The following is a 112,058-nucleotide window of genomic DNA, read 5'->3' as shown; positions in this document are numbered from 1 at the left end:
ACTCCACCTTCCGCTTCGACCGCACCACCGGTCTGCAGCTGCACCGGGCCGACGCGCTCACCAAGATCCCCAGCGAGCGCGGCGTGACGGTCTTCAACGACCGCACCAACAAGTACTGGGACGAGAGCAACAAGTACAGCTCCGTCCAGGTGCCGAACACCGGTACCCAGATCGAGGTGCTGTGGCAGTCGCACAACGAGCTGGAGGCCCTGATCCAGGTCAAGCGCTCCAAGTGACGCTTGCCTGAGGACGGCTGAACAGCAGGACTGAACGAAGAGCCCCGGCGGTTTTCGGACCGCCGGGGCTCTTCGTCGTTGTCGGAGGGCGTTGTCGGAGGGCGTTGTCGGAGGGCGTTATCGGAGCAGGGCGAGGAAATCCGTCATCGCCTCGGTGATTTCCTTGGCGCTCCACTCCAGGGCGGCGGCGGCCACCGTCACCTCGGTCATCGCCGCGCCGGGCTGCGGGCCGGGCTCGAACCAGCCGCCGAACAGCGACACGCCCTGCTCCTCGGCCTGCCGGTGGCCGGCCTCGATCAGCTGTTCGGCCGGGTGCGGCAGCCAGAGCTGGAACTGGTGGGTGTGCGGCGGCTCCGGGTTGATCCGGGCGCCGGGGATCTCGGCAAGCGCGGCGGCGACCACCTTGGCGTGCGCCACGTAGTCGGGCAGTCGGGGCAGCTCGCGGTCCAGGCCGGCCAGGGCGGACAGCACCGCGGGCCACTGCTGCCACAGCTTGCCGCCGTAGCGGTGCCGCCAGACCTTGATCCGGCGGACGAACTCCTCCTCGCCGGCGACCAGGGCGCCGCTGTGTCCGCCCAGCGACTTGTAGCAGGAGACGTACACCGACCCGGCGCGGGCGCAGATCTCCGGCAGGCTCCGGCCCAGGTGTGGGGCGGACTCCCACAGCCGGGCGCCGTCCAGGTGGACGGGCAGGCCGCGGTCGGCGGCGAAGTCGTAGAGCGCGGACAGCTCCTCCCAGCTGGGCAGCAGGAAGCCGGCGTCGCGCAGCGGGAGTTCCAGCATCAGTACGTCGAACGGCTCGTCCAGGGCGGCCAGGCCCGCAGCGGTGGGCTGGCGCGGGCCGGTGGCCTGCGGGACGGAGCGCAGGCCGCTGAGCACCTGGTGGGCCCGGCGTTCGTGCACTTCGGGGTGGGCGAGCGGGTGCATCGCGACCACCGGTCCGTGGGTGTCGGCCCAGGTCTTCAGGGCGGCCTGCTGGGCCATCGTGCCGGTGGGGAAGTAGGCGGCGTCGGGCTTGCCGAGCAGGTCTGCGGTGCGGCGCTCCAGGGTGCGGACGATGCCGTCGCCGTACAGGTCGGTGGGCTCGTCCAGCGGGTAGGGGCCGTCGGCCAGTGCGGCGAGTTCGGCGAGCGATTCGCGGACGGTCTGCGGGCGGCCGCCGGACAGCAGGCGGTGGGCCTGGCGGCGGGCGGCGAAGCGGCGATCCTGCACCGGGGTGTCGTTCATCAGCTGATCATCTCCGACGGCTGGGTGGATCGGATGGTGCAGCTGGTTCGAAAGCCGGTTCTACCCGGGGCGGTTCGGGATCAAACCGGCCGCTTGCCGGTGGCGATGCTCACAGGGCTTCGACGACCTACGACCGACAGTAGGAGGTTTACGGGCGTATCTGCCTGTTTGTCCGACACCCGAGGTCGCTATTTCGTGAGCTTCACCCACTACCCATCGTCGTACGTCACACCTTTGGGCCTGCCCCCGGGGCTCGTTTACACCTGGAGTCGTTCCACCAGTTCGGCGAGCCACACCGGCTCGGCCCCGCTCTGGCCCCGTCCGTGAGGTACCGACTCCCGATGCGTTCTTTCCCCGCCACCGGCCGCCGGATTCTCCAGGCGATCAGCACCCGCCACGTCCACGCCGTCACCGCTTCCGACTCCACCGCCGCTGCGGCCCCGGCCCGCCGGACCCCCGCCAAGGCCGCCGCCGGCATCGCCGTGGTCGCCTTCGGCGCCATGCTGATCCCCGCCGGACACGCCTCCGCGCAGACCGTGCCGGACACCCTCGCCAGCTCTCCGTTCGCGGCGGACACCCACCTGGAGGGCGGCGCCCTCGATCTGTCCGCGCCGGTGGCCCACCAGGACGACGCCAGCCCGCTGGCCGTGGTGGCCAACAACCTGGAACACCTCGCGATCCCGACCGGCGAGCACCCCGCCGACGAGCACGCCGCGAACGAGCACCCCGCCGACGAGCACGCCGCGGACGAGCACCCCGCCGACGGGCACCAGGACCAGGCGCCGCAGGCCGAGCAGCCCGCCGCCCCGGCCGAGCAGCCCGCGCCGGAGCCCGCTCCCGCGCCGGAGCCCGCCCCGGCCCCCGCGCCCGAGCCCGCCCCGGCCCCCGCGCCGGCCAAGGTCGACTGGTCCTCCCCGGCCCCGGGCGCGCCGATCAGCAACCCGTACCACAAGACCAACCCGTCGTACGCGGCCGGCTACCACACCGGCACCGACTTCGCGGTGTCCGTGGGCACCCCGCTGGTGGCGGTCGGCAACTCGACCGTGGTGTCGTCCGGCTGGGCCGGCGCATACGGCAACCAGGTCGTGCTGAAGCTGTCCGACGGCCGCTTCGCCCAGTACGCGCACCTGTCGCAGCTCGAGGTGAAGGCCGGGCAGCACGTGAATGCCGGTGACCAGATCGGCAAGTCCGGCAACACCGGCAACTCGACCGGCCCGCACCTGCACTTCGAGATCCGTACCGTCAACCAGTACGCGAAGGTGACCGACCCGATCGGTTACCTGAAGGGCCACGGCGCGAACAACTTCTGATCCGCCGCACCCCCGCCCCGTCGCCGGGGCCCCTCGAGCCGTCCGCGTCAGTGCGCGGGCGGCTCGATGTGTGCGGCGACCTCCAGGGCGACCTCCAGGGCCGCCTCCGTCGCCTCCTCCAGGCTGGTGGTCGGCTCGGCCGGCTCCTGGCCGCGCTCGCACAGGTCGGTCCTGAGCAGGAACATCGCCGAGTGCATGGCGGTCAGCGCGACGGTGGCGCGCAGCTTGTCGCGGAAGCTCGGCTCCGGCCCGTGCAGCAGGGTGATCATCTTGATCATCCGCTCCTTGAACGCCAGCCCGGCCTCGGACTCCCGCAGCGCGGGCTGGTTCTCGTGGAAGAAGCGCAGCAGCGGCGCCCGCTCGCCCATGCCGGCGGCGAACCGGCGGATCAGTTCGTCGCGCAGCTCGGGCGACCAGTCCTTGTCCTCGCCGAACGCGATGGCGTCGTCCAGCGGGGCGGCCATCTTCTCGACGATGCCGCGGACGATGTCGTCCTTCGTCTTGAAGTGGTAGTACAGGGCGGCCTTGGTGACGCCGAGGCGGTCGGCGATCTCGCGCAGCGAGGTCTTCTCGTAGCCGTGCTCGGCGAACAGCTCCAGCGCCACGTCGATGATCCGCGCTCTGGTGTCGCTGCGGGGGCTCTGGGGTGTGGTCATCGCTGGCGGCCTGCCTCATGAAGCGGTGCGGACGGGTGTCAAAGTCCGTTTCTTGTTCGCATTCTCCCTGCCCAGGGGGGATGCATCGAAACTGGCTTGACGACCGGCTAGGGAACAACTTACCGTGCCGAACGGCAATTAACTAGCCGGTCGTCAAGTAAGTACCGTCGCGGACAGCACCGCGGCACTGCGCCCCGGGAGAGACGCACCATGACAACGCAGCAGTCCGAGGCGGCTCCGGAGGAGCCTGCCGTCGCCCTCGGCAAGGACGACGGATTCGAGCAGCGGCCGCACCGTGAGGTGCGCCTGGTGATGATCGGCCTGGTGATCACCATGCTGCTCGCCATGCTCGACAACCTGATCGTCGGCACCGCGATGCCCACCATCGTCGGTGAGCTGAACGGCGCGGAGCACATGTCCTGGGTGGTCACGGCCTACACCCTGGCGACCGCCGCCTCCACCCCGATCTGGGGCAAGGTCGGCGATCTGTACGGCCGCAAGGGTTCGTTCCTGGTCTCGATCGCGATCTTCCTGCTCGGCTCGGCGCTGTCCGGCATGTCGCAGACCATGACCCAGCTGATCGCCTTCCGCGCCGTCCAGGGCCTGGGCGCCGGCGGTCTGATGGTCGGCGTGATGTCGATCATGGGCGCGCTGGTGCTCCCCCGCGACCGCGGCAAGTACCAGGGCATGTTCGCCGCCGTCATGGCGCTGGCCACCATCGGTGGCCCGCTGATCGGCGGCTTCATCACCGACCACCTGAACTGGCGCTGGACGTTCTACGTCAACCTGCCGCTGGGCGCGATCGCGCTGGTCTTCATCGTCGTGGTGCTGAAGCTGCCCAAGGTCCGCTCCAACGCCAAGATCGACTACCTCGGCGCGGCGCTGCTCACCATCGGCATCGTCTCGATGGTGCTGATCACCACCTGGGGCGGCCACGAGTACGCCTGGAGCTCCAAGCAGATCCTCGGCCTGGGCGCGCTGTCCGTCGCCTCGATCATCGGCTTCTGCTACGTCGAGCAGCGGGTCGCCGAGCCGATCATCCCGCTGGCGCTGTTCCGCAACCGCAACTTCACCATGGTCTCGATCATCGGCTTCATCGTCGGTTTCGCGATGTTCGGCGCGGTCACCTTCCTGCCCACCTACCAGCAGATCGTCCAGGGCGCCTCGGCGACCAACTCCGGCCTGCTGCTGATGCCGATGATGTTCGGCATGCTGGTGATCTCGCTGGTGGTCGGCCAGGCCATCACCAAGACCGGCAAGTACCGGATCTACCCGATCATCGGCACCGTGGTGATGGGTGGCGGCTCGCTGCTGCTGTCCACGCTGTCCGTGGACACCTCCAGCTTCGCCTCGTCCTGCTACATGGTGGTGCTCGGCGCCGGCATGGGCTTCCTGATGCAGGTCACCATGCTGGTCGCGCAGAACAGCGTGGAGATGAAGGACATGGGCGTCGCCTCGTCCTCCGCCACCCTGTTCCGCACCATCGGCGGCTCCTTCGGTGTGGCCCTGTTCGGCACCCTGTACATCAACCAGGTCAACGACGCCATCAAGAAGCTCCCGCCGGAGGTCCTGCAGCACATGCAGCAGGGTGGTGGCGGCGAGGGCATGTCGGCGATGAACCCGGCCACCCTGAGCAAGCTCCCGGCCAACGTGCTGGACGCCTACCAGCACGGCATCTCCAACGGCATGCACACCGTCTTCCTGTGGGGCGCGGTGATCAGCCTGGTCGCCGTCATCGCCTCGCTGTTCCTCCGCGAGGTCAAGCTGCGCGGTGGCGCGGACGCCGCCGAGGCGAAGGCCGACGCCGCGCTGGAAGGCGCGATGTGACGCCCGTCCAGGCATGACGACGGCCCGGGACCGACTGGTCCCGGGCCGTTCTCGTCCGTTACTGCGGCAGTCGGTAGGTGCCGGGCCCGACGGGTTCCACCAGGCCGTCGGCGACCAGGCCGTCCAGGGCCCGGGCGCGCTGGATCGCGTCCGGCCACACCACGTCCAGCTGGCCCTGGGTGACCAGGCCGTGGGCGTCCCGCAGCACCGCCAGCAGCTTGCCGCGCACCTGCCGGTCGGTGCCCTCGTAGGTCTGGCCGCGCCGGACCGGGCCCTGGTACGGCGGGCGGCCGGCCCGCTGCCAGGCGCACTCGGCCAGCAGTGGGCAGGACCCGCACTCGGGGCCGCGCGCGGTGCACACCAGGGCGCCCAGCTCCATCACCGCGACCGCCCAGGTCGCGGCCCTCTCGTCGGTGGCCGGCAGCAGCTCGTGCGCGGTGCGGCGCTCGGCGGCGGTGGTGGCGTTCGCCGGGTACTCGACGCCGGTGACGGCGCGGGCGAACACCCGGCGCACGTTGGTGTCCAGCACCGCGTGGCGCTGCCGGAACGCGAACGAGGCGACCGCGGCCGCCGTGTACTCCCCCACCCCGGGCAGGGCCAGCAGCGCCGCGTGGTCGTCCGGCACCACGCCGCCGTGCTGCTCGGTGATCGCGGTGGCCGCCGCGTGCAGCCGCAGCGCGCGGCGCGGGTAGCCGAGCCGGCCCCACATCCGCACCGCCTCGCCGGGCGCGTCCGCGGCCAGATCGGCGGGGGTGGGCCAGCGCTCCAGCCAGGCCGCGTACGCGGGCAGCACCCGCTTCACGGGCGTCTGCTGGAGCATGAACTCGCTGACCATCACCGCCCAGGGCGAGGCGTCCGGAGTCCGCCAGGGCAGGTCGCGGGCGTGGGCCTCGTACCAGCCGATGACGGTGGAGTGCAGCGCCTGTACGGCGGCGGGGGCGAGAGTCGAAGCAGTGGCAACCATGGCCCCTCGATCCTGCCACGAGGTGCCGCGCGGGCTTAAAGCCCCAGGTCGTCGAGCTCCTTCAGCAGGTCGGCCCGCGAGCTGGCCGGGGCGGCGGCGGGCCCGGCGGCCGGAACGACGTCTGCGGCCGGGGCCGCCGTCGGCTTCGGGTCGCGGGTGCGGAATATCCAGGCGCCGGCCAGGCCGCCGACCAGGCCGCCGAGGTGTCCCAGCCAGGACACCCCGGGGGTGCCCGGGATCGCCGTGGTCAGCAGGTACGCGAAGGACGCCCCCATCACCAGGCCGATCAGCGAGTCGATCAGGTTGCGGTCGAACAGGCCGCGCAGCACCACGTAACCGAAGTACCCGAAGATCACGCCGCTGGCGCCGACCGTCACCACGTCGTTCCGCTCGAACAGCCAGACCGCCATGCCGCTGGTCACCACCAGCAGCGCCGTCAGGGCGAGGAACTTGCGCACGCCGCGGTAGGCGGCGAGGAAGCCGAATACGAACAGCGGGCCCGAATTGCCTTCCAGGTGCTGCCAGTTCAGGTGCAGGAACGGTGCGGTCAGCAGGTTCGGCAGGCTGTCCAGCTGGTGCGAGCGGATGCCGTGCTGGAGAGCGATCTGCTCGTCCATGAGCCAGTTCGCCACCTGCACGACCCAGATCAGGCAGAGGAAGCCGAACATGGTGAAGAACGCCCTGCGCGCCTCGGCGATCAGCTGTGCGGGGTCGAGGGTCGCGGTGCCGGGAGCGGAGTCGTGCAGGGAGGCCATGAGGGCGACTATAGGGCGGCGCACCGTCGTGTCGAGTCCCTCTACCGGAGCAAATGGCGGATCATGTGAAAGAAGTGCCCCCGCTGAGGTGTTGATGCGTCAACAGACGCACAAGGTCTCGTAGAGTTTGCCCGTGCCTTCTCTGCGCCAGCCCGTCGGACCGCTGCCCGCCTCGATCTACTGGCGGCGCCGCGTCGCGGTCCTCGTTGCCCTCGCCGTCGTTCTGCTGCTGGTCGGCTGGCTCGCGTTCGGCACCGGCGGGGACGGCGGAAAGCAGCAGAAGGCCGCCGAGACCACCAATCCGCAGCCCGCGCCCGCGCAGTCCATCACCCCCGGCGCCTCGCCCAGCGGGCCCGCCATCACCACCCGCCCCGGCGGCAACGGCGGCGGTTCGGGCGGCGGCGCGGCCGGCGAGCTGAACGTGACGGGCGGCGGCAGCGGCGGTTCGGGCAACGGCGGCAGTGGCGGTTCGGGCAACGGCAGCGGCGGCGGCAACGGTTCGAACGGCGGCAGCGGCGGGCACGCCGCCTCGCCCGGCCCCTCGCCGGCCGTCAACACGCCCGAGGTGATGGCCCTCCCGGTCTGCGCCACCTCGCAGCTGTCGCTGGAGCTGGCTCCCGCGCAGAACCCGTTCGCCGCCAAGGACAAGCCGCGTCTCGCGCTGACCATCCGCAACTCCTCGGGCTCCGGCTGCCGGGTCAACCTCTCGCACGAGAACTCGGCGCTCACCATCACCTCGAGCACCAACGAGCGGATCTGGTCGTCCGCCGACTGCATCCCGGAGAAGGTCGACGCCTGGGCGCAGATCGCCGGGAACAGCGGCGTCACCGAGACCTTCGGCTGGGACCGCAGCCGCTCCAAGCCGCAGTGCGCCAGCGCCGACCCGACGCCGGCCCAGCCCGGCAACTACCTGGTCCAGGCCGACCTGACCGGCCCGGCCGGCGGCCCGCTGTCGGCCCGCACCTCGGTCCGCCTGGAGGGCTGACCGCTCAGCCGGCCAGGCCCAGCGACCTGACCAGCTGGGCGAGTTCGAGGCGGAACAGCTTCTCGGGCGAGGCGGTCTGCGCGCCCAGGTGGCCGTAGACCTCCAGTGCGACCAGGCCGTGCAGGTGGCCCCAGATCCGCAGCGCCAGGGCGACGCCGGCCGGGGTCAGCGCGGGGAAGGCCGGGCGGACCTTGGCGAGCAGGCCGGGGTCGAAGTCGTCCCAGTCGAAGTCCGCACCCTCCTCGGCCGGTTCGGCGCCCGGACCGGCGGCGTCCGCGAGTGCCGCGATGCCGACGCAGACCCGCCGGGCGGCGTCCGGCGCGGCGCCGCCGTCGGGGGCCCGGTAGCCGGGGACGGGGTCGCCGTAGATCAGCCGGAAGCCTTCGGGGTTGGCGAGCGCCCAGGCCCGGAACGCGCATGCCCAGGCCCGGATCCGGGCCGCCGGGGTGTCCGCCGCGGAGTCGGCCCAGGCAGCGTCCACGGCATCGGCCAGCGCCGTGTAGACGTCGGCGATCAGGGCGGTGACCAGGTCGTCGCGGGTCGCGAAGTAGCCGTAGATGGCGTTGGCGGTCATGCCCATTTCGCGGGCGATCGCCCGCAGGGTGATCGCGTCGGGGCCGCCGGAGCGCATCAGCTCCAGGGCGGTGCGCTTGATCTCGGCGGTGGTCTCGGCGCGCAGTCGTTCGCGTCGTCCGGTGCTGGAGGTGGCTGCCACGGGTCGAATCTACAGCGTCACCGTCCTGATTGCCGTGCGAAAACTTCACGCCGTATAGTCACTGCACGGCGTGCAGCGAACGTGGCTGCCCGCCTCCGACCGCACGCATGACATCAGGGGAGAACCATGCACATCGGCATCATCGGAGCCACCGGCACCATCGGCAGCCGGATCGTCACCGAGGCCCTCGGCCGGGGCCACCGGGTCACGGCGTTCAGCCGGGACGCGTCCGCGATCACCGACCGGCGGGAGAACCTCGACTGGGCGAGCATCGACGTCCTGGACCCGGCGAGCGTCACCGCCGCCCTGCCGCCAGGCCTGGACGTGCTGATCAGCGGCTTCCAGCCCGGTAACGCGGCGCTCGACTTCACCGACACCGTCCGGCGCTCGATCGCCGACCCGGGCGTCTACGCGCAGGCCGCCCGGTCGCTGCTCACCGCCCTGGACGGCCGCCCGCGGATCCGGCTGATCGTGATCGGCGGGGCCGGCAGCCTGGAACTCGCACCGGGCGTGGTGCGCGCCGACCACGACGAGCTCCTGCACGCCGCCCTCGACGAACTCGGCCTGCCGCGCGAGTACGCCGCCGCCGTCCGCGGCCACCGGGACGCGCTCGACGTGCTGCGCACCTCCAACCGGCTGTGGACGTACTTCAGCCCCGCCGAGCAGATCGGCCCCGGCGAGCGCACCGGCCGCTTCCGCCTCGGCGGCGACCAGCCCGTGCTGGACGCGGAGGGCCGCAGCCGGATCTCCGCCGAGGACGCCGCCATCGCCCTGGTCGACGAGGCCGAACTGCCCCGTCACGTGCAGCGCCGCTTCACCGCCGGGTACTGAACGGCCAAGGGCCCCGGGCGTCGTGAACGCCTGGGGCCGGTGCCGGCTAGGCCTTCGGCCAGCTCGTGCCGCGCAGCGAGCGGCCGAGGGCCAGCGGGAGCAGGCCGGCGGCGAGCAGGGCGGCCAGCAGCGGCAGGACGGTGGTGGCGGGGAGGTGGTCGAGCAGCAGGCCCGCGGTCATGGTGCCGACGGGCAGGCCGGCCATCAGCAGGGTCATGGTGGCGGCCACCGCGCGGCCGCGCATCGCCTCGGGGACCTGCTGGAAGACCAGCACGTCGAGCATGACGCGCAGGGCGGGCACGCCCACCGACATCGCGGCGAGCGCGGCGAACACCACCACCGGGCCGGCGGCGAAGGCGGGGACGAGGAACAGCAGCGCGGCGATCCAGGCGACGGCGAGCAGCAGCGTGCCGGGGGCGAGGGTGCGGTGCAGGCGGGTGACCAGCGGGGCGCCGAGCAGGCCGCCGACGGCTTCGCCGGTGAGGGCGAGGCCGGTACCGGCCTCGGAGGTGCCGTGGTCGCGCAGCAGCACCATGACGGCCAGCAGCATCGCGGAGCCGGCCAGGTTGAGTGCGACGGTGACCAGCACGGTGGCGCGCAGCGTCGGGTCGCCGAACAGGTACCGCAGCCCGGCGAAGACCGCGCCCTTCTCCTTCGCCCCGTCCGCCGGGTCCTCGGCGGGTTCGGTGTCGAAACGGACGGCGAGGGAAGCGCCGAGCGCGGCAGCGGAGGCCAGCACGGTGGCGAGGAACGGGACGGCCCGGCCGAGGCCGAGCAGGAAGCCCGCCAGCGGCGGTCCGGCCAGCGCCGCGCCGTTGACCCGCAGTTCGTCCTGGGACAGCGCCTGGCGCAGCTGCTCGGGCGGGACGACGGCGCGCAGCGCGAGCATCCGGGCGGGGCCGCCGTAGGCCATGGTGGCGCCGATGGCGGCGGCGGCCAGCAGGGTGTGCGGGACGGTCAGCCGGTGGGCGAACAGGGCGACGGCGACGCTGAGCGCGGTGAGCAGGCGGACGGTGTCGGCGACGATCAGCACCCGCCGCTTGTCGTGCCGGTCGGCGACCGCGCCGCCGTGCAGGCCGAACACCACCGACGCGCCGAACTGGACGGCGCCGAACGCCCCGGCGAGGGTGGGCGATCCGGTCATGGCGAGCAGCAGCAGCGGGTACGCGGTGTCGGCGACGCAGGTGCCGAGCATCGCGGCCGCGGATCCGGCCCACAGCGTCCGGAACCGCCGGTTGCGGCGCAGCGGCACCGCCTCGGACACGGTCTTCGTCGGGCTCTCGGCCACCGTCATCTCTCCACCCCGTTCACGCATCGTGCAACCATTCACGCTTGCGTGAATGGTTGCACGGGCGCGAATGATTGCACAAGGGATGAACGCTGTGGCTGAATGTGAACGTGGTTGATCAGATGAAGGAACGCGAGGTCACGGACGTCGCGACGCTGAAGGCACTGGCCGATCCGCTCCGGCTGGCGGTGCTCGGCGCGCTGATGAAGCGGGATCCGGAGCCGATGTCGGTGAAGGAGATCGCGGCCGAGCTCGAAGAGGCGCCGACCAAGCTGTACCGGCACGTCAAGCAGCTGGAGCAGACCGGGCTGGTGTTCGTCGCGGAGACCCGGCTGGTGTCCGGGATCGTGGAGAGCCGCTACCGCTCCGCCCAGCAGTCACTGCGGCTGTCGCCGCAGGTCTACGCGGAGGGCGACCAGCCGCCGGCCGCGCTGGACGCGATGCTGGCAGCGATGGACCTGGTGCGGACCGACTTCCGGCGCAACTTCCTGGCCGGCCGGATCGACCTGACCCCGGCGGCGCAGGGCAACCAGCTGCCGAGCAAGTTCGCGCACACCACGACCCGGCTCGCCCCTGAGCGGCTGCGGAAGCTGCGAGGCCGGCTGGACGAGGTGCTGGACGAGCTGTTCTCGGAGCCGGAGTCCACCGGGCCGGACGCCGTCGAGGTGACCCTGTTCGCGCTGATGTACGCGGTGCAGCCGCCCGACGAGGGCTGACGGCCGCTCAGACGTAGCGTTCCAGGATGGAGGACTCGGCGAGCCGGGACAGCCCCTCGCGCACCGAGCGGGCCCGGGTCTCGCCGACGCCCTCCACGGTCTGCAGGTCGTCGATGGACGCGGCCAGCAGCTTCTGCAGGCCGCCGAAGTGGTCGACCAGCCGCTCGATGACGGTGTTCGGCAGCCGCGGCACCTTGGCGAGCAGCCGGTAGCCGCGCGGGGAGACCGCGGAGTCCAGCGACTCGGGGGTGCCGGTGTAGCCGAGCGCCTTGGCGACGGTCTGCAAATCCAGCAGCTCGGCGTGGGTGAGCGCCTCCAGGTCGTCCAGCACCTCGGCGACGGTGCGGCCCTTCTTGGCGGCGCGGTCCGGGAAGTAGTCGCGGACCACGAGTTCGCGCTCCGGCTCGACGCCGGCGATCAGCTCGTCCAGCTGGAGCGACAGCAGGCGGCCGTCGGTGCCGAGCTCCAGCACGTAGCCGGCGATCTCGCCAGCGATCAGCCGGACCATCTCCAGGCGCTGCACCACGGCGGAGACGTCCCGGACGGTGACCAGGTCCTCGATCTCCAGCGCGGACAGCGTGCCGGCCACCTCGTCGAGGCGCAGCTTGTAGCGCTCCAGGGTGGCCAGCGCCTGGTTGGCGCGGGACAGCACGGTGGTGGAGTCCTCCAGCACCCGGCGGGTGCCGTTCACGTACATCGCGATCAGCCGCATCGAGTGCGAGACCGCGACCACCGGGAAGCCGGTCTGCCGGTTGACCCGCTCGGCGGTGCGGTGGCGGGTGCCGGTCTCGTCGGTGGGGATGTTGGCGTCCGGCATCAGGTGCACGCCGGCCCGCAGGATCTTGGTGATGTCCTTGTCGAGGATCACCGCGCCGTCCAGCTTGCACAGTTCGCGCAGCCGGGTGGCGGTGAACTCGACGTCCAGCACGAAACCGCCGGTGCACAGCGCGTCGACGCTCTTGTCGAAGCCGAGGACGATCAGGCCTCCGGTGTTGGCCCGGAGCACCCGCTCCAACCCGTCCCGCAGCGCCGTGCCCGGCGCGACCGCACTCAGGGAAGCCCGCAGCAGGGCCTCCTCGCGGGGGGACTTGTCCGCCCGGTCGATGGCTGCCACGTGACTCCTTGGGCCGACCCGGACCGTGTGGCCACGATGCCCGACGGTCTGTCTGTTATTACTGCACTTGACGGCAATTAGCAGGTGCAGTCTAACTGCGTGCGGCAGCGGCGGGACGAGGGTCAGGCCAGTTCGTCCGAGTCGAGCGGCTCCCAGCCCGCCATCATCTCGTCCGCGTACGCCGGAACCGGTGCGGCGGCGCGCTCCCGGGCGGGGGCCCGGCCGGCCGGAACGCCCTGCGGCGCGGCATCCTGACGGGGCTTCGAACGGGAGCGGCGGCCGGGGATCGCGCGCAGTGCCTCGCCGATGTCGGAGACCTCCACCACCTTCATGCCCGGCGGCACCTTGCCCGGGTCCGGCGGTACCAGGGCGTGCGTGAACCCGAGCCGGTGCGCCTCGGCGAGCCGACGCTGAACGCCCGTCACCCGGCGCACCTCGCCGGCCAGGCCGACCTCGCCGATCGCCACCAGGTTGTTCGGCAGCGGCGCGTCGGTCGAGGAGGACGCCACCGCGAGGGCGATCGCCAGGTCCGCCGACGGCTCGGTGAGCTTCACGCCGCCGACGGTGGCGGTGTAGATGTCCTGCTTGCCGAGCTTCACACCGCCGTGCCGCTCCACCACCGCCAGGATCATCGCGATCCGCGGCGACTCCAGGCCCGAGGTGGTGCGCCGCGGCGACGGGATCTGCGAGTCGACCATCAGCGCCTGCACCTCCGCCACCAGCGGGCGCTTGCCCTCCAGGGTGACGGTCAGGCAAGTGCCGGCCACCGGCTTGTCACGGCGGGTCAGGAACAGGCCGGACGGGTCGGCGAGGCCGACGATGCCCTCGTCGTGCAGCTCGAAGCAGCCGACCTCGTCGGTCGCCCCGTAGCGGTTCTTCACACCGCGAATCAGCCGCAGCCGGGCGTGCCGGTCGCCCTCGAAGGACAGCACCACGTCCACCAGGTGCTCCAGCAGGCGGGGGCCGGCGATCTGGCCGTCCTTGGTGACGTGGCCGACCAGCAGGGTCGCCATGCCGCGCTGCTTGGACTCCCGGATCAGCGCGCCCGCCACCTCGCGGACCTGCGCGGGGCCGCCTGGAGCGCCGTCGAGTTCGGCGGAGGCGATGGTCTGCACCGAGTCCAGGATCAGCAGGCCCGGGTTGACCGCCTCGATGTGGCCCAGCACCGCGCCGAGATCCTGCTCGGCGGCCAGGTACAGGTGCTCGGAGAGCGCGTTGATCCGGTCGGCGCGCAGCCGGACCTGCCCGGCGGACTCCTCGCCGGTGACGTACAGGGTGCGGTGCCGGTCGGTGGCGGCCTTCGCCGCGACGTCCAGCAGCAGGGTGGACTTGCCGACGCCCGGCTCGCCCGCGAGCAGCACCACCGCGCCCGGCACCAGGCCGCCGCCGAGCACCCGGTCCAGCTCCGGGACGCCGGTGGAGCGGGCGGTGGCCACCTGGCCGTCGACCTGCGCGATCGGCTTGGCGGGCGCGGAGACCGGCCCCGCCGCCGTGGTGCGGATCGGCACCGCGCCGTACTCCTCGACCGTCCCCCACGCGTTGCACTCGGGGCAGCGGCCGACCCACTTGGGCAGCTGGTGGCCGCACTCGGTGCAGCGGTACGCCGGGCGCGGCTTGGCGGAGGTCTTGGTACGGGCAGCCATGCGCGCCACGGTAGCGCCTCGCACCGACAGTGCCCGGCGGGCGGCGGAGGACGGCGATCGGACGGCGGGTGGACGGCGGTCGGAAGGCGGGTGGACGGCGGGCCGGGCGTCAACCCGCCGGGGTGTCAACGTGGGGTGTCAACGGCCAGCGTCAACCGGGCGAACACGGGAGCGGTGGTGTTACCCGAAAGAAGGACAAGCGGTCCAAACCCACCGGGCGGAGGGTTTGGCCTGCCTACGGTCGATGACGTGACCACCGGCCAGCTCCACCCCGTCGACCCGTCCCCGGCCCTGCGGGCGTACGGCGCCTGCGTCGACGGGCTGTTCACCTACTGCCTGTCCGTACTCTGCGACCACGACGCCGCCACCGCGGCCGTGCTGGAGGTCCGCGACCTGGCCCGCCGCCACGGCGACCGGCTCACCGAACCGGCGCTGCTGCGCGCCTGGCTGTACGCGCTGGCCCGGAACCGCTGCCTGACCCGGCTGAACGGCACCGGCACCCCCGCCGCGGAGGCGGCGCCCGCACCCGACGTCCTCCGCGAGCGGCGCCGCGAACTCGCCTCGCTGGCCTGGCCGGAGGCGGCCGGCACCGACCCGGAGCAGCGCGAGGCACTGGAACTGGCGGTCCGGCACCGGCTGGACGCCGGGGAGGTCGCGGCGGTGCTCGGCCTCACCCCCGAGGCCGCGGCCGCGCTGCTGGACGCCGCGGGCAACGAGATCGGCAGGACCAGGACGGCACTGCTGGTGCTCGGCGTGGGCTCCTGCCCGCAACTGGCGCAGCTCGGCGGGGTCGGCGGGGTCGGTGCGGAGTCCGGGCCGGGCTGGGTGCTCGGCGCGGCGCTGCGCCGGGAGCTGGTGCTGCACCTGGAGGAGTGCCCGACCTGCCGCGGCACCGCCGAGCGGGTGGCCGGGCAGCTCGGGCAGGGCCTGGCCGGGCTGCCCGGCCTGCCGCTGCTGACGGCGCCGGCCCGGCTGCGCCCCGCTCCGGCGACGGGCGGCACCGCGTTCCTGTCCGGCGCGGCGGCCGGTCGGCGGGCCGTGCGGGGGCTGGCCGGCGGCGAGCCGCAGTTCGACCGGCGCGGCTTCCCCCGCCACCGGGTGGTGGTGCCGTCGCGCGGCTCGGCGGTGCGCCAGCGGGTGGTGACTACGGGCGTGCTGGCGGCGGTGCTGGCCGCGCCGGTGGTGGCGCTGTGGAGCGCGCACCAGGGCGGCGACCGGGAGGGACGGGCGGCGGCGGTGTCCTCGGTGCGGGTGGACGCGCCGGTTCAGGAGGCGCAGCCGGGCGTGGTGCTGCCGCCCGCGATGAGTTCCCTGCAGTTGGCCGGCGCGGTGGCCGCAGAAACGTCCCTGCCTACGGCTCCAAGTCCGGCGGTGACGATGCCCGCGCACGGCGCGTCCCGGCTGTCCGGCCCGACGCCGACACCTGCGCCCACGCCGGACGCCACCCGGGAGCAGCTGACCGTCGAGGCCCGCGCGTACGGCAGCCGCACGGTGCTCACGCTGACCAACTCCGGCGACACCGCGCTGACCTGGCATGCCGTGCTGGACGTCGACTGGCTGCGGCTCAGCCGGGACGACGGCACCCTCGCGCCGGGCCAGCGGATCACCGTCACCGTGACGGTGGACGAGACGCGCGCCCCGCAGACCCGGTGGACGGCGCGACTGGCGTTGCCGCCGTCCACTGCCGTGGTCACCCTGGAAGGCGGCGGCACCGAGCATCGTGGGGTGCCGACGCCGACCCCGACGCCGACGCCGACGCCTTCGCCCGACGCCACGCCGTCTCCCACGGAGAGCCCGAGTCCGTCGGCAACGCCCAGCGCGTCGCCGTCCTGACGTAGCGGGTGGGCGCGGGGGACTGCGCGACAAGCGCAAGCCCTGTCCACCAGGTCGCAATCACGTGCAAGTCACTGTCCTGCGCCGCGATCTTGCCCACGAATGCGTTCCCCTTCGCGCAGTTCCGCCCCCTCGCTTCGCTGGGGGTACCCCCAGCGCCCCTGTTTTCGCACCCGCTCGCGCCCCTGGTTGTCAGCGTGGGTGGATCGGCGGGAGGCGGTAGGTGCCGTCGAGGATGGCGTCCTGTGGCTGGTACATCCGCACCATCGGGCGGAAGCCGGAGGACGGGGTGGGCAGCCAGTTGGCGAACTCGTCGGGGTCGGTGGGCTGGCGGTGCTGGAGGTAGAGGGTGAGTGAGCCGTCGGAGGCGTGGACCAGGCCGGGGGTGCGGTCGCCGATGGAGAAGCGGTCGATGTCGTTGGGGACCAGCAGGTATTCGGGGGTGTCGTACATGGTGACCGACCAGAACGCGCTTACCGGCGGCGGCTGTTCGAAGCGCAGGGTGTAGGAGCGGGCGCCGTCCAGTGGGTGGCCGTCGGAGTCGTGGTAGGTGGTGGCGTAGGCGGCTTCGTAGGCGTGGTTGCCCCACAGGGCGGTGCGGGCGGCGACGGCGCGGGTGAGGTAGGTGGCGCGGCGGTCGGCGACCTTCCACTGTGGTTCGTCGCGGGTGCCGGGGCCGAGGTGGTCGAGGTTGTAGTCGAACAGGTGGAGGTTGACGGTCCATTCGCCGGTGGGTTCGACGGTACCGGTGCTCGCCGCCTCCACTCGTTCGCGGCCTGCGGCCAGGCCCTTGGCGAGCGCGTGCGCCCACTCGGCGGGGCCGTCGAGGTACGGGGAGCGGCCCCGGTCGAGAATTCCGATCGGGGCGAAGCGGTGCTGGAACTCGACGTCGGCGGGGGCGGGCGGGAACGCCGCCGCCCACACCCGCAGCCGTTCCAGGAACCCCAGTTCCTCGGGGATCCCGGCGGTCGGCTCGGGCAGCCCGGCGAGTTCCGCGCCCGTTTCGAGCGGGGTGAGCTTCAACTCCCGTTGCAGCGCCCGCACTCGGGGCAGATCCTCGGGTCCGGCGCAGGCGTGGCGCGCCGCGACGGCCGCGACGGTGGTCGGTGCGGTGATCACCGGTACGCCTTCGGGCGGGGTGCCGCGCCAGTGCGGCGGGGTGATCAGCCAGGTCTGCTCGGCGGTGCCGGACGAACGGCGGCCCAGGTAGGCGAAGTTGTTGGTCCAGGCGTCGATGAACTGGAGCACGTAGTAGGCCCCGGCGGAGTCCGGGACGTGCAGCAGCAGCGGGCCGCCGGACAGGTCGAGCGGGGCCACCGAGTACACCGTGTCGTTGTTGACCGACACGAAGTGCGAGTCGGGGGTGGCCAGTTCGGTGCCGTGCCCGAAGGTGTTCCAGGCGGTCGGGGGGATCGAACCCATGCCCCGCCGGTGGATGGTGTCCACCATGGTCAGGTCGGCGACCAGCGGGTAGCCGTACACGAAGGCCTCGGCGGCCAGCATCTCGGGCGTGGCGTCAACCATGGCGAACGTCCTTTTCTGCTCGGCGGGTTCAGCGGGAGGTGGGCGTCGGCAGCTGCCAACTGCCGTTCAGCAGCGCGGGTTCCGGCCCGTACGCGCGCACCACGACCTGGTACGGGCCGGCCGGGGCGGGCAGCCAGTTCGCCAACTCGGCGGGGTCGGTGGGGCGTTCGTGCTGGAGGTAGAGCGTCAGCGAGCCGTCGGGGCCGTACACCAGGCCGGGGGTGCGGTCGCCGATCGAGTACCGGTCGATCTCGTTGGGCGCCAACTGCCGTTCCGGGAAGCGGTACATGGTCGCCGACCAGAAGTACCGGGCCGGCGGGAGCTGCCCGGGCCCGAAGCGCAGCACGGCCGGCAGCCGGCCGCCCGCCTCGGACTCCCAACCCCCGTACCAGGCCTCCTCGGTGGGCAGCCCGTACAGGCCGGTGAGCGCGCCGCACGCACGGTCCAGGTACCGGGTGCCGAGCTGCTCCCGGGTGCCGAACAGCGCGGTGCCGTCGGCCGCGCCCCGCGCCGCCCCGGCCAGTTGCCCGCGGCCGTCCGCCACTCCCTCCAGCATCGCCGCCCGGGCCTCGGCGGACAGCGCGGCGGGCTCGAAGTCCCCTGATCCCACGCCGAGTTCGGCCAGCTGCTCGCGCAGTTCGGCGTCGGCGGGCAGCACCGGGACGAAGCCCAGCAGGAAGTCCAGGAAGGTGAAGAACTCCAGCGTTCCGAGCACCTCTTCGCCGCGCCACACCGGCCACACCGGCTCGGACGCCACCGGCCGCGGGGTGCCCAGGTGCTCGCTGAGCGGCATCAGCCGGTACCCGGCCTGCACCCGTCGCAGCTCCGGCTCGTCGGCCGGCCCGGCCAGGTACGTCCGGCCGACGATGCCCGCCAGGGTGGTGTCCGTCCGCACCACGCCGTCGAAGCCGGCCGGCGGATCGGCCCGGTGGCCGGGGCCGGCGATCAGGTAGCGGCCGCCGCCGTTGCCGGTGGTCCGGGTGCCGACGAAGCCCGCGTACGCGGTGTCCAGATCGTGCACCGGCAGCACGTGGTACCGGTCGGTGGCGGGCACCTCCAGCACCCAGGGTTCGGCCCGCAGGTCGAGCCATGCCCACGAGTACGGCGTGTCGTTGTTCGGCGTCACCACGTCCGTGTCGGCGGGGGTGAACGGGCGCGAGAAGTGCCGGAACACCCCGAAACCCCCGATGTACCGGGGGTCCGCGTCGTCGATCGCCTGCGGGTGCAGCGTCCCGTAGTTCGCCAGCATCGGGTAGCCCCGGATCCACGCCTGCGCCGCCGTCCGCCGGACCGCCGCCGGATCCACCCTGGCCGGGCCGCCCATGCCGTCCACCCATCTCCCACGAAGGGATCATTCAGACATACCGGTACACCGGGGATGCTATGCCGCCCACGGCCCGTCCGGCGCCCCGACCCTCCGACCGGCCGTCAGGGGACCTCCCCGTCGGCGGACGTTCCGGCTCTGCCCGTAGCTAAGAGTGCGGATGACCGGCCGCCGGAGCGGACACCCTGAGGCCATGGACATCCTTCTGCTCGGCGGCTCCAAGTTCCTCGGGCGCGCCTACGCCGCCGAGGCACTCGCCCGCGGCCACCGCGTCACCACCTTCAACCGCGGTGTCAGCCGCACCGACCTGCCCGGCGTGGAGGCCGTCCACGGCGACCGCACCTCGCTCGATGACCTGCACCGGCTCATCGACGGCCGGCAGTGGGACGCCGTGATCGACACCTCCGGACAGCAGCCGCACGACGTCGCCACCACCGCCCGGCTGCTCCGCGACCGGGCCGGCCACTACGGCTTCGTCTCCTCCGTCCACGCCTTCGCCGACTGGCCCGCCCTCCCGGTCGACGCCGACTCCCCCACCCTCGAATGCGCCGGCGACGTCGGGCCGGACCAGCCGTTCGCCAACGCCCTCAAGGCCGGCTGCGAACGCGCCCTGCTCGACAACTTCGGCCCCGCGACGATCCTCAACTGCGGCCTGCTGATCGGCCCCCACGAACCGATCGGCCGCCTCCCCTGGTGGCTCGACCGGATCGCCCGCGGCGGCCGCGTGCTCGCACCCGGCGCCCCCGAGAACCCGCTCAGTCTGATCGACGCCCGGGACTTCGCCGCGTTCGGCCTCGACCTCGCCGAACAGCGCGCGACCGGGCGGTTCGTCACCACCTCGCCGATCCGGTCGGCGACGATGGGCGAGTTCCTGGAGGCGTGTCGCTCCGCGACCGGGTCCGACGCGGAGTTCGTCTGGACCCCCGACGCGACGCTGCTCGCCGCCGAGGTCGCGCCCTGGGTCGAACTCCCGCTCTGGGCACCGGTCGTGGACGGGTGGCACGGGACCTGGCACGCGGACAGTGCGCCCGCGCTGGCGGCCGGGCTGCGGATCCGGCCGCTCGCGGAGACCGTCCGGGACACCTGGGAGTGGCTGGAGTCGGGTGGGCGTACGGAGGTCGGCTACCGGCAGCTGGACACTCCGTTGGGGATCGAGCCGGAGAAGGAAGAGGCGCTGCTCGGGGGGTGACGGCAGGCGGGGCGAAACCGGGGGCGCGGAGTGCGCGACAAGCGCGTGCCCGTCCGCAAGGTCGCAAGCAGTGTTCAAGTCATTGCCTGCGTCGCGATCTTGCGGACGAGTGCGTTCCCCTTCGCGCAGTTCCCCGCGCCCCTGTTTGTGTTTTCGCCAATCAGTAGCTGCGGCGGGTGACCAGCTCCGCCAGGGCGAGCAGTTCGTCGGTGCGGGTCGGGTCCGGGACTGCCACCGCGAGGTGGCTGATGGCGGTGGCCATGCGTTCGCAGCTCTCGCCCTGGGCCCAGGCGCGGCCGCCGGCGCGGTCGACCGCGGTGGCGGCGGCGGCGAGGTCTGCGGGGCTGAGGGGGCGGCCGGAAGCGTAGAGCGTGGCGAGTTCCGCGCCGGCGGGGGTGGTGGAGGAGAGCGCGTGGACGACCGGGAGGGACTTCTTGCGAGCGGCGAGGTCCGCGCCGACCGGCTTGCCGGTGACCGCGGGGTCGCCCCAGATGCCGATCAGGTCGTCGATCAGCTGGAAGGCGAGGCCGATCTCGCGGCCGAAGGCGTCCATCGCGTCGGCGGTGGCGGCGTCCGCGCCGGCGTACAGCGCGCCGAGGGCGCACGCGCAGCCGAGGAGGGCGCCGGTCTTGCTCTCCGCCATAGCGAGGCACTCGGCGAGGGTGACGTCGGAGCGCTGCTCGAAGGAGCAGTCGGCCTGCTGGCCGGCGCAGAGTTCGACCACGCAGTCGGCGAGGCGGCGGACGGCGGCCGCGGCGGCGGGGTGGGGGTCCTCGGCGAGTACCCGGAGGGCGAGGGAGTGCATGGCGTCGCCGGCCAGGATCGCCCCGGTGGTGCCGAACACCCGCCAGGCGGTGGGGCGGTGGCGGCGGGTGTGGTCGCGGTCGAGGACGTCGTCGTGCAGCAGGGTGAAGTTGTGGACGAGTTCGACGGCGGCGGCGGCCCGGACGGCGTCCTGCGGGCGGCCGCCGACGGCCTGGGTCGCGGCGAGCACCAGGGCGGGGCGGATCGCCTTGCCGGCGCCGGCCGCGCTCGGGGTGCCGTCGGACTCCAGCCAGCCGAAGTGGTAGCCGGCGATCTGCCGCATCGAGTCCGGGAGGGTGTCGACGGCGGCGCGCAGCGCCGGGTCGACCACGGTGCGGGCCCGGCCGAGCAGGGCGAGCGCCTCGGCGGTGTCGCGGGCGCCCTCGACGGGGGTGGTGTTCTCGCTGTGCTGTCCGCGTTCGGACACGGTGATGGCCATGGTGAGTCCTCCCCCTGGGCCCGCCCCGGGTGCGGGGCGCGGCGGATCTCCGCGTCGGCCGAGTGCCGGCGCGGTCGGCGGGCGGGCCCGGGACGGCGGGCCCGCCGCGCGGTCGGTCGTGCCGGTCAGTCGTGCCAGTTCGCGACGTCCACGTTCTCCAGCACGCCGATGGCGTCCGGGACGAGGATCGCGGCGGAGTAGTAGGCGCTGACCAGGTAGGAGATGACCGCCTTCTCGTCGATCCCCATGAAGCGGACGTTCAGCCCGGGCTCGACCTCGTCGGGCAGCTTGCCGGGGTGCAGGCCGACCACGCCCTGGTTGTCGGCGCCGACGCGCATCGCCAGGATCGAGGTGGAGCCGTTCACCACCGGGATCTTGTTGCAGGTGTAGATCGGGACGCCGCGCCAGGTGGGGACCGTCTTGCCGTCCACCTGCACGGTCTCCGGGTACAGGCCGCGGCGGTTGCACTCCCGGCCGAAGGCGGCGATGGCCTTCGGGTGGGCGAGGTAGAACTTGGTGCTGCGGCGGCGGCAGAGCAGTTCGTCCATGTCGTCGGGGGTGGGCGGGCCGGAGTGGGTCTGGATCCGCTGGCTGTACTCGGCGTTGGCCAGCAGGCCGAACTCCGGGTTGTTGACCAGCTCGTGCTCCTGGCGTTCGCGCAGCGCCTCGATGGTCAGCCGCAGCTGGTGCTCGGTCTGGTCCATCGGCTTGTTGTAGAGGTCGGCGACCCGGCTGTGCACCCGCAGGACCGTCTGGGCGACGCTCAACTCGTACTCGCGGGGCGTGAGTTCGTAGTCGACGAAGGCGGTGGGCAGGCCGTACTCGCCCTCGTGGCCGGCCGACATGCCGATCTCCGCCTCGCCCTTGCGGTTCTGCGGCAGCTGGGAGTCCGCGACGAAGGCGAGGATCTGGTCGCGCAGCGCCTCGGAGCGGTCCGCGAGCTCCTGGAAGGCCGGCCAGGACAGCACCATCACCGTTCCGGCGGTGGTCGCCTTGACGCTGTAGGGCCAGCGGCGGTCGGCGACGGTGAGTGCCTCGTCGCCGATGTGGTCGCCGTCGGCGAAGGTGCCGAGCACGGTGGCGTCGCCGTACCGGCCGGTGCCGATCTTGTCGACCTTGCCGTGCGCGACCAGGTAGACCTCGTCGATCTCGCGGCCCTGCTCGATCAGCAACTCCCCTGCCGCGAAGTCCCGTTGGACGAACCGGCCGGCCAGCTCGACGAGCAGCTCGTCGTCCTCGAAGCCGCGCAGCACCGGCACCTCGCGGAGCGTGGGCGGCACGACGGAGACCTGTCGGCCGGTCTGCGCGAAGCCGACCCGGCCCCGGCCCACCGCGTACGACAGCCGCCGGTTCACCCGGTAGGTGCCGCCGGAGACCTCCACCCAGGGCAGCGCGCGCAGCAGCCAGCGGTTGCTGATCTCCTGCATCTGCGGGGCCGACTTGGTGGTCGACGCGAGGTTCTTGGCCGCCGCCACCGAGAGGCTGCTCTGCGGCCTCGGCTGGGCGGTTCCGGCGGTGGTTTCGGTCGTCATGTCCGAGGGCCTCGTGATCGCGTCGACGGCGGTTTTCGGCAACCATGCTGACGCCCGGTCAGGTAGCGCGGCAATCACTCGTGCGAGTGAATCAGGTGTGCGAGGCGAATGGTGCGACCAGCGCACTGGATCGATCATCGTTCGATCCGCGCGAGCCCCCCGACGCCTTCCCGCACGCCCCGAAAGGCCCTGCCGGACAGCGGATTTCGAAGCGTCCGCACAGCTCACCGGCCCGTTGTTCGAATCGCTCCGGAACAGCGCTAAGGTGGCCCCCACACCGCATGGTGACCGCCGCCACAGCGCAGGCGAACCGGTCGGTGATGACCTCCCATTGGCACGCCCTCCTCCGGGGAGACTTCCGTGACCGCGCCCGTCCGCGTCTGGCTGAACCGCACCTACGCCGAGAACGTCTTCTTCATCGAGCTGCTGCGGTCCGCGCCGCGCCCGGTGCACGTCCTGGCCACCCACGTCGACCCGGACTCGCCGGTGCTCGCCGCCGCCGACCTCGGGTTTCTGGAACCGGACCGGCTCTCCGCCGAGAGTTACGTGGAATTCGCGCTGGAATTCTGCGCCCGCCACCGGATCGACGTATTCCTGCCCCGCCTGCACCAGTTGGCGATATCGCTGCGCCGCCGCGAATTCGAGGTACTCGGCACCGCGCTGATCTGCCCGCCCGCGCCCGCGATCGCGCTGTTCACCAGTAAGGCGGAGGGCTACCGCGCCCTCGACGCCGCCGGCCTGCCCACCCCGCTGTGGCTGCACGCCGACACCGCGGCCCAACTGCTGGTCGCCGTCGAGGAGATCGAGGCCACCGGCGCCCCCGCCTGCCTGAAGCCCGCGAGCGGCGCCGGCGGCGAGGGCTTCCGGATCCTCACCCGCGAACCGTTCAGCCTCCGCCGGCTCGCCGGGTACGTCGACGCGCGGGTCCAACTCGACCAGGTAATGGGTGCGTTGAGGTCCTCCACCGCGCCCGCCGACCTGCTGGTGATGCCCTACCTGAACGGCCCCGAGGTGTCGGTGGACTGCCTCGCCGACCAGGACGGGCGACTGCTCGCCGCCGTCGGCCGCACCAAGCAGGGCCGCCGCCGCAGCTTCACCGTCGACCCCCGCTACCTGGAACCGGCCCGCCGGCTGGTCGAGCAGTTCGGCGTCGGGCACCTCTCCAACGTCCAGTTCCGGCACGAGGCGGACGGCCGTCCCGTCGTGCTCGACATCAACACCCGGCCGTCCGGCGGACTGCACCAACTCCGGCTCTGCGGGCTCAACTTGCCTGTCGCTGCTCTTGAACTGGCGCTCGGCGCACGGCCGTTGCTGCCCGAGGTGGACGAACTCGCGCTCGGCGAATACACCTTGGTGTCCGGCGTCCAGGCAGTCCTGCCGCGCCAGGCCGCGGCCCCCGCGCTGGAGCGGCTGGACGGGGCGCTGCTGTAGCTCCCCCCTTGCGGTCAGTCCGTCGGCCCAGACCAGTCCAGGGTCGGCGGCAGTACGCCTTCCAGGGTGAGCAGCCAGCGCTTGACCTCCACCCCGTGCCAGGCGCCACCGAACCCGCCCAGCCCGTCGGCCGCCACCACCCGATGGCACGGCACCAGCAACGGCAGCGGATTGGCCCCCATCATCTGCCCGACCGTCCGGGCCGGCAGCCCCGGCTCGGGCAGGTCGTCGAACACTCCGCTGCGGGTGGCGAGTTCGCCGTAGGTGGTGGTGCGGCCGTACGGCACCTCGGTCAACAGGCAGCGCAGCACCGCCAGTTGGGGTCCGGTCGTGAAGCGCCAGTCGATCGGCAGCTCCAACTCCGTTCGCCGCCCGGCGAAGTACTCGCCGACCCGGGCCTCCACCAGCGACCGCTTGCGCGCGTCCCCGCACTCCGGCACGCCCACCGGCCGTCCCGCGAACGTCTCCCCCGCGTACGTCGCCGCCGCCACCCCGTCCGCCGTCACGCCGAACTTCATCGGGCCACTGGGCAGCGGCGTGGCCACGGTCACCCACGACAGCTCCATGCCTTCAACCTAGCGGCTTCGGGGGAGGGCGGGTGCGGGGAACTGCGCGACAAGCGCACACCGGTCCGTGAGGTCGCGAGCACGTGCAAGTCGTTGTCCTGCGTCGCGATCTTTCCGGCGAGTGCCTTCCGCTTCGCGCAGTTCCGCCCCCTCGCTTCGCTGGGGGTACCCCCAGCGCCCCTGTTTTCGCGCCCGCCTGCTGTCGCTCAGAGGTGGTCGCGGAGGTAGTCCGACAGGTGGTGGCACCAGGTGGCGAGCTCGGCGCGGTCCGGGGGGTCGCCGCCGGAGAGGGCGGCGGTCGCGGCGGCGGGGAGCTGGCCGGTCGCGGCGAGGCGGGAGAGGCCGGAGAGGACGCCGGCGAGCCGTTCGGCGTCGGTGTGGCTGAGCATCACGAGTGCGTCGGTGTGGCCGATGGTCATGGAGCCGGGCATCGGGTTCTCCTCGGGTCGGTCCCCCCGGGTGGCTGGGCCCCCTTTTGTCCACGGTACGACCGGTGCGGTGGGCCCGCGCGAGCGCCGCTCGCCCGTTCGGCGCGCCCGGATGGCCGGGGGTGGCGGGCGGCAGGACGGTCGGAGGAGGTGTGTGCGGGCGAGCGGGTGAGCAGGGGAGCGCAGATGGCAGAGCAGGCGGCGCCCGGGATTCGTGAGCTGCTCCACAGTCCCGGTTACCTGCGGTTGCTGCTGGTGTCCGCGCTGGTGGGTGTGCCGGTCTCGCTGGCGGCCTTCGGGTTCGTGAGCCTGGAGCACGAGTTGCAGCACTGGGTGTGGGAGTCGGCGCCGGAGGCCTTGGGGTACGGGCGGGCGCCGTGGTGGTGGCCGTTGCCGGCGTTGGCGTTGGCGGGTCTGTTGCTGGCACCGATCGTGACCCGGATGCCGGGGCGGGGCGGGCACGTGCCGGTGCACGGGCTGGGCGGGCCGCCGACGCTGCCGGTGGAGGTGCCCTCGGTGGTGCTGGCGGCGCTGGCGGCGCTGCCGCTGGGCGCGGTGCTGGGTCCGGAGGCGCCGTTGATGGCGCTGGGCAGTGGCCTGGCGCTGCTGGCGGTGGGCCGGGCGCGGCCGGAGGCCAGTCCGTTGCTGGTGCCGATGCTGGGTGCGGCCGGATCGACCGCGGCGATCTCGACGATCTTCGGAAGTCCGCTGGTGGCGGCGGTGCTGATGATCGAGGCGGCGGGTCTGGGCGGGCCGCAGCTGACCTTGCTGCTGTTGCCGTGTCTGCTGTCGTCGGGGGTGGGCGCGCTGGTGTTCACCGGATTCGGGCACTGGACGGGGCTGACGATCGGGGCGTTGCGGCTGCCGGAGGTACCGAAGGCGGCGCTGCCGGATGCGGCGGACTTCCTGTGGGGGGTGCCGCTGGCGATGGTGATCGCGGTGCTGATGGTCGCGGGGCAGACGCTGGGCCAGCGGTTCGCGGCGTTCACGGCGCAGCGCACGGCGGTGCGGACGGTGATCTGTGCGGTGCTGGTGGGTCTGTGTGTGACGGGGTACGCGGTGACGACGGGCCGGTCGCCGGAGGAGGCGGCGCTGTCGGGGCAGGCGACGCTGGGGCAGTTGGCGGCGGATCCGCAGGCGTGGTCGGTGGGGGCGTTGCTGGCGCTGGTGGTGTTCAAGGGGTTGGGCTGGGGGGTGGCGCTGGGGTCGCTGCGGGGTGGGCCGATCTTTCCGGCGGTGCTGCTGGGTGCGGCGCTCGGGGTGGCGGTGGGCGGGTTGCCGGGGCTGGGGGTGGCGGCGGGCCTGGCGGCGGGGTTGGCGGCGAGCACTGCGGCGGTGACCCGGTTGCCGGTGACGAGCACGGTGCTGGCGGCGGCGCTGCTGGGTGATCAGGCGGCGGATTCGCTGCCGTTGGTGATCGTCTGCGTGGTGGTGTCGTTCCTCACCGCGACGTTCGTGCACCGGGTGGCGGCGGACGCTTCGCACGGGCGGTCGGACTCGTCATCCACGGCCGGTTGACCGAATACCACCCCGGGGCGGCAAAGTTTGAGTCAAAACGGTGAAGGTTCGTCGAACCGGTCATGGACTCCTGTCGCACCGGCCACACCGCTCCCCCTCCCACCACCTGGGAGCAGGAGTGTTCATCGTTTTCACTACTGAAACCCCTCCACCCGCACACACGTCGGAAATGGACAGCGCGCTTTCCCGCCCGGCCAGGCCCGACCGACCGGCCGGTCAGCGACGAACCGCAGGTGGCGGGGGTCACGGCGGCGTTCGGCGGGCGCCCGGCGGTCGTCTGCCGGCAGGTTGGCCAGTCCGGCACTCACCACATGGTGGGAAGCCGGGAAAAGGTTGACCTCGGCGCCGAAAGCGAACCCCCGTTCGCAGCAGGCACTCCGGCCGGGACACCGTTGCGGCCGAACCGACGAGCCCTCTGGAGGGGAACATGCGTAACGAGATCCTCGTGCAGCAGGACAGCGACCTCGACCTCGACCTTCGCATCGCGGAGGTCTCGGACGAGACCCAGGCGTTCGGCCAGGGCACCTTCACCTCTCCGAGCAGCTACGCCATCGGCACCCGCTGCCCGAAGTGCTGCTGACGTCACGTCGGTAGACCACGTGCGCGGGGCGGGCTGCGGCCCGCCCCGCGTTCTTCGTTCTCCGCAGTCTCCCGCAGCCGCAGTTGCCCGCCGTTTCCGACCGTGAGGGACACCACGAACGTGCGACCTGAGCAGGACCTGTTCGAGATCCGCGAGCCGGTGCTGGTGCGGATGGCCAGCACGCCCCGGACCGGAGCCGAGGCCCGGATCGACCCGGACGACCCTGTCCCGGGGGTGCGCCGGCTGGCCGCGAACCCGCTGCTGCGGCAGGCCGTCGAGGTCGCCAGCGGCAGCCTCGCGCTCAGCCTGCAGCGTCTCGGCGAGCCCGACGGCGCGGCCGCGCTCGGCCGGAAGCGGACCGTCAGCGCCGCCCGCACACTGACCCGCTACGCCCGCCGTTCGGGCGGCCGGCCCACGCCGTTCGGCCTGTTCGCGGGCGTCGGCCGGGCGAGCTTCGGGGCCGCCGCGAAGTCCTCGCCGGCCGGGGCCGGCCAGGTCCGGGTGCGCCTGGACGGCGGCTGGCTGCACCGCCGGGTGCTGGCCTGGCTGGCCGTGCCGGCGGTCCGCCGCCGGGTCGAGGTGGTGCTGGACGACCTGTCCGTGCTGCGCGACGGCCGCCTGCTGCGGCACACCGGCGAGCGCGAGCTCTCGGTGCGCGACAACGCGCTGGTGGCCCGGGTGCGCGAGCTGGCGGCCCGGCCGGTCGGGTACGCGGCGCTGCTGGACGACCTGGCCGGGCGCTTCCCGCAGCTGCCCGCCGAGCGGATCGACGCGCTGCTGGCCGGCCTCGTCCAGCACGGTTTCCTGCTCACCTCGCTGACCCCGCACCGGATCGACGACGCGCTGCTGACCAGGATCGAGTCCGCCGTCGACGGCGTGGTGCCGGGCGCGGCCGAGGGGCTGCGCGCCGTCCGCGCCGCCGCGGCCGCCCACGAACGCGACCGGCCCGGCGAGGGGCTGGAGTCCTGGCGGGCCCTGCTGGACGAGGTCCGGGCGCTCGACCCGGCCGACCGGGCCGGGGAGCGGCCGCCCGTCCAGGTCGACCTGCGGATGCCCGCCGACCTGGTGCTGCCCGAGGCGATCGGCGAGGAGGTGCGCCGGTACGCCGCCGCGATCTGGGCGATCACGCCCGAGTGGACCACGCTGGAGCACCTGCGCGACTACCGGGAGCGGTTCGTCGAGCGCTACGGCACCGCGAGCGCCGTCCCGTTGGGAGACCTCGCCGACCCGCACCGCGGCCTCGGCCTGCCCGCCGAGTACGGCGGCGCACTGCCCACGCACGCGCGCTCCGGGCCCGGCGACGACGCCGACCGCTCCCGTCGCAACGCCGTCGCCGAGCTCGTCCAGCAGGCCGTCATGTCCGGCCGCGACCTGGAACTGGACGACGCCGACATCGCCCGGCTCGCCGACGCCGCCGGCCACACCCCGGGCAGCAGCCGCCCGCCGCGCACCCTGGAACTCTGCTTCCAGCTGCTCGCCGACTCCACCGCCGCCCTCGACCGCGGCGAGTTCCTGCTGCTCGGCAGCCCGCACATCGGCTCCTGGACGGCCGGCGCCACCGCCGGCCGGTTCGCCGACCTGGCCGGCCTGACCGACGGCCTCGCCGCGCTCGCCGCCGGGCCCGACGAGTCCGCCGGGTCCCCCGGGAACGCAGTACTGCCCGTCCAGGTCGAGCTGGCCCCGCGCGACCCGCGCTCGCTGAACATCGTCCAGGTGCCGCAGCTGCTGCCGCACCGCCTGCCGATCGGGGTGCCCGCCGACCGCGGCGACCCGCACTGCCTGGACTGGCGCACCCTGCTGGTCGCCGCCGGCGAGGACGGGCTGCGCCTGCTGCACCCGGAGACCGGCCGCCAGATCGTCCCCGTCTTCCCGCACATGCTCGCCCTGGACGCGCAGGCCCCGCCGGTCGCCCGCTTCCTGTCCGAGCTGGCCGCCGCCCGCCCCCGGGTGTGGTCCGGCTGGGACTGGGCGGGCCTGGACACGCTGCCCTACCTGCCCGCCGTCCGCTACGGCCGGGTCCTCACCACCCCGCGCCGCTGGCTGCCCGGCCGCCGCCTGCGCGACGCCGCCCGCGGCGCCGGGCCGGCCACCTGGGCGGAGGGCCTGCGCGAGTGGCGCGAACGCTTCCGGGTGCCCGACCGGCTGCAGATCGCCAGCAACGACCGGATGTTCCCGATCGACCTGCGCGAAACCTGGGACACCGACCTGCTGCGCGCCGAACTCACCGCCCCCGAACCGCGGTTCCAGCTCTACCAGGACCTCACCGCGGACGGCGCCGGCCTCGGCTGGAACCACGGCCACAGCACCGAGATCGTCGTCCCGCTGTTCCGCGCCCCCACGCCGGAGCCCGCCGACGGCCGCCCACCGCTCGCCAGGTCGGCGCTGCGCATCGCCCCGACCGCCGTCCATCTGCCCGGCGAGAACTGGCTGTTCGTCAAGCTGTACGCCGACCCGTCCGCGCACGAGACGCTGCTCGCCGACCACCTGCCCGCGCTGCTCACCGACCTCGGCGACGACATCGACCGCTGGTTCTTCCTCCGCTACCGCGACCCCGAACCGCACCTGCGGCTGCGTCTGCACGGCGACCCCGCCGTCCTGAACGCCCGGGTGCTGCCCGCGCTCGGCGCGCGCGTCCGGCAGCTGATCGGCACCGGCGCGCTGCGCACCATGGCGCTCGACGTGTACCGGCCGGAGACCGACCGCTACCTCGGTCCGGACGCCCAGCAGGCCGCCGAGGAACTGTTCCTGACGGACAGCCAGTCCGCGGTCCTCCAGTTGCAGGCCCGCCGCGCCGGGGCGGCCGCCGTGCCGGACGAGGTGCTGGCCGCCGTCGGCCACGCCGTGCTGCTGGACTCGCTCGGCGACTGGGACTGGTGCGGCTGGGCCGACCACCTGTTCAGCAAGGGCCCCGACCACCAGGTCTACCAGCGCCACCGCGCCCTCACCGACCGGCTGATCCGCCCCGGCGACGCCGCCCGGCACGCCGCCGAACTTCTCGGCGTCCCCGCCCTGGCCACCCTCTGGACGGACTCCCCCGCGCCGCGCGCCTTCGGCCGGCTGCTGCTGGCCGCGCCCGAGGCCGACCGCGACGAGGCGCTGATGTCGCTGCTGCACATGCGTCACAACCGGCTGTTCGGCAGCGACCCGGCCGCCGAGGCCCGCGGCTACGCCGTCCTGCGCGGCGCGGCGCGCTCCCTGCTCGGCCGCCGGGCCCACGCGGGCGGCGCGCAGTGACATGGCGTCAGCCACCGGGATTCGGCGGCGTTGTACACGGAGCCGGCGGAGTTGCGCGGGGCCAGAAGCGGCGCCGGCCCGTTGCGCCGCCCGGCGACGCGCCTTCGGCCTGCCTCGCCCGGACGCCCCCGGAGCCGCTCATGACGGCACGCCGCCTCTGCTCTGCCACCGTTCTCTTCCCCACCCGGAGCTCCTCATGACCGTCACCGAACCCACCGCCGCGCCCTCACACCGGGCCGAACTGCGCGAAGCGGCCGGGGTGATGTCCGACCGGATCCTCGACAGGCTCGCCGACCCCGCCGCCACCATGGCCGCCACCCGGATCCCCGCCGAGGCCGCCGACGACGGGGTCGCGGAGGGCGTGTGGGCGGAACTGACGCTCGGCAGCGGCAGCCCGGGCCTGTCGCTGGCGTTCAGCGGCGGCGCTCGGCCCGGCACCGACCGGACGGCGCGGGCGCACGGCTGGCTCGCCGTCGCCACCCGGGCCGCCGCCGACGGGAAGACCACCCCCAGCGGGATCTTCAAGGGCCCCGGGGCGCTGGCGTTCGCCGTACTGATCGCCAACCGGGCCACCGGCGGCTACACCACCGCCCTGCACCGACTCGACGCCTACCAGCGGCAGTTGGTGCACACCGCGATGCCCGCCGTACCGGACGGGCCGCTCGCCACCATCGGCCACTACGAGGTGGTGCGCGGCATGACCGGCGTCGGCCGGTACCTGCTGGCCCGCGCCGAGACCTGCGGCAAGGAACTGGAGACCGTCCTCGGCTACCTGATCGAACTGGCCCGCGGCGAGACCGAGCACCGCGGCGTACGCGTCCCGCGCTGGTGGGCACTGGACGCGCCGCGGATCGGCTCCGAACACCTACTGCCCGACGGCCACCTCAACCTCGGCCTGTCGCACGGCGTCCCGGGCCCGCTGATGCTGCTCGCGCTGGCCTGGCGGGACGGCATCCGGCTGCCCGGCCACCAGGAGGCGCTGGAGAGCGCCGCCGAGCTGATGGTCCGCTGGGCGGTGCGCGACGAACACGGCCCGTACTGGCCGGGCTTCCTGGACCTCACCGAGTACCTGGCCGGCCCCGACGCCTACCGGAAGCCCCCCAGCTGGCCGTCCTGGTGCTACGGGGCGCCCGGCGTCTCCCGCGCCCTGCAGGTCGCCGGCGCGGTCCTCGACCGCCCCGACTGGACCGCGACGGCCCGCGACTCGGTCGAGCGGCTGCTCACCCGGCCGCTCGACGACTGGGGCATGACCGACCACGCGCTCTGCCACGGCTGGGCCGGCGCCCTGCACCAACTGGGCCGCCTGAACGAACACTTCGCCGATCCGCGGATCGAGCAGCGGCGCGACCTGATCGCCGCCCGGCTGATCGACTCGTTCGACCCGGACGCCCCGTTCGGCCTGCGCTTCAGCATGACCGCCAAGCCGTTCGCGTCCGACGTCTCCGGCTACCTGGACGGCGCCGCCGGCGTCGCGCTCGCCCTGGACTCCTACGCGTCCGGCGGCACCCCGCACGACTGGGACATGCCGCTGCTGCTCTCCTGAACGCCGACAAGGCTGAGCGCCGGCCAACGCTGAACGCCGGCAAAGCTGAGCGCCGACCAACGCTGAACGCCGGCAAAGCTGAGCACCGGCAACGCGCTTCGGAGTGGTACCCGCCCCCCGCGGGTACCACTCCAGCGCCCCCCAGCACGGCGATCCCCCCGTCGCCGCCGTGCGCTACCCCCCTCCGTCGACCCCCTGCGGTACCGGAGCAGCTCGGTACAGCCGGGGAAACGGCGGGCCCGTGGGCCGGCCGCCGGCGGGTGGACGGTCCACGACTCGGTCGTCGGTCCGAGTACCTCGACCCGGTCGCGTTCCGATGAGCACAGCCTGCGGTGGGCCGATAACCGGCAGCTAACATCTCCCTCACGTGCACCGGTGGGAGCCGGCGGAGACCTGCACGCGGCACGGGGAGCACACGGGTGCGGTTCGGATTGCTCGGCAGTCTGCTGGCGCAGGACGGCGGGCAGGACGGCGGGCAGGACTGCCCGGTCCGCGGTCCGAAGGCCCGCGCCCTGCTCGCCGTCCTGCTGCTGCACGCCAACCGGCCGGTCTCGCTCGACCGCCTGATCGACACCCTGTGGGGCGCCCACGCCCCCGCCACCGCCGAAGCCTCACTGCGCAACCTGGTCGCCCGGCTGCGCCGCGCACTCCGCGACGAACCCGGCCAGCGCCTGCGGGCCGTCCCCGGCGGCTACCGGCTGGACGTCGCCGACGACGAGCTGGACACCCTCCGCTTCGAACAGGCCGTGCACCGGGCCCACGCCGCCCACCAGGCCGGGGACCTCCCGCAGGTGCTGGCCGAAACCGCCGCCGCTCTCGAACTCTGGCGCGGCGAACCGCTCGCCGACGTCCCCGAACCGGCCGCCGACCACGCCGCCCAACTCGAACAGTGGCGCGAGAAGCGGCTGCAGGCCCTGGAATGGCGCTTCGACGCCGAACTGCGCCAGGGCCGCCCGCACGGCCTGATCGCCGAACTCACCGGCCTGGTCGGCGAACTCCCCCTGCGCGAGGCCTTCCACGGCCAGCTCATGCAGGCCCTCGACCTGACCGGGCGCCGCGCCCAGGCCCTCGCCGTGTACCAGCGACTGCGCCGCACCCTGGTCGACGAACTCGGCATCGAACCCGGCCCCGCCGTCCAGGAAGTGCACCGGCGCATCCTCGCCGACCCGCAGACCCCCGCCGCCGAAACCTCCAACACCCGCCCCAGACCGGCCCAACTCCCCTCCCCGCCCGCCCACTTCCTCGGCCGCGAGGACCAGCTCGACACCCTGCGCACCGCCCTGCTGACCCGCACCGACCGGCCCGCCACGGCCGTACTGAGCGGCATGGCCGGCGTAGGCAAATCCGCCCTCGCCCTGACCTGCGCCAACGCGCTGCGCGAAGAATTCCCCGACGGACAACTGTTCCTGAACCTGCGCGGCGCCACCCCCGGCCTCACCCCACTCGGCGCCCTGCCCGCACTCACCGCCCTGCTCCGCGGCCTCGGCATCGAATCGTCCGCACTGCCCGACGACCCCGACACCGCCGCCGCCCTGCTGCGCACCACCCTCTCCGGCACCCGCACCCTGCTGCTCCTCGACGACGCCGCCGACCTCGCCCAGGTCCGCCCCCTGCTGCCCGCCGGACCGGGCTGCGCCGTACTGATCACCGGCCGCACCCCGATGCTCGCCCTCGACGGCGCACTCCACCTGCGCCTCGGCACCCTCTCCGAACGCGAAAGCATCGCCCTGGTCGAACGCACCGCGGGCCGCGCCACCGCCGACCGCACCGTCGTCGCCATCGAACAGGCCGACCTCGCCCGGCTCGTCCACCTCTGCGGCCGACTCCCGCTCGCCCTGCGCATCGTCGGCGCCCGCCTGGCCGCCCGCCACACCCTGCCGGTCCGCGGCCTGGTCGGCCGGCTGGAAGAAGGCACCGACCGCCTCGACGAACTCGAACTCGACGACCTGAGCATCCGCCAGTCGCTCGCCCTCACCTACGACTCACTCCGCGACTCCACCCGCCGCCCCGACCAACGCGCCGCCGACGCCCTCCTCGCCGTCGGCGCCCTCGACCTCCCCGAATACACCGCCCCCCTGCTGGCCGGCGTCCTCGACCTCACCCCCACCCAGGCCGCCGCCGCCCTCGACCGCCTCACCGAGGTCGCCCTCCTCGACGAACCGCGACTCGACCGCTACGTCCCGCACGACCTGGTCCGCGACTACGCCCGCGAACTCACCGCCGACGCGAAGCAGCGCGTCCGGCTCACCCGCGCGGCGCTCGAGTGGTACCTGGGCGCCGCGTCCGCCGTGGCACTGGCCCTGGACGCGGCCAAGCACCCGGACCGGCACTTGCCCGCTGTCGCCCCCGGCCGCGAATTCGACCGGGACGCCGCGCTGGCCTTCGGAGACGCCGAGTACGGCAACCTGCTGGTCCTGGTGGACCGGCTAGCCGCCGAACCGTGGGCTGCCGAGTACCTGCTCCCGGTGGTGCGGGGGCTCTTCCCCTACCTCCGCGCCCGCGGCCGCCACCCCGAACTCACCCAGCTCAACCAGACCGCCCTGCGAGTGGCCCGGCAGGCGGCCGACTCCACCGCCGAGGCGTACGCACTCGGCGACCTGGCCGCCGCGCACTTCGATGTCGGCCGCTACCTTCCCGCGCTCGACCTGATCGAGCAGAGCGAGGCACTGTGGCGACAGCTCGGCGACCAGCAGCGGGAACGCTACGCCGCCGGCAACCGCGGCATGCTGCTGTCCTCCCTGGGCCGCACCGAGGAGGCCCGGGCCGTCCTGGAACGAGCCGCCGAACTCGCCGAGGAGTACGGCGACGCCTTCAGCGCGGCCACCGTCCACTGCAACCTCGGCAACCTGATCGAAGCCACCGACCCGCACCTCGCCATCGCCCACCACCGCCGCAGCATCGAGGCCGGCCGCAGCGCCGGCATGACCGCGGCCGAAGTCTCCGGCCTCTGCAACATCGGCTACGCCTACCTCCGACTCGACGCCCCCGACGACGCCATCCACCACTTCGACGCCGCCCTCGCCTTCCCGCCCGGCACCGCCCCCTGGGACTTCCGACTCGAAGCCCACAAGGGCCGGATCGAAGCCCTCCGCCGACAAGGCCGCCTCGCCGAAGCCCTGACGGCCTGCCACGAACTCCTCGCCTGGACCACCTCCGTCGCCGAGGGCTACGGCACCGGCCTCACCGAGCACATCCACGGCCTCGTCCTGCGCGACCTCGACCGCCCCCGCGAGGCCGTCGCCGCCTGGCACACCGCCCTGGCCAGCCTCGCCAACGCCGACGTCCAACAGATCGCCGAAATCCACGCCCTCATCGCCGCCACCGAAAGCGCCTGACCCCACCAACGCCGAAGGACCGGCCCCGGGATCCCTCCCGGCGACCGGCCCTCCGTCAACCTCTGCATCCGGAGCCCCCTGTCGGGTTCGAACCGACGACCCCCGCTTTACAAGAGCGGTGCTCTGGCCAGCTGAGCTAAGGAGGCGCAGTAGCCGTCCGCGGGATCCGCGTCGGCACCAGTGGGCAGTGTACCGGGCGGGGGCGGGGCGATGCGGGCGGTTGAGGGGACGGGCGGGGGGTGGGCCGTGATCGGATCGATGCGGAAGTCGGGGGCGGGCGAGGGCTGACAAAAGAACGGGTCGGCGGGTACCGTCACGAGGAGCCGCGCCGGGGTCGGTGGTCCAGACCATTCGGGGCGGTGGAGACCACCCAACCTTTACTCGGATCGTCCGGCACGTTCCTGCCGGTGAAGGAGCGAAGCAGCATGGCTTCTGTGACGTACGACAAGGCCACCCGCGTCTACCCGGGTGCCGACAAGCCGTCGGTCGACGCGCTCGACCTGGAGATCGGCGACGGCGAGTTCCTCGTCCTGGTCGGCCCCTCCGGCTGTGGCAAGTCCACCTCCCTGCGCATGCTGGCCGGCCTGGAGGACGTGAACGGCGGCGCCATCCGCATCGGCGACCGCGACGTGACCCACCTGCCGCCGAAGGACCGGGACATCGCGATGGTGTTCCAGAACTACGCGCTGTACCCGCACATGACCGTCGCCGAGAACATGGGCTTCGCCCTGAAGATCGCCGGCGTCAACAAGGCGGACATCCGCACCAAGGTCGAAGAGGCCGCCAAGATCCTCGACCTGACCGAGTACCTGGACCGCAAGCCGAAGGCGCTCTCCGGTGGTCAGCGTCAGCGTGTCGCGATGGGCCGCGCGATCGTCCGCCAGCCGCAGGTCTTCCTGATGGACGAGCCGCTGTCGAACCTGGACGCCAAGCTCCGCGTCTCCACCCGTACCCAGATCGCCGGCCTGCAGCGCCGCCTGGGCATCACCACGGTCTACGTCACCCACGACCAGACCGAGGCCATGACCATGGGTGACCGCGTCGCGGTGCTCGACAAGGGCGTGCTCCAGCAGGTCGACGCCCCGCGCGCCATGTACGACAAGCCCGCCAACCTGTTCGTGGCCGGCTTCATCGGCTCCCCGGCGATGAACCTGGTCGAGGTTCCGCTGGTGGACGGCGGCGTGAAGTTCGGCGGCTCGGTGATCAACATCGACCGTGAGGACCTCTCGAAGGCCGGCTCCGCGAAGAACGTCGTGGTGGGCATCCGCCCCGAGCACTTCCAGATCGTCCCGGCCGGCGGTGTCGAGGGCGTCGCGGTCACCGTCAACGTGGTCGAGGAGCTGGGCGCGGACGGCTTCGTGTACGGCACCACCCAGGTGTCGGGCCAGGACAAGGACATCGTGGTCCGCGTGCACAGCCGGGAGATCCCGCAGCGCGGCGAGACCATCCACGTCGTCCCGGTCGGCAACGAGACCCACGTCTTCGCCACCACCGGCGAGCGCCTCAGCCGCTGACCGCCGGCCGCTGACGCGGCGCGCTGACCAACGCACCGGAACCCCCTGCCGACGGCCGCCGGCAGGGGGTTCCGCCGTTTCAGCCCCTCGCGTCAACCTGATGGCGGAACAAAACAGGACAGCGATCACTCGTTGGGGTAACGCGGCGCGCCCATTCCGCCACGCACCGCTACTCTCCTGTGCGTGAAACAGCTCGTTCGCCGAATCGGCCAGACCGTTGCCCTCACCCTGCCGGTGATCCTGGTGACCACCGGCACCCTCGCCGTCACCCGCGTCCCATGGGCCCCGCCAACGGCCCTGGACCAGCAGGTGGTCGCGGCCTCCAGCGGGGACGGCACCATCGGCCGGACCTCCACCTCTCCCAACACCCAGGGCCTGGCCGCGCAGGACGCGCTCCGGGTCGACCTGATGGAGGAGCTGAAGAACCACAACCCGGGCACCGCGCTCGACCTGCTGGAGCGCACCATGCGCGAGAAGCCCTCCCTCACCCCCTACTGCAGCGCCCTGGCCGGCGACCTCGGCCGCGCCGCGGTGAAGAAGTACCAGGGCGACGTCCAGCGCGCCCGCTCCTTCGCCCGCCCGGTCTGCGACGGCTCCTTCGCCGCCGGAGTGGTCGGCTAGACAGCAGCCGCCACCGGGAACCGCGCGAGAAACCAGGCACCCGTCAGCAAGATCGCGACGCAGGGCAATGACCTGCACGTGCTCGCGATCTTGCTGACGGGTGCCTTCCGTTTCGCGCAGCTCCCCACGCCCCCGGTTTCTCGCCCACCTGCCCGACCGAACCGAAGGGCCCCTTCCAGGAGGAGATCTCCCGGAAGGGGCCCTGCCGTACGTCGACCGGCCGTCAGGCCGTCTCGCTCACGGCCGCCGGCCGCATGCCGAGCTCCAGCAGCGGCGGCCCGCTGCCCAGCAGCCCGCCGATCACCCCGTGCGAAGGCTGGGAGCGCGGGCTGCTGGGTGCGCCGCCCGTCCCGGCACCGCCGGTGCCCGTGCCGCCTGCGGAGCCGCCCGTACCGGCGCTGCTGCCACCCCCGGCGTGCGGCGCGGGGCTGGTGCCGCCGGACGGGCCGGTGCTGGGCTTGGGCTTTCCGCTGCCACTGCGGCTGGGCGAGGGGGAGGGCGCGACCTTGGTGGGTCCCTGGGACGGCGGGGTGGTCGGTGCGGACGGGGAGGGCGACGGGCCGCTGCTCGGCCAGACCGGGGTGCCGTACTCCGTCGGCGGGTGCACCGGTGTCTGCGTGCGGCCGGTGCGGACGGCGGCGCCGAGCAGCGAGCCGGTGAGCAGGGTCAGACCGACGACCACGGCGGTGACGACCGAACGGCGGCGCAGCATCCGTCGCCGGACCGCGCCGGGTTCGGCGGGCCCGTGGCGGCGGAACGCCTCGAGGGCGATCCGGCCGTCCAGCGAGGCGAACGGGGCGCCGGCCATCAGCAGCGGGCTCCAGGCCGCGAGGAAGATCAGGTCGGGGGTGTCGTAGGCCGGCACCGCCTTCCAGCTGACGGTGAACAGCAGCGCGGCGGACAGCGCCATCGCGCCGCCGGCGGCGAGCCGCTGCCACAGGCCCAGGATGGACAGCACGCCGATCACGATCTCCGCGAAGGAGACCGCGAGGCCCGCGCCGACCGGGTGGGCCATCGCGAAGTCCAGCAGCGGCTGGGCGACCTTCCAGGGGTGCAGCGAGGACAGCCAGCGCATCATCGAGCCGCGCTCGCCACCGTCGAAGTACACCGGGTCGCAGAGTTTGCTGAACCCGGCGTAGACGGACAGCGAGCCGAGCAGCACCCGCAGCGGCAGCAGGACCAGGCCGAGGTCGACCCGGCGGCCGGGGTACCAGGCGTGCCTGGAGCCCTCGCCGAGCGACGGCGTCTCGGGCAGCTCGCCCTCGGGGTGCCAGCTGTGCCCGCCGACCCGCATCGACTCGTCCAGCAGTTCGGCGACGCCGACCCGCGACGATTCGTCCGAACCCGAAGCCGAACCCGAAGCCGAACCCGAGCCCGGGCCCGTGCCCGCGCCGGAGCCCGTCCCGTACTGCCGGGGAACGGCCTGCAGTTGCTGGGTGTCCTGCTCGGAGAAGGCCTTCGCCGGGGCGGGCACGGTGTTCAGCCGGACGGCTTCGAGCAGTTGGGTGGCGGCGGTGTCGCCGGGCGCGGCCTGGCCGCTCCAGGTGACCACCCGGGGCTTGCGGCGGGGCGTGGTGCCGGTGACGGAGGCGGCGGTGATCCCGGCGAGCGTGGGCACCGTCGCTGCGGGCACCACGACCTGCGGGGTGACCAGCGGACGGGTGCCGTGCTGCAGGTTGTAGGGGTCGCCGAAGGCGGCACCGGTGGGGCGGTCGATCAATGCGGTCACCGGGCCGGAGAGCCTGACCCGGAAACTGGCCTGGGTGCTGCTGAGCTTCGCCGGGTCGGACGGAACCCGGACCGTGTTGAGGCCCGGGCCGTCGTCTATCCCCGCGGAGCGCTGCCCGAAACGCCGAGGTGTTCTGGTGTCCACACCCCTCTAACCGGGTGACGGGCCCGGAGGACACTCTCCCGGGTGGATTCCGGGCGGGGCTTTGAAGTGATCATGGGAAATCCGATCGGGCCCGACCGGACCCGACCGGTTGACGCACAAAAACGACGCACCGTCACGTGTCGTGACGGTGCGTCAGTGCCGCAGTGGGCGACTTACGCCCAGGCGGTCAGCGCTTGGCGCGCATGCGGGCCGCTTCGTACAGCACGATGCCGGCGGCGACACCGGCGTTCAGCGACTCGGTGTGGCCGGGCATCGGGATCCGCACCCGCAGGTCGCAGGTCTCCGACACCAGGCGGGACAGGCCCTTGCCCTCGGAGCCGGCCACGATCACCACGGGGCCGTTCAGCGCGTCGAGGTCGCCGATCTCGGCCTCGCCGTCGGCGGCCAGGCCGACCACCATCAGGCCGGCCTTCTGGTAGGCCTCCAGCGCGCGGGTCAGGTTGGTGGCGCGGGCCACGGGCAGCCGGGCGGCCGCACCGGAGGAGGTCTTCCAGGCACCGGCGGTCATGCCGGCCGCACGGCGCTCGGGGATCACCACGCCGTGCGCGCCGAACGCGGCGGCGGAACGAACCACGGCACCCAGGTTGCGGGAGTCGGTGACGCCGTCCAGCGCCATGATCAGCGCGTCCTGGCCGGTGTTGGCGGCCTCCTCCAGCAGGTCGTCGGGGTGCGCGTACTCGTACGGCGGGACCTGGAGCACCAGGCCCTGGTGGTTCAGGCCGCCGGTCATCTGGTCCAGCTGGGCGCGCGGGGCCTCCATCAGCGGGACGCCGCGCTCGTTGGCGGCCTGGAAGGCCTCGCGGACGCGGTCGTCGGTGTCGATGAACTGCTGAACGTACAGCGTGTTCGCCGGCACGCCGCCCTGCAGCGCCTCGACCACCGAGTTGCGGCCCACCACCAGCTCGGCCGCGCCCGCGCCACCGCGGCCGCTGCGCGGGCCGCCGGACCGGCGCATGCCGGCCCGGGACTTGGCGTCGCGCTCACGCTTCAGTGCCGCGTTGGCGGCGCGCTGCTTGGGGTGCCCCTTGCGCTCCTCGCCGCGCGGCGTCGGGCCCTTGCCCTGGAGCGCCTTCCGGCTGTGGCCGCCGGTACCGACACTCGCGCCCTTCTTCGACCCGGGGTTGCGGCGGTTCCTGCGCTGGCTGTTGCCGGCCATGGCTGTACTTCCTGTCTCTGCGTCTGCTTCGTGCGTGGGGGCCGCACCCATACAAAGGTACGGCCCCCATGCGCCCCGAAGGGCTACTGGTTGATCGTCCAGCGCGGGCCGGACGGGGTGTCCTCGATCGCCAGCCCGGCCTGGCCGAGCTGGTCGCGGATGGCGTCCGCGGTGGCGAAGTCCTTGCGGGTGCGGGCCGCCTGGCGCTGCTCCAGCACCAGCTTGACCAGCGAGTCGACGACGCCGGTGAGCTCCTCGCCCTGGCTGCGGCCGCCGGCCCAGAAGTCGTCCAGCGGGTCCAGGCCGAGCACGCCGAGCATCGCCCGGACCTCGGCGAGGCGGGCCGCGGTGGACTCCTTGTCGTCCGCGCCGAGCGCGCTGTTGCCCTGCCGGACGGCGGTGTGCACCACGGCCAGCGCCTGCGGCACGCCCAGGTCGTCGTCCATCGCCTCGGCGAACGCCAGCGGCACCTCGGGCGCCGCGTCGACCATGCCGCAGCGCTCGACGGCGCGCTCGATGAAGCCCTCGATCCGGGCGAACGCCGTCTCGGCGTCGCGCAGCGACTCCTCGCTGTACTCGATCATCGAGCGGTAGTGCGGGCCGGCCAGGTAGTAGCGCAGCACGATCGGCCGCCAGCGCTGCACCATCTCGGAGACCAGCACCGAGTTGCCCAGCGACTTGGACATCTTCTCGCCGCTCATGGTGACCCAGGCGTTGTGCACCCAGAAGTTGGCGAAGTCGTCGCCGTACGCCTTGGACTGGGCGATCTCGTTCTCGTGGTGCGGGAAGATCAGGTCCAGCCCGCCGCCGTGGATGTCGAACGAGCTGCCCAGGTACTTGTGCACCATCGCCGAGCACTCCAGGTGCCAGCCCGGGCGGCCGCGGCCCCACGGGGTGTCCCAGCTCGGCTCGCCGGGCTTGGCGGCCTTCCACATCGCGAAGTCGCGCGGGTCGCGCTTGCCGGTCTCGTTGTCGCCGGAGGGCTGCCGCAGGTTCTCCAACTCCTGGTTGGAGAGCGCCAGGTAGTCGGAGTAGGTGGTGACCGCGAAGTAGACGTTGCCGTCGGCCTCGTACGCGTGGCCGCGCTCGATCAGCCCCTGCATCATCTCGATCATCTCCGGCACGTGGCCGGTGGCCCGCGGCTCCGCGCTCGGCGGGAGGCAGCCGAGGGCGTCGTAACCCTCGTTGAACGCACGCTCGTTGGCGTGCGCGATCTTCCACCACTCGATGGACTGCTCGCGCCCCTTGGCGATCACCTTGTCGTCGATGTCGGTGACATTGCGGACGAAGGTGACCTCGTAGCCGCGGTAGCGGAACCACCGCTGCATCACGTCGAAGTTGAGTCCCGACCGGATGTGCCCGATGTGCGGGGGCGCCTGAACGGTGGCACCGCACAGGTAGATCGAGACACAGCCCGGCACCAGCGGGACGAAGTCGCGTACCTGGCGGGTCATGGTGTCGTACAGGCGAAGGCTCACAGCGTCCAGAGTAGTGGGCGGCGGGGGGTGCCCCGCCACCTTCTGGCTACTTGGCGCGCCCCACTCAGAAGTTGGCGACCACCTTGCGCGGGCTGAGCCGCACCACCACCCGCACCGCGTCCGGACCGTCCCACGCGTAGTCCTGGCCGCGGTACTTGCGGGACAGCTCGTCGATCAGCTCCCGGCCGCCCTCGGTGGTCATGGTGACCTCGCCGCGCGCCTCGAAGTACTGGTACGGGCTCTCCGCCGGGTTGATCAGCACGCTGATCCGCGGATCCCGCACCAGGTTCAGGTGCTTGCGCCGCCCCTGCACGGTGGAGAACAGGATGTCGTCGCCGTCCCGCTTGATCCACACCACCGAGGCCTGCGGGCTGCCGTCGGGCTGCACGGTGGACACCACCGCGAAGCTCTTCTCGTCCAGCAGCTTCCGCACGTTGTCGTCGAGTTCGACGCCCATGTTTCCTCCCGCACCAGAGAATTGACTGCCTGTCATGTCAGGCTAGGGGGCGGGCCGTTCCCAGACCAGCGCCGTGGCGATCGCGGCGAGTCCCTCGGCCCGGCCGGTCAGGCCCAGGCCGTCGGTGGTGGTGCCGGAGACCGACACCGGCGCGCCGACCGCCGCGGACAGCGCGGCCTGCGCCTCGGCGCGGCGCTTGCCGATCTTCGGGCGGACGCCGATCACCTGGATCGCCACGTTGCCGATCTCGAACCCGGCCTCCCGTACCAGCCGGGCGGCCTCGCCGAGCAGTGCCACGCCGGCCGCGCCCGCCCACTCGGGGCGGTCGGTGCCGAAGTGCGCGCCCAGGTCGCCGATCCCGGCGGCGGAGAACAGCGCGTCGCAGGCGGCGTGCGCGGCCACGTCGGCGTCCGAGTGCCCGGCCAGGCCGGTCTCGCCAGGCCAGTCCAGCCCGGCCACCCGCAGCGGCCGGCCGTCCTCGAAGGCGTGCACGTCGGTGCCGATGCCGATCCGCGGCAGGACCGGGCTGTTGGTGGTCTCAGTAGGCATCGGTGGCCCTCCGGCGGGCGAGTACGGCCTCGGCGAGTACGAGGTCCAGCGGGCGGGTGACCTTGAACGCCTCCTCGTGGCCGGGCACCACGACGACCCGGCCGCCGAAGCGCTCGATCAGCCCGGCGTCGTCGGTCACCTCGATGCCCTCGGCGACGGCCTTCTCGTGCGCCGCGGCCAGGCCCGCCAGGTCGAAGCCCTGCGGGGTCTGCACGGCGCGCAGCGTGGAGCGGTCGGGGGTGTCCAGCACCGGCTCGGGGCCGGACGGCTGCGGTTCGACCCGCTTGACGGTGTCGGCCAGCGGCACCGCCGGCACCACCGCCTCGGCGCCGGCCCGGACGGCGGCGGCCACCGCGTCCACCACCTCGACGGGCACCAGCGGGCGGGCCGCGTCGTGCACCAGCACCACCGGGGTGCCGGCCGGGATCGCGGCCAGGCCGAGCCGCACCGACTCCTGCCGGCTGGCGCCGCCGGGCACCACCCGGACGTCCTTGCCGTCCAGGCCGTGGCTGTCCAGCAGCGCGACGACCTCCGCCACGCCGTCCGGCGGCGCGCACACCACCACCAGGCCGACCGCCCGGCTGCGGGCCAGCGCCCGGACCGCGTGCACCAGCAGCGGGACGCCGCCGAGTTCGCGCAGCGCCTTGGGGGCGCCGGGGCCGAGTCGCTCGCCGCGGCCGGCAGCCGGGACGACCGCTGCCGCGAGCTGTGCTGAGGCGTTCAGGTTTGGCTCCTTGGTCGCGATGGGTATGGCCGTGCCGAACGCGGATTCGCGAGCGGGCAGGCCCCCTTCCTGACTGCACGTTAGTGGAACCGCGCCGCCCCTTCCGCCATCGTTCCGCCGTGCCTCCCCCTTCCAGGCACGTTCACGGCGCACTGTACCGCCCTGCGTCCGAGCATGGCGAAGCGCCCGAGGCGCCCTTTCGGGCACCATCGGGCGCTACGTCAAGCCAAGCCAGGCGCTGTCCTGCCTCAGGAGGCGAGGACCTCGTCGAGCAGCGTCTCGGCCTTGTCCTCGTTGGTGTTCTCGGCGAGCGCGAGCTCGCTCACCAGGATCTGGCGGGCCTTGGCGAGCATGCGCTTCTCGCCGGCCGACAGGCCGCGCTCACGCTCGCGGCGCCACAGGTCGCGGACCACCTCGGCGACCTTGATCACGTCGCCGGAGGCGAGCTTCTCCAGGTTTGCCTTGTAACGGCGCGACCAGTTGGTGGGTTCTTCGGTGTAGGGCGCGCGAAGCACCTCGAAGACGCGGTCCAGGCCTTCCTGGCCCACCACATCGCGGACACCGACGAACTCGGCGTTCTCCGCCGGAACGCGGAGGGTCAGATCTCCCTGCTGCACCTTCAGCACCAGGTAGGTCTTGTCCACACCCTTGATCTGGCGAGTTTCGATGGCCTCGATCAGCGCAGCCCCGTGATGGGGGTAGACCACCGTGTCGCCAACCTTGAACGTCATGTGACAGGACCCCTTCCGTGGCTTTCCAGAATAACACGCTTTTCGGCTGACCCGAAGGGCGTTTTCGCAGGTCAGGGCGGGTTCCAGGGCTTGACAACCACCCCCGTCGCATGCTGCGACCGGTGTTCGACGGGGGCTTCTCGCAGGTCGGAGGCGGTCTGACCTGGGCGGCGAAACCTCTGGTCACGCTCCCGAAACCATGATTGGATCTTGAGTTTTTGCCTCCGACTCGCCGAGCGGCCGGGATCGTGATCGGACTGCGACACGGGGCCACCCCGTGATTCCCGGATATGTGTGGTCGGTAGTGTGGCCCTCGACCACCGACCGTGATCCCTTTTCCGTGGGATCGTCCCCACCAAGGAGAAGTCGCCGCCGTGAGCCGGAGCCTTCGACGCGGCGCTGCCGCCGCCCTCGTCCTCGCCGCGATCGTCCCGCTGTCCGCCTGCGCGGCGGGCAACGACGCCGACACGCTGCAGATCAAGCCGGACAACGCGGCGACCTCGATCGACAACTCGGTCAAGCTCAACAACATCGTCGTGGTCGCCCCCGCGGGTTCGGCCGGCGAGTACACGGGCCCGGTCGCCGTCACCGCGAACATCGCCAACACCGCGCCGAAGGACGACCTGGTGCTGACCGGGGTCAAGGTCGGTGGCTCCGCCGCGACGCTGACCGACGAGAACGGCGCGCAGGTCTCGCAGATCGTCATCCACGCCGGTGAGTCGGTGCTGATCGGCGGCAAGGGCGGCGCCGCGCTGGCCCAGGTGCCGAACGCCAAGGTCACGGTCGGCGGCTACAACGACACCACCTTCACGTTCAAGAGCGCCGGCGACGTCTCCGCCAACGCCAACGTGCAGCCGGCCGTCGGCTACTACCAGGGCTTCGGCCCGGCGGCCAAGGCCACGCCGTCGGCGGGCGTCACCGCCTCCCCGGGTGCGGCCTCCTCGCCGGCCGCCGGCGCCGGCGCGAGCGGTTCGCCGAGCGCCCCGGCCGGCAGCCCGTCGGCTCCCGCCACGCACTGACACCAGGCACACACGAAGGGGCCCCGCCGCGGCGGGGCCCCTTCGTCGGTCTGTCGTACCTGCGGTTTACGGCTCGAACTTGTAGCCCAGGCCACGCACGGTGACCAGGTAACGCGGCGCGCCCGGGTCGGGCTCGATCTTCGCCCGCAGGCGCTTGACGTGGACGTCCAGGGTCTTGGTGTCGCCGACGTAGTCCGCGCCCCACACCCGGTCGATCAGCTGCATCCGGGTGAGCACCCGGCCGGCGTTGCGCAGCAGCATCTCCAGCAGGTCGAACTCCTTGAGCGGCAGGTCGACCTTGGCGCCGTCCACCGTCACCACGTGCCGGTCGACGTCCATCCGGACCGGGCCGGCCTCCAGCGCGCCGGGGGCGGCGGCGCCGTCGCCGTTCGCGTCCTCGCCGCGGCGGCGGAGCACCGCACGGATCCGGGCGACCAGCTCGCGGGTGGAGTAGGGCTTGGTGACGTAGTCATCGGCTCCTATCTCCAGCCCGACGACCTTGTCGATCTCGCTGTCCTTGGCGGTGACCATGATCACCGGAACGTTGGAGCGGACGCGCAGCTGGCGGCAGACCTCGGTTCCGGGCAGGCCGGGCAGCATCAGGTCGAGCAGGACGAGGTCGGCTCCGTTGCGCTCGAACTGCTCCAGCGCGTCGGGCCCGGTGGCAGCGACCGCCACCTCGAAGCCTTCCTTGCGGAGCATGTACGACAGGGCGTCGCTGAACGACTCCTCGTCCTCGACCACCAGTACACGGGTCACGATCGGGCCTCCGGGGCAGGAAGTGTGGGTGCTGCTGAGGATGCGCGGTCCTCGACCGGGGCCTGCCCGGCGGGGAGTCGCAGTGTGAAGGTGGAACCCTGGCCCTCGACGCTCCACACCGACACGGTTCCGCGGTGCGAGGCGGCGACGTGCTTGACGATGGACAGGCCGAGGCCGGTGCCACCGGTGAGGCGGGAGCGGGCGGGGTCCACCCGGTAGAAGCGTTCGAAGATCCGCTCGCGGTCCTTCTCCGAGATGCCGATGCCCTGGTCGGTCACCGAGATCTCGATCAGTTCGCCGTCCGCCTCGCCCAGCGCCGCGGCGCTGGAGATCCGGCGGGTGGCGATCGCCACCCTGGTGCGCGGCGGGCTGTAGTTCACCGCGTTCTCCACCAGGTTGCCGAGTGCGGCGGCCAGTTGGCCGCGGTTGCCGACCAGGTACAGGCCGGTGGTGCCGCCCGCGGCGATGACGATCTGCTTGGCGGCGGCGGTCTGCCGGCAGCGGTCGATCGCCTCGGCGATCAGTTCGTCCACCGCGACCGGCTCCGGGTCGACCTTCAGCTGGTCGTCCTGGACCCGGGAGAGGTCGATGATCTCCTGGACCAGGCTGGCCAGCCGGGTGGCCTCGACCTGCATCCGGCCGGCGAAGCGCTGCACCGCCTCCGGGTCGTCGGAGGCGTCCGCGACCGCCTCGGAGAGCAGCGAGAGCGCGCCGACCGGGGTCTTCAGCTCGTGCGAGACGTTGGCCACGAAGTCGCGGCGGATCGCCTCGATCCGGCGGCGCTCGGTGCGGTCCTCGACCAGCACCAGCACCAGCCGGGAGCCCAGCGGGGCGACCCGGACCGAGACCGCCAGCGGTTCGGCGGCCCGGGCGACGGCCCCGGGGCGGGTGAGTTCCAGTTCGATCTGCCGGATCTCGCCGTCCCGGCGGGTGGAGCGGGCCAGCGCCAGCATCGGGTCCACCGCCACCCGGCCGCCGCGGACCAGGCCCATCGAGTAGGCGGCGGAGGAGGCCTTGACCACCTCGTCGCCGTCGCCGAGCACGATCGCGCAGGAGCGCAGCACCGAGAGCACGGTGTCCACGCCGGGCGGCAGGGCCGGTTCCTGGAGGGGTTCCGGCCCCGGCTTCTTGCCGCCGCTACTGCTGCTGCCCTTGCTCCGGCCCTGCTCGCGCTCGCTCCAGCGGAAGGCGATGGATGCGGTGAGACCGACGCCGAGCCCGGCTATGGCGCTGGCAGCGGCGGCGGCCACGTTCACGTCCATGCTTGCCAGCGTAAATGGTGGCCGGGCGCGCTCCGTAAGGGTGCGATCAAGGCATCGGCCGGGCGTTGCCGAGAATTCACCTTCACGATGCTGCCGATTCACCGCTGATGCCGCGGGGGGTCGCCCGAACGGATCAGTGTGGGCCGTGCAAGCCCGTGTGGGCGGTGACGCGGCTACCATTCGCGCCACCAGCAGCGGCCGTCCGTTCGGTCGGCCCCGCACCGGGCCGCCCGGTACGGGGCGTCCGGTCGGCACCGCCACCGACACCGGTACTGGAGGAGAACAGCAATGCGCGACGCGTACCACGAGGAACTCGACTCGATCAGCGACGGTCTGGTCGAGATGGCCCGCCTGGTCGGCTCGGCGATGGGACGGGCCACCACCGCACTGCTGGACGCGGATCTGGAGCTGGCGGAGAGCGTGATCGCCGCCGACGAGAAGGTCAACAACCTGCACCACGACCTGGAGAACCGGGCCATCGACCTGCTGGCCCGCCAGCAGCCGGTCGCCACCGACCTGCGGATCGTGGTCACCTCGCTGCGGATGAGCTCCGACCTGGAGCGCTGCGGCGACCTGGCCCGGCACGTCGCCAAGGTGGCCCGGCTGCGCTACCCGGAGACCGCCGTCCCGAACGACCTGCACCCGATCGTGCTGGAGATGGGGCAGCTCGCGCAGCGCCTGGTGGCCAAGGCCGGCCTGGTGATCGCCACCAAGGACGTGGACAAGGCGCTGGAGCTGGAGGCGGACGACGACGCGATCGACGCGCTGCACCGCGAACTGTTCTCGCACCTGCTGGACGACCGCTGGCACCACGGCATCGAGACCGCAGTGGACGTCACCCTGGTCGGCCGCTACTACGAGCGCTTCGCCGACCACGCGGTCTCGGTCGCCAAGCGCGTGGTGTTCCTGGTCACCGGCGAGCACGTGGACGAGTTCATGGCCACCGCGGACTCGGCCGAGTAAACGTTTTCGCGGTGCGCCCCTCCGGGGGCGCACGCCGCGTGAACCTCCCACCTCCGCACGCCCGTTGACGGCGCGTCAGGACGGCGTTTCACTCGAAGGGACGGGCGTCCACCGGGCTGCCCGGCTCCGCCCGGACGAGGAGGCTTCAGCGCGATGAAGACGACCGGCAACCCGACCACTCCCCCGCCGAGCCCACTCGCCCCGGCCGCGGCGAAGCTGCTGCCGGTCCTCGCCGCGGGCTGCGGCTGCGGCCCGGGCTGCGGCTGCGGCTGCCAGTCCGGCGCGCCGTGCCAGTGCGGCGGCGCGACCGGCGGCTGCTGCGGGGGCGGCCACTGACGGCATGAGCGAGGGCCGGGCACCGATGGTGCCCGGCCCTCGTCGTACGGCGCCTCAGATGGTTCAGAAGGTGACGTCCATGCACTGGTAGAACGCGTTGCCGGTGTCCGCGATGTCCCAGACCGCCAGGATCACCTGGTGGCCGGTCAGACCGGAGGGCAGCGTCGCGGTGTGGCTGAGCGTGGCCGGGGGCTGCTTGCCACCCATCGGCACGGTCAGGAACGGGGTCGGGTTGAGGTTCGCCCGGGTGATCTTCGTGGTGGCGTCGTAGCCCGGCTTGGTGATGAAGTACCGGAACGACGTGGTGGCGTGCCGCGCCTCGATGCTCCAGGTCAGCGTCAGCTGCTGGCCGGCCGTGACCTTGGTGGTCGGCCAGGCGCCGGCCCGCGGGTCGTCGAGCGGCGCCCAGCGCGGGTCCGCGCCCGCGCACAGCGTGCCGGCGGCCGGCCCGGCCGCCGGGAAGCCCTTCGGGCCCTCGACGCTCTGCGGCTCCCACTGGATCTGGCCGCACTTCTTCACCACGCCCGCCCCGCACAGGCCGGCCCGGCTCGGCGGGGTGGTGATGTATCCGTGCGAGCTGGCGGGGATCGCCGTCGCCAGGACTGCCGCGGCGGCCGCGAAGCCGACCGCCAGGATGTTGCGCTTGCGCATGGTGCTCCTCCGTGGGGGTGGATGGAGTACATGAACGCGGGCACGCGCGGGGCCGCGTGGGGGTGCGGCCAGCATTGGCATGCCCGCGCCGACATTGGCCCCCACGCTAGAAGCCCGACCGACCGCCGTCAATGGTCTGAACCACCCCGAGTGGTCTGAACCACCCGCCGCCACCCATCGGTTGACGCCCCGGCACCCGGACACGGAACAGCCCCCTGGGCCGGAGCTTCGTCGCACCGGGCAGGGGGCTGAGCGGGAAAGGAGGTCTTACTTCTTGCCCTGGTTCTTGACGGCCTCGATCGCGGCGGCGGCGGCCTCGGGGTCGAGGTAGCGGCCACCGGGGGTGACCGGCTTGAAGTCGGCGTCGAGCTCGTAGACGAGCGGGATGCCGGTGGGGATGTTGAGGCCGGCGATGGCCTCGTCGGAGATGCCGTCGAGGTGCTTGACCAGGGCGCGCAGGCTGTTGCCGTGGGCGGTGACCAGGACGGTGTTGCCGGCGGCGAGGTCCGGCACGATGGCGTCGTACCAGTAGGGGAGCATGCGGCGGACGACGTCCTGCAGGCACTCGGTACGCGGGCGCAGCTCGGACGGGATCTCCGCGTAGCGCGCGTCGCCGGCCTGGGAGTACTCGGAGTCGTCGGGCAGGGCCGGCGGCGGGGTGTCGTAGGAGCGGCGCCAGAGCTGGAACTGCTCCTCGCCGAACTCGGCGAGGGTCTGGGCCTTGTCCTTGCCCTGCAGGGCGCCGTAGTGGCGCTCGTTCAGACGCCAGCTGCGGCGGACCGGGATCCAGTGGCGGTCGGCCTTGTCGAGGGCGATCTGCGAGGTGCGGATGGCGCGGCGCAGCAGCGAGGTGTGCAGCACGTCCGGCAGCAGGTCCTCGGCGAGCATCAGTTCGCCGCCACGGGCGGCTTCCTTCTCGCCCTTCTCGTTGAGGTCGACGTCGACCCATCCCGTGAACAGGTTCTTCTGGTTCCACTGGCTCTCGCCGTGGCGGAGCAGGATCAAGCGGTAGGTCGTGTCAGCCATGGGGCCAGCTTAATAGAGGGGGAAATTCGGTGGCCGGGCTGTCCACGTCGGACGTAATGTGCCATCAGCAGTTTTGCCGCTTACCGTTTTCGCCGCTCCGGGAGCCCCCATGCCCCTCTCAGCCCGTCTGGTCTCCGAAGCGCGCAGGGCGGCGGGCGGGCTGCCGCGGCAGTTCTGGTGGTTGTGGACGTCCACGCTGGTGAACCGGCTCGGCGGCTTCGTCGTCACGTTCCTGGCGCTCTATCTGACGGTCGACCGGGGGTATTCGGAGGCCTACGCGGGCCTGGTGGCGGGCCTGTTCGGGCTGGGTTCGGCGGTCGCGGCGATCGGTGCGGGGGTGCTGACCGACCGGCTCGGGCGGCGGCCCACGCTGCTGGTGGCGCAGGTGTCGACGGCGGTGTTCACGGCGGTGCTGGGCTTCATGGACGGGCCGGTGGCGATCGCCGCGGTGGCGTTCCTGGTGGGTCTGGCGAACAACGCCTCCCGCCCGGCGGTGTCCGCGATGATCGCCGACCTGGTGCCGCCCGCCGACCGGGTGCGGGCGTACGCGCTGAACTACTGGGCGATCAACATCGGTTTCGGCGCCTCCGCCGCGGTGGCCGGTCTGATCGCGGTGTACGGCTATCTGCCGCTGTTCCTGCTGGACGCGCTGACCACCCTGCTGTGCGCGGTGGTGGTGTTCGTGAAGGTCCCCGAGACGCTGTCGCAGGCGATGGCGGAGGCGGCCGACGAGCCGTCGGGCCCGGCGATCGGACTGGGCGCGGTGTTCCGGGACGGGCCGTTCATGGCGGTGGTCGGGGTGAACCTGCTGCTGGCGATGGTCTTCCAGCAGGGCTCCACCACGCTGGCGATGGACATGGGCGAGCACGGCATCACGACCGCCCAGTACGGCCTGGTGGCCAGCCTCAACGGGGTGCTGATCGTGGTGCTCCAACTGCCGCTGACCAGGCTGATGGAGGGCCGCAACCGCACCGCGCTGCTGATGGTGAGCACGCTGCTGATCGGCTGGGGCTTCGGCCTGACGGCGGTGGCCGGCTCGTCCGCCGGGCTGTACGCGCTGACGGTGGCGATCTGGACGATCGGCGAGATCGTGAACGCGCCGACCATGATGGCGCTGGTCGCCGAGCACTCGCCGGCCCGGGCCCGCGGCCGCTACCAGGGCGTGTACTCGCTGTCCTGGTCGCTGGCGTCCTTCGTCGGCCCGATGGCGGGCGGGCTGCTGCTGCAGTACGCGGGCAGCGCGGCGCTGTGGGGCGCGTGTGCGGCGGCGGGGACGCTGGCGGCCGTGGCGTTCGTGCCGATCGGCCGGCAACGGCCGCAGCCCGCCGCCGAACCGGCGGCGGCGCCCGCCGTCGAGCCGGTCGGCGCGGAGGCCTGACCGGCTCGGCGGCCGGTCAGTTCGCCAGGTCGCCGCCGCTGTTCCGCCGCAGCCGCACCCAGGAGTCGTGGTCGTCCTCGAGGATCCGCTGGTACTCGTCCACCAGCAGCGCCACCTGCTCCGGCACGGGGACGGCGTCGCCGTACTCGGCCTTCATCAGGGCGAGGCGGCGGCGCAGCGAGGTCAGCCGGTGGACGGTGTCGGAGCGCTGGATCCACAGCGTCCGGTAGCCGAAGAAGGCCGCCCAGGCGGCCAGCACCGTCACCACTGCGCCGCACGCCAGTGCCACGTCGGCCAGTTCGCTGGCCAGCGGTTCGCCGACCTTGAGGCCGAGCAGCACCGTGACCAGCGTGGACAGGCTGACGGTGGCCAGTTGAAGGGTCAGCGCCCGCCGTCGGTCCCAGTCCCGGCGGCGTCGGCGCTCCACCAGTTCGTTGTCGAGTTCGGCCCCCAGCCACTCCAACTTCCGTTGTGCGGCGGCATGTTCAGCATCCATCGTTTCCTCCCCGGGCGGGAGGATACCGGGCTCAGCTGTCGGCGGGCGGGTTCTCGCTCGCCAGGTGCGCGAAGGCGGTGAGGTTGCGGGTGGACTCGCCGCGCTTGGTGCGCCACTCCCACTCGCGGCGGATCGCGGTGGCGAAGCCGAGCTCCAGCAGGGTGTTGAACGGCTCGTCGGCGTTCTCCAGCACGGTGCCCAGCAGCCGGTCCACGGAATCGGCGGTCAGCGCCTCCAGCGGCAGCCGGCCCACCAGGTAGACGTCGCCGAGCCGGTCGATCGCGTACGCCACCCCGTACAGCCGGGTGTTGCGCTCCAGCAGCCAGCGGTACACGCCCTCGTGGTTCTCGTCCGGGCGGCGGATCACGAAGGCGTTCACCGACAGCGTGTGGTCGCCGATCCGCAGCGCGCAGGCGGTGGACAGCTTGCGGGTGCCGGGCAGCGAGGCGACCAGCGTGTACGGGTCGGTGGCGGCCGGCTCCCAGGCCACACCGGCCTCGTCGAGCGCGGCACGGAGGAGGGGGAGTGCGTCGTCCTTGGCGGCCATGCCCCCACGCTAACCGGCCGTCGGCCGCCGTGGGGTGTCGCGCCGGTCACGGTGCGCTCCGGGGTGAGCTTCCGTCAGGGGCGGTGCACCTGGCGGGCTGCGGCCATCGCGCCCGCGTACACCTCGGCGGTGGAGCCGGCCGCCGTCAGCCAGCCGAACGCCGCCGCGTGCCGGGCGGCCTCCGCGCCGCGGATGCGGGCGAGTACCGGGTCGGTGACGTAGGGCAGCAGGGCCTGCGCCCAGGCGTCCGGGTCGTGGCCGGGCACCAGGGTGCCCGTCAGGCCGTCGCGGACGGCGACCGGCAGGCCGCCGACCGCGGCCGCCACCACGGGGGTGCCGCAGGCCTGCGCCTCCAGCGCGACCAGGCCGAACGACTCGCTGTACGAGGGCATCACCAGGGCGGTCGCCGCGCGGTACCAGTCGGCGAGCTGCCGCTGGCCGACCGGCGGGCAGAACCGCACCACGTCGTTGATGCCGAGCTGGGCGGCCAGCTTGTGCAGGCTCTCGGGGCGGGCCAGGCCGGTGCCGGACGGGCCGCCGACCACCGGCACCACCAGCCGCTCGCGCAGGTCCGGGCGGCGCTCCAGCAGCCGCGCGACCGCCTTGAGCAGCACGTCCGGCGCCTTCAGCGGCTGTATCCGGCCGGCGAACAGCAGTACCGCGGCGTCCTGCGGCAGGCCGAGCCGGTGGCGGGCCGCCTCGCGGTCGCCGGGCCGGAACACCTCCAGGTTCACGCCCGGGTGCACCACCGCCAGCTGCTCGGGGCGCGCCGCGTAGTGATGGGCGAGCTCGGCGGCCTCCTCCGCGGTGTTGGCGATCAGCCGGTCGGCCGCGCCGACCACCTGGGTCTCGCCGATCACCCGCGCGGCCGGCTCCGGGGTGTCGCCCTGGGCGAGCGCCGCGTTCTTCACCTTCGCCATGGTGTGCATGGTGTGCACCAGCGGCACGCCCCAGCGCTCGGCGGCCAGCCAGCCGACCTGGCCGGACAGCCAGTAGTGCGAGTGCACCAGGTCGTAGTAGCCGGGGCGGTGGCCGGCCTCGGTGCGCAGCACGCCGTGGGTGAACGCGCACAGCTGGGCCGGCAGGTCTTCCTTGAGCAGGCCCTCGAACGGGCCGGCCGTGACGTGCCGCACCAGCACGCCGGGGGCGAGCTGCACGGTCGGCGCGTCGTCCGAGCTGATCGCCCGGGTGAACACCTCGACCTCGATGTCGAGGTCGGCGAGGCGCTTGGCCAGCTCGACGATGTACACGTTCATCCCGCCGGCGTCGCCGGTGCCCGGCTGGTGCAGCGGCGAGGTGTGGACGCTCAGCATCGCGATCCGGCGGGGACGGCGCTGGCGCGGAGGGACTGCGGCCGACCGCGACTCCCCGCGGGGCATGCGGACGAGGTGGTGGGTCACCTGCGGAAGCCTCCCTGGGGCACTGCCCGTCGCTGCGTCTGTACCGCTTTTCGGTCTGTTCACGCGCCGCCGCCCGCGGCCGGAAGCTGCGGGCGGTAGGACGTCAAGGGTGCCAACCGCGTCGTCGTGCCCCCGTATTCCCGGTGGCGGACGATCCCTTCGGACGTGCTTTCCCGGCGCGCGCGGGCGCTGCGTACGCTTGGTGACCATGGCCGCAAGCGACATGCCGTTGTCCCGGGGCCGGTCGAGCCGGCCGGTGGGGACGATCACTCGGGGGACGACGAACACCAACCGGCTGCGGCGGATGGACCGCTGGATCGCGTACTCGATGGGCCGGGCGCTGCGCGCGGCCGTGCACCCGCCGGTCGCCGTGGACCTCGGGTACGGGGCGGCGCCGTGGACGGCGGTGGAGCTGGCGGCCCGGCTGCGGGCGGTGCGGGCGGACGTCCGGGTGGTGGGCATCGAGATCGACCCGGCGCGGGTGGCGGCGGCGCTGCCGATGGCCGACCCGCCGCTGCTGGAGTTCCGGCGCGGCGGCTTCGAGGTGCCGCTGCCCGGCGGGGCGCGGGCCCAGCTGATCCGGGCGGCGAACGTGCTGCGGCAGTACGACGAGGACCAGGTCGCCGAGGTGTGGTCGCGGCTGTGCGGGCGGCTGGCGCCGGACGGGCTGCTGGTGGAGGGCACCTGCGACGAGATCGGGCGGCGGCACGTGTGGGTGGCGCTGGGCCCGGAGGGGCCGCGGACGGTGACCTTCGCGGCCCGGCTGGGGAGCCTGGAGCGGCCGTCGGACCTGGCGGAGCGGCTGCCGAAGGCGCTGATCCACCACAACGTGCCGGGGCGGCCGGTGCACGCCTTCCTGCGGGACTTCGACCGGGCGTGGGCGGCGGCCGCGCCGCTGGGGGCGTTCGGGGCGCGGCAGCGCTGGGTGGCGACCTGCGCGGCGCTGGCGGCGGACTGGCCGCTGCGGGACGCGCCGGCCCGACGGCGGCAGGGCGAGCTGACGGTGGACTGGGCGGCGCTGGCGCCGCGCTGAGCCCGGCTCCACCCGCTCTACCGGCCCGGCCCGATCATCAGTTCAGCAGTTCACTCGAACGAGTTATCGATTACCCCTGGCGTGTTGACGGCCGGGCGGGTCACCATGGGAGCGCCCGAATGCGCCGTCGCGCGCCCCCCTGAGCGCCCATCAGCGCCCCTTGCTCTGAACTACCCCACCAGCTCGTCCCGCACTCGCGCGAACACCTCGTACGTCTCGGCCCCGAACAGCACGAAACGCACCTCGTCCAGGTCGGGCTCCTGCTCGGCCACGGTCGTCAGGGCGATCCGAGCGGCATCGTCGAGCGGCCAGCCGAAGATCCCGGCGGAGATCGCCGGGAAGGCCACCGTCCGCGCCCCCAGTTCCGTCGCCACCCGAAGGGATTCCCGATAGCACGAGGCCAGCAGCTCGGTGCGCTGCTCGCGGTCCTCCGCCCGGAACACCGGCCCCACCGTGTGCACCACCCAGCGCGCCGGGAGCCGGCCCGCCGTGGTCGCCACCGCCCGTCCGGTCGCCAGGCCCTTTCCGTAGTGCGAGGCGCGCAGCTTCCGGCACTCGGCGAGGATCTCCGGCCCGCCCCTGCGGTGGATCGCCCCGTCCACCCCGCCGCCGCCCAGCAGTGAACTGTTGGCGGCGTTCACCACCGCGTCCACCCGCTGATCCGTGATGTCACCCTGCACCAGCGTGATCCGCGTCACCGCTGCTCAACTCCCGTCAACTCCGGTTCTGTGGTGGCGGAAACCCTACGGAAACAAGGCCACCGGAAGCGTGGCAATAACCACATCGGCGCCGCTCAGGCGAAGAAATCCTCGGAGATCACGTTATGGTCGCGGGAAGCTCCCCGATGCCCGGTGCCACACGGGCACCGTGGACGGACACCGGCCGTTGGCCTGTCGGGGAAAGGAAGGACCGACCGATGCCCGCTACGGGAGACGGGCGGGCACCCGACGCGACCAACGACGCGGGGGCCGCCGAGCGCAGTCAGAGCCGGCGCGGCACGCAGCAGCGCCGCACCCGGGCCACCGGGTCCGCGCCGATACCGCATCCGCGTGGCACCGTGCAGGGCGGCGGCGAGCCGGCCCGGGCCGCGGCCGCGGACTTCCGGGTGCTGGTGATCGAGGGCGACGGGCCGGAGCACCGGCTGTTCGAGTCGCTGGCCGAGGAGCTCGGCGCGCACGCCGAACTGCACCGGGTGGACGGCATCCACGAGGCACTGGCCCTGCTGCCGCCACTGCCCGGCAACGGCCGGCGCGGCGCCCGGTACCCCGACTTCCAGTGCGTGCTGCTCGACCTCGGCGCGCCCACCGAACGGCCGTCCGACGGCGACGGCCTGGACGCACTGCGCGAACTGCTGCAGCGCGCCCCGCACACCGCCGTGGTGGTGCTCACCGACACCGCCGGCGCCGAACTCGGCGCGGCCGCGGTGGCCGCCGGCGCCCAGGACTTCCTGCTCCGGCAGGACACCGCCGGACCGCTGCTGGCCCGCGCGCTGCGCTACGCGGTGGAACGCAAGCGCGCCGACGAGTCGCAGCGCCGCCTGGTGGAGGCCGAGATCCGCGGCCAGGAGAACGCCCGCCTGCAGCGCCACCTGCTGCCCACCCCGCTGCTCGACGGCGCCGGACTGGCCTTCACCCGCCGCTACCGGCCGGGCCGCCGCCGCGCCCTGCTCGGCGGCGACTTCTACGACGCCGTCCGCACCAAGGACGGCCGGGTGCACGTGGTCATCGGCGACGTCTGCGGCCACGGTCCCGACGAGGCCGCCCTCGGCGTGGCGCTGCGGATAGCGTGGCGGACCCTGGTGTTCGCCGGGCTCAGCGGCCAGCACCTGCTGACCACGCTGCAGCACGTGCTGGAGCACGAGCGGCGCAGCGACGAGATCTTCGCGACGCTCTGCATGGTGGTGCTGGACGCGCCCCGCGCGGACGGCGCGCCGGAGTCCGCCGAGCTGTTCCTGGCCGGGCACCCCGCGCCGCTGCTGCTCGGGCCGGACGCCGTCCCCGTGCTGCTGCCGTCCGAGCAGGCCGGCCCGGCGCTGGGCCTGCTGCCGTGCGACGCCACCCTGTCCAGCTGGCCGGCCCTGCGGCTGGAGCTGGGCCCGGGCTGGCGGCTGCTGCTGTACACCGACGGGCTGGTCGAGGGGAAGGTCGGGGCGGGTTCGCCGCGGCTGGGCCAGGAGGGCCTGATCGAGCTGATCGCCGACCACCAGGCCGCCGGGCTGACCCGGGGCCGGCTGGTGGACTCGGCGATCGCCGAGGTCGAGGAGCTGAACGGCGGGGCGCTGACCGACGATGTCGCGGTGCTGCTGCTGGAGCGCAACCCCGTCCCGGTGATCATGGGCTGACGGCCCGCCGAACACGCAGAAGGGGCGGCCCCGTGCGGGGCCGCCCCTTCCGTTCGTGCGGGTGTCTCACCAGGGGCCGTAGGGCCCGGCGTTGCGGCCCCGGCCGCGGCCGTCGGTGAGCAGCTTGATCGCGGGGCGGACATCCACCACGTAGACGATCGCCGCGACCAGGCCGGCCAGCGTCAGCAGGCCGGACACCGGGTTGGCGCCGAACAGCAGGTCCGCACCCAGGGCCAGGCCGAGCACGACCAGCCAGAACCCCTTGGTCTTCTTGTCGGCGGCGCGGTACGCGTCGTCGCGGCGGATCGCCGCGTCCACGAACGCGAAGATCTTGTAGCCGATGATCGCCGTGGCCAGCCACCAGAACGGGTTCAGGAGGTTGTAATGCAGGATCTGCACCTGGTGCTCCTCACTCTCTCAATTCCATCCTGGCACGGACACTGCCCGGATCAACGGCCCTCGGCGGTGTGCCGTTCCCCGCACCTGTCACGCGGCGCCGGTCACTCGGAGCCGTTGGCGGCGGTGGTCTTCCGGGCGCGGGCGGGCTTCTTCGCCTCGGGCTTCGACTCGACGGCGGGCTCGTCCACCACGACCTCGGCCAGCACGACCTCCTCGACGTCGGCCTCGACGACCGGGGCGTCGTCCTGCCCGCGGGTGTTGGCGGCGTCCACCACGGTGCGGCCGCGGACCGCGAGCTCGTCGTAGACCTCCTTGGCCTTGACCGCGAACTCCAGCGCCCGGCCGACCTGCTGCATCGCGAACTCCTGCGCCTTGGCCTGGAGTTCCTTCACGTCGGTGGGCAGCGCATTGACCGCCTCGGTGACCTTCGCCTGCGCCTCGACCAGCTTGGTGCCGGCGTCCTGCAGGGCGGCGGTGGCCTTGTCCTGGGTGCCCTTGCGGTCGGCGGCGAGCGCCTCCAGCTGGCCGGGGACCTCGCGCAGCTTCTCGTAGGCCAGGTCGCCGGCGCCGGCCAGGGCGTACAGCGGGGTGGGGTCGGTGAGGGTCTTCTTGAGTTCGTCGCTGATCGGCATGTCGAGTCCTTCAGGTCGGGTGCGCCCGTGCGGTCGGGTCACGCGGGGTCGGTCGGGTGGGCGGCGGCCGGGCGGGCGGCCTGGTTCTCCTTGAGGAAGGCCTCGTACACCGCCAGCAGGGCCTGCTTCTGCCGCTCGTTGATCTGCGGGTCGGCGAGGATCGCGGCCCGCAGCCCCGGCCCCTGCTCGTCCCGCTCCTCCAGAATCCCGGCCTGTACGTACAGCGTCTCCGCCGAGATCCGCAATGCCTTGGCGATCTGCTGAAGGATCTCCGCGCTTGGCTTGCGCAGCCCGCGCTCGATCTGGCTCAGGTACGGGTTGGACACCCCGGCGACCTCGGCCAACTGCCGCAGTGAGTACTGCGCGTTCCGCCGCTGCTCCCGGATGTACTCGCCGAGCGAGCCCACGTTCAGTGATGCCATACCGGCAGTCTGCACCCGCCTGCTTGCTATTGCAAGCACATTGCTAGCGGGCGCACGCGCCATGGTGGTCCGGCCGGTCGGGTAACGTCCGTGCGCGGAGCGAGGGTTGAGGGGTGGCGTGATGGCGGAGCGGCAGATCGGCGCCGTGCTGTGCGATCTGGACGGGGTGCTGCGGATCTGGGCCGACCTGGCCGAGGTGGACGCGGCGCACGGCCTGCCGCCGGGCACCGTCGCGGGGGCGGCGTTCCGGGCGGAGCGGCTGGTGCCTGCTGTCACCGGGCTGGTCACCGATGAGCAGTGGCGGGGCGCCGTCGCGGAGGATCTGGGTGTGGTGTGCGGGTCGGCGGCGCGGGCGCGCGAGGTGGTTGCGGGCTGGGGGCGGCAGGCGTCCTGGGTGGATGCGGAGGTGCTGGGGTTGCTCGGCGAGGTGCGCCGGAGCGTGCCGGTGGTGCTGGTCTCCAACGGGACCACCCGGCTGGAAGCCGACCTGGCTGCGCTCGGGTTGGACGCCGTCTTCGACGCGGTGGTCAATACCGCGCGCCTGGGGGTCGCCAAGCCTGACGAGCGGGTCTACCTGGCAGCGGCCGAGTGGGCCCAAATGCCGGTCACAGCCTGCTTGTTCGTGGACGACAGCGCCGGGAATGTGGCCGCCGCCGAGGCGCTCGGGATGCACGGCCACCACTATCTGGGTGCGGCAGGGCTGCGGGCGGCGCTACGCGGTCACGGGCTGATCTGACCGAGGCGCGGAATTCCGGGCGGGCCCGGTCCGACGCGTGGCACGATCCGCCGCATGACGACCTTTCAGGCCCACGACGGAACGGCCCTGCACTACGAGCAACTCGGCGACGGCGCCCCACTGTTGGCGATCCCGGGCGGCCCGGGCGCGGACGCCCGCTACCTGGGCGACCTCGGCGGCCTGGACGCGCACCAGCGGCTGATCCGGCTCGACCCGCGCGGCAGTGGCCGCTCCACCGAGCCCGCCGACCGGGCGAGTTGCTCGTTCACCGAGCAGGTGAAGGACCTGGAGGCGCTGCGCGAGCACCTCGGGCTCGACTCCTTCGACCTGCTCGGCCACTCCGCGGGCGCCCTCACCGCCCAGCGCTACGCCGCCGAATTCCCGCACCGGGTGCGGTCGTTGGTGCTGGTGACGCCGGTCGGGCGGGGCTCGCGCGAGCCGGACGAGGCGGAGCTGGCGGCGCTCCGGGCCACCCGCGCCGACCAGCCCTGGTACCCGGACGCGGCGCGGGCGGCGGCGCTGCTGGCCGCCGGGCAGGGCGATCCGGCGGAGCTGACCGAGCGCATCACCCCGTTCTTCTGGGGCAGTTGGGACGACCGGGCGCGCGCCGCGTCCTTCGATCCGGAGCTGGTGCCGATCGCGCTGTGGATGCGGGCGGCGTTCTACGCGGGCGCGGGCGAGGCCGCACCCGTCGCCGTGCCGGTGCTGGTGGTGGCGGGGCAGTTGGACGGGATGATCGGCACCGCTCCGGCCCGGCTGGCGGCCGCGCTCCATCCGGGGGCCCGGCTGGAGGTGCTGGAGGGCGTGGGGCACCGGCCCTGGGTCGAGAAGCCGGCCGAATTCGCCCGACTGGTGGGCGAGTTCCTCCTGGGATAGCACCTCAACTGCCGTCCACCAGGCGGCGGTAGTCGGGGGCCAGCAGTTCGGCGAGGTCGCGGCCGCGGACGGTCAGGCCGCTCGGGCCGAGGTGGTCGAGGGCCGGGTCGGGGCGTTCGGGCGGCGCGTCGGGCGGGCGGAGGGTGAACTCGCCCTGCCAGAAGGCGTCCAGGCACTGGTCGAGGGGGCGATCGGAATCGGGGCGTTTGGTCATGGCGGTCACTCCCCCACGGCGTCTGCGGACAGGGTGAGCAGTTCGCGCAGCTGCTCGGTGGGCAGTTCGGTCAGCCACTGTTCGCCAGCGCCGACCACGGCGTCCGCCAACTCGCGCTTGGCCTGGAGGAGTTCGGCGATCCGTTCCTCCACGGTGCCGACGCAGACCAGACGGCGGACCTGGACCTCGCGGTGCTGGCCGATCCGGTGGGCGCGGTCGGTGGCCTGGTCCTCGACGGCGGGGTTCCACCAGCGGTCGAGGTGGATCACCTGGTTGGCGGAGGTCAGGTTGAGCCCCGTCCCGCCCGCCTTCAGCGACAGCACGAACACCCCTGGCCCGTCCGGGGATTGAAAACGGTCGACGAGTTCCTGGCGGCGCGGCGCGGACAGCCCGCCGTGCAGATGGAGCACCTGGGTGCCGAGCCGGTGGCGCAGGTGCGGCTGGAGCAGCGCGCCGAACTCGGCGTACTGGGTGAACACCAGCGTCCGGTCGCCCTCCGCCAGGGCCTCCCGGAGCAGCGCGACCAGCCGCTCGACCTTGCCCGAGCGTCCGCCCAACGGCGAGTTGTCGTGCAGGAGTTGGGCCGGATGGTTGCAGACCTGCTTGAGCCGGCCGAGGGCCGCCAGCACCGCGCCCTTGCGCTCCACCCCGCGCACCCCGCTCAGGCGGCGCAGCAGTTCGGCGACCACCGCCTGGTAGAGCCCGGCCTGCTCCGGCGTCAGGTTGCAGCGGACGGTGAACTCCTGCTTGGCGGGCAGCTGTTCGCCGATCTCGGGGTCGCTCTTCAGGCGGCGCAGCAGGAACGGGCCGGTGAGCCGCTGGAGCTGGGCGGCAACCTCCCGGTTGCCGGACTGCTCGACCGGGACGGCGTAGCGCTCCTTGAACGACTCGGCCGTGCCGAACAGGCCGGGGTTGGCGAAGTCCAGGACAGTGTGCAGTTCGGCGAGGCGGTTCTCCACCGGTGTGCCGGTGAGCGCGATCCGCGGGCCGGAGCGCAGCGAGCGGATCGCCCGGGACTGCCGGGCGGAGCGGTTCTTGATGTGCTGGGCCTCGTCCGCGACCACCCGCCGCCAGCGGATCGCGCGCAGTGCCGCGGCGTCGCGCTGGAGCACCCCGTAGGTGGTGATCACCAGGTCGGCGGCCGGATCCGGGGCGGTGCGGTCGGGGCCGTGGTGCAGCTGGACGCGCAGGGCGGGAGCGAACCGGGCCGCCTCGCGCTGCCAGTTGCCGACCAGCGAGGTCGGGCAGACCAGCAGGACGGGGCCGCGGGCGCCGCGGGCGTGCTCCAGGGCCAGCAGGGCGAGCGTCTGGACGGTCTTGCCGAGGCCCATGTCGTCGGCCAGCACCGCGCCCAGCCCGAGCCGGCCGAGGGCGTCCAGCCAGGCCAACCCCCGTTCCTGGTACGGGCGCAGAGCACCGGCGAAGCCGGGCGGGGGCGGGGTGCGGTGAGCGCCGGGGAGCCGGCCGAGGCGGCCCGCGAGCAGGTCGCCGAGCGGGCCGTCGGCGTGCACCACGGTGACCGGCAGGCCGTCGACCACCGCGCCGTCGTCCAGGGCGAGCCGCAGCAGCGTCGCGGCGTCCAGTTGCGGATCGTCCCGGCGGGCGGCCAGGAACCGCAGGGCGGCGGCGAGTTGGGCCGCGTCCACCTCCACCCACTGGCCGCGCAGCCGGACCAGGCCCTGCTGGGCGCCGGCCAGCTCGTCCAACTCCTCCTGGGTGAGCGGCTGTTCGCCCACCGCGAGCTGCCAGCGGAAGTCCACCACGGCGTCCCGGTCGGCCTGCGCCGCACGCTTCACCGCACCGGACGCCGGACCGCTGTGCGCGCTTGCCGCCAGGCCGAGACGCGGCCGCCGGCGCCACCACGCGGGCAGCAGCACGCCGTACCCGGCGGCGGTCAGCAACGGAGCGGTGTCGCGCAGGAACGCGAGCGCGCCGGCCCGGTCCAGATCGACGCCGGTGGGCCGGGTGCGGTGCAGGGCCGCACGCAGGTCCGGGCAGAGTCGGGCGGCGCGGTCCAGTTCGGCGAGGTACGCCTCCACCGGGTCGCCGAGAGTGCGGCCCAACGCCGCCAACCCCGGCCCGTCCGACCAGAGTTCGGCCGCGGGCAGCAGCAGCGAAGGCCGGTCCGCCGGGCCGGCCAGCACGTCCAGCCGCCAGTTCTCGTCCGGGACTTCCGCATCCGGGTTGTCCGGCGCGCTGCCCAGCGGCTCCGCCAGCCGGAACGCGAGCCGGACTTCACCGGCGGGCTCCGTCCCCACGCTCCACGCCGCGAGGCGCTCCGCGATGTCGGAGTCGGGCGCGGCAGGGAGGCGGGGGTCGGCGCTGCGGAGGGCTTCCAGCCAGTCCTGCGGCGCCGCGGCTGCCGGCGGTGCCTCGAGCGCGGTGCGGGTCTCGTGGTCGGTGAGGGCGTCCAGGACGGCGGTGAACAGGGCCGCACCGGTGCGCTCGGCGCCGTCCTCCGCGCGGGCGATCGGCGGGCAACCCGCCGCCAGGCCGCTGCTCTCGCGGCGGGCCGGACCATCGAGCGCGGGACGCCAGCGCGCCGCCCACCCGTCCGCCTCCTCCACCAGCGCGGGCAGCACCCGCCCCCGCCCGACCAGCCGCCACGCCAGGTCGTGCACCGCCGTCAACCACCGCAACGACGCCCCGTACGCAAGCTCCGCCGCCCGCCCACCGGGCAGCTCGACGGTCGTCCCCGGCCAGTACGGATCGAACAGTTCACCCAGCAGCTGCGCCGCCTCGGCCCGTTCGAACACCAACGCCGGCACCCGCCACGCCTGCAGCACCAGCCCCTTCGCGGTCGACCCCACCGGCAGATCCGGCGACGGCGTCGGCCGCGAGCCCGTCGGCAACCGCAGACTCACCCACCGCTCGGCCCCCCGCTCCGCGAGCCACGCGGGCCCCGCGCCAGTAGCCGCGAGCAGCCCCGCGACCTCACCTGCCGAGCACGCGTACGGGTGCCGCGACCCTTGTACGGCCCGCCCCGTGAACGCCGCCGCATCCTCCGCCCACACCGCGAGGCGGCCGTCGGCCCGCCAGAGCGCGTGCAGGACGTACATGGGTCGGGGCCTCCGAGAACGTGAGTGGCTGGGGCTTCCACCATAGAGCTGGTGAGTGACCAACCAGGGGGGGCGCGGGGAACTGCGCGACAAGCGCACGCCCGTCCGCAAGGTCGCGATCAAGTGCAGGTCACTGTCCTGCGTCGCGATCTTGCCGGCGGGTGCGTTCCCCTTCGCGCAGTTCCCCGCGCCCCTGGTTGGTCGCCCACCAGCTCGCGCGAGTCTCCCCGCGCCCCTGACTTCGCGCCCACCAGCTCGCGCAAGTCTCCCCGCGCCCCTGGTTGTGCTCTCCCTGGTTGCTCAGCTCATGTGGAACACCGGCCCCCGTGGCGTGAACGGCAACGTCGCACCGCGCGGGATCAGGTACGCGTGCTCCCGTCGGGGCACGCGTACCACGTCGCACTCCGCGTCCGTGATGATCAGTACCGGCGCCGTCGGCGGGAAGTCCTGGGCTCGGGTGAGCAGGTCGATGCCGGGCTGGAGTACCGTCCCGCCGCGGCCGTGGAGCCGTACGCGTGAGGCGAGTTCGGCGACGGGGAGGTAGCCGGAGTCGTGCGGGGCGGCGTCGCAGCAGATGAGGCGGGCGGCGGGGACGTCGCGGGCGGCGGCGTAGGAGGCGATCGCGCCGAGGGCCTTGCCGAGGAGGGTGCGGCTCATGGAGCCGGAGGTGTCGAGGACGACGCCGAAGGTGCAGCGCGGGGTCTCCTCGGGCGGGTGGTAGCGGCCGGCCCGGGGGATGTCGGGGCTGGCGGACTGCCGTCGGGACGGCCTCGCGCAGGAGCGGAGGGGTTCCGGTCGGGGGACGAACTCGTCGAACCAGCGGGCGAGTTGTGCGTCCCAGGGCAGTGGCGGGTGGGCGAGGGCGCGGATTTCCTCGACCAGTCCGGCGGGGAGCAGGCCGCGTTCGCGGGTGTGCAGGTCGAAGCCCTGGAGCAGGCCGCGCCGGTAGAACTCGTCCAGGTCGACGTAGCCGCCGTGGCCAGGCCGGGGCAGGGGTTCGCCGAGGATGTCGCCGAGGCCCTTGCCGCGCAGGGTGGCGAGGCGGCGCATGCGGCGCTGGTCGCGGACGATCCGGTCGTAGACCTCTTCTGCCGAGAGGCCCTTCAACTCGGGGTCGTGGAGCAGTCCTTCGGGCATGTCGCCGACGCCCATTTCGAGCAGCCAGCCGTTGATGACGTAGTCGGCGGCGACGTTGAAGAGGTAGGGGTCGCGGCCGCCGGCCCGGTCGCCGTGGCGGAGGGCGGCGTGCAGCATTTCGTGGGCGAGGATGAAGCGCCATTCCTCGTCGGTCTGGCGGCGCAGCGGGTTGAGGTAGATCTCGCCGGCGTCGGCGTTGACGGCGGCGATCGAGATGCCGTGCGCGCGGGCGAGTTCGGCGTCGGCGACCAGGGTGAGACCGGCGGCGAGGCCGCCGAGCAGCGGGTAGTTGGCCACGAACCAGCTGAGCGCCCGTTCCCACGGTCCCTGCGGGAGGCGGGGCCCGCCGAGGTGTTCGCGGCGGCCGGCGGCGAGGTCCATCGCGGCGGAGACGGTGCGGGTGAGGGCGTGGGCGAAGGCGAGCGTCCAGTCCTCGGGGTCGTCGGTCGAGTACCAGGCGCGCAGGAGTTGGTCGGGCCGGTCGCCGCCGGTGCCGCAGGCCCGGTATTCGGCGGGGATGCCGTCGCGGCGCCAGCGGGCGGCGAGTGTCTCTTCGTCGCCGCCGGGCCAGGCGGCGGGCAGGTCGTCGGGGGCGCGGCCGATGTGGAAGTTGGCGAGGTAGCGGTTGACGACGGTGCAGCGGGCGGCGAGTTCGGGCGCGTCGGGCTGGGTGCGGGGGCCGCGGGCGGCGGGGAGGTGGCCGAAGCCGAGGTGGAGCAGGGCGTGGGCGAGGGCCCAGGCCCATTCCTCGGGTTCGGCGCGGCGGGTGCGGTGGGCGTGCACGGTGCCGTTGGAAGTGACGACGGCCCAGCCGGTGGTGGGGTGCAGGTCGCAGTGTTCCGGCTCGAGAGTGCAGAGGGTGGCGGGGACAGCGCGGAGTGCCGGGTTGGCCTTGACCGTGGCGAGTCCGGCGGCGAACGCGGCCTTGGCCGGGTCCTGTTCGGGTTTGTCGGCGGGGCGGCGGGTGCTCACCGGCGGGCCTCGACCAGGCGGGGCAGGTCGCGGGCGGCTTCGATGAGGAACCAGGACGGCAGCACGGGGTTGCCGTCGGGGCCGTCGGCGATGACGGTCTGGGCGACTTCGACGGAGATCTCGGCGAGTTGCACCAGCAGTGACTTGGAGCGGTAGGCGTGCTGGCGGACGGTCGGCGAGGCGTGTTCCTTGCGGGCGGGCAGTTCCTTGACCAGTCGGCCACGGAAGCTGTCGGCGAGGTAGTAGAGCAGGTCGCGGTCCTCGACCCGCTTCGGCCAGGAGGCGTCGCCCTTGAGGATGGCCTCCAGCCCGTACGCGTTGCGGACGATCTTCACGTAGCCGCAGAACGCGACGGCGTGCGCGGGGGTGAGCAGTCCGTGTGCGAGGACCTTGAGGGTGCCCTCGTCCAGGCCGGCGCCGAAGGAGTGCAGCGCGTCGGAGAGCATGTGCCAGGCGCGCGGGGTGGAGAACGGTTCCTCGGTCTTGGGCGGGTTGGACCACAGGTGGTCGGGCCGGTCGGTGAGGTGGTCGGTGATCCACGGGTGGATGCCGTGGGCGCCGGCCCAGCCGAGCCAGTCGTCGGAGCTGGCCCGCAGGTGGACGTGGACCAGGCGGTTGAGCAGCGCGGACGGCATCGGGCGGGCGAGGGCGCCGTCGGTGGCGCGGTTGCCGGCGCCGATCACGATGGAGCCGGCCGGGAGCTCGTAGTTCCCGATCCGGCGGTCCAGGATCAGCGAGTAGAAGGCTTTCTGCACGTCCGGTGTGGCGGCGTTGAGCTCGTCCAGGAACAGGCAGTAGGGCTGGTCGCGGGCGATGATCTCGGGCGGGCAGAACCGGGAGCGGCCCTCGGGGGTGATCTGCGGGACGCCGATCAGGTCCTCGGGGGCGAGCTGGGTGCCGAGCAGCGAGACGCACTCCAGGCCGAGCGACTCGGCGAACTGGTTGACCAGCGAGGACTTGCCGATACCGGGTGCTCCCCACAGGAACACCGGCCGCACGGTGGCGAGTCCGAGCAGCAGCTCGGGGACCTGGGACGGCGACACGGTAACGGCTGACTGCACGAGTCTCCTCGGGGAGTAACGGGGGGTCGGCGGCCAGTGTGAACCGCCGGATCCGCCCGGCGCATCCGGTTTTCCACCGCCCTCCACAGGCTGGGGAAAACCAAGGGTTCCCCTCGGATGGTTCAAATTTGGACTTCATGGTTGAACGTTGAACCAGATCGGGCTATGGTGGAGCCATCAACAAGTTGAAGCCTCAACAAACGGCTTCGACCCTCCCGAAGGAGAGAAGCCATGGGCATCTTCAACCGCAGCAAGAACACCGCCACCATCGCCCCGGCCGCCGTCCAGGGCCCGGACCTGGCGCACCTCACCGGCGACTACACGATCGACTCCACCCACTCGAAGATCGGCTTCGCGGTCCGCCACGCGATGGTCACCAACGTCCGCGGCGAGTTCACCGAGTACGAGGGCAAGCTGCACCTGGACGGCGCCCACCCGGCCAACTCCCGCGCCGACCTGGTGATCAAGGTCGCCTCGATCCACACCAACCAGGCCCAGCGCGACGAGCACCTGCGCACCGGCGACTTCTTCGACGCCGCCACCTTCCCGGAGATCACCTTCAAGTCGACCTCCGCCGAGCGCATCCACGGCGACACCTACCGGATGCACGGCAACCTGACCATCAAGGGCACCAGCCGCCCGGTCATCCTCGACCTGGAGTTCACCGGCGCGGCCACCGACATCTACGGCGCCAACCGGGTCGGCTTCGAGGGCGGCACCTCCGTGGACCGCACCGACTGGGGCCTGACCTACAACGCCGCGCTGGAGACCGGCGGCGTGCTGATCGGCGAGAAGGTCAAGCTGACGCTGGACATCTCCGCCGTGCGAGCCTCCTGAGACCGTCTGTCCCGGCCGCCCCGCGGCCCCCGGTACCGCCCCTGCCGTCCCCCACGGCGGGGGCGCCGCCGTTTCTGCGGCGCTTTCCGCAGCCGTTTCCGCGGCCTGCGCTACCGCAGCAGCGCGGCGTCCTCGGCCGGCAGCCAGCTCCCCGGCGGCCTCGCCAACCAGCCTTCCGCGGCGGCGAGTTCGGCCGCCGATTCGCGCAGTGCGGCCAGCCCGGGGTGGCGCGGTTCGGGCCGGTGCACCAGGCCGACCAGGCTGAGCGGCACCGGATCGACCAGCGGCCGCGCCACCCCGCCAGGGATGTCCGGCCCGTCCGTGGTGGTGAGGATCGGGCTGCCGTGCCGGGTCAGGTAGCGGGCGAACTCGGCGGCGCCGACCGGCGGAGTACGGCCGGGTGCGGCGGCCAGGCCGTGCTCGGCGAGCAGCCGCAGGCCCAGGTCGGTCCACTCGGCGGTGTCCGGCTGCCCCGCGAACACGTCCACCGGATGCCCGGCCAGCGCGGCCAGCGGCACGGCGGGCAGCGCGGCCAGCGGATGGCCGAGCGGCAGGAACACCGCCATCGGCTCCAGCCGCACCGGCAGGTGCGCCAGCCGGGACCGCACGGCGGCCGGCAGTCCGGCGTACCGCCCGAACGAGGCGTCCAGCCGGTGCGCCGCCAACTCCCGTGCGGCAGCGGTGAGTCCACCGCAGTAGCGGGCCAGCAGCTCGGCCTCCGGACGGCGCCGGCGGGCGGCGGCGAGAACCCGCTCGGCGGTGAGTTCGCGGTTGCCGCCGGGGCTGTTGACGTCCACCAGCAGCGTCCGGGTGTCGCCGAGCGCGGTGATCTCGCCCTGGAGTTCCAGCAGTTGGCGGGCCTTCGGCAGCAGCGCGGCCCCCGTTTCGGTCAACTCGACGCTGCGGGTTGAGCGTTGGAACAGCGCACAGCCGAGCTCCCGCTCCAGCGCCTGCACGTCCCGGCTGACGGCCTGCTGGGCCAGGTGCAGGCGTTCGGCGGCGCGGCCGAAGTGGAGGGTCTCGGCGACGGCGGCGAAGCTGCGCAGCAGGCGGGGGTGGACGTCACGGGGCACGGCGGGAGATTAACAACAGGATCCGGTGAATTGGGCGAATTAAGTGTTGGACGGCGCTCCGGGCCCGGCCCGAGGGTGGAGCAATCCCCCTCTTCTTCCCCGGAGTTGTGCGTTGTCCCTGCCACTCGCCCGCTACCGCCCGGTGTTCGCCGTGCCGGGCAGTCTCACGTTCACCCTGGCCGGTCTGCTTGGCCGGCTCGCCCTGGCGATGTACGGCGTCTCCGTCGTGGTGCTGATCGCCGACCGTCGCGGCTCGTACGCGCTGGCCGGCGCGGTCTCGGCGGTCGGGGTGCTGGCCGGGGCAGCACTGCTGCCGCCGCTCGGGCGGCTGGTCGACCGGCTCGGACAGGCCCGGGTCGCCGTCCCCGCCGTCCTCGCCACCGCACTGCCGACGGGCGCGCTGCTGCTCTGCGTCCGCTCCGGCGCACCCGACTGGACGCTCTTCCTGTGCTGGGCGCTGTCCGGCACCAGCCCCAACCTGGGCGGCATGGCCCGGGCCCGCTGGGCGCACCTGCACCGCGCCGACGCCGCCGTGCTGCACCGGGCCAACGCGCTCGAACAGTCGCTGGACGAACTGTGCTTCATGGCCGGACCGGTCCTCGGCATGGCCCTGTGCACGACACTCGCCCCCGAAGCCGGACTGCTCGCCGCCTGGGCCCTGGGCACTGTCGGCACCCTGCTGTTCGCCGCCCAGCGCGGCACCGAACCGCCGCTGCCCGAAGTCGCCCAACACGCCACCGCCCCAGGGGGGTTGCTCCGCACCCGGGGCTTCCTCCCGCTACTGGCCGGCTTCCTGGCGGCCGGCGTGCTGTTCGGCTCACTGGAGGTCACCACCCTCGCCTACACCGACGCGCTCGGCCGGCAGTCGGCCGGCGGCGTGCTGCTGGCGCTGGTCGCGGCCGGATCCTGCGCCTCCGGGCTGGCGTTCGGCGCGATCCGCCCGCGACGCCCGGCCGCAGTGCGACTCGCCTTCGGCGCGGGCGCGATGGCCGCCCTGATGCTGCTCCCGCTCACGGCCGGCCGGGCCGGGGCGGGCGTGACACTCCTGGGCGCGGCGCTACTGGCCGCCGGTTCGGGCACCGCACCGACCATGATCACCGGCATGACGATGGTTCAGGAACTTCTCCCCGCACACCGCCTGAACGAGGCCATGGCCCTGGCCGTCTCCGCGATCCTGATCGGCATCTCCACCGGCGCGACACTCGGCGGCGCCGTCGCCCAGCACACCTCCCCCGGCACCGGGTACCTCCTGCCACTCGCCGCGGCGACACTTGCCCTGCTGGCAGCCCTGCCCGCCGCGATCCGAAAGTCCTGACGGGGGCGCGACCGCAGGCCCCGGCTACCGCCAGCCGTATTCGTACTCCGGCAGCACCGTCCCGTCCGGGAAATGCGCGACACCGCGCCCGACGCGGCTCGCGCCGTGGCGCTCGTAGAAGCGGATCGCGCGGCGGTTCGCGGCCAGCACCTCGAGGCGGACGGGCCGGTCCGGGTGGCGGGCGAGTGCCGCGTGCAGCAGGCGGGTGCCGAGGCCGGTGCCGGTGCGGTCGGGGCGGACGTGCAGTTGTTCCAGGCGGACGACGGCGCCGTCGGGCACCAGGTAGGCGAAGCCGGCCAGGGTGCCGTCGGGGTCTTCGGCGAGCAGCAGGGTGGGGGTGTCGGCGGGCGGGCCGTAGTCCGCGCTCAGCCGCAGTTCCCACAGGACTTGCTGCAAGCTGTCGGCGGCGAGCGCCGCGTCCGGGACGAGTCCGGCGTAGGCGCTGCGGCGGCTGGCGGTGAGCAGGGCGGCGACGGCGGCGGCGTCGGGTGCGCCGCCTTCGCGCAGGGTGGCGGGCATGTCACCAGCCTTCCACACGCCGAGGGTTGAACGCGTTCAGCCGGTGCCCTAGAGTCGTCCCGAACAGTTTTGAACGCGTTCGAAACTGCTCGCCCCGGCCGAGGAGGGGATGGCCGGAGCGGCGAGATGACGCGCCCGGTGCCGGGGGGCACCGGGGCTGCCCGCCGGGCGGCGTTTCGCCCTCCCGGTCCGGAGTTGTCCGGGTCCGGGCTAGGCTCGGTTCCACAGGTGACTGGTCCGCAGGCGACTGGGGCGAAGCGAACGGCAGGCGGGGCGAAGGTGCCAGAGAACGACCGGGAACGGCCCCAGCGGGGCCCTGTGGAACCGGGAAACGCGAGCGACCGGAACGAGCCGGGCACCACTGTGTCCGGCGGTGAACTTCCGGGCGGCCGGGCCCAGCCGAAGACGGACAAGAGCGAGGCCACCCGAGCCCTGATCCTGGAGACCGCGATGCGGCTCTTCCAGGAGCGCGGCTACGAGAAGACCACGATGCGGGCGATCGCCGCCGAGGCGGGTGTCTCGGTCGGCAACGCCTACTACTACTTCTCCGCGAAGGAATTCCTGATCCAGGGGTTCTACGACCGGATGACGTACGACCACGCCGCCGATGCCCGTCGGCGGATGGCCGGCACCAAGGACTTCTCCGAGCGCCTGGAGATCGCCTTGAACTCCTGGCTGGACACGGCCGCCCCGTACCACGAGTTCTCCGCGCAGTTCTTCCGCACGGCCGCCGACCCGACCAGCTCGCTCAGCCCGTTCTCGAACGAGTCGCACCCGGCCCGGGCCACCGCGGTGGAGCTGTTCCGCGACGTCCTGCAGGGCTCCGAGCTGGCCCCCAAGCTGGACGCCGAGCTGGTCGAACTCCTGCCCGACGTCCTGTGGTTGCACCTGATGGTCGTCGTCCTCTACTGGGTCTTCGACCGCACCGAGGACACCGAGCGCACCCGCGAGTTCGTCCGGCGGTCCACCCCCATGGCGGCCCGGTTGATCAACCTGTCGCGCTATCGGATATTCCGACCGATTGTCCGGGACGCCAAGGGGCTCATTCAGGACTTCATCCTGCCCACCATAGGAAAGACCGCCGTCAAGCCACCCACCGCCTGAGGCTCCGTCAGAAGCTGTCGGGGTTCCAGGGGGTGCGGGCGGGGCGGAGCAGGGTGTCGGCCAACGTGGCGGCCCCGGGGGTGAGTTCGGAGACCACGGCGGCCGCGGCCAGGCGGGTGGCGGTGTCGGCGCCCAGGTAGAGGGTGCCGAGCGCGCCGACGCCGAGAACGAGGTCCGCCGCGTCCTCGGTGGGGACGATCCGGCCGGTGCCGTCGGCGGCCGTCTCCAGCGCCCAGCGGCCGGCCGTCCAGCCCTCGGGGTCGGTGACGTCCAGCACCAGGCGGCCGGGGGCGGTGTACTGGCGGGCGGCGAACGCGGCGGGCAGGTCGAGCAGGCGCAGCCAGGTGAAGTCGGAGTCCTCCTCGTGCGGGACGGCGGCGCGCGGGTCGTTCAGCAGCAGCGGCAGCGGGTCGTCGGGCCGCAGGCCGTCAACGATCACGTGGCGCACCCAGTCGACCGAGAACGCGAACTCCCAGAGCGCGTTGGCGGTCTGCTGGTCGAGCGCCAGGAAGTCCCGGACGTTCAGCGGGCAGTTGGGGTAGGCGCCGTCGAACTTCTCGTCCACGGTGTAATTGATCAGGCCGGTAACGGTGCCGTCGGCCGTGCGGTGGAGGGCGGTGAAGCCCTCCTTCCAGTCGAAACCGGGCAGCTCGATGTCACCGGTGCGCAGCCGCCACCAGTGCTCCGGGCGGCCGATCGCACCGGGCTGGGTGAGCCGCCAGCGCTCGTAGAACTCGGGGCCGAGCTTGCGGACCTCCTCCAGCGTGACGAAGTCGATCCGGTGCCCCTCATGCACGGGCAGCCCGGCCCGCAGGCCTCCGGCCCGCAGCACGTCCACCCGCCAGCCGGTGGCGTAGGTGGCCGGGCCGAAGCCGAAGCGGCCGTAGATGTTGTACTCGGCGGCGATCAGGATCGCCGCGGACAGGCCGCGCTCGCGGGCGGCGGCCAGGTCGTAGCGCATCATGCCGCTGAGCAGCCCGCGCCGGCGGTGGGTGGAGTTGACGGTGACGGCGGTGATCGCGTCCACCGTCAGCCGGGCCCCGCCGGGGACGGTCAGTTCGGTGTCGAAGCTGCGGAAGGTGGCCACGCAGCGCGGCCCGTCCGGCGTCGGGTCGGTGTGGTCGAACGCGCCCTGCATCCGCCCCGGCTCGAACAGCACCTCCCGCCACTCCTTCGCCGGGGCGACGTGCGGCCGCAGGAAGCCGCGGGCGATCGCCCGGTCCCACACGGCGAGTTCGTCACGGGTGATCGGCCGGATCTCGACGCCCTGGTCGGCGCGGTGCTGCTGCGTGTCGTTGCCCATCCGGCCACGGTATGACGGGCCCCGAACCGCGTCATCCGGTTTTCCGACCGGTCGCCGACGGCGCGTCAGAACCTGTCCGTGACAGCCGGAACTGGGAACTGGAGGCCGGCCTCACCCGCGCCAGCAACGCGCTCAAGAGGCAGTACGCGCCGGTCAATTGGCTCTGGGCGGACGAGGCGGCCCCCGTGCATCACCTCTGAGCGCGGCGGCTTCAGTCGATGGCGGCGAGTCGCTCGGCGAGGTTCGCCGTGGTGGTCTCGACCCAGTTCATCGTCCTGGCGGTGTGGTAGCCGAGTGCGTGATTGATGCCGATCATGTGGGTGTTGGTGGTCGCGGTGGTGGTGCAGACGATGTCCAGGTCCGGTCGCTCGTCGGCGAGTCGACGCGCCATGGCGGCCTTCATCGCCGCGCCGAGCCGGTGGCCGCGGTGCGCGGCCAGCACGGAAGTGTCGTGGATGTAGCCGATCTCGCGGCGGTGCGGGTAGTTGTGGACGACGTGGACTCCGGCGACCTGGTCCGTGGTGTCGTCGATGGCGATGACGACCCGCTGCTCCGCACCGGCGTCCGCCAGTTCGCGGTCGGTCTCGCGGATCCGGGCCGGGGTCCAGCGGGTCGCCCGGTAGCTCGATTCGCCGGTCGGGGCGTCCTCGATGGCCTGCCGCGCCACGGCGTAGGAGTCGATGAGCGGCTCGGGGGTCGTTCCCGTCCATTGGGCCAGGCGGTAGCCGGTCGGGACGGGCACCTCCCACAGCTGCGCGGGGGTCGTGGCGAGGCGCAGGACCTGCATCACCATGCTGTGTGTCACCTCGAACCCGAGGCCGGCCGCCCACGGGGCCCCGGCGGAGTCGGGCTTCATGGGCTGTCCGAGGACGGTGGCCCGCCGGGATTCCAGCACCGCGGGCATCGCGGCCCGGAGCAGTGCGGTGCCGACGCCGCGGCGCCGCAGTGCGGGGTGCACGTGGACCTCGACCTGGGCGATCCCGGTGTTCGAGGACTCGGGCAGCGAGACCCGGACCGAACCGGCCAGGCGCCCGTCCAGGTCGCCGGCCCAGAAGCGGCACGGTCCGTCCTCGACCGGCGGTGTGCGCAGGCGGCCGATCGCGGCCGCGTACGTCAGCGGCGGATCCTCGGGGAAGTCCACTGCCACGGCTGCGGCCCGCATCGCGTGGTAGTCGGCCAGCTGCTGCTCAGTGGCGTGGTTCGGATCGAGCGCCTGTATGTCGAGAGTCACCGGATCTCCGTGTCGGCTGTGGAAGGGCTTCAGTGTGCGCCGTTCCCACCGGGGACGGGGGGTGTTCGGATTCATCCGCCCCGCCCTGCCAGCATGCCGACGGGCCGTCAGGGACGGGCGTAGAAGTCGGGGCGTCCCATGATCCAGAGGCTGGCCTGCTTGATGGCGGTGCCGGGGCGAGGGGCTTCGATCATCTGGTCGTCGCCGAGGTAGATGGCGACGTGGTAGATGTCGGCGGCGCGGCCGGTCTTGGTCCAGAAGATCAGGTCGCCGGGGCGGAGCCGGTCGTAGGTGACGGGGGTGGATTCGGCGTACTGGTCGGCGGCGAAGTGGGTGAGGTTCTTGCCGCCCTGGCGCCAGGCCATCATGGTCAGGCCGGAGCAGTCGTAGCCCTGGGGGCCTTCGCCGCCCCAGATGTAGGGCAGGCCGATGACGGAGCGGGCGAAGGCGAGGGCGGACGCGGCGCCCTCGGCGGACCAGGGCTGTTCGCGTTCGGGGGCGGGGTGGAGCCGGCCGGCGCCGGCGTGGTCGGTCTCGGCCTGGCGGGCGGCCTCCTCGGCCTCGCGCTGGGCGATCTCGTCGAGCGCGTCCTGGCGTTGGCGTTCGAGGTCGACGCTGGTGTCGCGGGCGGCGGCGAGTTCGGCGAGCAGGGTGTTCTGGCGTTGGCCGATCTCGGTGACCTGGCGCTGCTGGTCGGCGAGCCGCTGCTGGGCGGCGTCCTTGGCGGTGCGGACGGTGTCGGCGGCGGTGCGGGCGGCGGTCTCGGCGCGGCGGGTGTCGGCGGCGGCGCGGGCGGCGGCCTTCGCGGTGCTGGTGGCGTCGTCGAGGATCTGCCGGGTCTGGGCGCCGGCGACGCCGACCGCGGCGGCCTGGACGGACAGTTCGCTCGGGCCGCGGGAGCCCAGCAAGGCGTCCAGCGCGGCAAGTTGGGGGGAGGCGCCCTGCCGGTACATCTCGGCGGCGAGCCCGGCGGCCCGGTCGGCGGCCCGGGCCCGGGCGGCCTCCGCGATGGCGGCGCGGGCGGCGGCGGCCGTTGCCGCCTGCTGGGCCTTGGCGAGCCGGACGAGGGCGCCGTTGTACGCCTCGACGGCCTGTTCGGCGGCCTGCCCGATCCGGTCGAGTTCGGTGCGGGCGGCGGCGAGCCGGGCTTCGAGGTCGGTGGCGTCGGCGGCCTTGCCGTCGGCCTCGGCCTTGGCCCGGGCGACGTCCTCGGCGGACGGGTACGCCTCGTCGTCGGGGTCGTCGGCGGGCCGGACGGCGGGGACGGGGGCGGCGGGGGCGCTCGCGGCGGGCAGCAGGGTGAGCAGTGTGGCGGTGGCGAGGAGGAGGGCGGGGAGGAGCCTGCGGGGCATGAGGGTCCTTCCTCGGCGCGTTCTGGTGATCGGCCAAAGGAATCGACCGACTGTCCCATCACGTGACAATTCGGTCACGCACCGCCAGATTCTCAGACCTGACGGAGCGTCGACGCCACCGCAATGCGGCCACCCGGGTGAGATGTCCGATTGTCGGAACCGGCGCCTGCGCGAAGGGGGTGGGTCGCCCACGAACCCTACCGGCCGGCGTCCCCGGGGCCCGGTATCCGGTGGTCCGTCAGCGTGCCCGCTGCGGCGGCTTGCCGGTCGCGGTGGTGCGCGGCCGCCCGGCCCGGACGGTGCGGCGGCGGCGCTGGGCGCGGGCCCGGCGGGCCGGGTCGGTGGCCGCGGCAACGGCCCGCCGCCCGCCCGTCGGCCGCGGCTGGTCGCGGTGGGCCAGCGCCTTGGCGGCCATCCGCTCGGCCACCGCGTGCGCCTTGGGGTGCCCGGCCGGCACCTTGTCGGGCGCCCCGGCGATCAGGTCGAACAGCCAGGTGCGCGCCCGGTCCGTACGGGCGTGCAGCCGCCGCTCGCGCCGGTTCGCCCGGGCCATCCGCCGGGGGCGGCCGACGTACCGCCAGCGCGCCCACGGGCTGGACGGGCGGGCCAGCCGGACCGCGCCGATCCAGGACAGGCCGGGCACCATGATGCCCAGCAGCCCCGTCCACACCTTGCCCTTGAGCAGCGCGACCACGCTCATCAGCGCGTTGCCCGCGATCACCGCGACCACCCCCCACCGGGTGCTCTGCCCGGGCACCAGGCCGAGCGGCACGTACCCGGTGAGCAGCAGCGCGGTGAGCAGGATGCCGAGGATCACCGCGTCCACGGACTTGCGGCCCTGTTCGCTCCAGTACACGTCGTCCAGGTGCAGGATCAGCGCGAACTCGTCCAGCACCAGGCCGCAGCCGATGCCGAAGGACAGGCCGAACCAGTCGATCCACGGGTGGCCGCCGCCGGTGGCGAACACGCCGATGCCGCCGAGCAGCAGGAAGCCCAGGCCGAACACCATGTGGTGGATGTGCAGCCCGCCGGGGGTGATGTTGCCGGGCCACCAGCGGACCTGGGCGCGGATCATCCGGGTGCTGAAGCGGATGCACACGAAAGAGGTGATGAACCCGACCAGCAGCAGGAACAGCGGCTGCTTGTGGGCCTCCACGATGTGCTGGTGGTAGCCGTCGAGCAGTGCACTGAGCATCGGGTGGTGCCTTCGGTTCGGTACGGTCGGCCGGGCCGGGTCAGAAGCCGCGGGTGCGCTTCGCGGCCCGGCGCGGGATCAGCAGGTGCGGGGCTTCGCGGTCGCTGGCGCCCGGGTTCTTCAGGAACAGCCGGGCCACCTCGCCACCGAGGTTGACGCCGATGGCCAGCGCCATCGCGAGCGCCACGGCCCGGCTCGCCGACACCAGCCCGTTCGACGGGTGGCCCTGGGCGAACGCCAGCATGCCCAGGTACAGCGCCGAACCGGGCATCAGCGGGCCCATCGCGGCCGTCACGTACGGCAGCGCGGAGGACGCCTCGAAGCGGGCCAGCAGCTGGCCGAACAGGCCGACCAGGCCGGCGGCCAGGCCGGTCGCGACGATCGCCGAGATCCCGGCGTTGTAGACCAGCACGCCGTACGTGGACCAGCCGATGCCGGCGTTCAGCACCACCATCGGCAGCGAGCGCCGGTCGGTCTGCAGCAGCATCGCGAAGGCCAGCGCCAGCACCATCGCGGCGATCAGCTGGACCGGCGGGGAGGCGCTGGTGCCGCCGATCGACTCGTCGGGCCGCAGTTTGGCGTTGTAGTTGACGCCGACGTACAGCACCAGCATCACGCCGATGACGATGCCCGCGACCAGGTACACGACTTCCAGCAGCCGGGCGGCGGCGGTGATGTAGAAACCGGTCAGGCCGTCCTGCACGGCGGCGACCATGGCCCGTCCGGGCAGCAGCGCGAACAGTCCACCGGTGATCACCACCGAGCCGCGCAGGTGCAGCTCGTTGAAGGACAGCAGGATGCCGCAGAGCGCGGCGGGCATCGCGGCGATCACGAACTGGTAGAACTCCGGCAGCCCGCGGCGGGCGATGAACGAGGCCAGCCGGTCGCCGACCACGGCGGCGACGAAGGCCGCCGCGAACACCAGCCAGGCCTTGCCGTCGAGCTTCCCGCCGACCAGGAAGGACGCCGCGCCGGCCAGCAGCCCGGTGGCCAGCGACAGCAGCCACGCCGGGTACGGGTGCCGGTTGCGGCGGATCCCGGCGAGGCGCCGGTAGGCGTCGTTGACGGTGACCTTCTCCGCCGTGATGTCCGCGACCAGCTCGTACACGGCGGCCAGCCGGGTGTAGTCCGAGGTGCGGCGGCGCACCACCCGGTCCGCGGTGACCGGCGGGTCGATCAGCGAAGGCTGGTGGGAGATCGAGATCAGCGTGAAGGTGACCTGCGGTTCGCAGTGGTCGAGCCGGTAGGCGTGCGCGATGCCGAGCATCGCGGCCTCCACGTCCTCGGCGGCCTCGCCGCTGGCCAGCAGCAGCTCGCCGATCCGCAGCGACAGGTCCAGTACCCGGGGCACGTTGCGCTGGGCCTGCGCCCCGGCGGCCGGGTGCAGCTCGCGCGGGGTCCGCTCGAACGCGGGCCGCTCGGCCATGGGGGTGCGCAGCAGGGTACGCATCCGGTCCGGCCAGGGGGCGTCACCGGGCGCGCCCTTGTGCAGCTCGGTCAGGTCCAGCCCGTACGCCGGGGTGTACCCGGCCGCGTTCCACTCCTCGGGCGTGAGGGTGTCCTGCGCGAGCGGGTTCCGCGCCCGGACGGCGGCCTCCGCCGTCTCGGTGTGCCCGAGCAACCCCTCGGTCTGCGCGGGCTCCGGCGCGTGCGGAACGCTGACGGTCCGTTCGATGGGCGGCACATCCGGCCCGAGCAGCCCTTCGGTGGGCGGCGCCTCCTGCGCCGGTGCGCCCTCCGGCTTGCGTTCGGACACGACACTTCCTCCGCCACCCCGGCAGCCGCCCGGTCGGGCTGCCTACTGGCTCCCACCTTGCCCGATCCCCCTCGCCGGTGCGAACAAGGGGTGGCCACTGCCGTCGGACTCACGACAGCGCACTCAGAAACGCGTGGTGTCCAGGACCAGGTCGAACGGCTTCGGCAGGCGGATCGGCGTGCCGAACGGATGCGGGCCGTCCACCACCGCGTAGCCCAGGTCATGCGGCTCGGAGAACAGGGTGCACTCGCGACTCTGCCGGTCGGCGAGCAGGTAGAGCGGCGCCCCGTACTGGGCGTAGCGCTTGCGCTTGGTGACGCGGTCGGTGTCGCCGTTGGACTCGGAGGTGACCTCGACGACCAGCAGGGTCTGATCGGGAGTGAGCGCGCCGGCCCCGACGGCGAGGTCGTCCGGGACGACGGCGATGTCGGCCAGGTACCAGTTCGGGGAACCGGGCAGGTCGAGGTTGCCGGAGCCGCTGACGCAGCCGAGTTCGTCGATCCGGGCGTCGAGCTGCCGGCGGATCCGGGCGACGAGGCGTTCGTGATCCCACATCGGTGACACCAGAACGATCCGCCCCTCGATGACCTCGGCCCACCGGTGGTCGATGAGCTGCACCGCGTACTTCAGTGCCGCCTCGTGGTCCACGTCGCCGTACGCGATCGGCTGTGCGCTCATGCCCGGCTCCCTCTCGATCCACGCGCGGTGTCCGCCCCGATGCCTGCACGTCTCACGGTACCCGGCTCCGACGGCCCGCGGCCCGGAGATGACCGGACCGCGGGCCGTCGGCGGGAGGGCCTACAGGTCGTAGTCGTCGACGATCGTGCGGTGGCGTTCGAGGTCGGCGCCGGCGGCTTCGGCTAGGGCGGGCCAGGCGAGGGGGTGGGGCCAGGAGGCGGTGAGGTCGGTGAGGAGGATGTCGGCTTCCTTGGCGGAGGCGGTGGGCGGGACGCCGAGGGCGGCGTAGATGCCGGGGAGGGTTTCGCCGTCGTGGTGCGGGTCGGTGATGCGGTACTGGTCGCCGCTGTAGGCCCAGACCGCGTAGCCGGCTTCCTGGAGGGCGCCGCGCAGGGCGTACCAGGTGTCGTCGTCGGGGCGGGCGCCGTCGATCCAGTAGGTGGTGTAGCCGGCCGGGTCGAGCAGGGTGAGGTATTCGAAGACCGGGTGCCAGTCGTCCTCCTCGCCGGGTTCGGGGCGGTCGTTGAGAACGGCGGGGGAGAACACCACGACGTCGCCGTGGTTGAGGTCGTGGTCGTCGCCGAGGACCGGCAGCACCCGGGCGGTGGCGGGGCCGGTGCGCAGGGCGGGCAGGTCGACGGTGGTGCCGCCCAGGCGGGGGGCGCGGAGTTCGATCAGCTGCCACTCCTCGTCGATCGGGCCGCTGTCGGTGTCGAACTCGATGCCGAGGCGGGCGCCGGCGGCGCGGACGGCCGGCCAGTCGCGGTTGGCGGTGGCGGCGGTGGCGAGGTGCCAGAGGTCGGGGGGCTGAACGGTGCGGTGTTCCTCGTCCTCGCCGGCCTCGGCGGGGTCGAGGGCGTGCTCCAGCAGCTCCTCGTAGAGCCGCTGGGCCTCGGCGTGGTCGCCGCGGCGGGTGGCGGCGGAGGCGGCCAGCCGGCGGGTGTTGAGGGCGTCCGGTTCGTGCACGAGGACGGCGGCGCACTGCTCGCCGACCTCCGCCCAGCGGCCCTGGGCGGCGGCCCAGCGGGCGCGCAGCCAGTGCGCGTCGGCGGGGTCGGCGGACAGCCGGTCGGCGAGCCGGTCGATGCCGTCGCCGTCCTCGGCGTCGATCAGCAGCTGGCCGAGCATGCCGGTGAGGTAGTCGCTGTCGGGGTCGAGTTCGAGCTGGGCCCAGAGCAGTTCGGTGACGGCGCGGGCGTGGCCGAGGGCCCCGAGCGCGCCGGCCAGGTTGAGCACCAGGACGGTGTCGGGTGCGTCGTCGCCGGCGAGGGCGGCGGCCAGCAGGTCGGCGCCGGTCTCCGGCTCGGGGCGGTGCTCGGCCAGCCACTGCGGCAACTCGTCGGCAGGAACGGGCAGTTCGGGGTGGGGCAGGGCTTCGGCGGCGGCCCGCAGAGCGGCCACCTGCTCGGCGACGCCGTCGGTGCGGCGCAACCGGCCGAGCTTGCGGGTGCCGGTGCGGGCCAGCGTGAGGGCGACCTCGCGGGCGCCGCGGGCGAGGGCGAGCCGGCCGGCCGTCAGCACCAGGTCGAGGCAGGGGCGGTGGGAGCCGGCGGCGTCGAGTTCGCCGGCCCAGCCGGCCAGCCGGGCGCCGAGGGCGGCGTCGTTGGGGAACTCGCCCGCGGCGGTGAGCAGTTCGACGGCGGCGGTCCAGCGGTGCCGGATGTCGGGGTAGCGGTCGGCCTCTTCGGCGTCGGGCAGCAGTTCGAGGGCGGTCGCGGTGCGGCCGAGGGCGGCGTGCTGGAGGGCGCGGCCGACGGCGAGCTTGCGGCGGTCGTCGTCGTCGAGGCGGTTCCCGGCGGCGACGTAGGCGTGTTCGGCGGTGTCGTAGGCGTCCAGGGCGTCCTGGTGCCGGCCGAGGCGGTGCAGGGCGGATACCCGGCTGTGCGCGAAGGACAGCGAGACGTTCTCGCCGGCGGCCTGGATCCGGGTCTGCGCGCGGTCGAGGTAGCCGAGGGCGTCGGCGGGGCGGCCGTCGTCCTCCAGGGTGTCGGCGTATTCGCGGGAGAGGCAGTCGAAGCAGGCCCGGGCGGGTTCGACCCGTTCCAGGGTCTCCTCGAGCACCGCGAGCCGCTCGGGCACGTAGCCGGGGCCGTCGATGTTGGCGTGGCAGATGGTGAAGTCCTGGACGGCGCACACCGATTGCGGGCAGGAGGCGGTCTCCTCGCGGTGCGCGAACTCCAGCAGCGACACCGCCTCGGACATCGCGGCCTCGCCCTGGTAGCGCTTGTTGAGCAGGTTCTGCAGCCGCCAGTGCCGCAGGAAGACCTCCACCCAGGGCAGGCCGAGGGCCCGGGCCGAGGCGAGCGCCTCGGGGTACATCGCGTCGAGCTGCTCGTTGCGGCCCTCGACGGCGTGGCCGGCGATCTCGGCGAGCGCGTCGGCGAGCCGGTGCTGGCCGGATTCGGCGAGCTGGCGGTGGGTGTCGTGCACCCAGGACCAGATGTCGGTGGTCATCGTTCCTCGTCCCCCTGCGGAGTGTCTGCGGAGATGGTGTCGGGCACCGCCGACAGGCCGTCGGCGGGGACGTCGGCGGTGAGCGCGGCGACCGCCGTGGAGATGCCGCCGAGGGCGGCGGTCAGGTCGCCGCCCGAGCCGCCCGAGCCGCCCGTCGAGCCGGAGGCCGCCGCCATGATCACCTTCAGCGAGCGCAGCAGCGCGGCGGCGGTGGCCGCCCCGGTGTGTCCGGCGCGGTAGGCGGCCAGCAGGTCGTGCACGGCGGGCGAGGCCAGGTTGAGGTAGAGCCGGGCCTTGACGGTGCCGTCGGTGCGCGCGGTGAACGCCCGGGCGAGGCGCAGCGCGGCGGACGGGATGCGGGCGTCCGCCTGGTCGTCCTCGATCCGGGCCTTGAGTTCGGCCTCGCGGTCGGGCACCAGCACCAGTGGCAGCCCGGGCGGGTCGAAGCGGGCCGGGACGAGCTGTTCGCCGTCGTCGGTGAGTGCGGCGCTCAGCCAGGCGTGCTGTTCGGCGGGCAGCGGCAGGTCGGGGGCGCGGAACAGTTCGCGGTTGCCGCTCTCGCTGCCGAGTTCGACGATCCGGCAGTCCCGCAGCTGCGCGTAGCGGCGCAGGAACGGCAGGACGGCGTACCGGTCGCCGCGGGCGATCGGTACCTGCATCGCGCGGTACAGCATCTCCTCGAAGCCGCCGCCGCTGCCGAGGGCTACGTGCACGGCGCCGGAGCCGGCGGCGCGCAGGGCGCCGGCGGTGAGTTCGCCCTGCGAGGTGGGGACGGGGACGTCGTCGGCGAGCAGGGTGAACAGCCGGTCGTCGCAGAGGGCGGCGCCGAGCAGTTCCTGGCCGTGCCGGGCGAGGATCCGCCGCCAGGCGGCGGGGTGCAGCCGGGCGGTCTCGTACAGGCCGTCGACGATGGCGTCGGTGAGGGCCTGCTGGAGGGCCCGGTAGTGCTCGTCGCGCTGGAGGTCCTCGCGGCTGGCGGTGGGGGTGAGCCGGCTGGACTCGACCACGCCGCCGATGAAGCCGGCCCAGCTGGGCAGCAGGTCGCGGGCGTCGTCGGCGAGCAGCATGCCGCGCAGGTAGACCGCGAGGTCGCGGTTGTCGCTGGAGCCGTAGGTGCCGCCGTCCTGGACCCAGAGCAGGCCGACGGCGTCGGTGCGGTCGTCGGCGGGCTGGACGGGGAACGCGGTCAGCGGTTCGAAGCTGCGGGCGAAGGCGGTGGCGAAGCGCATCCGGTGCAGGTAGGGCGAGCCTGGCAGGTCCTGCCGCCACGGCACCGCGACGTTGTTGACGGCCTCGTCGTCGTCGCCGACGAACACGTCGATGGGCAGCAGCACGCAGTACCGGGCGAGGACTTCGCGCAGCGCCTCCTGGTCGGCGAGGTGGGCGTGCTCGGGCTTGAGCCGCAGGGTCACCACGGTGCCGGCCGCGGGGCGGGGTGCGGCGGGCTCGACGCTGTACTGCTCGCCGCCGCGGCTGCGGTAGGTGTGCGCGGCGTGCGGTTCGCGGTGCGAGGCGGTGGTGACGGTCACTTCCTCGGCGACCGAGAACGCCGACAGGAAGCCCAGTCCGAAAGCGCCGATGAGTTCCTGGTTGCCCGTCAGGTCGCGCAGCATCCGGGTGTAGCCGGTGCCGACGGTGGCCAGGTAGGCGTGGATCTCCGGTTCGGTGAGCCCGGCCCCGTTGTCCTCGATCGCCACCGTCCGGGCCGCCGGGTCGCCGGTGACCCGGATCAGTGGCCGGTAGGTGCTCTCCGGGTCCTCCAGCCTGCGCCGGGTGTGCGAGTCGTGGGCGTTCTGCACCAGTTCGCGCAGCGCCACCAGTGGTGTCGAGTAGAGGTGCGTGGCGAGCACGCCGACCAGGCCACCGAGGTCGACCTCCGTGGTGCGGAGATTCTCGGAGTTCTCGGACGCGGGGAATTCGACGCCACTTCCGTCGGCGCCGGAAACGGGGGGAAGGCCATCAGACATGAGGCCCCAGTGTGCCAGTACGACAATCAGGCGACCACTGTTTTCGGATTTCCTCGATTTCTGTCGATACTCGGTCAACTCCCGGCCACCACACGGGTGATCACCCCGGATCCCGCCAACCGGCCGAAATCACAAGCCATTTACGGGCGCCGGGGAAACGTGCGGCCGCCCCCGGTACGACTTTCGCACCAGTTTGCAGAGAGACCACCACGGCCCCGAATTTCAGCTCTGGCGGCGGGTCCGCGCATAGGCCACCGGCGGGTTGCCTTCGCCGTGGTCGCGCTTGACCACCTCGAACTGGCCGTTCGCCTCCAGCAGCGGCATCAGCTTGGGGAACCCGTAGGTGCGCGGGTCGAAGTCCGGCTTGCGCTTGCGGATCTGGTTGCCGACCTCACCGAGGTGCGCCCAGCCGTCGTCCCCGGACGCCGACTCCAGCACGCTGTGCAGCAGGGCGGCCATCGCCCCGTCCAACTGCCCGGGCTCGATCGGCTCGGCCAGCGCGACGGCATGCGCGATCGGGGTCAGGTTCTCGGCGTAGATGAACTTGTCGCAGGCGGCGACGAAGGCCCGGGGCGTCTTGCGCTCCCCGAACCCGTACACCGTCAGCCCGGACTCGCGGATCCGGGAGGCCAGCCTGGTGAAGTCGCTGTCGCTGGAGACCAGGCAGAAGCCGTCGAACCGGCCGGTGTACAGCAGGTCCATCGCGTCGATCACCATCGCGGCGTCGGTCGCGTTCTTGCCGGTGGTGTACGCGAACTGCTGCATCGGCTGGATCGAGTGCTCCAGCAGCTGCGCCTTCCAGCCCTTCAGCGCGGTGCCGGTCCAGTCCCCGTAGGCCCGCTTGACGTGCGCCGTCCCGTACTTGGCGACCTCCGCCAGCAGGTGCTCGACGATCGACGCCTGGGCGTTGTCGGCGTCGATCAGCACCGCCAGCTTCGCGGTGTTCTCGTTGTTCATGCGGCTCCCGTCGCGATCGGCCGAGGCACGCGTGCCCCGGAGCCCATCCCAGCAGACCCTTCCGACGCCTGCGCCCGGAGGTCCGTCGACGGTTCGGCTGACCTCGGCCGATGCGCCGTCCAACGGGCGTCCGCCGACCCTGGACACCGCAAGCTACCGGCGATTAACTTGGCTGCGCCGACCAACCAGCCGGGCACCAGCCGGCCGGCCGCCGAAGGGAGCGCACCGTGCGCCGCACCGTGTACAACGAGGACCACGAGGCGTTCCGGGAGACCATCCGGGACTTCATCGCGAACGAGGTCGTCCCGGTCTACGAGAGCTGGGAGGAGGCCGGCCACCCGCCGCGCGACTTCTACCGCAAGCTGGGCGAGCTCGGCGTCTACGGCATCGAGGTCCCGGAGGAGTACGGCGGCGCCGGCGAGACCGGCTTCAAGTACCAGGCGGTGATCTACGAGGAGACCGCCCGCGCGGGCGTCACCTTCGGCTCCTCCGGCGTGCACACCGGCCTGGTGCTGCCGTACCTGATGGAGTACGCGTCCGAGGAGCAGAAGCAGCGCTGGCTGCCGGGCTTCGTCTCGGGCGACATCATGACCGCGATCGCGATGACCGAGCCGGGCGCGGGCTCCGACCTGGCGGGCATCGCCACCACCGCGAAGCTGTCCGCCGACGGCACCCACTATGTGCTCAACGGCGCCAAGACCTTCATCACCGGCGGCGTGCTGGCCGACCTGGTCCTGGTGGTCTGCCGCACCGCGCCGTACGACCCGGCGGACCGCCGCGCGGGCCTGTCCATCCTGTGCGTGGACACCACCTCCGAGGGTTACTCGGTCGGCCGCAAGCTGCAGAAGATCGGCCTGCGCACCTCGGACACCGCCGAACTGGCCTTCACCGACGTCAAGGTCCCGGTGGAGAACCTGCTCGGCGAGGAGGGCAAGGCGTTCTCCTACCTGACCCACAACCTGGTGCAGGAGCGCCTGGCGATCGCGGTCGGCGCGTACGCCTCGGCCGCCGCCGCGGTGCAGTTCGCGGTGAAGTACGTCAAGGAGCGCAAGGTGTTCGGCAAGGCCGTCGCCGAGTTCCAGAACACCAAGTTCTCGCTGGCCGACTGCCAGGCCCAGGTGCTCGCCCAGCAGGCCATGGTCGACCAGGCGCTGGAGCTGTACCAGAACGGCGAGCTGACGGTCGCGGACGCCGCCGCGGCCAAGCTGTTCTGCACCGAGTCGGCCTCCGAGGTGATCGACAAGTGCCTCCAGCTGCACGGCGGTTACGGCTACATCCTGGAGTACCCGATCGCCCGCCTCTACACCGACAACCGGGTGTTCCGGATCTACGGCGGCACCAGCGAGGTCATGCGCACCATCATCGCGAAGTCGCTCGGCCTGTAGTCAGGACGTGACGGAGGCGGGCACCCGGCCGGGTGCCCGCCTCCGTCACGTCCTCGGTCAGTTCGCACCGGCGCGCCAGGCCTCCAGTCCGGCCGCCGACGCGGCCTTCGCCTGGTGCAGGGTGCGCTGCGCGAGCGCGGCCGGATGGGTCTCCAGCTGCTGGATCCAGCCCCGGCCCGCGTTCGCCAGGGTCACGCAGACCAGGACCGTACCGGTCAGTCCTACGAGGGCGCCGATTCCCGTGAGGGCCACGCCGACAGTGAGCATGCCGCGGTTCACCTGAAAACCGTCGATGAATTTCTGATTGGTCGCCATAGCACCACCATCGGGCCGCCTCCCGGGCCCCGCACGCCGAACGGGCCCCGCGTTGCCCCCTGCGCGTGGCTCAGCGCGCGCCGCCCGCCAACCCTGCCTAGGGTCGGCCCCGGGGGCCGAAGGAGGAGAACGCGATGACCGAGCAGCCGGCCCGGATCGACCTGAACGCGCTGGCCGAGGAGCACGCCGCCAAGGCCGCCACCAGCCCGCACGGCCGCAGCGCCCACCTGCTGCTGCACGACGGCGTCCTGCGGCAGACGGTGATCGCGCTGCGCGCCGGGGCCTCGCTGGACGAGCACAACGCCCCGGTCGCCGCCAGCCTCCAGGTGCTGCGCGGCCGGGTCGCGCTGACCGTGGCCGGCCGGCAGCAGGACGCGTCGGCGGGCGAGCTGCACTCCGTCCCGCAGGAGCGGCACGGCCTGCTCGCCCACACCGACGCGGTGGTGCTGCTCACCGCCGTCACCGCCTGACGCCACCTCAGGACCGGCCGAGCACCTCGCCGGACACCAGCGCCATCGCCCGCAGGTAGTCCTCGCCGCCGGGCACCCCGTCCGGGTCGATCAGCCAGTGCGCGGCCTGGCCGAGCAGCAGCGACTGGTAGAAGACGCCCTTGGCGAGTTCGTCCGGGGTGTCCTCGTGCTCGGCCTTCCCCTGGAACAGCGCGGCCAGGCCGAGCCGGCCCAGCTTCTGCGCCTCGGCCAGCTGCTCGCGCAGCTTCGGCAGGTTCTCCAGCTGTCCGAGGATCTCGAACTGCACCGTCCACAGGCCCCGGTGGGTGGCGAAGCTGTCCCGCATCGCGTCCCAGGAGCGGACGAACCGCTCTTTCGGGTCGGCGATGTCCGCCGAGGAGGCCAGTGCGGAGCCGATGGCGCTGCCCCACTCCCCCATCGCCTCCACCAGCGCCTGGATCAGCAGCGCGTCCTTGGAGCCGTAGTGGTAGCCGATCGCGGCGAGGCTGACGCCCGCCCCGGTGGCGATGTCCCGGGCGGTGGTGCGCCCGTAGCCCTTCTCGTACAGGCAGTACTTGGCGCTGGCCAGCAGGTCCTCGCGATTTCCCATGCGCCGATGCTACGGCAGTCCAAGACGGTTGTCTTGCTCGAACGTCTGGCACATTCGATTTAGACGCTTGTACTAGACAGCCGTGCAAGACGTCCGTACAGTCCTCGGCATGACCTCCGACCACGGCCGCGCCGGCCGACGCGAATGGCTGGGCCTCGCCCTCCTCCTGCTGCCGACCCTCGTCCTCGCCATGGACATGGGCGTGCTGTTCTTCGCCGCCCCGTTCATCGCCACCGACCTGCGGCCCAGCGGCACCCAGCAGCTGTGGATCATGGACATGTACTCGTTCCTGCTGGCCGGGCTGCTGATCCCGATGGGCGCCCTCGGCGACCGGATCGGCCGGCGCAAACTGCTGATCGGCGGCACCGCCGCCTTCGCCGCCGCCTCACTGGTGGCCGCCTGGGCGGACGGGGCGAACCAGCTGATCGCCGCCCGGGCCCTGCTGGGCATCGCCGGAGCGGTCTTCGGGCCCTCCACCCTGGCCCTGGTGCGCAACATGTTCCCGGACGCCAAGCAGCGGCAGGCCGCGATCGGCGCCTGGAGCGGCGTGATGATGGCCGGCGCCACCCTCGGGCCGGTGGTCGGCGGGCTGCTGCTGGAGCACTACTGGTGGGGCTCGGCCTTCCTGATCGCCGTCCCCGTGATGCTGCTGGTGATGGCCGCCGCGCCGTTCCTGCTCCCCGAGTACCGCGCCCCGCAGGAGGGCCGCTTCGACCTGCTCGGCGCCGCCCTGTCCATCGGCACGGTGCTGCCGGTCGTCTACGGCATCAAGACCCTCGCGGTGGACGGCTGGAGCCCGCTCCCGGTGCTCGCCCTCGTCGCCGGCCTGCTGATCGGCGCCGGCCTCGCCGTGCGGCTGCGCACCGCCGCGAACCCGCTGCTCGACGTCTCGCTGTTCCGGATCCGCACCTACAGCGGGGCGATCACCGTCAACACCATCGCGATGTTCGCCATGATGGGCTTCTGCCTCTTCACCTCCCAGTACCTGCAGCTGGTCAAGGGCTACGGCCCGCTCGCCGCCTCGCTGTGGGCGCTGCTGCCCAGCGTCGGGGTCGGCGCGGCGGTCGGCGGCTTCGGCGCCCTGGCCGGCAAGGTGCGGCCCGCGATCCTGCTCACCAGCGGCTTCCTGGCCAGCGCCGCCGGCTTCGCCGCGATGGCCTTCGTCGTCCCCGGCTCCTCGCTGGCCCTGCCGCTGGTCGCCGCCGGGATCATCGCCGCCGGCGCGGTCGGCACCGTCAGCATCACCGGGGAAATGGTGCTCTCCGCCGCCCCCGCCGAACGGGCCGGCGCCGCCGGGGCCACCTCCGAGACCGCCCAGGAACTCGGCAGCTCGCTCGGCATCGCGGTGCTCGGCGCAGCCGGCGCCGCGATCTACCGGGCCCGGATGGACGGCTCCGCCCCCGACGCCGCCCGCGACACCCTCGGCGGGGCCGTCACCACCGCCGCCCGGCTGCCCGCCGACGCCGCCGACCGACTTCTCGCCACCGCCCGCGACGCCTTCACCGCCGGAATGCACGTCGCCGCGGTGGTCGGAGTCCTGGTGATGCTCGGCGCCGCCCTCGCCGCCCACCTGCTGATGCGCCACCTGCGCCCCGTCGGGCAGCCCGCCGCGAAGAACTCCCAGGTGGTACAGACCACATGACCCGTATCACCTGCATTTCGGCCGCTGTTTGCCAGCGGGTGTATACGTTCGCCGATAACGCCAGGCATACTGGCCGAGTCGGGCGTTCCGTCCGGCCCAGACGTCACAGCGAGAACTTCCACGAAAGGACCGGTGGTCAGGGATGTTCCGTAACGGTCTTGAGCCCTGGCACATCGCCATCATGGTGGTGGTGCTGGTCCTGCTGTTCGGCTCGAAGAAGCTGCCCGAGATGGCCCGCGGCCTCGGCAAGTCGATGCGCATCCTGAAGGCCGAGACCAAGGCCCTGCGCGAGGACGACGCCCCCGCCGCCGAGGCGCAGAACGGCACCGCCGCCTCGCAGGCCGAAGCGCCCCGCCAGGCCGTCGAGCCGACCGTCGTCACCAAGGCCACCGAGACGCCCAAGTCGACCACGGCCTGACACCCGCCGGCCCCCCGGGCCGACGTCGCAAGGTCTTCCGGAACCCCCGCACCGCCCCTCGGCGGTCCGGGGGTTCCGGCATGTCGGCGCACTCCGAGTGGCTGGCTGAATTGTTCCGGTATCTCCTGGTATTCACCTGACGGCGGATCACCTGGGAGCACTGATGACGGCCGAGTCCCCGGACGAGAGCGAAGTCGCCGCCCTGCGCGCCAGGGTCGCCTCCCTGGAGTCGCAGGAGAAGCCCCGCCGGCACCGGGTCCGGTCGTTCTTCGCCGTCGTACTGATCGTGCTGGCCGCGCTGCTCACCCCATTGGCGGTGGTCGCCTCCTGGAGCCGGGCGCAGGTCACCGACACCAACCGCTTCGTGTCCACGCTGGCCCCGCTGTCGTCCGACCCGGCCGTACAGGGCGCGGTCGCCAACCGGGCGACGAACGCGATCATGGAGCAGCTGCCGATCTCCGACCTGCTGAACGAGGTGGCGCCCCCCGACCGGCCGGCCCTGAACGCCGCACTCGGCAGGATCGGGCCGGCACTGACCGACGGGCTGACCGGGTTCGTCCACGACCAGGTGCTGAACGTCGTCCAGTCGGACGCGTTCGCCGGCATCTGGGAGAACATCCTGCGCAACGCGCACGCCACGTTCACCAAGGTGCTGACCGGGCAGGGTGGCGGCGCCGTACAGGTCAAGGGCGACACCGTCACCCTCGACCTGGCGCCGGTGATCACCCAGGTCAAGGACCGGCTGGTGGCGAACGGGGTGGGGCTGGCGGCGAAGATCCCCGAGGTGCACACCGACTTCGTCCTGGTGCAGTCGGACGCCGTGAAGAAGGCCCAGACCGGGCTGCGGCTGCTCGACGTGGCCGGGCTCTGGGTGCCGGTGCTGGCGGTGCTGTGCGCCGTCGGCGGCATCCTGCTGGCGGTGCACCACCGCCGGGCCACCGTCGGGGCGGCGCTCGGCATGGCCTTCGCGGCGGTGCTGCTCGGCATCGGACTGACCGTGTTCCGGGCGCTGTACCTCGACAAGCTGCCCGCCGACGTCGACCAGGCCGCCGCGATGGCGGTCTACGACACCATGGTCCGCTACCTGCGGGCCGCCGTCCGGATGCTGCTGGCGCTGGGCATCGTGATCGCGCTCGCGGCCTGGCTGACCGGCTCCGGCCGACGGGCCGGCTGGGTGCGGCAGCTGTGGCAGGCCGGCCTGGGCGCCGTCCGGCGGGCCGCCGAGGGCATCGGGATGCGGCTCGGCCCGGTCGGCCGGTTCGTGCACCGGCGGAAGGCCTGGCTGGGCTGGGGCGCCGTCCTGGTGGCCGCGATCGTGCTGCTCACCTGGGGCTATCCGACGGCGGTGGTGGTGCTCTGGATCGCGGTGGTGCTGCTGGCCGTGCTGGCGGTGCTGGAGTTCCTCGACACGCCCCCCGAAGAGCCTGTGGCGCCGTCGGACGGAACCGGTGGCGGCGACGGGAAGGCCGGGCCGGCATGAAAGAGCTGGCCCGGACGTACCTCGCCCTGCTGGGCGGGCCGGTACTGCTGCTGACGGCCTTCTTCACGATCCCGCTGGACTGGTTCGGGCCGCACCACCCACTGCTCAGCTGGGTGACCTTCATCGTCCTGCTCGCACTGGTCGGGGTGGGCCTGCTGCGCGAGGCCCGGCGGCAGTTCCTGGGCCTGTCGGGGCGGCACGTCCCGGTGATCCTGACGCTGCTGTCCGGGGCGCTGGTGGTGTTCTCCGCGGCGTACCTGGGGATGTCCAAGCAGCCGGGTGAGCTGGTGGGCCTGACCACCAAGGTCGACGCGCTGTACTTCACGGTGATCACCATGGCGACCGTCGGCTACGGCGACATCCACCCGTCCGGACAGGTGGCCCGGGTCGTGGTGATGATCCAAGTGCTGTACACCGTGGTGTTCCTGACGACGGGTGTGGCGGCGCTGTCCCGCCAGGTGCGGACCCGGGCCATCAGCCGGGCCCGCGGCGGCCAGTAGGACTACTGCTCGTCCGCCTTCGCCTGGGTGTGCACGGCGGAGATCAGCGCGTTCAGGCGGTTGTTCCAGCCGTTCAGCGTGGCGTTGTCGACGGCCTTGCGCTTCGCGAGGTCGCGCAGCACCCGCTGGGCGTCCTTGAGGGTGCTCTCGGCGTCGTCGGCGCGGTGGTCGCCCACGGCCTGGGCGGCCTGGTCGAGGAGGTTCGTCAGGGTGTCCTGGCGGTCGCGTTCGTGGGCGAAGGCGGCCTGGGCGATGTCGGCGCGCAGCTGGGCGATCTGGGCGGCCACGGTGGGCTTGGCACTGGTGGACGGCTTGGCGCTCGCGGACGGCTTGGCCGAGGCGCTCGTGGACGGGGAGGCCACGGGGGCGCTGCTGTTCGCGGCGGGCGGCGAAGCGGAAGTGGCGGGCTGGGCCGCCGGGGTGGAGTCGCCGCCGCTGAGCGAGAACGCGGCGATGCCGGCCACGCAGGCGAACACGGCGGCGCCGACGCCCGCGTACACCAGCGGGTTGCGGCCGCGCCGGGGCGGCGGCGGCTCCTCCTCCCGGCGGGCGGATATCGGCATCGGCATCGGCATCGGCGGGAGCACCGAGGTGCGGTGCTGCTCGGTCCACGGCCGGTGCTGCGGGGGCGGCGGCACGGTCGCGGGGACGGGCGGCAGCACCTGGGTGGCGGCGCCGAGCAGTTCGGCGGTGCGGTCGGTGGGGGCGGCCGGGACGGCGGCGAGCAGCTCGGCGGCGGCCGCGTTCGCGTCGGCGGGGCGTTCGGCGGCGTGCTTGGCGAGCAGCCGCAGGATCGCGGCGTCCAGCGCGGGCGACACGTCGGGGCGGACGGCGGTGACCGGCACCGGGTACTCGGTGACGTGCTTGAAGGCGATCGCGACGGGGGTGTCGGCGGTGAACGGCGGTGCGCCGGTGAGCATTTCGAACAGCACGCAGCCGACGGCGTACAGGTCGGCACGGGCGTCGACCTCACCGGCGGTGGCCTGCTCCGGGGAGAGGTAGGCGGCGGTGCCCACCACCGAGGCGGCCTGGGTGAGCTGCTGGCCGGAGGAGGAGCCGGCCCGGGCGATGCCGAAGTCCACCACCTTCACCCCGCCGTCGTGGGTGATCATGATGTTGCCGGGCTTGATGTCGCGGTGCACCAGGCCCTGGGCGTGCGCGGCGGCCAGCCCGTCCAGCACGGCGGCGGCGATGCCGACGGCGCGCTCCACCGGCAGGGTGCCCAGGTCGGCGATCAGCTTGCCCAGGGTGTCGCCGTGCACCAGCTCCATCACCAGGTACGGGGAGCCCTGGTCGAGGCCGGAGTCGAAGACCGTGACGATCCGCGGGTGCGACAGCAGCGCGGCCAGCCGGGCCTCGCGGGCGAACCGCTCGGCGAACCGGGGGTCGTCGGCGAGCCCGCCGTTGAGCACCTTCACCGCGACCGGGCGGCCCAACTGGTGGTCCAGGGCCCGGTAGACGGTGGCCATCCCGCCGACGCCGAGTATCTCGCCGAGCTCGTAGCGCCCGTTCAGCGCGCGTCCGATCATCGGATACTCCCCTCACCTCGGTCGGGCTCCCGTGAACCATAGCGGGCACCCGCCCGCGTCGTGCCGCGGGCGCTGTACCGGTCCGGCTACGGGCGCTGGACCAGCAGGGCGGCGATCAGGGCGGCCAGCGCGGCGGTGAGCAGGGCGCGGGCGGTCCGCGGCGAGCCGTGCACGGCCAGCCGGGCCGCGCGCTCGGCGCGGGGCGAGGTACGCGGGAAGCTCATCGCCAGCTCGCCTGGCGATGCGTCAGGTCGGTCACCGGGGACTCCAGAGGTTTCGGGCGGGACGCCGGGGTGAGCCCCGGACGGACGGTGGACCCGGGGGAGTTCAGCCGTCCGTCCGGAGCGGTTCCGGACGGCCGCGGACCCGGGGGAGTCCATGGGCCGACCGGAGGGGTTTCCGGACGGGCGGGGCCCGGGGGAGCCATCTCGCCCGTCCGGAGTTCGGTCCGGGCGGCCGGCGGACACAGGGGAATCCGCCGGCCGTCCGGAGTCGGTGTCAGTCCTGGTCGTCGCCCCCGCCCCTGGACTGCTGGTTGCCGCCGTGACCGGGCCGCCCCGACACGGCGGCCGACGCGGACGCGGACGGGCCGGCCGACGGACGGCCGCGGCCGTTCTGCCCGTTGCCGTTCTGCCCGTTCTGCCCGTTGCCGGTCTGGCCGGTCTGGTCGCTGTCGTTCCGGTCGCCGCCGTGGGCGGCGAGCTGCGCGCAGTACCCGGTCACCTTCTCCGCGGCGCCGGCCGCGCGCAGCAGCTCGGCCAGCGCCGGGTCGGCGGCGGCCTCCTTCGGCTTGGCGCCGGACGAGACCCGCGTCGTGAAGCCCCGGCACAGGGTGGCCAGGTCGGGCGCCTGCCCGGGGTCGGCGGACGCCGGGCCGGACGGCCGGTCGGACGCGCCGCCCGAGCGGGTGGCGGCGTTGGACGGCTTGGCGGTGCGGCTCGGGGTGCCGGTCGGCGATCCGTCCGGCGCGTTCGGGGACGACGCGGGCGCGGCGGCGGCCGGCGGGGCCGGGGCGGGACCGCCCAGGACCTCGGGCAGCCGGCCCGTCCCGGCGGCGACGGCGACTCCGCCGACGGCGGTCACGCCCAGCGCGACGGCCATGGCCTTCGCGCTGAGGGCCCGCGCGAGCGCGGTGTCCGCCATCTTTCGTCTCCGGTGCTGACTGGGGGCCGGCTGGCGACGAGCCTGCCGGAACGCGGCCATGGCCCCCTCTTCGCCGGGCAGCGGACCGTCGTCCGCCGTCCCGGTCGCCGCGGCGGCGGCGAGCAGTGCGGCGAGCTCGGGCCGTCCTGGCGCGGGCTGCTGCCCGGCGGAGGGGTCCTGACCGGCCTCCGGGTCGACCGTCGCGCCGCGGAGCAGCTGCTCCGCGGCGGCGCGATCGATCCGGCGGGATCGGTTGGTGCTCATCTCATATCCCTCAGCGTCGGCACCTGCGCCGGTGTCACACCCTGCGCGGAGATTTTTTTCCCGGCCCCCCGACGGGGCAGCCCGGCGACCGCTCCCCCGGTCTGGTCAAGCGTCTTGGCGAGCCGCCGCAGCCCCCGGTGCGCGGCCATCCGGACGCTGCCGGCCCGTTTGCCCAGCACCTTCGCGGCGCTCTCCGCGTCCAGCCCGAGCACCACCCGCAGCAGCACCGCCTCGGCCTGGTCGGGCGGCAGCGAGGCGATCAGCGCGAGCGCGTCGGAGGTGGCGACGGTGGTCATCGCCTGGCCCGCGGTGTCCTCGACGGCGGCCAGTTCGGCCAGGTACTCCACCGGCAGGTCGGCGACCGGCCGGCGGCGCACCCGGCGCAGGTGGTCCATGGCGCGGTTGCGGGCGATGGTCGCGGCCCAGCCGCGGAAGCCGTCCGCGTCGCCCCGGAAACCCGGCAGGTCACGGGCGATCTGCAGCCACGCCTCGGAGGCGATGTCCTCGGCGTCCTCGGCCTTGCCGCCGACCAGGACCCGCAGGTAGCGCAGCAGCCCGGGCTGGACGGCCCGGAACAGGACCCGGAACGCCTCCTCGTCGCCGTGCTGGGCGGCCAGGACGGCGGCGGCGAGATCCGCCCGCCGGCTGGCCGGGCGGTCCGGCGCGTCCGGACGGCCGCGCCGGTCGCCGTCGCCCGCCCCGTGGTGTTCAGCACTGTGCACCCGCCACATGATGCGCCATCCGGGTGCCCGGCCCAGCCGCGGGGCGTGGCACGGGCGGTGACGGAGCGGTGGCTGCCCGGTGTGGGGCCGGGTGCCGCCGGGTGTGCGCGCGGCGCAGGCCGGCGGCACGTCAGCTTCGGGACCAAGGACCCGGCCCGGGCTGACCTTCGTCCCGCCGGCTGCTGTCGTTCGCCCGCGGATTCGCCCCACTCCCCCGCCATACGGTGCAAACAGGGACATTCCGTCCCGACCCGGAGCCCGGCGGCCGCCCGCCCGCTCCGCTGCACGAGCCATCGAACCGGGAGACGCCATGAGCACCGCCCAGGAGCTGTACACGACGGGAATCCGCGAGCACTTCGCGCCCGCCCTGCGCGCCCTGGGCCTCCAGGGCTGGCGCCACTCGTTCTCGCTGCCGGACCGCGACCGGTGGGCGGTGCTCGGCGTGCAGGCGGTACACGCGGACGGACGGGTGCGCTACACCGTCAACCTCTCCGTCACCGACAAGGCCGCCTGGGACCGGCGGAGCATCCGCCCCTGCGCCAACACCCCTACGGGGCTTGAGCGTTGGCGCGCCCCGATCGGCGAGGTGATGCCGGTCGGCGGCGAGGTCTGGTGGGAGGTCGCGCCCGGCCCGCGCTGGCTGGTCGCCGTCGAGGACTCGGTGGCCGCCGTCCGCGGCTACGCGCTGCCCGAACTGCGCCGCCGGCTGCGCCCCGACGACCGCGGGCCCTACCTGCTGCCGGCCGCCCTCGACGGCGTCAACAACGCCCTCGCGATCGCCGGCGTCGCCCGCATCCAGCGCGCCGAACTCACCGACCACATCCTCGAGTTGCACGGCGCGTGGAGCCGCCACGACCCGGCCGCCCGGCAGGTCCTGGCCGGCGCCGCCCGCGGCTTCCTGTCCGCCCGCGACCGGCGGTTCCGGCTGGTCCGGGCGCTCGACACCCTCGGCCGCCCGCTGTGGGAGTTCCCGGCCGGGAACCACGGCGAAGCGGACTGAGTCTTTCCCAGTACCGGCACGCGCCGGCACAGAAACACCTCCGGGGGGAAGCACATGACGGGGACCGCCACGACGTCCGCGCCGACACTGTCGCACGAGCAGCGCCAGCTCGACTGGGACGGCTGCCTGAACGTCCGCGACCTGGGCGGCCTGCCCACCCGCGACGGCCGGCTCACCCGCACCGGCGCGATCGTCCGCGCGGACAACCTCGACCGGCTCACCGCCGAGGGCCAGAACGCCCTGCTCGGTTACGGCGTGCGCACCGTCATCGACCTGCGCAACCCCGTCGAGTACCGGCCACTGCTGCCCACCCCCGACACCGTCGACCTGGTCCGCGTCCCGCTCGACGCACTGGCCGGCCCCGACTGGTGGGCCCGCTTCGGCGCCCTCGACGGCACCCCGCTGTCCTTCCGCCCCTACCTCGACCACTGCCGGGACGCCGTCGCCCAACTCGTCACCGCCGTCGCCCACGCCCGGGACGGCGGCATCGTCGTGCACTGCGGCGCCGGCCGCGACCGCACCGGTCTGGCCGCGCTCGTCCTGCTCGCCCTCGCCGGCGTCGAACCCGCCGCGATCGCCGAGGACTACCTGCTGTCCGCCGCGAACCTGCGGCCGCTGTGGACCCTCCTCGACCGCCCCGGCGAAGAGGCCGACATCGCCCGCGTCCTCGCCGACGCCGGCACCACCGCCGAAGGCGCCCTGCACGCGGTGCTCACCGAATTCGACGCCGCGCAGTGGCTGCCCGCCGCCGACGTCGCCGCGCTCCGAACCCGCCTGCTCTCCGCCAACTGACGCCCCATCAAATGGTTCGCGCCCCACGGCGGGCGCGAACCATACTGCGCCGCATGGTGGACTTCTCCGTTTTCGACACCCGCGGCTACCCGACCGTCGACGTCCGCACCGGCTACGCCGGCTGGGTCGACAGCTACGAACAGACCGTGCAGGACGCGATGGACCTCGACGTCCTGGCCCGACTCGCCGTCCCCGCCTGGTCCGACGCCCGCACCGCCGTCGACCTCGGCTGCGGCACCGGCCGCACCGGCGCCTGGCTGCGCGACCGCGGCGTCGGCGCGATCGACGGCGTCGACCTCACCCCCGAGATGCTCGCCCGCGCCCGCGAACGCGGCGCCCACCGCACCCTCACCGAGGCCGACCTCGCCGCCACCGGACTGCCCACCGCCGCGTACGACCTGGCGGCCTGCTCCCTGGTCGACGAACACCTCGCCGACCTCACCCCCCTCTACCGCGAGGCCCACCGCCTGGTCCGGCCCGGCGGCCTGTTCGTCCTGGTCGGCCTCCACCCCGCTTTCATCATGTCCGCCGGCATGCCCACCCACTACGACGGCCCCGACGGCCCCGTCGCCATCACCACCCACGTCCACCTGGTCAGCGACCACCTCACCGCCGGCCTCGCCGCCGGCTGGCACCTCGCCGAAATGCGCGAACAGACCGTCGGCGACGACTGGATCGCCCTCAAGCCCAAGTGGTCCCGCCACCGCGGCCAGCCGGTCTCGGCGGCCTACGTCTGGCAAGCGTGAACCCAGGGGCGCGTGGGGGCACCTCCCAGCCCCCTAGGGCTGGGGGAGAACTGCGCGAAGCGGAAGGACCCAACCGCAAGATCGCGACGCCGAACAATGACTTGCACGCGCTCGCGACCGTCCAGACCCGCTCAGAACCCCGAGTTCGGCGCCGTCACCACCCGCGTCCGCCCATCCGCCCTCGCAGCCAGCCCCGCCTCCAAGCGGAGCGCTCGCGCCGGCCCGAGCAGGGCCATCGCCTCGGGGACGGTCGCCCACCGGTACGCGTCGAGCTCCCCCGCCGGCAGCGCGATGGGGGTGTCCGCCGGGAAGACGCCCAGGTCGAAGAGGAAGTGGCAGGCGGGGTGGCCGAGTTCGCCGCTGGGGTGGGTCCAGGCGACGGCCAGCAGGTCGCCCGCCTCGCGGTGCAGCCCGGTCTCCTCGTGGAGTTCGCGGGTGGCGCACTGCTGCGCGTTCTCGCCGAGGTCGACGGTGCCACCGACGAACTGCCAGGCGTCCCGGTAGCCGGCCTTGACGATCAGGACCCGTCCGTCGGGGTCGGTGATCAGGCAGCCCGCGGCGGCGTACACGCGGGGCAGGGAGGCGAGCCAGTCCTCACGGGAGGCGAACTCGGGGGCGTCGGCCATGTCACTCCTTCGGCGGGGGTGGGGGCGTGCGGCCCCACTCTCCCACCCCCTCCGAAGCGCGTGCACCGAGGGTTTCCGTGCCGGACGGCTCAGTGTTCGGAGTGCCGTTCCGCGCCGCGGTGCCGGTGTCCGGGCAGTTCGGTGTGTGCGGCGGGCCCGTCGGCCGGGCCCGCCGTGGCGGGTGTCCGGCGTCCGCCGTGGCTGAACACGGCGTCGCCCGGGTAACCAGCCGTCTCGGCGGCGCGCGTGGTGTCGGTGTGCAGTTGCGGCGCGAGAGGTGCCGGGTCGGCCTCCATGGTGCGGTCCTGCAGCACCTGATGGCTGCCCTCGCGGAGCCTGATCATCCCGTCGGTCGGTTGCTTGGTCATCGCCGGCCTCCCTTCATCGGCTTCGTCAGCCCGATATGCCCATTATCGGCCCGTATCCCTCGCGACGCCTTGAACTCCCTTTACCGAAAGGCCAGCTCAGGCCCCCCGCGATATGGGACCATGCCCCGTGGCCACGGTGATACAAGCCGACGAATCCCAGGAACAGCGCACCGCACAATCCGCCCCGCGCGGCGCCCAGACGGACCGGGTCCGGCACCCGGCCGCCCTGATCCGCCTGGTCTCCGGGTTGTGCTGGATCGCCCTGGTGTTGCTGCTGGCGGGCTACGCCCGCTCCTCCGCGCTCGGTCTGGACACCGACGTCTCGCGCGTCACCGACCAGATGCCCTGGCCGCCGGTCAAGCTCGCGGCCGCCCTTTGCGGCGGCGCCCTGCTGCTGGTGCCGCTGGGCTACGCCGTCGACCGGCTGCTGCACGCCGACGGCCGCCGGGTCGCCGACGGTGTCCTCGCCGCCGTCGGCGCGTACGGCCTCTCGCTTCTCCTGGACCTGCTGGCCGGCGACCTCACCACGCTCACCCACCCGCTGTCCGGCGGCGACGGCCGCACCGACCCGGTGTACGGGCACCTCGCGCCGGTGCTGGCGTTCATGACCGCGATCGGCACCACCGGCATGCGCCGCTGGCGCAGCGCGCTGGCCGTCACCCTGACGCTGTCCGGCCTGTCCGGGCTGATCACCGGGTACGCCACCCCGCTGTCGCTGGTGCTGTCGCTGCTGCTCGGCTGGACCATCGCGCACGCCACCCGGTACGCCGTCGGCGAGCCGGTCGGCACGCCCACCGAGGACCAGATCGCCGCCGCGCTGACCGCCTGCGGCGTTCGCCCCGACGCGGTGCTCGCGCTCGGCCCGAGCCGCTACCTGGTCACCCAGCACGACGGCCGCCCCGACCTGGACGTCCACCTGCTCGACCGGCACGTCCAGGCCAGCGGACTGCTCGGCCACCTGTGGCTGGCGCTGCGCCTGCGCACCGCGCCCCGCCCGCTCGGCCTGCGCCCGCTGCGCGCCGGGCTCGAACACCAGACCCTGCTCGGCCACGCCGCGACCGCCGCCGGTGCCCGCACCCGTACACCCGTCGCCGCCGTCGAACTGAGCCCGGACGCCGCGCTGGTTGCCTACCGGCGGATCGACGCCAGCCCGTTCGCCGAACTGTTCACCGAGTGCACCCCGGCCGCTGCCGGTGCAGAACCGGCCGCCGAGCCCGAGATCTCCCCCACCGACGCGGAACTGCGCGACGCCTGGCAGCAGTTGGCGCTGCTGCAACGCCGCCGGATCGCGCACCGTTCGATCTCCCCGCAGACCGTCCTGCTGGACGCCGAGGGCCGGGTCCACCTGGTCGGCCTGGCCCGCGGCGAGATCGCGGCCAGTGACCTGCTGCTGCGCCTGGACGTGGCCGGCATGCTCGCCGTCCTCGCCGTGCACTCGGGGCCGGAACGGGCCGTGCGGGCCGCGATCGACGTCCTCGGCCGAGGCCCGGTCGGCGCCGCGCTGCCGCTGCTGCAGCCGATCGCCCTGGCCCGCGACACCCGCGCCGCGCTCGCCCGGCACAAGCAGCTGGCCGGCGAACTGCGCGCCGAGGTGCAGCGGCAGATGCCGCAGGCCGCCACCGAACCCGTCCGCCTGGAGCGGCTGCGCCCGCGCACGCTGCTCAGCATCGTCGCCGGGATCGCGGTCGGGTACGCGCTGCTGAACTTCCTGTTCAACACCGACGTCAACCCGGTCACGCTGGTCGCCGACTCCGACCCGCTGTGGCTGGCCGGCGCGGTGCTCTGGGCCGCGGCCAGCTACCCCGTCGCGACCTTCGCGTTCAGCGGCTTCGTCCCCGAGAAACTGTCGTTCCGCTCCACGCTGGCCGCCCAGGTCGCCGGCGCCTTCGTCAAGGTGGCCGCCCCGGGCGGTGTAGGCGGCCTCGCCCTGAACACCCGCTACCTGCAGTGCGCGAACATCCCCACCGCGCAGGCGATGTCCAGCATCGGCGTCAGCCAGCTGTTCGGCCTGGTGCTGCACATGATGCAGCTCGCCGTGTTCAGTGCCCTGGTCGGCGTGGACACCACGTCCGGCGACGACTCCTCTGCCCTGGCCGGCGGCTGGGTGGTGTGGCTGGCCGGGTTGGCCGCCGCGGTCGTCGCGGTGTCGATCGCCGCAGTGCCGTCGCTGCGGCGGCGCGCCCAGACCCTGCTGCGGCCGCTGCGCGCCGAGGTACTGCCGCGCCTGCTCGACCTGGCCCAGCGGCCCGGCAGGCTCGCCACCGGCGTGGCCGGACAGCTGCTGGTGTCGATGTGCTTCGTGGCCTGCCTGTACTGCTGCACCCGCGCGGTCGGCCAGCACCCCGGGTTCAACGCCGTCGCGGTGAGCTTCCTGGCCGGCAACGCGGCCGGCAACGTGGTGCCGACGCCGGGCGGCGTGGGCGGCGTGGAGGGTCTGACCGCAGGAATGCTCAAGGCGACCGCGGGCATCGATTACGGCACCGCGCTCGCCGCGGTGATGCTGTACCGGCTGCTCACTTTCATCCTGCCGGTGCTGCCGGGCTGGGCGGCGTTCACCTGGCTGAAGCGCCGCCGGGCGATCTGACCCGCTCCGGTCACTCGCCCCGGTGGTCCTCGTCCCCCACCGCGACCTCCCGGACCTGCTCCACCGCGTCCCCCTCGGCCGCCGGTGCCGCCCCCAGCTCACGCTGCCGCCGCAACACCTCCAGGTCATCCACCTCCGGCTCCACCGCCTCCCGCTCCGCGTCCCCCGCATCCAGCACGGTCGGGGTCGGCTCGTCGACGTCCTCGGGGTATTCGGGGTTCTCCGCATTCAGGCGCATACCACCAGTATCCGGCGCAACCCCGCATAACGGTCACCTTTGGAACGGCGGGTCCCGCACCCGCGCGGAGCGCGTGCGCCCCGGGTGCGCTCGTACGGTGGTTCGGTGGGGCCCGTGTGGTGGAGGGTGGTCGGGATGCTGGTGGCGGAGGTGGCCGGGGCGTCGGCGCGGTTGGCGGGGACGGCGGCGCGGTCGGAGAAGGTACGGGTGCTGGCGGAGCTGTTCGGGCGGGTGTCGGCCGAGGAGGCGCCGCTGGTGGTGGCGTACCTGGCGGGGCGGTTGCCGCAGCGGAAGGTCAAGGTGGGGTGGCAGACGTTGCGGGAGCGGCCGGAGCCCGCCGCCGGGGCGACTCTCGGGGTGCTGGAGCTGGACCGCCGGCTGTCCGCCCTCGCGGCCCTCGCCGGTCCCGGCTCGCAGCGCGAACGCCGACGCCAGGTGGGCGAGTTGATGGCGCTGGCCACCGGGCAGGAGCAGCACTTCCTGCTCGGGCTGCTCTCCGGCGAGCTGCGCCAGGGCGCGCTGGACGCGGTGGCGGTGGAGGGCCTGGCAGCAGCCGTCGGCGCACCGGCGGAGGCGGTTCGGCGGGCGCTCATGCTGTCGGGCGAACTCGGGCCGCTGGCGGGCCGGTTGGTCGAGCAGGGCCCGGCCGCGCTGGACGCCTTCCGGCTGACCGTCGGCCGCCCGGTGCAGCCGATGCTGGCGCAGAGCGCGAAGGACGTCGACGAGGCCCTGGACCGGCTCGGCCCGTGCGCGGTGGAGGAGAAACTGGACGGCATCCGGATCCAGGCGCACCGGCACGGCGACACGGTGCGCCTCTACACCCGGACGCTCGCCGAGATCACCGCCCGGCTGCCCGAAGTGGCTGCGCTGGTAAGGGAGTTGCCGCAGGAGCGGCTCATCCTCGACGGCGAGGTGCTGGCGCTGGACGAGGAGGGGCTGCCGCGGCCGTTCCAGCAGACGTCCGGCCGGGTCGGCTCGCACGGCGAGCACACCGAACTCCCGCTGTCCGCCGTCTTCTTCGACCTGCTGCTGACCGGCGACCGGGACCTGCTGGGCGCCCCCGCCGCCGAACGCCGCGCCAAACTCGCCGCCCTGGTCCCGGAATCCGCCCGGGTCCGGCACCTCCGGGTGGACGACCCGTCCGATCCCGAACAGCGGCAGCTGGCCCGCGAGTTCAGCCGCGCCGCGACCGCCGAGCACCGGCACGAGGGGGTGGTGGTGAAGTCGCTGGACGCGCCGTACAGCGCGGGGCGGCGCGGTTCGTCCTGGCTGAAGGTGAAGCCCGTCCACACCCTCGACCTGGTGGTGCTGGCCGCCGAGTGGGGGCACGGACGGCGCACCGGCCGGCTGTCCAACCTGCACCTCGGGGCGCGGCGGCCGGACGGCACGTTCGCGATGCTCGGCAAGACGTTCAAGGGCCTCACCGACAGTCTGCTGGAGTGGCAGACGGCGCGGCTGCGGGAGTTGGCGGTCCGCGAGGAACGCTGGGGTGTGGTGGTGCGGCCCGAGCTGGTGGTGGAGATCGCCTTCGACGGCGTCCAGCGTTCCAGCCGCTACCCGGAGGGGGTGACGCTGCGCTTCGCCCGGGTGCTGCGCTACCGGGAGGACAAGCGCGCGGCCGAGGCGGACACGGTGGAGTCGGTGGCGGCGCTGCTTCCTTGACGGCCCATGACATCGGAGGACCCCCAGCGAAACCCGCCCTTAATGCCCCATCATCGCTCCTGCAAACAAGTTGCAATAGGGTGGCCCTCGCAACGGATCATCCGTCGACCGAGAGGGGCTGCTCACCCATGGGTGCCTACACGCTGCCTGACCTGCCCTACGACTACTCCGCCCTGGAGCGGGCGATGTCCGCCGAAATCCTGGAGCTCCACCACTCCAAGCACCACCAGGCGTACGTCAACGGCGCCAACCTGACGCTGGAACAGCTCGCCGAGGCCCGCGACAAGGAGCAGTTCGGCTCGCTGGTCGGCCTGCAGAAGACCCTCGCCTTCAACCTGTCCGGCCACGTCCTGCACTCGCTGTTCTGGCAGAACCTCTCCCCCGAGGGCGGCGACCGCCCGGACGGCGCGCTCGCCGACGCCATCGCCGAGCACTTCGGCAGCTTCGAGGCGTTCAAGCAGCAGCTGACCACCGCCACCGTCGGCGTCCAGGGCTCCGGCTGGGGCATCCTCTCCTGGGAGCCGCTCGGCAAGCGCCTGATCGTCGAGCAGGTCTACGACCACCACGGCAACGTCGGCCAGGGCACCGTCCCGCTGCTCGCCTTCGACGCCTGGGAGCACGCCTACTACCTGCAGTACAAGAACGTCCGCCCCGACTACGTCACCCGCCTCTGGGACGTCGTCAACTGGCAGGACGTCACCACCCGTTTCACCGCCGCCACTTCCGCCTGACGGCCGCACCTCCGCCGGGGCCCGCCACCGCGGCAGGCCCCGGCTCGGCCGTGCGCGCGGCCCCGCTACCGTGGGCGGCATGAACGCGGTACAGGAGTTCGAGACCCACCGGCCGCGGCTGTTCTCGCTCGCGTACCGGATGCTCGGATCCGCCGCGGAGGCCGAGGACGCCGTGCAGGACGCCTACCTGCGCTGGCACGGGGCGCTGCGGGAGCAGATCGCCGCGCCCGGGCCGTGGCTGAACAAGGTGCTCACCAACCTGTGCCTGAACCGCCTCACCTCCGCCCGGGCCCGGCGCGAGGAGTACCCGGGCACCTGGCTGCCCGAACCGGTCGCCACCGGCGCCGGCGCCCTCGGGCCGATGGAGCACGCCGAGCAGCGCGAGGCGGTGTCCTTCGCGGTCCTCACCCTGATGGAGCGGCTCACCCCGCCCGAGCGGGCCTCGGTGGTGCTGCGCGACGCGTTCGGCTACAGCCACCGCGAGATCGCCGGCGTCCTGGACTGCTCCGAGCCCGCCGCCCGCCAGCTCTACCACCGCGGCCACCGGCACCTGACCGACGACGCCCCGCAGCCCGCACCCGACCCGGCCCAGAACGCCGCCCTGCTGCAACGCTTCCTCTCCGCCGCGGCCGACGGCGCACTCGACCGGCTCGAACAACTCCTCGCCGAACAGGTCGTGGTGTGGGCGGACGGCGGCGGCAAGGTCCGGGCCGCGCTGCGCCCGGTGACCGGCCGCGACAAGGTCACCCGCTTCCTCGCCGGGCTGTTCGCCCGCTTCACCACCGGTGTCCGGTTCGAGGCCGCCGAGGCCAACGGGCTTCCGGCGATACTCGGCTGGGAGGGCGACCGGCTCACCTCGCTGGGCTCCATCGACGTCGGCCCGGACGGCGTCACCACCGTCCGGATCCTGCGCAACCCCGACAAACTCGCCCACTTCGCGGCCCACCACCGCCCGCTGTCACAGAACGCCTGACCGCCCGGTTCCTTCCTGTACCGACCCTCCTGGAAGGAACCACCACCATGAACGACCGCACCATGCTGGTGACCGGCGCGACCGGCGTACTCGGCCGCGAAATCCTGCGCCGGGCGCACGAAACCGGCTGCCCGGTCCGCGCCCTGACCCGCCGCACCACCCCGCCGGACCTCCCGGGCGCGACCGGCACCGACTGGCGCACCGGCGACCTCGTCACCAACGTCGGCCTGGACACCGCCCTGATCGGCGTCGACACGGTGATCCACTGCGCCAGCGACCCGCGCCGCCCCAAGGACGACCTGCCGGCCTTCCGCCACCTGCTCGACGCGGCCCGCCGGGCCGGCGTCCGGCACATCGTCAACATCTCGATCGTCGGAATCGACCAGGTCCCGCTGAAGTACTACCGCGTCAAACTGGAGGTCGAGCGCCTGCTCGCCGAGTCCGGCCTCGGCTGGACCAATCTGCGCGCCACCCAGTTCCCCCAGCTCCTCGACGGCATGCTCACCACCCTCGCCCGGCTGCCCGTCCTCCCGATGCTCGCCGGCACCCCCTGCCAGCCCGTCCACCCCGCCGAGGTCGCCGACCGCCTGATCACCCTCGCCCTCGGCCAACCCGTTGGCCACGCACCGGACTTCGGCGGCCCCGAGATCCACCCCTCCACCGAGCTCGCCGCCAGTTGGCTCCGCGCCACCCACCCTCGACGCCGCCGCGTCCTCCCCGTCCACCTCCCCGGCCGCCTCGGCACCGCCCTCCGCCAGGGCCACCTCACCACCCCCGCCCACCCCGACGGCACCACCACCTGGTCCGACTACCTCGCCACCCGCCGCGCCTGACCTCCCCGGGGCCGCACCTACCCTCCCGTGCGGCCCCCGATCAGCGGTCCAGGAACACTCCTGATGCGGCCGACCGCGCAGCGCCTTCAGCAGGGTTCCGCCGCCGCTCACCGACGGCGCGCCAGCGCCCGCCACCGCCACGGCGTCAGCCACCAGGCCGCCGCGCCCACCGCGAGCGAACCCGCCGCCAGTACCCAGCAGGCCGCACTCCGCGGGTCCGCCCACGGCCAGTTCCACCAGCGCACCGCTCCGGACGCGTCCCAGCCCAGGTACGTCAGTGGGAAGAAGGTGGCAATCGGCAGGACCCAGACCTGCCGACGCCCGAGCAGTCGCCCCGAGAGCACCGCGAGCCCGCACCAGATCAGCACGGCCCGCCCCACCATGACCGCGCTCGCCGGACCGGAGACGATCGCCTCCACGCCGCCCGCCAGGCCCAGCGCCACCGCCCCGGCGGCCAGCAGCTGGACCCGTTCGGCCCGCCGCATCCGGAGCCCGCCCACCGCTTCCCAGCTGTCCATCCCGCTGTGCAGTGATCCCGCCACCAGTGCCGCCCAGACGGCGGCCAGCACCATCCGCAGCTGCATGGTGCTGTCGCCGTACGCCCCGGGAAGCGCCATCGCGACCGAGCCGAACCACAGCTGGGCCCCCGTCAACCCCGCGGCGGCGAGCGCCGCCCAGCCGGCCCGACGCGGGCGCGCGAACAGCATCAACCCGTTCTCAGCCACAGTCGCCGCCGCGCGGCAGCCGCTGGTCCACCCAGGCGAGCTGCACCTCCTCGGGCTGGGCGACCAGCCGCCCGACCGCCTCCTGGTCGACGCCGGGCGGCCCGCCGTGGACACTCGCCGGAACGCCGTGACCCGCGAACCGGGCGGTCAGCCAGGCGATCAGCTCCCACTGGCCGGCCCCCTCCCGCCCGCACGACAGCGGGACCGTCTCCGCGGCAGTCCCGATCGCCATCGCCGTCGCCACCTCCCAGACCTCGCCCTCCCGCAGGACGAACCCGTTCCCACGATCGAGCTCCCGCCCGTCCAGCCCCTCCTCCGCGAACTGCGCCGGCACCCGGAACCGCCCGTCAGGAAGCGCCGCCGCCCGCTGGGCCAGCTCCCGCAGCTCGGGCAGGTAACGCCGGCTCTCCGGCCACACGCAGATCTTCGGCACCCCGTCGGTGCACAGCGGACGGGAGGGCGCAGACCGCTGCACCACCAGCGGTCCGGCAAGCGCCCACAGCACCAGCGAACCGGCCAGGGCCAGCACCCCTCCCGCCGTGCCGAACGACCTGGCGCGCCACTTCGGCCCGTGCCCCTCGGTGCGCACCTGCCGTCCGGCACCCACGGTGAGCCCGACCAGCGCCAGCGCGGCGGCAGCCCGGGCGAGCAGCGGCCAGGCCGCGACCGTCCGGGCCGGATACCCGGACAGCACGGCGAGACCGACACCCGGTGACATGCCCTGCGGCACGAACCCGACCAGCCCGAGAAACACCAGGCACCCCAGCGTGCACACCACCGGAACGGCGAAACGCGACCGGCCCCCGCGCCCCGCCAGGTGCCCCAACGCCGTGCACCCGGTGATCAGCACCGCCCCCAGCAGCACGTAGCCGGGCCACCAGAAACTCGGCCCGCCGTCGCGCACCGTCACCGCGACCGCGGTCAACACGCCGACCGCGTACGCCGCCAGGCCGTACGTCAGGCCTGCCGCCACCTGCACGGCCTCGATCCGCCACGACGGCCGGGCCGCGGCGAACCCGACCACCACACCGGCACGGCGCCGGGCGGCCGCCGCCCAGGCCGCCGCACCTGCCATCGCCGGCCCGAGGTAGAACGCCGGGATCTGCGCGGCCGCACTGGCCTGCGACCACACCCCGATCCACGACCTGTCCCGCCCGAACAGCACCAGCAGCACCACCGCCACCAGCGCAGGAAACACCCACCGCAATGGCGAGCGGCGCAGCTCCGTCCGGTACGCCCGGCTCATCGGCCCACCGCCTGCCGCCCGTCGAGGGCGCGCATGTAGCCGCGCTCCAGCGGGCTGTCACCCGGATCGCCCGGACGCGCCAACGCCGCCAACTCCCCCGGCGTGCCCCGGAAGACGAGACGTCCACCGTCCATCACCGCGACCTGGTCGCACACCGCCGCGACGTCCTCCACCAGGTGGGTGCTGAGCACCACGCCCGCCCCGGCCAACGAACGGATCAGGGCGCGGAACTCCAGCCGCTGCGCCGGATCCAGACCGACCGTGGGCTCGTCCAGCAGCACCACCTCGGGCTCACCCACCAGCGCGGCAGCGATCCCGGCCCGGCGGAGCATCCCGCCGGACAGCGACTTCATCCGGGCCCGCGCCCGGTCACCGAGCCCGACCGCCTCGACCGCCTTCCGGGCAGCCTCCGTGGCCCGCGCGTCGGGCACCTCGCGCAACCAGGCGCAGTAGCGGACGAACTCCTCCACCGTGTACCCCGGGAAGTACCCGAAGTCCTGCGGCAGAAAGCCGATCCGCCGCCGGGCCACCCGCGCCGCCCGCTCCGAATCGACCGGTCCCCCGCACACCTCCAGCGTCCCGCCGAGCGGCGGCGCCACCGTGGCAAGCGTCCGTAACAGGGTGCTCTTCCCCGCCCCGTTCGGCCCGAGCAGCCCCAACACGCCCTCCCCGACCGCCAGATCCAGCCCCTCGATCACCCGCCGCCCCCGGTACCCCTGCACCAGCCCGACCACCCGCACCCTCGGCTCCACGCCGCGCCTCCCCACCTCAGCCGCACCTCACAGCGCCCCCTGCGACACACCACCGCCGCCTTCCCACAGGCCGGGGAACGCCAAAAGGCCCAGGTCATCACTGAATGACCTGGGCCTTCTCTGAGCCGCCTATGGGATTCGAACCCATGACCTACGCATTACGAGCCCGGGAGTGATCATGCTGACTGCTGCCGTCATCGATCACCTGGTGATGAACCCACAGGTCAGAACGTTGCGCCGTGATCCGAGATCCCGCCCGAACCGGCACGTGCTGCCCCGTCCGCTCACGCATCGCTCACGCAAGTCGGCACCCCGGCTCGTTCTGGTTCAGCGCGTGCGCCACTCCTTGTGCGGCTCGATGATGACGCTGCCGCCCATCCAGCGCGTCCCGCATACCGGGCAGATGACGTACCACTCGTCACCCGCAGCACTTTCGTCCATGCGGCCAGTTTGTCCGCTACCTGGGCAGAGATCCTGCTGATCGTCTTGCTGTTGTGCCATCGTCTCTCCTAACAAGGTCTGCTATGCCGCGTGCTCAGCAGCTAGGGCTGTGGCGCGGATCGCGTGGATGACGGACACCATGGCGTCCACCTCCGCCTCGTGGAAGATCGCCTCGGGGCCGGCCGGGGCGATTGCCGTGAACGGGGACTCATAGAGCGCGGCCACATCTATCGCACCGTTGCGCGCCAGGTAGTCGATCAGCTCATTGACGAAGCGGAGCTGGTTGGCGGTGAAGGTCTTGCCCTGCTGAAACTTGTCCAATGCCAGGGCCGCCGCGTCTCGCTCCAGGCCAGTGAGGGAGCGCAGGAAGAGGCCAAGGCCGCCGTTGGCCTCTTTGACATGGTCGATGTCGGCGGCAGTGGCTAGACCTGCCTCGACGAAGATCTTCTCCAGCTCGGTCAAGTCCAGTGCGGTGATCTGCTTGTTGCGGCGGATCTTCTGAACCGCGAGCTGGTCCCGGTGGGTGTTGAGGTAGATCCGGACCTTTTGCTCGAAGCGAGTGAGGTCGGTACCGACCGACATGCCCTTCAAGGAAGCGGCGGTCAGTTCGCCGAGTTCGTCCTCGAAGTCGGTGTAGACGACGGTGCGCTTGGTCCGCTCGATCAGCCGGACGAGGCTACGCAGGCGGCGCCGCATGGTTTCCAGCATGGGCAGCGTGACATCCTGCCACCACTCGTCGCTGGCGACCTCGTCCAGGAGGAGCTGCTGGGCCTTGATGGCAGGGATGGTCAGCTGGTTGAGCAGAGCAGAGGCGATCTCCTGAACTTGGTCCCGAAGACGGTTAAAGCCCGGGTCGCCGTTCACAACGGCGAGCTGAAGCCGGAGTGCAAGCAGGTCGAAACGCTTGGCCTCCTCGCCAGCGTCGTCCTTGTCCCGGAAAGCAGTTGGCAGACCGGCCAGGTGATCGACCACTGCGGCGTGCGCGTCCGGCGTGAAGTCGAGCCACGCGTCGAATTCGGTGAACGTGTCAAGGTACTCGCGGTGCGGCCGGACCAGGAAGTTGTCCGGGTTCATGGCTGTGACCTCGTCATGCAGCCGCGTAGCAAGGTCCCAACGCAGGCCAATCTCGCTGACCATGCCGTCCGGCTCCGTGCGTACTGCCGGCTCCGACCTCGATCCCTCCTCGGGATCCGACGCCCCATCGAGAGCGAGGAGCAGGTCGGCACGGCGCTCGAAGATCCGCTGACTGAGTGAAGGGGAGAGCTTGCCCTCGGCGCGCATCAGGTTCTGGTTGAAGAACTCGAGGTTCTGGCACAGATCGAAAACGAGGAAGCCGTCCTTGCTCCGGTTGGGGCCGAACAGGTCGGGTGCCAGGCGCGTACCACGGCCGATCATCTGCCAGAACTTGGTCTTAGAGCGCACCAGCTTGAAGAAGACCAAGTTGACTACTTCGGGGACGTCGACACCGGTGTCGAGCATGTCCACGGAGATCGCGATCTGCGGGGATGACTTCGTCTTGTCGGAGAAGTCGTCGATCAGGCTCTGCGCGTACTCCTTGCGGTAGGTGATCACCTGCGCGAAGGAGCCCTTGAGGTGGGGGTAGTTCTTATCGAAGCGCTCGGCGATGAACTCCGCGTGGAGACTGTTGGCGGCGAAGATGATCGTCTTGCCAAGCTTGTCCTCGCCTTCGATCTTCAGGCCGTGGGTCATCAGGGTCTGCAGGGCCTTGTCGACCGTGTCGGCGTTGAAGAGGTACTTGTTGAGCTCCTCTGCGGTGATCTCGTCAGGGACGTCACCATCCTCGCCCCACTCGGTCTCGTCCCACTTCTCCTTGTCTTCGTCGGACAGGTCGTCGTACTTTATGCCGCCACGCTGGAACTTCAGCGGGACCTCGACCGTGCGCGGGGCAACCAGATACCCCTCGGCCACGGCCTCGTCCAGGCTGTAGACGTCGGTGGGTACGCCGTCCTCCAGCTCGAAGCGGCGGTAGGTGTTGCGGTCGACTTCGTCCTTGGGTGTCGCGGTCAGGCCGACCAGCAGCGCGTCAAAGTAGTCGAAGATCGCGCCGTACTTCTGATAGATCGAGCGGTGCGCTTCGTCGATGACGATCAGGTCGAAGAAGCCCGGGCCGAAGAGCCTCCGCCCCACGTCATCGGTCTGGTTGATCAGGTTCATCATCGTCGGGTAGGTGGACACGAACACCCGCGCGTTGGGGTCCTTCTCCTCCAACAGGTTAACGACGGGCGCACCGGGGAGGTGCTTCTTGAACTCGTTGGTGGCCTGCTTGACCAGCACCTTGCGGTCGGCGAGGAAGAGGATGCGCTTGGCCCAGTTGGCGCGCATCATCAGGTCACTCAGGGCGATCACGGTGCGGGTCTTGCCAGAGCCCGTGGCCATCACGAGCAAGGCGTGCCGGAGCGAGTCCTTCTCGAAGGAGTCTGCGATCCGCCTGATCGCGCGGGACTGGTAGTGGCGGCCAGCGATCTGCTCGTTGATGGGCAAGGTGGCGAGCGTCCGGCGGCTAGCGCGGCGCTGGATTAGCAGGCGCAGCTCGTCCTTGGTGTAGAAGCCCTGGACCTCGCGGGGCGGGTATTGCAGGTCGTCCCAGAGGTACGTGCGGTAGCCGTTGGTGTAGAAGATCACTGGGCGCTGCTTGAACTGGGACTCAAGAGCATCGGCGTAGAGCTTGGCCTGGTGCTGGCCCTGCTTCGGGTCACGGGTGGTGCGCTTGGCCTCGACAACGGCCAACGGCT

102 protein-coding genes and 1 tRNA gene (2 of these 103 only partly in view) are annotated in these 112,058 nt (G+C 73.0%); 41 read left to right on the top strand and 62 right to left on the bottom strand.

Features of this window, described 5'->3' with window-relative positions:
• Positions 1-236: the final stretch of an immune inhibitor A domain-containing protein gene (locus tag ACFYST_RS08930; protein WP_387861117.1), read on the top strand. The gene continues 2,098 nt to the left of window position 1, outside the view; only the last 236 of its 2,334 coding nucleotides appear in the window; its start codon lies beyond the left edge, outside the window; it ends in the stop codon at positions 234-236.
• A 117-nt stretch (positions 237-353) separates the two neighbouring features.
• Here the strand turns inward: ACFYST_RS08930 and ACFYST_RS08925 are convergent, their stop codons facing one another.
• Positions 354-1,463, bottom strand: a complete 1,110-nt coding sequence (locus ACFYST_RS08925) for a threonine aldolase family protein (protein ID WP_387644065.1) — start codon at positions 1,461-1,463, stop codon at positions 354-356.
• A 341-nt stretch (positions 1,464-1,804) separates the two neighbouring features.
• Here ACFYST_RS08925 and ACFYST_RS08920 point away from each other — a divergent pair, with 341 nt between their 5' ends.
• On the top strand, positions 1,805-2,773 hold the full coding sequence (locus tag ACFYST_RS08920) for a M23 family metallopeptidase (RefSeq protein WP_387644062.1): 969 nt from the start codon (positions 1,805-1,807) through the stop codon (positions 2,771-2,773).
• Positions 2,774-2,820: 47 nt separating this feature from the next.
• On the opposite strand, the gene ACFYST_RS08915 is transcribed toward ACFYST_RS08920, so the two are convergent.
• Entirely contained in the window at positions 2,821-3,429 is a 609-nt protein-coding gene (locus tag ACFYST_RS08915) for a TetR/AcrR family transcriptional regulator (RefSeq protein ID WP_387644060.1), read from the bottom strand.
• Between the two features lie 210 nt (positions 3,430-3,639).
• On the opposite strand from ACFYST_RS08915, the gene ACFYST_RS08910 reads away from it, so the two are divergent.
• Positions 3,640-5,256, top strand: coding sequence for an MDR family MFS transporter (locus tag ACFYST_RS08910; protein WP_387644057.1), 1,617 nt, complete (start codon positions 3,640-3,642; stop codon positions 5,254-5,256).
• 58 nt (positions 5,257-5,314) lie between these two features.
• On the opposite strand, the gene ACFYST_RS08905 is transcribed toward ACFYST_RS08910, so the two are convergent.
• Together ACFYST_RS08905 and ACFYST_RS08900 are read right to left on the bottom strand one after the other, a co-directional pair.
• Positions 5,315-6,220 carry an A/G-specific adenine glycosylase gene (locus tag ACFYST_RS08905; protein WP_387644054.1) on the bottom strand — a complete coding sequence of 302 codons (906 nt, stop codon included), beginning with the start codon at positions 6,218-6,220 and terminating at the stop codon, positions 5,315-5,317.
• 35 nt (positions 6,221-6,255) lie between these two features.
• Positions 6,256-6,975 (bottom strand): rhomboid family intramembrane serine protease, encoded by a 720-nt coding sequence (locus ACFYST_RS08900; RefSeq protein WP_387644052.1) that lies wholly within the window; start codon positions 6,973-6,975, stop codon positions 6,256-6,258.
• Between the two features lie 133 nt (positions 6,976-7,108).
• Here ACFYST_RS08900 and ACFYST_RS08895 point away from each other — a divergent pair, with 133 nt between their 5' ends.
• Positions 7,109-7,960: a hypothetical protein gene (locus tag ACFYST_RS08895; protein ID WP_387860998.1), complete on the top strand. Its 852-nt coding sequence runs from the start codon at positions 7,109-7,111 to the stop codon at positions 7,958-7,960.
• Between the two features lie 4 nt (positions 7,961-7,964).
• Here ACFYST_RS08895 and ACFYST_RS08890 read toward each other — a convergent pair whose 3' ends face one another.
• Positions 7,965-8,675, bottom strand: a complete 711-nt coding sequence (locus tag ACFYST_RS08890) for a TetR/AcrR family transcriptional regulator (protein WP_387644047.1) — start codon at positions 8,673-8,675, stop codon at positions 7,965-7,967.
• 126 nt (positions 8,676-8,801) lie between these two features.
• On the opposite strand from ACFYST_RS08890, the gene ACFYST_RS08885 reads away from it, so the two are divergent.
• The gene (locus ACFYST_RS08885; RefSeq protein WP_387860996.1) at positions 8,802-9,506 is read left to right on the top strand and encodes an NAD(P)-dependent oxidoreductase; all 705 of its coding nucleotides are present in this window, start codon (positions 8,802-8,804) and stop codon (positions 9,504-9,506) included.
• A gap of 46 nt (positions 9,507-9,552) precedes the next feature.
• Here ACFYST_RS08885 and ACFYST_RS08880 read toward each other — a convergent pair whose 3' ends face one another.
• A complete protein-coding gene (locus ACFYST_RS08880; RefSeq protein WP_387860994.1) occupies positions 9,553-10,821 on the bottom strand; it encodes an MFS transporter in 1,269 nt (422 codons plus the stop codon).
• A gap of 83 nt (positions 10,822-10,904) precedes the next feature.
• Between ACFYST_RS08880 and ACFYST_RS08875 the strand changes: the two genes are divergently transcribed.
• On the top strand, positions 10,905-11,510 hold the full coding sequence (locus tag ACFYST_RS08875; RefSeq protein WP_387860993.1) for a helix-turn-helix domain-containing protein: 606 nt from the start codon (positions 10,905-10,907) through the stop codon (positions 11,508-11,510).
• Positions 11,511-11,517: 7 nt separating this feature from the next.
• On the opposite strand, the gene disA is transcribed toward ACFYST_RS08875, so the two are convergent.
• Together disA and radA are read right to left on the bottom strand one after the other, a co-directional pair.
• Positions 11,518-12,624 (bottom strand): DNA integrity scanning diadenylate cyclase DisA, encoded by a 1,107-nt coding sequence (gene disA / locus ACFYST_RS08870; RefSeq protein ID WP_380484244.1) that lies wholly within the window; start codon positions 12,622-12,624, stop codon positions 11,518-11,520.
• 122 nt (positions 12,625-12,746) lie between these two features.
• On the bottom strand, positions 12,747-14,267 hold the full coding sequence (radA, locus tag ACFYST_RS08865) for a DNA repair protein RadA (protein ID WP_387860991.1): 1,521 nt from the start codon (positions 14,265-14,267) through the stop codon (positions 12,747-12,749).
• Between the two features lie 249 nt (positions 14,268-14,516).
• On the opposite strand from radA, the gene ACFYST_RS08860 reads away from it, so the two are divergent.
• Positions 14,517-16,100 (top strand): hypothetical protein, encoded by a 1,584-nt coding sequence (locus ACFYST_RS08860; protein ID WP_387860989.1) that lies wholly within the window; start codon positions 14,517-14,519, stop codon positions 16,098-16,100.
• Positions 16,101-16,292: 192 nt separating this feature from the next.
• On the opposite strand, the gene ACFYST_RS08855 is transcribed toward ACFYST_RS08860, so the two are convergent.
• Both ACFYST_RS08855 and ACFYST_RS08850 read right to left on the bottom strand, forming a co-directional pair.
• Positions 16,293-17,624 (bottom strand): DUF1254 domain-containing protein, encoded by a 1,332-nt coding sequence (locus tag ACFYST_RS08855; protein ID WP_387860988.1) that lies wholly within the window; start codon positions 17,622-17,624, stop codon positions 16,293-16,295.
• Between the two features lie 28 nt (positions 17,625-17,652).
• Positions 17,653-18,948, bottom strand: a complete 1,296-nt coding sequence (locus ACFYST_RS08850) for a DUF1254 domain-containing protein (protein ID WP_387861115.1) — start codon at positions 18,946-18,948, stop codon at positions 17,653-17,655.
• A gap of 193 nt (positions 18,949-19,141) precedes the next feature.
• Between ACFYST_RS08850 and ACFYST_RS08845 the strand changes: the two genes are divergently transcribed.
• Positions 19,142-20,137 (top strand): NAD-dependent epimerase/dehydratase family protein, encoded by a 996-nt coding sequence (locus ACFYST_RS08845; protein ID WP_387860986.1) that lies wholly within the window; start codon positions 19,142-19,144, stop codon positions 20,135-20,137.
• A gap of 160 nt (positions 20,138-20,297) precedes the next feature.
• Here the strand turns inward: ACFYST_RS08845 and ACFYST_RS08840 are convergent, their stop codons facing one another.
• Positions 20,298-21,380, bottom strand: a complete 1,083-nt coding sequence (locus ACFYST_RS08840; RefSeq protein WP_387644023.1) for a family 2 encapsulin nanocompartment cargo protein polyprenyl transferase — start codon at positions 21,378-21,380, stop codon at positions 20,298-20,300.
• Between the two features lie 125 nt (positions 21,381-21,505).
• Positions 21,506-22,912: a family 2B encapsulin nanocompartment shell protein gene (locus ACFYST_RS08835; RefSeq protein WP_387860984.1), complete on the bottom strand. Its 1,407-nt coding sequence runs from the start codon at positions 22,910-22,912 to the stop codon at positions 21,506-21,508.
• A 360-nt stretch (positions 22,913-23,272) separates the two neighbouring features.
• Between ACFYST_RS08835 and ACFYST_RS08830 the strand changes: the two genes are divergently transcribed.
• Positions 23,273-24,343, top strand: coding sequence for an ATP-grasp domain-containing protein (locus ACFYST_RS08830; protein ID WP_387860982.1), 1,071 nt, complete (start codon positions 23,273-23,275; stop codon positions 24,341-24,343).
• Between the two features lie 14 nt (positions 24,344-24,357).
• Here the strand turns inward: ACFYST_RS08830 and ACFYST_RS08825 are convergent, their stop codons facing one another.
• Positions 24,358-24,909, bottom strand: coding sequence for a methylated-DNA--[protein]-cysteine S-methyltransferase (locus tag ACFYST_RS08825; RefSeq protein ID WP_387644015.1), 552 nt, complete (start codon positions 24,907-24,909; stop codon positions 24,358-24,360).
• Positions 24,910-25,115: 206 nt separating this feature from the next.
• On the bottom strand, positions 25,116-25,340 hold the full coding sequence (locus ACFYST_RS08820; protein ID WP_387644012.1) for a hypothetical protein: 225 nt from the start codon (positions 25,338-25,340) through the stop codon (positions 25,116-25,118).
• Between the two features lie 183 nt (positions 25,341-25,523).
• On the opposite strand from ACFYST_RS08820, the gene ACFYST_RS08815 reads away from it, so the two are divergent.
• From ACFYST_RS08815 to ACFYST_RS08795, 5 genes are all read left to right on the top strand, one after another.
• Positions 25,524-26,855, top strand: a complete 1,332-nt coding sequence (locus ACFYST_RS08815) for a chloride channel protein (protein WP_387860981.1) — start codon at positions 25,524-25,526, stop codon at positions 26,853-26,855.
• Positions 26,856-27,282: 427 nt separating this feature from the next.
• The gene (lanA, locus tag ACFYST_RS08810) at positions 27,283-27,435 is read left to right on the top strand and encodes an SCO0268 family class II lanthipeptide (protein ID WP_387644007.1); all 153 of its coding nucleotides are present in this window, start codon (positions 27,283-27,285) and stop codon (positions 27,433-27,435) included.
• Positions 27,436-27,606: 171 nt separating this feature from the next.
• The gene (locus ACFYST_RS08805; protein ID WP_387861114.1) at positions 27,607-30,669 is read left to right on the top strand and encodes a lantibiotic dehydratase; all 3,063 of its coding nucleotides are present in this window, start codon (positions 27,607-27,609) and stop codon (positions 30,667-30,669) included.
• A gap of 196 nt (positions 30,670-30,865) precedes the next feature.
• Positions 30,866-32,212, top strand: coding sequence for a lanthionine synthetase C family protein (locus ACFYST_RS08800; protein WP_387860980.1), 1,347 nt, complete (start codon positions 30,866-30,868; stop codon positions 32,210-32,212).
• Between the two features lie 419 nt (positions 32,213-32,631).
• Positions 32,632-35,547, top strand: coding sequence for a BTAD domain-containing putative transcriptional regulator (locus ACFYST_RS08795; protein ID WP_387860979.1), 2,916 nt, complete (start codon positions 32,632-32,634; stop codon positions 35,545-35,547).
• 72 nt (positions 35,548-35,619) lie between these two features.
• Here the strand turns inward: ACFYST_RS08795 and ACFYST_RS08790 are convergent.
• A tRNA-Thr gene (locus ACFYST_RS08790) sits at positions 35,620-35,693 on the bottom strand.
• Between the two features lie 279 nt (positions 35,694-35,972).
• On the opposite strand from ACFYST_RS08790, the gene ACFYST_RS08785 reads away from it, so the two are divergent.
• Both ACFYST_RS08785 and ACFYST_RS08780 read left to right on the top strand, forming a co-directional pair.
• Positions 35,973-37,061, top strand: a complete 1,089-nt coding sequence (locus ACFYST_RS08785; RefSeq protein WP_387643998.1) for an ABC transporter ATP-binding protein — start codon at positions 35,973-35,975, stop codon at positions 37,059-37,061.
• Between the two features lie 183 nt (positions 37,062-37,244).
• The gene (locus tag ACFYST_RS08780) at positions 37,245-37,682 is read left to right on the top strand and encodes a hypothetical protein (protein ID WP_387643995.1); all 438 of its coding nucleotides are present in this window, start codon (positions 37,245-37,247) and stop codon (positions 37,680-37,682) included.
• A gap of 223 nt (positions 37,683-37,905) precedes the next feature.
• Here ACFYST_RS08780 and ACFYST_RS08775 read toward each other — a convergent pair whose 3' ends face one another.
• The 7 genes from ACFYST_RS08775 to ACFYST_RS08745 all read right to left on the bottom strand — a co-directional run bounded on the left by ACFYST_RS08775 (position 37,906) and on the right by ACFYST_RS08745 (position 44,671).
• Positions 37,906-39,411, bottom strand: a complete 1,506-nt coding sequence (locus tag ACFYST_RS08775) for a DoxX family protein (protein ID WP_387860977.1) — start codon at positions 39,409-39,411, stop codon at positions 37,906-37,908.
• A 331-nt stretch (positions 39,412-39,742) separates the two neighbouring features.
• Entirely contained in the window at positions 39,743-40,732 is a 990-nt protein-coding gene (rlmB, locus tag ACFYST_RS08770) for a 23S rRNA (guanosine(2251)-2'-O)-methyltransferase RlmB (protein ID WP_387643990.1), read from the bottom strand.
• Positions 40,733-40,815: 83 nt separating this feature from the next.
• Entirely contained in the window at positions 40,816-42,210 is a 1,395-nt protein-coding gene (gene cysS / locus ACFYST_RS08765; protein WP_387643987.1) for a cysteine--tRNA ligase, read from the bottom strand.
• Positions 42,211-42,274: 64 nt separating this feature from the next.
• Positions 42,275-42,667 (bottom strand): PPOX class F420-dependent oxidoreductase, encoded by a 393-nt coding sequence (locus ACFYST_RS08760; protein ID WP_387643984.1) that lies wholly within the window; start codon positions 42,665-42,667, stop codon positions 42,275-42,277.
• 42 nt (positions 42,668-42,709) lie between these two features.
• Positions 42,710-43,216, bottom strand: coding sequence for a 2-C-methyl-D-erythritol 2,4-cyclodiphosphate synthase (gene ispF, locus ACFYST_RS08755; protein ID WP_387860976.1), 507 nt, complete (start codon positions 43,214-43,216; stop codon positions 42,710-42,712).
• The gene (ispD, locus tag ACFYST_RS08750) at positions 43,206-43,967 is read right to left on the bottom strand and encodes a 2-C-methyl-D-erythritol 4-phosphate cytidylyltransferase (protein WP_387644963.1); all 762 of its coding nucleotides are present in this window, start codon (positions 43,965-43,967) and stop codon (positions 43,206-43,208) included. Before ispD ends, ispF begins: the two co-directional genes overlap by 11 nt.
• 221 nt (positions 43,968-44,188) lie before the next feature.
• Positions 44,189-44,671 carry a CarD family transcriptional regulator gene (locus tag ACFYST_RS08745; protein WP_014136563.1) on the bottom strand — a complete coding sequence of 161 codons (483 nt, stop codon included), beginning with the start codon at positions 44,669-44,671 and terminating at the stop codon, positions 44,189-44,191.
• A gap of 374 nt (positions 44,672-45,045) precedes the next feature.
• Here ACFYST_RS08745 and ACFYST_RS08740 point away from each other — a divergent pair, with 374 nt between their 5' ends.
• A complete protein-coding gene (locus ACFYST_RS08740) occupies positions 45,046-45,690 on the top strand; it encodes a DUF461 domain-containing protein (RefSeq protein ID WP_387860974.1) in 645 nt (214 codons plus the stop codon).
• Between the two features lie 66 nt (positions 45,691-45,756).
• Here ACFYST_RS08740 and ACFYST_RS08735 read toward each other — a convergent pair whose 3' ends face one another.
• Entirely contained in the window at positions 45,757-46,449 is a 693-nt protein-coding gene (locus ACFYST_RS08735; protein ID WP_380363657.1) for a response regulator, read from the bottom strand.
• Positions 46,446-47,711: a sensor histidine kinase gene (locus ACFYST_RS08730; RefSeq protein ID WP_387643975.1), complete on the bottom strand. Its 1,266-nt coding sequence runs from the start codon at positions 47,709-47,711 to the stop codon at positions 46,446-46,448. Before ACFYST_RS08730 ends, ACFYST_RS08735 begins: the two co-directional genes overlap by 4 nt.
• 288 nt (positions 47,712-47,999) lie before the next feature.
• Between ACFYST_RS08730 and phoU the strand changes: the two genes are divergently transcribed.
• The gene (gene phoU / locus ACFYST_RS08725) at positions 48,000-48,674 is read left to right on the top strand and encodes a phosphate signaling complex protein PhoU (RefSeq protein ID WP_387643972.1); all 675 of its coding nucleotides are present in this window, start codon (positions 48,000-48,002) and stop codon (positions 48,672-48,674) included.
• A 153-nt stretch (positions 48,675-48,827) separates the two neighbouring features.
• Positions 48,828-49,010, top strand: coding sequence for a hypothetical protein (locus tag ACFYST_RS08720; RefSeq protein WP_387643969.1), 183 nt, complete (start codon positions 48,828-48,830; stop codon positions 49,008-49,010).
• A 63-nt stretch (positions 49,011-49,073) separates the two neighbouring features.
• On the opposite strand, the gene ACFYST_RS08715 is transcribed toward ACFYST_RS08720, so the two are convergent.
• Complete coding sequence (locus ACFYST_RS08715) at positions 49,074-49,661, bottom strand: lytic polysaccharide monooxygenase (RefSeq protein WP_387860972.1); 588 nt, start codon at positions 49,659-49,661, stop codon at positions 49,074-49,076.
• A 267-nt stretch (positions 49,662-49,928) separates the two neighbouring features.
• Positions 49,929-50,687: a phosphoglyceromutase gene (locus tag ACFYST_RS08710; protein WP_387860971.1), complete on the bottom strand. Its 759-nt coding sequence runs from the start codon at positions 50,685-50,687 to the stop codon at positions 49,929-49,931.
• 109 nt (positions 50,688-50,796) lie between these two features.
• On the opposite strand from ACFYST_RS08710, the gene ACFYST_RS08705 reads away from it, so the two are divergent.
• Positions 50,797-52,065 carry an MDR family MFS transporter gene (locus tag ACFYST_RS08705; RefSeq protein WP_387643961.1) on the top strand — a complete coding sequence of 423 codons (1,269 nt, stop codon included), beginning with the start codon at positions 50,797-50,799 and terminating at the stop codon, positions 52,063-52,065.
• A 16-nt stretch (positions 52,066-52,081) separates the two neighbouring features.
• Here the strand turns inward: ACFYST_RS08705 and ACFYST_RS08700 are convergent, their stop codons facing one another.
• The 3 genes from ACFYST_RS08700 to mshA all read right to left on the bottom strand — a co-directional run bounded on the left by ACFYST_RS08700 (position 52,082) and on the right by mshA (position 54,487).
• Positions 52,082-52,561 carry an SLATT domain-containing protein gene (locus ACFYST_RS08700; RefSeq protein ID WP_387860970.1) on the bottom strand — a complete coding sequence of 160 codons (480 nt, stop codon included), beginning with the start codon at positions 52,559-52,561 and terminating at the stop codon, positions 52,082-52,084.
• A 31-nt stretch (positions 52,562-52,592) separates the two neighbouring features.
• Complete coding sequence (locus tag ACFYST_RS08695) at positions 52,593-53,108, bottom strand: YbjN domain-containing protein (RefSeq protein WP_387643956.1); 516 nt, start codon at positions 53,106-53,108, stop codon at positions 52,593-52,595.
• A 74-nt stretch (positions 53,109-53,182) separates the two neighbouring features.
• Entirely contained in the window at positions 53,183-54,487 is a 1,305-nt protein-coding gene (gene mshA / locus ACFYST_RS08690) for a D-inositol-3-phosphate glycosyltransferase (RefSeq protein ID WP_387644961.1), read from the bottom strand.
• A gap of 229 nt (positions 54,488-54,716) precedes the next feature.
• Here mshA and ACFYST_RS08685 point away from each other — a divergent pair, with 229 nt between their 5' ends.
• Positions 54,717-55,541 carry a class I SAM-dependent methyltransferase gene (locus ACFYST_RS08685; protein WP_387860968.1) on the top strand — a complete coding sequence of 275 codons (825 nt, stop codon included), beginning with the start codon at positions 54,717-54,719 and terminating at the stop codon, positions 55,539-55,541.
• Positions 55,542-55,711: 170 nt separating this feature from the next.
• On the opposite strand, the gene ACFYST_RS08680 is transcribed toward ACFYST_RS08685, so the two are convergent.
• Positions 55,712-56,239, bottom strand: coding sequence for an O-acetyl-ADP-ribose deacetylase (locus tag ACFYST_RS08680; RefSeq protein ID WP_387643951.1), 528 nt, complete (start codon positions 56,237-56,239; stop codon positions 55,712-55,714).
• Between the two features lie 218 nt (positions 56,240-56,457).
• On the opposite strand from ACFYST_RS08680, the gene ACFYST_RS08675 reads away from it, so the two are divergent.
• Complete coding sequence (locus ACFYST_RS08675) at positions 56,458-57,882, top strand: PP2C family protein-serine/threonine phosphatase (protein WP_387860966.1); 1,425 nt, start codon at positions 56,458-56,460, stop codon at positions 57,880-57,882.
• A gap of 66 nt (positions 57,883-57,948) precedes the next feature.
• Here the strand turns inward: ACFYST_RS08675 and ACFYST_RS08670 are convergent, their stop codons facing one another.
• The 3 genes from ACFYST_RS08670 to ACFYST_RS08660 form a co-directional block, all read right to left on the bottom strand.
• Positions 57,949-58,275, bottom strand: a complete 327-nt coding sequence (locus ACFYST_RS08670) for a DUF2516 family protein (RefSeq protein WP_387644959.1) — start codon at positions 58,273-58,275, stop codon at positions 57,949-57,951.
• Between the two features lie 107 nt (positions 58,276-58,382).
• Positions 58,383-58,913 (bottom strand): hypothetical protein, encoded by a 531-nt coding sequence (locus ACFYST_RS08665; protein ID WP_387860964.1) that lies wholly within the window; start codon positions 58,911-58,913, stop codon positions 58,383-58,385.
• 38 nt (positions 58,914-58,951) lie between these two features.
• Complete coding sequence (locus tag ACFYST_RS08660; RefSeq protein ID WP_387643943.1) at positions 58,952-59,335, bottom strand: helix-turn-helix domain-containing protein; 384 nt, start codon at positions 59,333-59,335, stop codon at positions 58,952-58,954.
• 121 nt (positions 59,336-59,456) lie between these two features.
• On the opposite strand from ACFYST_RS08660, the gene ACFYST_RS08655 reads away from it, so the two are divergent.
• Positions 59,457-60,071, top strand: a complete 615-nt coding sequence (locus tag ACFYST_RS08655) for an HAD-IA family hydrolase (protein ID WP_387860963.1) — start codon at positions 59,457-59,459, stop codon at positions 60,069-60,071.
• Positions 60,072-60,125: 54 nt separating this feature from the next.
• Positions 60,126-60,947 carry an alpha/beta fold hydrolase gene (locus ACFYST_RS08650; protein WP_387860961.1) on the top strand — a complete coding sequence of 274 codons (822 nt, stop codon included), beginning with the start codon at positions 60,126-60,128 and terminating at the stop codon, positions 60,945-60,947.
• Between the two features lie 4 nt (positions 60,948-60,951).
• Here the strand turns inward: ACFYST_RS08650 and ACFYST_RS08645 are convergent, their stop codons facing one another.
• The 4 genes from ACFYST_RS08645 to ACFYST_RS08630 all read right to left on the bottom strand — a co-directional run bounded on the left by ACFYST_RS08645 (position 60,952) and on the right by ACFYST_RS08630 (position 67,390).
• Positions 60,952-61,161 carry a hypothetical protein gene (locus ACFYST_RS08645; protein WP_387643936.1) on the bottom strand — a complete coding sequence of 70 codons (210 nt, stop codon included), beginning with the start codon at positions 61,159-61,161 and terminating at the stop codon, positions 60,952-60,954.
• Between the two features lie 5 nt (positions 61,162-61,166).
• Entirely contained in the window at positions 61,167-64,220 is a 3,054-nt protein-coding gene (locus ACFYST_RS08640; protein ID WP_387860959.1) for an SNF2-related protein, read from the bottom strand.
• Positions 64,221-64,520: 300 nt separating this feature from the next.
• Complete coding sequence (locus tag ACFYST_RS08635; RefSeq protein WP_387860957.1) at positions 64,521-66,329, bottom strand: hypothetical protein; 1,809 nt, start codon at positions 66,327-66,329, stop codon at positions 64,521-64,523.
• Entirely contained in the window at positions 66,326-67,390 is a 1,065-nt protein-coding gene (locus ACFYST_RS08630) for an ATP-binding protein (RefSeq protein WP_387860956.1), read from the bottom strand. Before ACFYST_RS08630 ends, ACFYST_RS08635 begins: the two co-directional genes overlap by 4 nt.
• Positions 67,391-67,621: 231 nt before the next feature.
• Between ACFYST_RS08630 and ACFYST_RS08625 the strand changes: the two genes are divergently transcribed.
• Positions 67,622-68,227 (top strand): YceI family protein, encoded by a 606-nt coding sequence (locus ACFYST_RS08625; protein WP_387643925.1) that lies wholly within the window; start codon positions 67,622-67,624, stop codon positions 68,225-68,227.
• 110 nt (positions 68,228-68,337) lie between these two features.
• Here ACFYST_RS08625 and ACFYST_RS08620 read toward each other — a convergent pair whose 3' ends face one another.
• Entirely contained in the window at positions 68,338-69,300 is a 963-nt protein-coding gene (locus ACFYST_RS08620; protein ID WP_387860955.1) for a LysR family transcriptional regulator, read from the bottom strand.
• 112 nt (positions 69,301-69,412) lie between these two features.
• On the opposite strand from ACFYST_RS08620, the gene ACFYST_RS08615 reads away from it, so the two are divergent.
• Positions 69,413-70,615 carry an MFS transporter gene (locus tag ACFYST_RS08615; protein ID WP_387860954.1) on the top strand — a complete coding sequence of 401 codons (1,203 nt, stop codon included), beginning with the start codon at positions 69,413-69,415 and terminating at the stop codon, positions 70,613-70,615.
• A gap of 24 nt (positions 70,616-70,639) precedes the next feature.
• On the opposite strand, the gene ACFYST_RS08610 is transcribed toward ACFYST_RS08615, so the two are convergent.
• On the bottom strand, positions 70,640-71,134 hold the full coding sequence (locus ACFYST_RS08610; RefSeq protein ID WP_387860952.1) for a GNAT family N-acetyltransferase: 495 nt from the start codon (positions 71,132-71,134) through the stop codon (positions 70,640-70,642).
• A gap of 318 nt (positions 71,135-71,452) precedes the next feature.
• On the opposite strand from ACFYST_RS08610, the gene ACFYST_RS08605 reads away from it, so the two are divergent.
• Complete coding sequence (locus ACFYST_RS08605) at positions 71,453-72,238, top strand: TetR family transcriptional regulator (protein ID WP_387860951.1); 786 nt, start codon at positions 71,453-71,455, stop codon at positions 72,236-72,238.
• 7 nt (positions 72,239-72,245) lie between these two features.
• Here ACFYST_RS08605 and ACFYST_RS08600 read toward each other — a convergent pair whose 3' ends face one another.
• From ACFYST_RS08600 to ACFYST_RS08560, 9 genes are all read right to left on the bottom strand, one after another.
• Positions 72,246-73,541, bottom strand: a complete 1,296-nt coding sequence (locus tag ACFYST_RS08600) for a GNAT family N-acetyltransferase (protein ID WP_387860949.1) — start codon at positions 73,539-73,541, stop codon at positions 72,246-72,248.
• 211 nt (positions 73,542-73,752) lie between these two features.
• Positions 73,753-74,772 carry a GNAT family N-acetyltransferase gene (locus ACFYST_RS08595; protein ID WP_387860947.1) on the bottom strand — a complete coding sequence of 340 codons (1,020 nt, stop codon included), beginning with the start codon at positions 74,770-74,772 and terminating at the stop codon, positions 73,753-73,755.
• A gap of 107 nt (positions 74,773-74,879) precedes the next feature.
• On the bottom strand, positions 74,880-76,124 hold the full coding sequence (locus ACFYST_RS08590) for a C40 family peptidase (protein WP_387860945.1): 1,245 nt from the start codon (positions 76,122-76,124) through the stop codon (positions 74,880-74,882).
• Positions 76,125-76,362: 238 nt separating this feature from the next.
• A complete protein-coding gene (locus tag ACFYST_RS08585) occupies positions 76,363-77,319 on the bottom strand; it encodes a hypothetical protein (protein WP_387643898.1) in 957 nt (318 codons plus the stop codon).
• Positions 77,320-77,359: 40 nt separating this feature from the next.
• Positions 77,360-79,075, bottom strand: a complete 1,716-nt coding sequence (locus tag ACFYST_RS08580) for a threonine/serine exporter ThrE family protein (protein ID WP_387643896.1) — start codon at positions 79,073-79,075, stop codon at positions 77,360-77,362.
• Positions 79,076-79,198: 123 nt separating this feature from the next.
• On the bottom strand, positions 79,199-79,753 hold the full coding sequence (locus ACFYST_RS08575; protein WP_387860943.1) for a Uma2 family endonuclease: 555 nt from the start codon (positions 79,751-79,753) through the stop codon (positions 79,199-79,201).
• A 120-nt stretch (positions 79,754-79,873) separates the two neighbouring features.
• The gene (locus ACFYST_RS08570; RefSeq protein WP_387860941.1) at positions 79,874-82,207 is read right to left on the bottom strand and encodes a tetratricopeptide repeat protein; all 2,334 of its coding nucleotides are present in this window, start codon (positions 82,205-82,207) and stop codon (positions 79,874-79,876) included.
• Positions 82,204-84,174 carry an ATP-binding protein gene (locus tag ACFYST_RS08565; protein ID WP_387643890.1) on the bottom strand — a complete coding sequence of 657 codons (1,971 nt, stop codon included), beginning with the start codon at positions 84,172-84,174 and terminating at the stop codon, positions 82,204-82,206. Before ACFYST_RS08565 ends, ACFYST_RS08570 begins: the two co-directional genes overlap by 4 nt.
• 222 nt (positions 84,175-84,396) lie before the next feature.
• Positions 84,397-85,131, bottom strand: coding sequence for an NYN domain-containing protein (locus ACFYST_RS08560; protein WP_387643887.1), 735 nt, complete (start codon positions 85,129-85,131; stop codon positions 84,397-84,399).
• A gap of 227 nt (positions 85,132-85,358) precedes the next feature.
• On the opposite strand from ACFYST_RS08560, the gene ACFYST_RS08555 reads away from it, so the two are divergent.
• The gene (locus ACFYST_RS08555; RefSeq protein WP_387643885.1) at positions 85,359-86,516 is read left to right on the top strand and encodes an acyl-CoA dehydrogenase family protein; all 1,158 of its coding nucleotides are present in this window, start codon (positions 85,359-85,361) and stop codon (positions 86,514-86,516) included.
• A gap of 57 nt (positions 86,517-86,573) precedes the next feature.
• On the opposite strand, the gene ACFYST_RS08550 is transcribed toward ACFYST_RS08555, so the two are convergent.
• A complete protein-coding gene (locus ACFYST_RS08550; RefSeq protein WP_387638915.1) occupies positions 86,574-86,831 on the bottom strand; it encodes a hypothetical protein in 258 nt (85 codons plus the stop codon).
• Between the two features lie 134 nt (positions 86,832-86,965).
• Between ACFYST_RS08550 and ACFYST_RS08545 the strand changes: the two genes are divergently transcribed.
• A complete protein-coding gene (locus tag ACFYST_RS08545) occupies positions 86,966-87,301 on the top strand; it encodes a cupin (RefSeq protein WP_387638917.1) in 336 nt (111 codons plus the stop codon).
• A gap of 7 nt (positions 87,302-87,308) precedes the next feature.
• On the opposite strand, the gene ACFYST_RS08540 is transcribed toward ACFYST_RS08545, so the two are convergent.
• A complete protein-coding gene (locus tag ACFYST_RS08540) occupies positions 87,309-87,890 on the bottom strand; it encodes a TetR/AcrR family transcriptional regulator (protein ID WP_387860939.1) in 582 nt (193 codons plus the stop codon).
• Positions 87,891-87,999: 109 nt separating this feature from the next.
• On the opposite strand from ACFYST_RS08540, the gene ACFYST_RS08535 reads away from it, so the two are divergent.
• The 4 genes from ACFYST_RS08535 (at position 88,000) to ACFYST_RS08520 (ending at position 91,930) form a co-directional block, all read left to right on the top strand.
• Positions 88,000-89,532 carry an MFS transporter gene (locus ACFYST_RS08535; RefSeq protein ID WP_387860937.1) on the top strand — a complete coding sequence of 511 codons (1,533 nt, stop codon included), beginning with the start codon at positions 88,000-88,002 and terminating at the stop codon, positions 89,530-89,532.
• 142 nt (positions 89,533-89,674) lie between these two features.
• Positions 89,675-89,950, top strand: a complete 276-nt coding sequence (gene tatA / locus ACFYST_RS08530) for a Sec-independent protein translocase subunit TatA (protein ID WP_387860935.1) — start codon at positions 89,675-89,677, stop codon at positions 89,948-89,950.
• A gap of 163 nt (positions 89,951-90,113) precedes the next feature.
• A complete protein-coding gene (locus tag ACFYST_RS08525; protein ID WP_387860933.1) occupies positions 90,114-91,430 on the top strand; it encodes a hypothetical protein in 1,317 nt (438 codons plus the stop codon).
• On the top strand, positions 91,427-91,930 hold the full coding sequence (locus tag ACFYST_RS08520; protein ID WP_387860931.1) for a potassium channel family protein: 504 nt from the start codon (positions 91,427-91,429) through the stop codon (positions 91,928-91,930). The genes ACFYST_RS08525 and ACFYST_RS08520 overlap by 4 nt, the downstream gene beginning before the upstream one ends.
• Before the next feature lie 2 nt (positions 91,931-91,932).
• On the opposite strand, the gene ACFYST_RS08515 is transcribed toward ACFYST_RS08520, so the two are convergent.
• The 4 genes from ACFYST_RS08515 to ACFYST_RS08500 all read right to left on the bottom strand — a co-directional run bounded on the left by ACFYST_RS08515 (position 91,933) and on the right by ACFYST_RS08500 (position 95,597).
• Positions 91,933-93,459 carry a protein kinase gene (locus ACFYST_RS08515; protein ID WP_387860929.1) on the bottom strand — a complete coding sequence of 509 codons (1,527 nt, stop codon included), beginning with the start codon at positions 93,457-93,459 and terminating at the stop codon, positions 91,933-91,935.
• An 86-nt stretch (positions 93,460-93,545) separates the two neighbouring features.
• On the bottom strand, positions 93,546-93,683 hold the full coding sequence (locus ACFYST_RS08510; protein WP_387638937.1) for a hypothetical protein: 138 nt from the start codon (positions 93,681-93,683) through the stop codon (positions 93,546-93,548).
• A 274-nt stretch (positions 93,684-93,957) separates the two neighbouring features.
• Positions 93,958-94,866 (bottom strand): hypothetical protein, encoded by a 909-nt coding sequence (locus tag ACFYST_RS08505; RefSeq protein ID WP_387860928.1) that lies wholly within the window; start codon positions 94,864-94,866, stop codon positions 93,958-93,960.
• The gene (locus tag ACFYST_RS08500) at positions 94,863-95,597 is read right to left on the bottom strand and encodes an RNA polymerase sigma factor (protein ID WP_387860927.1); all 735 of its coding nucleotides are present in this window, start codon (positions 95,595-95,597) and stop codon (positions 94,863-94,865) included. Before ACFYST_RS08500 ends, ACFYST_RS08505 begins: the two co-directional genes overlap by 4 nt.
• Before the next feature lie 301 nt (positions 95,598-95,898).
• Between ACFYST_RS08500 and ACFYST_RS08495 the strand changes: the two genes are divergently transcribed.
• Genes ACFYST_RS08495 through ACFYST_RS08485 form a run of 3 tightly spaced genes read left to right on the top strand, consistent with a single transcriptional unit; the run spans position 95,899 to position 98,126 of the window.
• Complete coding sequence (locus ACFYST_RS08495; RefSeq protein WP_387638944.1) at positions 95,899-96,588, top strand: hypothetical protein; 690 nt, start codon at positions 95,899-95,901, stop codon at positions 96,586-96,588.
• A gap of 54 nt (positions 96,589-96,642) precedes the next feature.
• Positions 96,643-97,380: a tyrosine-protein phosphatase gene (locus ACFYST_RS08490; RefSeq protein WP_387860925.1), complete on the top strand. Its 738-nt coding sequence runs from the start codon at positions 96,643-96,645 to the stop codon at positions 97,378-97,380.
• 53 nt (positions 97,381-97,433) lie between these two features.
• Positions 97,434-98,126 (top strand): class I SAM-dependent DNA methyltransferase, encoded by a 693-nt coding sequence (locus ACFYST_RS08485; protein WP_387860924.1) that lies wholly within the window; start codon positions 97,434-97,436, stop codon positions 98,124-98,126.
• A gap of 131 nt (positions 98,127-98,257) precedes the next feature.
• Here ACFYST_RS08485 and ACFYST_RS08480 read toward each other — a convergent pair whose 3' ends face one another.
• The gene (locus ACFYST_RS08480) at positions 98,258-98,752 is read right to left on the bottom strand and encodes an NUDIX domain-containing protein (RefSeq protein WP_387638951.1); all 495 of its coding nucleotides are present in this window, start codon (positions 98,750-98,752) and stop codon (positions 98,258-98,260) included.
• Between the two features lie 89 nt (positions 98,753-98,841).
• Positions 98,842-99,120, bottom strand: coding sequence for a hypothetical protein (locus ACFYST_RS08475; RefSeq protein WP_387638954.1), 279 nt, complete (start codon positions 99,118-99,120; stop codon positions 98,842-98,844).
• 127 nt (positions 99,121-99,247) lie between these two features.
• Here ACFYST_RS08475 and ACFYST_RS08470 point away from each other — a divergent pair, with 127 nt between their 5' ends.
• Positions 99,248-101,704, top strand: coding sequence for a YbhN family protein (locus ACFYST_RS08470; RefSeq protein WP_387860923.1), 2,457 nt, complete (start codon positions 99,248-99,250; stop codon positions 101,702-101,704).
• Between the two features lie 10 nt (positions 101,705-101,714).
• Here ACFYST_RS08470 and ACFYST_RS08465 read toward each other — a convergent pair whose 3' ends face one another.
• Entirely contained in the window at positions 101,715-101,942 is a 228-nt protein-coding gene (locus ACFYST_RS08465; protein WP_387638959.1) for a hypothetical protein, read from the bottom strand.
• 135 nt (positions 101,943-102,077) lie between these two features.
• On the opposite strand from ACFYST_RS08465, the gene ACFYST_RS08460 reads away from it, so the two are divergent.
• From ACFYST_RS08460 to ACFYST_RS08445, 4 genes are all read left to right on the top strand, one after another.
• Positions 102,078-103,604, top strand: a complete 1,527-nt coding sequence (locus ACFYST_RS08460; protein ID WP_387860922.1) for an ATP-dependent DNA ligase — start codon at positions 102,078-102,080, stop codon at positions 103,602-103,604.
• A gap of 128 nt (positions 103,605-103,732) precedes the next feature.
• Complete coding sequence (locus tag ACFYST_RS08455) at positions 103,733-104,335, top strand: superoxide dismutase (RefSeq protein WP_387638965.1); 603 nt, start codon at positions 103,733-103,735, stop codon at positions 104,333-104,335.
• Positions 104,336-104,414: 79 nt separating this feature from the next.
• Positions 104,415-105,308 (top strand): RNA polymerase sigma-70 factor, encoded by an 894-nt coding sequence (locus ACFYST_RS08450; protein ID WP_387638968.1) that lies wholly within the window; start codon positions 104,415-104,417, stop codon positions 105,306-105,308.
• 47 nt (positions 105,309-105,355) lie between these two features.
• Positions 105,356-106,141, top strand: coding sequence for an SDR family oxidoreductase (locus ACFYST_RS08445; protein WP_387860920.1), 786 nt, complete (start codon positions 105,356-105,358; stop codon positions 106,139-106,141).
• 107 nt (positions 106,142-106,248) lie between these two features.
• On the opposite strand, the gene ACFYST_RS08440 is transcribed toward ACFYST_RS08445, so the two are convergent.
• The 5 genes from ACFYST_RS08440 to ACFYST_RS08420 all read right to left on the bottom strand — a co-directional run.
• The gene (locus tag ACFYST_RS08440; RefSeq protein WP_387860918.1) at positions 106,249-106,848 is read right to left on the bottom strand and encodes a hypothetical protein; all 600 of its coding nucleotides are present in this window, start codon (positions 106,846-106,848) and stop codon (positions 106,249-106,251) included.
• A gap of 10 nt (positions 106,849-106,858) precedes the next feature.
• Positions 106,859-108,112 carry an ABC transporter permease gene (locus tag ACFYST_RS08435; RefSeq protein WP_387860917.1) on the bottom strand — a complete coding sequence of 418 codons (1,254 nt, stop codon included), beginning with the start codon at positions 108,110-108,112 and terminating at the stop codon, positions 106,859-106,861.
• Positions 108,109-108,864 (bottom strand): ATP-binding cassette domain-containing protein, encoded by a 756-nt coding sequence (locus ACFYST_RS08430; RefSeq protein WP_387860916.1) that lies wholly within the window; start codon positions 108,862-108,864, stop codon positions 108,109-108,111. Before ACFYST_RS08430 ends, ACFYST_RS08435 begins: the two co-directional genes overlap by 4 nt.
• 327 nt (positions 108,865-109,191) lie before the next feature.
• Positions 109,192-109,365 carry a hypothetical protein gene (locus tag ACFYST_RS08425; RefSeq protein WP_387860914.1) on the bottom strand — a complete coding sequence of 58 codons (174 nt, stop codon included), beginning with the start codon at positions 109,363-109,365 and terminating at the stop codon, positions 109,192-109,194.
• 21 nt (positions 109,366-109,386) lie between these two features.
• Positions 109,387-112,058, bottom strand: partial view of a DEAD/DEAH box helicase family protein gene (locus tag ACFYST_RS08420; protein WP_387860913.1) — the 3' portion only. The gene runs 820 nt beyond the window's last position; the window shows 2,672 of its 3,492 coding nt (coding positions 821-3,492); its start codon lies beyond the right edge, outside the window; its stop codon occupies positions 109,387-109,389.

The sequence above is a fragment of the Kitasatospora sp. NPDC004614 genome (assembly GCF_042873675.1).
In the GTDB taxonomy this organism is placed as follows: domain Bacteria; phylum Actinomycetota; class Actinomycetes; order Streptomycetales; family Streptomycetaceae; genus Kitasatospora.
This window is presented reverse-complemented; position numbering and strand designations above follow the sequence as displayed.

Coding starts and splice junctions, on each gene's coding strand:
- ACFYST_RS08925 (WP_387644065.1), bottom strand. CDS start 1,463: ATGAACGACACCCCGGTGCAGGATCGCCGCTTCGCCGCCCGCCGCCAG.
- ACFYST_RS08920 (WP_387644062.1), top strand. CDS start 1,805: ATGCGTTCTTTCCCCGCCACCGGCCGCCGGATTCTCCAGGCGATCAGC.
- ACFYST_RS08915 (WP_387644060.1), bottom strand. CDS start 3,429: ATGACCACACCCCAGAGCCCCCGCAGCGACACCAGAGCGCGGATCATC.
- ACFYST_RS08910 (WP_387644057.1), top strand. CDS start 3,640: ATGACAACGCAGCAGTCCGAGGCGGCTCCGGAGGAGCCTGCCGTCGCC.
- ACFYST_RS08905 (WP_387644054.1), bottom strand. CDS start 6,220: ATGGTTGCCACTGCTTCGACTCTCGCCCCCGCCGCCGTACAGGCGCTG.
- ACFYST_RS08900 (WP_387644052.1), bottom strand. CDS start 6,975: ATGGCCTCCCTGCACGACTCCGCTCCCGGCACCGCGACCCTCGACCCC.
- ACFYST_RS08885 (WP_387860996.1), top strand. CDS start 8,802: ATGCACATCGGCATCATCGGAGCCACCGGCACCATCGGCAGCCGGATC.
- ACFYST_RS08880 (WP_387860994.1), bottom strand. CDS start 10,821: ATGCGTGAACGGGGTGGAGAGATGACGGTGGCCGAGAGCCCGACGAAG.
- radA (WP_387860991.1), bottom strand. CDS start 14,267: ATGGCTGCCCGTACCAAGACCTCCGCCAAGCCGCGCCCGGCGTACCGC.
- ACFYST_RS08855 (WP_387860988.1), bottom strand. CDS start 17,624: ATGGTTGACGCCACGCCCGAGATGCTGGCCGCCGAGGCCTTCGTGTAC.
- ACFYST_RS08850 (WP_387861115.1), bottom strand. CDS start 18,948: ATGGGCGGCCCGGCCAGGGTGGATCCGGCGGCGGTCCGGCGGACGGCG.
- ACFYST_RS08845 (WP_387860986.1), top strand. CDS start 19,142: ATGGACATCCTTCTGCTCGGCGGCTCCAAGTTCCTCGGGCGCGCCTAC.
- ACFYST_RS08840 (WP_387644023.1), bottom strand. CDS start 21,380: ATGGCCATCACCGTGTCCGAACGCGGACAGCACAGCGAGAACACCACC.
- ACFYST_RS08835 (WP_387860984.1), bottom strand. CDS start 22,912: ATGACGACCGAAACCACCGCCGGAACCGCCCAGCCGAGGCCGCAGAGC.
- ACFYST_RS08825 (WP_387644015.1), bottom strand. CDS start 24,909: ATGGAGCTGTCGTGGGTGACCGTGGCCACGCCGCTGCCCAGTGGCCCG.
- ACFYST_RS08820 (WP_387644012.1), bottom strand. CDS start 25,340: ATGCCCGGCTCCATGACCATCGGCCACACCGACGCACTCGTGATGCTC.
- ACFYST_RS08815 (WP_387860981.1), top strand. CDS start 25,524: ATGGCAGAGCAGGCGGCGCCCGGGATTCGTGAGCTGCTCCACAGTCCC.
- lanA (WP_387644007.1), top strand. CDS start 27,283: ATGCGTAACGAGATCCTCGTGCAGCAGGACAGCGACCTCGACCTCGAC.
- ACFYST_RS08805 (WP_387861114.1), top strand. CDS start 27,607: ATGGCCAGCACGCCCCGGACCGGAGCCGAGGCCCGGATCGACCCGGAC.
- ACFYST_RS08800 (WP_387860980.1), top strand. CDS start 30,866: ATGACCGTCACCGAACCCACCGCCGCGCCCTCACACCGGGCCGAACTG.
- ACFYST_RS08785 (WP_387643998.1), top strand. CDS start 35,973: ATGGCTTCTGTGACGTACGACAAGGCCACCCGCGTCTACCCGGGTGCC.
- rlmB (WP_387643990.1), bottom strand. CDS start 40,732: ATGGCCGGCAACAGCCAGCGCAGGAACCGCCGCAACCCCGGGTCGAAG.
- ACFYST_RS08760 (WP_387643984.1), bottom strand. CDS start 42,667: ATGGGCGTCGAACTCGACGACAACGTGCGGAAGCTGCTGGACGAGAAG.
- ispF (WP_387860976.1), bottom strand. CDS start 43,216: ATGCCTACTGAGACCACCAACAGCCCGGTCCTGCCGCGGATCGGCATC.
- ACFYST_RS08745 (WP_014136563.1), bottom strand. CDS start 44,671: ATGACGTTCAAGGTTGGCGACACGGTGGTCTACCCCCATCACGGGGCT.
- ACFYST_RS08730 (WP_387643975.1), bottom strand. CDS start 47,711: ATGGACGTGAACGTGGCCGCCGCCGCTGCCAGCGCCATAGCCGGGCTC.
- phoU (WP_387643972.1), top strand. CDS start 48,000: ATGCGCGACGCGTACCACGAGGAACTCGACTCGATCAGCGACGGTCTG.
- ACFYST_RS08720 (WP_387643969.1), top strand. CDS start 48,828: ATGAAGACGACCGGCAACCCGACCACTCCCCCGCCGAGCCCACTCGCC.
- ACFYST_RS08715 (WP_387860972.1), bottom strand. CDS start 49,661: ATGCGCAAGCGCAACATCCTGGCGGTCGGCTTCGCGGCCGCCGCGGCA.
- ACFYST_RS08710 (WP_387860971.1), bottom strand. CDS start 50,687: ATGGCTGACACGACCTACCGCTTGATCCTGCTCCGCCACGGCGAGAGC.
- ACFYST_RS08705 (WP_387643961.1), top strand. CDS start 50,797: ATGCCCCTCTCAGCCCGTCTGGTCTCCGAAGCGCGCAGGGCGGCGGGC.
- ACFYST_RS08700 (WP_387860970.1), bottom strand. CDS start 52,561: ATGGATGCTGAACATGCCGCCGCACAACGGAAGTTGGAGTGGCTGGGG.
- ACFYST_RS08695 (WP_387643956.1), bottom strand. CDS start 53,108: ATGGCCGCCAAGGACGACGCACTCCCCCTCCTCCGTGCCGCGCTCGAC.
- mshA (WP_387644961.1), bottom strand. CDS start 54,487: ATGCCCCGCGGGGAGTCGCGGTCGGCCGCAGTCCCTCCGCGCCAGCGC.
- ACFYST_RS08685 (WP_387860968.1), top strand. CDS start 54,717: ATGGCCGCAAGCGACATGCCGTTGTCCCGGGGCCGGTCGAGCCGGCCG.
- ACFYST_RS08675 (WP_387860966.1), top strand. CDS start 56,458: ATGCCCGCTACGGGAGACGGGCGGGCACCCGACGCGACCAACGACGCG.
- ACFYST_RS08665 (WP_387860964.1), bottom strand. CDS start 58,913: ATGCCGATCAGCGACGAACTCAAGAAGACCCTCACCGACCCCACCCCG.
- ACFYST_RS08660 (WP_387643943.1), bottom strand. CDS start 59,335: ATGGCATCACTGAACGTGGGCTCGCTCGGCGAGTACATCCGGGAGCAG.
- ACFYST_RS08655 (WP_387860963.1), top strand. CDS start 59,457: ATGGCGGAGCGGCAGATCGGCGCCGTGCTGTGCGATCTGGACGGGGTG.
- ACFYST_RS08650 (WP_387860961.1), top strand. CDS start 60,126: ATGACGACCTTTCAGGCCCACGACGGAACGGCCCTGCACTACGAGCAA.
- ACFYST_RS08645 (WP_387643936.1), bottom strand. CDS start 61,161: ATGACCAAACGCCCCGATTCCGATCGCCCCCTCGACCAGTGCCTGGAC.
- ACFYST_RS08640 (WP_387860959.1), bottom strand. CDS start 64,220: ATGTACGTCCTGCACGCGCTCTGGCGGGCCGACGGCCGCCTCGCGGTG.
- ACFYST_RS08625 (WP_387643925.1), top strand. CDS start 67,622: ATGGGCATCTTCAACCGCAGCAAGAACACCGCCACCATCGCCCCGGCC.
- ACFYST_RS08610 (WP_387860952.1), bottom strand. CDS start 71,134: ATGCCCGCCACCCTGCGCGAAGGCGGCGCACCCGACGCCGCCGCCGTC.
- ACFYST_RS08600 (WP_387860949.1), bottom strand. CDS start 73,541: ATGGGCAACGACACGCAGCAGCACCGCGCCGACCAGGGCGTCGAGATC.
- ACFYST_RS08590 (WP_387860945.1), bottom strand. CDS start 76,124: ATGCCCCGCAGGCTCCTCCCCGCCCTCCTCCTCGCCACCGCCACACTG.
- ACFYST_RS08585 (WP_387643898.1), bottom strand. CDS start 77,319: ATGCTCAGTGCACTGCTCGACGGCTACCACCAGCACATCGTGGAGGCC.
- ACFYST_RS08575 (WP_387860943.1), bottom strand. CDS start 79,753: ATGAGCGCACAGCCGATCGCGTACGGCGACGTGGACCACGAGGCGGCA.
- ACFYST_RS08570 (WP_387860941.1), bottom strand. CDS start 82,207: ATGACCACCGACATCTGGTCCTGGGTGCACGACACCCACCGCCAGCTC.
- ACFYST_RS08565 (WP_387643890.1), bottom strand. CDS start 84,174: ATGTCTGATGGCCTTCCCCCCGTTTCCGGCGCCGACGGAAGTGGCGTC.
- ACFYST_RS08560 (WP_387643887.1), bottom strand. CDS start 85,131: ATGAACAACGAGAACACCGCGAAGCTGGCGGTGCTGATCGACGCCGAC.
- ACFYST_RS08550 (WP_387638915.1), bottom strand. CDS start 86,831: ATGGCGACCAATCAGAAATTCATCGACGGTTTTCAGGTGAACCGCGGC.
- ACFYST_RS08545 (WP_387638917.1), top strand. CDS start 86,966: ATGACCGAGCAGCCGGCCCGGATCGACCTGAACGCGCTGGCCGAGGAG.
- ACFYST_RS08540 (WP_387860939.1), bottom strand. CDS start 87,890: ATGGGAAATCGCGAGGACCTGCTGGCCAGCGCCAAGTACTGCCTGTAC.
- ACFYST_RS08535 (WP_387860937.1), top strand. CDS start 88,000: ATGACCTCCGACCACGGCCGCGCCGGCCGACGCGAATGGCTGGGCCTC.
- tatA (WP_387860935.1), top strand. CDS start 89,675: ATGTTCCGTAACGGTCTTGAGCCCTGGCACATCGCCATCATGGTGGTG.
- ACFYST_RS08525 (WP_387860933.1), top strand. CDS start 90,114: ATGACGGCCGAGTCCCCGGACGAGAGCGAAGTCGCCGCCCTGCGCGCC.
- ACFYST_RS08520 (WP_387860931.1), top strand. CDS start 91,427: ATGAAAGAGCTGGCCCGGACGTACCTCGCCCTGCTGGGCGGGCCGGTA.
- ACFYST_RS08515 (WP_387860929.1), bottom strand. CDS start 93,459: ATGATCGGACGCGCGCTGAACGGGCGCTACGAGCTCGGCGAGATACTC.
- ACFYST_RS08510 (WP_387638937.1), bottom strand. CDS start 93,683: ATGAGCTTCCCGCGTACCTCGCCCCGCGCCGAGCGCGCGGCCCGGCTG.
- ACFYST_RS08505 (WP_387860928.1), bottom strand. CDS start 94,866: ATGAGCACCAACCGATCCCGCCGGATCGATCGCGCCGCCGCGGAGCAG.
- ACFYST_RS08500 (WP_387860927.1), bottom strand. CDS start 95,597: ATGTGGCGGGTGCACAGTGCTGAACACCACGGGGCGGGCGACGGCGAC.
- ACFYST_RS08495 (WP_387638944.1), top strand. CDS start 95,899: ATGAGCACCGCCCAGGAGCTGTACACGACGGGAATCCGCGAGCACTTC.
- ACFYST_RS08490 (WP_387860925.1), top strand. CDS start 96,643: ATGACGGGGACCGCCACGACGTCCGCGCCGACACTGTCGCACGAGCAG.
- ACFYST_RS08485 (WP_387860924.1), top strand. CDS start 97,434: ATGGTGGACTTCTCCGTTTTCGACACCCGCGGCTACCCGACCGTCGAC.
- ACFYST_RS08480 (WP_387638951.1), bottom strand. CDS start 98,752: ATGGCCGACGCCCCCGAGTTCGCCTCCCGTGAGGACTGGCTCGCCTCC.
- ACFYST_RS08475 (WP_387638954.1), bottom strand. CDS start 99,120: ATGACCAAGCAACCGACCGACGGGATGATCAGGCTCCGCGAGGGCAGC.
- ACFYST_RS08465 (WP_387638959.1), bottom strand. CDS start 101,942: ATGCGCCTGAATGCGGAGAACCCCGAATACCCCGAGGACGTCGACGAG.
- ACFYST_RS08460 (WP_387860922.1), top strand. CDS start 102,078: ATGCTGGTGGCGGAGGTGGCCGGGGCGTCGGCGCGGTTGGCGGGGACG.
- ACFYST_RS08455 (WP_387638965.1), top strand. CDS start 103,733: ATGGGTGCCTACACGCTGCCTGACCTGCCCTACGACTACTCCGCCCTG.
- ACFYST_RS08450 (WP_387638968.1), top strand. CDS start 104,415: ATGAACGCGGTACAGGAGTTCGAGACCCACCGGCCGCGGCTGTTCTCG.
- ACFYST_RS08445 (WP_387860920.1), top strand. CDS start 105,356: ATGAACGACCGCACCATGCTGGTGACCGGCGCGACCGGCGTACTCGGC.
- ACFYST_RS08440 (WP_387860918.1), bottom strand. CDS start 106,848: ATGCTGTTCGCGCGCCCGCGTCGGGCCGGCTGGGCGGCGCTCGCCGCC.
- ACFYST_RS08435 (WP_387860917.1), bottom strand. CDS start 108,112: ATGAGCCGGGCGTACCGGACGGAGCTGCGCCGCTCGCCATTGCGGTGG.
- ACFYST_RS08425 (WP_387860914.1), bottom strand. CDS start 109,365: ATGGCACAACAGCAAGACGATCAGCAGGATCTCTGCCCAGGTAGCGGA.